This is a genomic window from Paraburkholderia terricola (assembly GCF_900142195.1).
Lineage (GTDB): Bacteria > Pseudomonadota > Gammaproteobacteria > Burkholderiales > Burkholderiaceae > Paraburkholderia > Paraburkholderia terricola.
Genome location: NZ_FRAB01000003.1, coordinates 113,772 through 228,863 on the forward strand (window position 1 = coordinate 113,772; position 115,092 = coordinate 228,863).

At 64.6% G+C, this 115,092-nt stretch carries 101 protein-coding genes and 1 pseudogene (2 of these 102 running past the window's edge); 57 read left to right on the forward strand and 45 right to left on the reverse strand.

From position 1 onward, the window contains the following. The 18 genes from BUE39_RS03865 to BUE39_RS03950 all read left to right on the forward strand — a co-directional run. On the forward strand, window positions 1–292 hold the final stretch of the coding sequence (locus tag BUE39_RS03865; RefSeq protein ID WP_073427332.1) for an ATP-grasp domain-containing protein. It extends 1,052 nt beyond the left edge of the window; only the last 292 of its 1,344 coding nucleotides appear in the window; its start codon lies off the left edge, out of view; it ends in the stop codon at window positions 290–292. Window positions 293–294: 2 nt separating this feature from the next. After that, window positions 295–1,635: an ATP-grasp domain-containing protein gene (locus tag BUE39_RS03870; RefSeq protein WP_073427333.1), complete on the forward strand. Its 1,341-nt coding sequence runs from the start codon at window positions 295–297 to the stop codon at window positions 1,633–1,635. A gap of 11 nt (window positions 1,636–1,646) precedes the next feature. Continuing rightward, the gene (locus BUE39_RS03875) at window positions 1,647–2,933 is read left to right on the forward strand and encodes an ATP-grasp domain-containing protein (protein WP_073427334.1); all 1,287 of its coding nucleotides are present in this window, start codon (window positions 1,647–1,649) and stop codon (window positions 2,931–2,933) included. 58 nt (window positions 2,934–2,991) lie between these two features. After that, window positions 2,992–3,891 (forward strand): iron-containing redox enzyme family protein, encoded by a 900-nt coding sequence (locus tag BUE39_RS03880; RefSeq protein WP_073427335.1) that lies wholly within the window; start codon window positions 2,992–2,994, stop codon window positions 3,889–3,891. Between the two features lie 49 nt (window positions 3,892–3,940). Beyond that, window positions 3,941–5,347: a pyridoxal phosphate-dependent decarboxylase family protein gene (locus tag BUE39_RS03885; RefSeq protein ID WP_073427336.1), complete on the forward strand. Its 1,407-nt coding sequence runs from the start codon at window positions 3,941–3,943 to the stop codon at window positions 5,345–5,347. 51 nt (window positions 5,348–5,398) lie between these two features. Continuing rightward, window positions 5,399–7,177, forward strand: a complete 1,779-nt coding sequence (locus BUE39_RS03890) for a carbamoyltransferase family protein (RefSeq protein WP_073427337.1) — start codon at window positions 5,399–5,401, stop codon at window positions 7,175–7,177. 48 nt (window positions 7,178–7,225) lie between these two features. Then, window positions 7,226–8,395, forward strand: coding sequence for an amidohydrolase family protein (locus BUE39_RS35105; RefSeq protein ID WP_073427338.1), 1,170 nt, complete (start codon window positions 7,226–7,228; stop codon window positions 8,393–8,395). Window positions 8,396–8,497: 102 nt separating this feature from the next. Next, window positions 8,498–10,588 (forward strand): hypothetical protein, encoded by a 2,091-nt coding sequence (locus BUE39_RS03900; RefSeq protein WP_073427339.1) that lies wholly within the window; start codon window positions 8,498–8,500, stop codon window positions 10,586–10,588. A 35-nt stretch (window positions 10,589–10,623) separates the two neighbouring features. After that, window positions 10,624–11,364, forward strand: a complete 741-nt coding sequence (locus BUE39_RS03905; protein ID WP_073427340.1) for an SDR family NAD(P)-dependent oxidoreductase — start codon at window positions 10,624–10,626, stop codon at window positions 11,362–11,364. A gap of 235 nt (window positions 11,365–11,599) precedes the next feature. Next, window positions 11,600–12,001 (forward strand): rhodanese-like domain-containing protein, encoded by a 402-nt coding sequence (locus tag BUE39_RS03910; RefSeq protein WP_073427341.1) that lies wholly within the window; start codon window positions 11,600–11,602, stop codon window positions 11,999–12,001. 116 nt (window positions 12,002–12,117) lie between these two features. After that, on the forward strand, window positions 12,118–13,083 hold the full coding sequence (gene ftrA / locus BUE39_RS03915) for a transcriptional regulator FtrA (RefSeq protein WP_073427342.1): 966 nt from the start codon (window positions 12,118–12,120) through the stop codon (window positions 13,081–13,083). A gap of 239 nt (window positions 13,084–13,322) precedes the next feature. Continuing rightward, on the forward strand, window positions 13,323–14,537 hold the full coding sequence (locus BUE39_RS03920) for a DUF2252 domain-containing protein (protein WP_073427343.1): 1,215 nt from the start codon (window positions 13,323–13,325) through the stop codon (window positions 14,535–14,537). 233 nt (window positions 14,538–14,770) lie between these two features. Next, entirely contained in the window at window positions 14,771–16,186 is a 1,416-nt protein-coding gene (locus BUE39_RS03925) for a GH1 family beta-glucosidase (RefSeq protein ID WP_073427344.1), read from the forward strand. Between the two features lie 74 nt (window positions 16,187–16,260). Beyond that, window positions 16,261–17,499, forward strand: a complete 1,239-nt coding sequence (locus BUE39_RS03930; protein WP_073427345.1) for an ABC transporter substrate-binding protein — start codon at window positions 16,261–16,263, stop codon at window positions 17,497–17,499. A 9-nt stretch (window positions 17,500–17,508) separates the two neighbouring features. After that, entirely contained in the window at window positions 17,509–18,450 is a 942-nt protein-coding gene (locus BUE39_RS03935; protein ID WP_073427474.1) for a carbohydrate ABC transporter permease, read from the forward strand. Next, window positions 18,450–19,352, forward strand: a complete 903-nt coding sequence (locus BUE39_RS03940) for a carbohydrate ABC transporter permease (protein WP_073427346.1) — start codon at window positions 18,450–18,452, stop codon at window positions 19,350–19,352. The genes BUE39_RS03935 and BUE39_RS03940 overlap by 1 nt, the downstream gene beginning before the upstream one ends. 4 nt (window positions 19,353–19,356) lie before the next feature. Continuing rightward, window positions 19,357–20,526 (forward strand): ABC transporter ATP-binding protein, encoded by a 1,170-nt coding sequence (locus BUE39_RS03945; protein ID WP_176035722.1) that lies wholly within the window; start codon window positions 19,357–19,359, stop codon window positions 20,524–20,526. A gap of 60 nt (window positions 20,527–20,586) precedes the next feature. Further along, entirely contained in the window at window positions 20,587–21,648 is a 1,062-nt protein-coding gene (locus tag BUE39_RS03950) for a LacI family DNA-binding transcriptional regulator (protein ID WP_073427347.1), read from the forward strand. Between the two features lie 75 nt (window positions 21,649–21,723). Here the strand turns inward: BUE39_RS03950 and BUE39_RS03955 are convergent, their stop codons facing one another. The 3 genes from BUE39_RS03955 to BUE39_RS03965 all read right to left on the reverse strand — a co-directional run bounded on the left by BUE39_RS03955 (window position 21,724) and on the right by BUE39_RS03965 (window position 24,377). Continuing rightward, a complete protein-coding gene (locus BUE39_RS03955) occupies window positions 21,724–22,581 on the reverse strand; it encodes a PA4780 family RIO1-like protein kinase (protein ID WP_073427348.1) in 858 nt (285 codons plus the stop codon). 166 nt (window positions 22,582–22,747) lie between these two features. Then, window positions 22,748–24,004, reverse strand: a complete 1,257-nt coding sequence (locus BUE39_RS03960) for a type II toxin-antitoxin system HipA family toxin (protein WP_073427349.1) — start codon at window positions 24,002–24,004, stop codon at window positions 22,748–22,750. Further along, complete coding sequence (locus tag BUE39_RS03965) at window positions 23,991–24,377, reverse strand: helix-turn-helix transcriptional regulator (RefSeq protein WP_073427350.1); 387 nt, start codon at window positions 24,375–24,377, stop codon at window positions 23,991–23,993. The genes BUE39_RS03960 and BUE39_RS03965 overlap by 14 nt, the downstream gene beginning before the upstream one ends. A gap of 476 nt (window positions 24,378–24,853) precedes the next feature. Here BUE39_RS03965 and BUE39_RS03970 point away from each other — a divergent pair, with 476 nt between their 5' ends. Beyond that, window positions 24,854–26,566: a SulP family inorganic anion transporter gene (locus BUE39_RS03970; protein WP_073427351.1), complete on the forward strand. Its 1,713-nt coding sequence runs from the start codon at window positions 24,854–24,856 to the stop codon at window positions 26,564–26,566. Window positions 26,567–26,641: 75 nt separating this feature from the next. On the opposite strand, the gene BUE39_RS03975 is transcribed toward BUE39_RS03970, so the two are convergent. Beyond that, a complete protein-coding gene (locus BUE39_RS03975; RefSeq protein WP_073427352.1) occupies window positions 26,642–27,289 on the reverse strand; it encodes a LysE family translocator in 648 nt (215 codons plus the stop codon). Between the two features lie 134 nt (window positions 27,290–27,423). Then, on the reverse strand, window positions 27,424–28,299 hold the full coding sequence (locus BUE39_RS03980) for a LysR family transcriptional regulator (protein WP_073427353.1): 876 nt from the start codon (window positions 28,297–28,299) through the stop codon (window positions 27,424–27,426). Window positions 28,300–28,408: 109 nt separating this feature from the next. Between BUE39_RS03980 and BUE39_RS03985 the strand changes: the two genes are divergently transcribed. The 6 genes from BUE39_RS03985 (at window position 28,409) to BUE39_RS04010 (ending at window position 37,329) form a co-directional block, all read left to right on the forward strand. Next, a complete protein-coding gene (locus BUE39_RS03985) occupies window positions 28,409–28,843 on the forward strand; it encodes a VOC family protein (protein ID WP_073427354.1) in 435 nt (144 codons plus the stop codon). A gap of 226 nt (window positions 28,844–29,069) precedes the next feature. After that, window positions 29,070–32,291 carry an efflux RND transporter permease subunit gene (locus tag BUE39_RS03990; protein ID WP_073427355.1) on the forward strand — a complete coding sequence of 1,074 codons (3,222 nt, stop codon included), beginning with the start codon at window positions 29,070–29,072 and terminating at the stop codon, window positions 32,289–32,291. Between the two features lie 47 nt (window positions 32,292–32,338). After that, entirely contained in the window at window positions 32,339–33,562 is a 1,224-nt protein-coding gene (locus BUE39_RS03995; RefSeq protein ID WP_073427356.1) for an efflux RND transporter periplasmic adaptor subunit, read from the forward strand. Beyond that, window positions 33,559–35,112: an efflux transporter outer membrane subunit gene (locus tag BUE39_RS04000; protein WP_073427357.1), complete on the forward strand. Its 1,554-nt coding sequence runs from the start codon at window positions 33,559–33,561 to the stop codon at window positions 35,110–35,112. The genes BUE39_RS03995 and BUE39_RS04000 overlap by 4 nt, the downstream gene beginning before the upstream one ends. 79 nt (window positions 35,113–35,191) lie before the next feature. Continuing rightward, on the forward strand, window positions 35,192–35,878 hold the full coding sequence (locus BUE39_RS04005; RefSeq protein WP_073427358.1) for a heavy metal response regulator transcription factor: 687 nt from the start codon (window positions 35,192–35,194) through the stop codon (window positions 35,876–35,878). Continuing rightward, on the forward strand, window positions 35,875–37,329 hold the full coding sequence (locus BUE39_RS04010; RefSeq protein ID WP_073427359.1) for a heavy metal sensor histidine kinase: 1,455 nt from the start codon (window positions 35,875–35,877) through the stop codon (window positions 37,327–37,329). Before BUE39_RS04005 ends, BUE39_RS04010 begins: the two co-directional genes overlap by 4 nt. Here BUE39_RS04010 and dinB read toward each other — a convergent pair. The 4 genes from dinB to BUE39_RS04030 form a co-directional block, all read right to left on the reverse strand. Next, the gene (dinB, locus tag BUE39_RS04015) at window positions 37,296–38,462 is read right to left on the reverse strand and encodes a DNA polymerase IV (RefSeq protein WP_073427360.1); all 1,167 of its coding nucleotides are present in this window, start codon (window positions 38,460–38,462) and stop codon (window positions 37,296–37,298) included. The genes BUE39_RS04010 and dinB overlap by 34 nt on opposite strands. A gap of 284 nt (window positions 38,463–38,746) precedes the next feature. Next, window positions 38,747–39,325 (reverse strand): YceI family protein, encoded by a 579-nt coding sequence (locus BUE39_RS04020; RefSeq protein WP_073427361.1) that lies wholly within the window; start codon window positions 39,323–39,325, stop codon window positions 38,747–38,749. Window positions 39,326–39,382: 57 nt separating this feature from the next. Continuing rightward, window positions 39,383–39,970: a YceI family protein gene (locus tag BUE39_RS04025; protein ID WP_412534841.1), complete on the reverse strand. Its 588-nt coding sequence runs from the start codon at window positions 39,968–39,970 to the stop codon at window positions 39,383–39,385. A gap of 73 nt (window positions 39,971–40,043) precedes the next feature. Further along, window positions 40,044–40,598 (reverse strand): cytochrome b, encoded by a 555-nt coding sequence (locus BUE39_RS04030; protein ID WP_073427363.1) that lies wholly within the window; start codon window positions 40,596–40,598, stop codon window positions 40,044–40,046. Between the two features lie 281 nt (window positions 40,599–40,879). Between BUE39_RS04030 and BUE39_RS04035 the strand changes: the two genes are divergently transcribed. Continuing rightward, on the forward strand, window positions 40,880–41,896 hold the full coding sequence (locus BUE39_RS04035) for a sensor domain-containing diguanylate cyclase (protein ID WP_073427364.1): 1,017 nt from the start codon (window positions 40,880–40,882) through the stop codon (window positions 41,894–41,896). A gap of 87 nt (window positions 41,897–41,983) precedes the next feature. After that, window positions 41,984–43,234, forward strand: coding sequence for an arsenic transporter (locus BUE39_RS04040; protein ID WP_073427365.1), 1,251 nt, complete (start codon window positions 41,984–41,986; stop codon window positions 43,232–43,234). 169 nt (window positions 43,235–43,403) lie between these two features. Here BUE39_RS04040 and BUE39_RS04045 read toward each other — a convergent pair whose 3' ends face one another. Together BUE39_RS04045 and BUE39_RS04050 are read right to left on the reverse strand one after the other, a co-directional pair. Continuing rightward, window positions 43,404–43,652 carry a hypothetical protein gene (locus tag BUE39_RS04045; protein WP_073427366.1) on the reverse strand — a complete coding sequence of 83 codons (249 nt, stop codon included), beginning with the start codon at window positions 43,650–43,652 and terminating at the stop codon, window positions 43,404–43,406. A 116-nt stretch (window positions 43,653–43,768) separates the two neighbouring features. Beyond that, complete coding sequence (locus BUE39_RS04050; protein WP_073427367.1) at window positions 43,769–44,002, reverse strand: DUF2934 domain-containing protein; 234 nt, start codon at window positions 44,000–44,002, stop codon at window positions 43,769–43,771. A 498-nt stretch (window positions 44,003–44,500) separates the two neighbouring features. Between BUE39_RS04050 and BUE39_RS35320 the strand changes: the two are divergent. After that, window positions 44,501–44,651, forward strand: a pseudogene (locus BUE39_RS35320) (ATP-binding protein); the annotation flags it as partial. A gap of 34 nt (window positions 44,652–44,685) precedes the next feature. Here the strand turns inward: BUE39_RS35320 and BUE39_RS04055 are convergent. From BUE39_RS04055 to BUE39_RS34785, 4 genes are all read right to left on the reverse strand, one after another. After that, window positions 44,686–44,949: a hypothetical protein gene (locus tag BUE39_RS04055; RefSeq protein WP_073427368.1), complete on the reverse strand. Its 264-nt coding sequence runs from the start codon at window positions 44,947–44,949 to the stop codon at window positions 44,686–44,688. 270 nt (window positions 44,950–45,219) lie between these two features. Then, window positions 45,220–47,865, reverse strand: coding sequence for a response regulator (locus tag BUE39_RS04065; RefSeq protein ID WP_073427370.1), 2,646 nt, complete (start codon window positions 47,863–47,865; stop codon window positions 45,220–45,222). A gap of 519 nt (window positions 47,866–48,384) precedes the next feature. Beyond that, complete coding sequence (locus tag BUE39_RS04075) at window positions 48,385–48,939, reverse strand: hypothetical protein (RefSeq protein ID WP_073427372.1); 555 nt, start codon at window positions 48,937–48,939, stop codon at window positions 48,385–48,387. Window positions 48,940–49,448: 509 nt separating this feature from the next. Beyond that, on the reverse strand, window positions 49,449–49,604 hold the full coding sequence (locus BUE39_RS34785) for a hypothetical protein (RefSeq protein ID WP_159442542.1): 156 nt from the start codon (window positions 49,602–49,604) through the stop codon (window positions 49,449–49,451). A gap of 55 nt (window positions 49,605–49,659) precedes the next feature. On the opposite strand from BUE39_RS34785, the gene BUE39_RS04085 reads away from it, so the two are divergent. The 4 genes from BUE39_RS04085 to BUE39_RS04100 all read left to right on the forward strand — a co-directional run bounded on the left by BUE39_RS04085 (window position 49,660) and on the right by BUE39_RS04100 (window position 57,339). Further along, complete coding sequence (locus BUE39_RS04085; protein ID WP_073427374.1) at window positions 49,660–51,990, forward strand: bifunctional diguanylate cyclase/phosphodiesterase; 2,331 nt, start codon at window positions 49,660–49,662, stop codon at window positions 51,988–51,990. Window positions 51,991–52,353: 363 nt separating this feature from the next. Further along, entirely contained in the window at window positions 52,354–53,649 is a 1,296-nt protein-coding gene (locus tag BUE39_RS04090; protein WP_073427375.1) for an MFS transporter, read from the forward strand. Between the two features lie 19 nt (window positions 53,650–53,668). Next, window positions 53,669–56,092 (forward strand): glycoside hydrolase family 31 protein, encoded by a 2,424-nt coding sequence (locus BUE39_RS04095; RefSeq protein ID WP_073427376.1) that lies wholly within the window; start codon window positions 53,669–53,671, stop codon window positions 56,090–56,092. Window positions 56,093–56,151: 59 nt separating this feature from the next. Then, a complete protein-coding gene (locus tag BUE39_RS04100) occupies window positions 56,152–57,339 on the forward strand; it encodes a porin (protein WP_073427377.1) in 1,188 nt (395 codons plus the stop codon). A 125-nt stretch (window positions 57,340–57,464) separates the two neighbouring features. Here the strand turns inward: BUE39_RS04100 and hpaI are convergent, their stop codons facing one another. From hpaI to BUE39_RS04135, 7 genes are read right to left on the reverse strand one after another with little or no spacing between them, the layout of a single operon-like run. After that, window positions 57,465–58,268: a 4-hydroxy-2-oxoheptanedioate aldolase gene (hpaI, locus tag BUE39_RS04105; RefSeq protein WP_073427476.1), complete on the reverse strand. Its 804-nt coding sequence runs from the start codon at window positions 58,266–58,268 to the stop codon at window positions 57,465–57,467. 10 nt (window positions 58,269–58,278) lie between these two features. Beyond that, window positions 58,279–59,082 (reverse strand): 2-oxo-hept-4-ene-1,7-dioate hydratase, encoded by an 804-nt coding sequence (hpaH, locus tag BUE39_RS04110; protein ID WP_073427378.1) that lies wholly within the window; start codon window positions 59,080–59,082, stop codon window positions 58,279–58,281. Between the two features lie 41 nt (window positions 59,083–59,123). Further along, a complete protein-coding gene (locus BUE39_RS04115; protein WP_073427379.1) occupies window positions 59,124–59,522 on the reverse strand; it encodes a 5-carboxymethyl-2-hydroxymuconate Delta-isomerase in 399 nt (132 codons plus the stop codon). A 17-nt stretch (window positions 59,523–59,539) separates the two neighbouring features. Beyond that, window positions 59,540–60,403 (reverse strand): 3,4-dihydroxyphenylacetate 2,3-dioxygenase, encoded by an 864-nt coding sequence (hpaD, locus tag BUE39_RS04120; RefSeq protein WP_073427380.1) that lies wholly within the window; start codon window positions 60,401–60,403, stop codon window positions 59,540–59,542. 58 nt (window positions 60,404–60,461) lie between these two features. Then, entirely contained in the window at window positions 60,462–61,919 is a 1,458-nt protein-coding gene (hpaE, locus tag BUE39_RS04125; protein WP_073427381.1) for a 5-carboxymethyl-2-hydroxymuconate semialdehyde dehydrogenase, read from the reverse strand. Between the two features lie 25 nt (window positions 61,920–61,944). Continuing rightward, window positions 61,945–62,703, reverse strand: coding sequence for a fumarylacetoacetate hydrolase family protein (locus BUE39_RS04130; protein ID WP_073427382.1), 759 nt, complete (start codon window positions 62,701–62,703; stop codon window positions 61,945–61,947). Next, window positions 62,700–63,473 carry a fumarylacetoacetate hydrolase family protein gene (locus tag BUE39_RS04135; RefSeq protein WP_073427383.1) on the reverse strand — a complete coding sequence of 258 codons (774 nt, stop codon included), beginning with the start codon at window positions 63,471–63,473 and terminating at the stop codon, window positions 62,700–62,702. The genes BUE39_RS04130 and BUE39_RS04135 overlap by 4 nt, the downstream gene beginning before the upstream one ends. 180 nt (window positions 63,474–63,653) lie before the next feature. Here BUE39_RS04135 and hpaR point away from each other — a divergent pair, with 180 nt between their 5' ends. Beyond that, on the forward strand, window positions 63,654–64,058 hold the full coding sequence (gene hpaR / locus BUE39_RS04140; protein ID WP_073427477.1) for a homoprotocatechuate degradation operon regulator HpaR: 405 nt from the start codon (window positions 63,654–63,656) through the stop codon (window positions 64,056–64,058). 31 nt (window positions 64,059–64,089) lie between these two features. On the opposite strand, the gene BUE39_RS04145 is transcribed toward hpaR, so the two are convergent. From BUE39_RS04145 to BUE39_RS04155, 3 genes are all read right to left on the reverse strand, one after another. Beyond that, window positions 64,090–65,238: a DSD1 family PLP-dependent enzyme gene (locus BUE39_RS04145; protein WP_073427384.1), complete on the reverse strand. Its 1,149-nt coding sequence runs from the start codon at window positions 65,236–65,238 to the stop codon at window positions 64,090–64,092. Window positions 65,239–65,262: 24 nt separating this feature from the next. After that, window positions 65,263–65,919 carry an HAD family hydrolase gene (locus BUE39_RS04150; protein ID WP_073427385.1) on the reverse strand — a complete coding sequence of 219 codons (657 nt, stop codon included), beginning with the start codon at window positions 65,917–65,919 and terminating at the stop codon, window positions 65,263–65,265. Between the two features lie 128 nt (window positions 65,920–66,047). Continuing rightward, a complete protein-coding gene (locus tag BUE39_RS04155; protein WP_073427386.1) occupies window positions 66,048–66,953 on the reverse strand; it encodes a LysR family transcriptional regulator in 906 nt (301 codons plus the stop codon). A 273-nt stretch (window positions 66,954–67,226) separates the two neighbouring features. Here BUE39_RS04155 and BUE39_RS04160 point away from each other — a divergent pair, with 273 nt between their 5' ends. Next, a complete protein-coding gene (locus BUE39_RS04160; RefSeq protein ID WP_073427387.1) occupies window positions 67,227–68,306 on the forward strand; it encodes a hypothetical protein in 1,080 nt (359 codons plus the stop codon). 72 nt (window positions 68,307–68,378) lie between these two features. Here BUE39_RS04160 and BUE39_RS04165 read toward each other — a convergent pair whose 3' ends face one another. Next, a complete protein-coding gene (locus BUE39_RS04165; RefSeq protein WP_073427388.1) occupies window positions 68,379–69,785 on the reverse strand; it encodes an MFS transporter in 1,407 nt (468 codons plus the stop codon). Between the two features lie 332 nt (window positions 69,786–70,117). Here BUE39_RS04165 and BUE39_RS04170 point away from each other — a divergent pair, with 332 nt between their 5' ends. Next, the gene (locus BUE39_RS04170; RefSeq protein WP_073427389.1) at window positions 70,118–71,641 is read left to right on the forward strand and encodes a CoA-acylating methylmalonate-semialdehyde dehydrogenase; all 1,524 of its coding nucleotides are present in this window, start codon (window positions 70,118–70,120) and stop codon (window positions 71,639–71,641) included. Between the two features lie 105 nt (window positions 71,642–71,746). On the opposite strand, the gene BUE39_RS04175 is transcribed toward BUE39_RS04170, so the two are convergent. Then, entirely contained in the window at window positions 71,747–72,523 is a 777-nt protein-coding gene (locus BUE39_RS04175; protein ID WP_073427390.1) for an alpha/beta hydrolase family protein, read from the reverse strand. Continuing rightward, complete coding sequence (locus tag BUE39_RS04180) at window positions 72,520–73,662, reverse strand: DUF3182 family protein (RefSeq protein WP_073427478.1); 1,143 nt, start codon at window positions 73,660–73,662, stop codon at window positions 72,520–72,522. The genes BUE39_RS04175 and BUE39_RS04180 overlap by 4 nt, the downstream gene beginning before the upstream one ends. 232 nt (window positions 73,663–73,894) lie before the next feature. On the opposite strand from BUE39_RS04180, the gene BUE39_RS04185 reads away from it, so the two are divergent. Further along, a complete protein-coding gene (locus BUE39_RS04185; protein WP_073427391.1) occupies window positions 73,895–74,356 on the forward strand; it encodes a VOC family protein in 462 nt (153 codons plus the stop codon). A gap of 175 nt (window positions 74,357–74,531) precedes the next feature. On the opposite strand, the gene BUE39_RS04190 is transcribed toward BUE39_RS04185, so the two are convergent. Continuing rightward, window positions 74,532–75,179: a VTT domain-containing protein gene (locus tag BUE39_RS04190; protein WP_073427392.1), complete on the reverse strand. Its 648-nt coding sequence runs from the start codon at window positions 75,177–75,179 to the stop codon at window positions 74,532–74,534. Between the two features lie 129 nt (window positions 75,180–75,308). On the opposite strand from BUE39_RS04190, the gene BUE39_RS04195 reads away from it, so the two are divergent. The 12 genes from BUE39_RS04195 (at window position 75,309) to BUE39_RS04250 (ending at window position 87,397) form a co-directional block, all read left to right on the forward strand. Next, window positions 75,309–75,836 (forward strand): GNAT family N-acetyltransferase, encoded by a 528-nt coding sequence (locus BUE39_RS04195; protein WP_073427393.1) that lies wholly within the window; start codon window positions 75,309–75,311, stop codon window positions 75,834–75,836. Window positions 75,837–76,236: 400 nt separating this feature from the next. Beyond that, window positions 76,237–76,983 (forward strand): cytochrome b561 domain-containing protein, encoded by a 747-nt coding sequence (locus BUE39_RS04200; protein ID WP_235004799.1) that lies wholly within the window; start codon window positions 76,237–76,239, stop codon window positions 76,981–76,983. Between the two features lie 29 nt (window positions 76,984–77,012). Beyond that, entirely contained in the window at window positions 77,013–78,104 is a 1,092-nt protein-coding gene (locus tag BUE39_RS04205; protein ID WP_073427394.1) for an ABC transporter ATP-binding protein, read from the forward strand. Window positions 78,105–78,138: 34 nt separating this feature from the next. Then, entirely contained in the window at window positions 78,139–79,479 is a 1,341-nt protein-coding gene (locus BUE39_RS04210) for an ABC transporter substrate-binding protein (RefSeq protein ID WP_073427395.1), read from the forward strand. 78 nt (window positions 79,480–79,557) lie between these two features. Further along, window positions 79,558–80,436 (forward strand): carbohydrate ABC transporter permease, encoded by an 879-nt coding sequence (locus BUE39_RS04215; RefSeq protein WP_073427396.1) that lies wholly within the window; start codon window positions 79,558–79,560, stop codon window positions 80,434–80,436. A gap of 14 nt (window positions 80,437–80,450) precedes the next feature. Continuing rightward, window positions 80,451–81,260, forward strand: coding sequence for a carbohydrate ABC transporter permease (locus tag BUE39_RS04220; RefSeq protein ID WP_235004800.1), 810 nt, complete (start codon window positions 80,451–80,453; stop codon window positions 81,258–81,260). A gap of 406 nt (window positions 81,261–81,666) precedes the next feature. Continuing rightward, a complete protein-coding gene (locus BUE39_RS04225; RefSeq protein WP_073427398.1) occupies window positions 81,667–82,440 on the forward strand; it encodes an outer membrane protein OmpK in 774 nt (257 codons plus the stop codon). A 53-nt stretch (window positions 82,441–82,493) separates the two neighbouring features. After that, entirely contained in the window at window positions 82,494–83,753 is a 1,260-nt protein-coding gene (locus BUE39_RS04230) for an MFS transporter (RefSeq protein ID WP_073427399.1), read from the forward strand. 60 nt (window positions 83,754–83,813) lie between these two features. Continuing rightward, window positions 83,814–84,872, forward strand: a complete 1,059-nt coding sequence (locus BUE39_RS04235) for an LLM class flavin-dependent oxidoreductase (RefSeq protein WP_073427400.1) — start codon at window positions 83,814–83,816, stop codon at window positions 84,870–84,872. Between the two features lie 11 nt (window positions 84,873–84,883). Continuing rightward, window positions 84,884–85,519 carry a cysteine hydrolase family protein gene (locus tag BUE39_RS04240; RefSeq protein WP_200799502.1) on the forward strand — a complete coding sequence of 212 codons (636 nt, stop codon included), beginning with the start codon at window positions 84,884–84,886 and terminating at the stop codon, window positions 85,517–85,519. A gap of 1 nt (window position 85,520) precedes the next feature. Then, on the forward strand, window positions 85,521–86,843 hold the full coding sequence (locus BUE39_RS04245) for a zinc-binding metallopeptidase family protein (RefSeq protein WP_200799503.1): 1,323 nt from the start codon (window positions 85,521–85,523) through the stop codon (window positions 86,841–86,843). Between the two features lie 29 nt (window positions 86,844–86,872). Further along, window positions 86,873–87,397 (forward strand): flavin reductase family protein, encoded by a 525-nt coding sequence (locus tag BUE39_RS04250; RefSeq protein WP_083081077.1) that lies wholly within the window; start codon window positions 86,873–86,875, stop codon window positions 87,395–87,397. Between the two features lie 59 nt (window positions 87,398–87,456). Here the strand turns inward: BUE39_RS04250 and BUE39_RS04255 are convergent, their stop codons facing one another. Further along, a complete protein-coding gene (locus tag BUE39_RS04255) occupies window positions 87,457–88,422 on the reverse strand; it encodes an AraC family transcriptional regulator (protein ID WP_073427402.1) in 966 nt (321 codons plus the stop codon). A gap of 251 nt (window positions 88,423–88,673) precedes the next feature. Here BUE39_RS04255 and BUE39_RS04260 point away from each other — a divergent pair, with 251 nt between their 5' ends. Then, window positions 88,674–88,997 carry a hypothetical protein gene (locus BUE39_RS04260; protein WP_073427482.1) on the forward strand — a complete coding sequence of 108 codons (324 nt, stop codon included), beginning with the start codon at window positions 88,674–88,676 and terminating at the stop codon, window positions 88,995–88,997. 111 nt (window positions 88,998–89,108) lie between these two features. Beyond that, the gene (otsA, locus tag BUE39_RS04265; protein WP_073427403.1) at window positions 89,109–90,545 is read left to right on the forward strand and encodes an alpha,alpha-trehalose-phosphate synthase (UDP-forming); all 1,437 of its coding nucleotides are present in this window, start codon (window positions 89,109–89,111) and stop codon (window positions 90,543–90,545) included. Here otsA and BUE39_RS04270 read toward each other — a convergent pair. Then, window positions 90,512–91,810 carry an L-fuconate dehydratase gene (locus BUE39_RS04270; protein WP_073427404.1) on the reverse strand — a complete coding sequence of 433 codons (1,299 nt, stop codon included), beginning with the start codon at window positions 91,808–91,810 and terminating at the stop codon, window positions 90,512–90,514. The two genes, otsA and BUE39_RS04270, sit on opposite strands and share 34 nt — an antisense overlap. Window positions 91,811–92,012: 202 nt before the next feature. On the opposite strand from BUE39_RS04270, the gene BUE39_RS04275 reads away from it, so the two are divergent. The 5 genes from BUE39_RS04275 (at window position 92,013) to BUE39_RS04295 (ending at window position 97,621) form a co-directional block, all read left to right on the forward strand. Beyond that, window positions 92,013–92,723 (forward strand): GntR family transcriptional regulator, encoded by a 711-nt coding sequence (locus BUE39_RS04275; protein ID WP_073427405.1) that lies wholly within the window; start codon window positions 92,013–92,015, stop codon window positions 92,721–92,723. Between the two features lie 121 nt (window positions 92,724–92,844). Next, on the forward strand, window positions 92,845–94,326 hold the full coding sequence (locus BUE39_RS04280) for an extracellular solute-binding protein (RefSeq protein WP_073427406.1): 1,482 nt from the start codon (window positions 92,845–92,847) through the stop codon (window positions 94,324–94,326). Between the two features lie 3 nt (window positions 94,327–94,329). Further along, complete coding sequence (locus tag BUE39_RS04285) at window positions 94,330–95,484, forward strand: carbohydrate ABC transporter permease (protein ID WP_073427407.1); 1,155 nt, start codon at window positions 94,330–94,332, stop codon at window positions 95,482–95,484. Beyond that, window positions 95,481–96,512: a carbohydrate ABC transporter permease gene (locus BUE39_RS04290; protein ID WP_073427408.1), complete on the forward strand. Its 1,032-nt coding sequence runs from the start codon at window positions 95,481–95,483 to the stop codon at window positions 96,510–96,512. Before BUE39_RS04285 ends, BUE39_RS04290 begins: the two co-directional genes overlap by 4 nt. Window positions 96,513–96,517: 5 nt before the next feature. Beyond that, window positions 96,518–97,621: an ABC transporter ATP-binding protein gene (locus BUE39_RS04295; RefSeq protein WP_073427483.1), complete on the forward strand. Its 1,104-nt coding sequence runs from the start codon at window positions 96,518–96,520 to the stop codon at window positions 97,619–97,621. Window positions 97,622–97,685: 64 nt separating this feature from the next. On the opposite strand, the gene gph is transcribed toward BUE39_RS04295, so the two are convergent. Beyond that, the gene (gene gph / locus BUE39_RS04300; protein ID WP_073427409.1) at window positions 97,686–98,423 is read right to left on the reverse strand and encodes a phosphoglycolate phosphatase; all 738 of its coding nucleotides are present in this window, start codon (window positions 98,421–98,423) and stop codon (window positions 97,686–97,688) included. Window positions 98,424–98,549: 126 nt separating this feature from the next. Further along, window positions 98,550–99,314 (reverse strand): HAD family hydrolase, encoded by a 765-nt coding sequence (locus tag BUE39_RS04305; protein WP_073427410.1) that lies wholly within the window; start codon window positions 99,312–99,314, stop codon window positions 98,550–98,552. A gap of 365 nt (window positions 99,315–99,679) precedes the next feature. On the opposite strand from BUE39_RS04305, the gene BUE39_RS04310 reads away from it, so the two are divergent. Beyond that, a complete protein-coding gene (locus BUE39_RS04310) occupies window positions 99,680–100,831 on the forward strand; it encodes a YVTN family beta-propeller repeat protein (protein ID WP_073427411.1) in 1,152 nt (383 codons plus the stop codon). A 50-nt stretch (window positions 100,832–100,881) separates the two neighbouring features. Here the strand turns inward: BUE39_RS04310 and BUE39_RS04315 are convergent, their stop codons facing one another. Next, window positions 100,882–103,218, reverse strand: coding sequence for a TonB-dependent receptor (locus tag BUE39_RS04315; protein WP_073427412.1), 2,337 nt, complete (start codon window positions 103,216–103,218; stop codon window positions 100,882–100,884). Window positions 103,219–103,433: 215 nt separating this feature from the next. Between BUE39_RS04315 and BUE39_RS04320 the strand changes: the two genes are divergently transcribed. After that, on the forward strand, window positions 103,434–104,471 hold the full coding sequence (locus BUE39_RS04320) for a histidine kinase (protein WP_073427413.1): 1,038 nt from the start codon (window positions 103,434–103,436) through the stop codon (window positions 104,469–104,471). Here BUE39_RS04320 and BUE39_RS04325 read toward each other — a convergent pair. The 11 genes from BUE39_RS04325 to BUE39_RS04380 all read right to left on the reverse strand — a co-directional run. Beyond that, window positions 104,432–105,103 (reverse strand): response regulator, encoded by a 672-nt coding sequence (locus BUE39_RS04325; RefSeq protein ID WP_073427414.1) that lies wholly within the window; start codon window positions 105,101–105,103, stop codon window positions 104,432–104,434. The two genes, BUE39_RS04320 and BUE39_RS04325, sit on opposite strands and share 40 nt — an antisense overlap. Next, window positions 105,100–106,323, reverse strand: a complete 1,224-nt coding sequence (pqqE, locus tag BUE39_RS04330; RefSeq protein WP_073427415.1) for a pyrroloquinoline quinone biosynthesis protein PqqE — start codon at window positions 106,321–106,323, stop codon at window positions 105,100–105,102. The genes BUE39_RS04325 and pqqE overlap by 4 nt, the downstream gene beginning before the upstream one ends. A 4-nt stretch (window positions 106,324–106,327) precedes the next feature. Then, window positions 106,328–106,618, reverse strand: a complete 291-nt coding sequence (gene pqqD, locus BUE39_RS04335) for a pyrroloquinoline quinone biosynthesis peptide chaperone PqqD (protein WP_073427416.1) — start codon at window positions 106,616–106,618, stop codon at window positions 106,328–106,330. After that, on the reverse strand, window positions 106,615–107,355 hold the full coding sequence (pqqC, locus tag BUE39_RS04340; protein ID WP_073427417.1) for a pyrroloquinoline-quinone synthase PqqC: 741 nt from the start codon (window positions 107,353–107,355) through the stop codon (window positions 106,615–106,617). The genes pqqD and pqqC overlap by 4 nt, the downstream gene beginning before the upstream one ends. A 33-nt stretch (window positions 107,356–107,388) precedes the next feature. Next, complete coding sequence (gene pqqB / locus BUE39_RS04345) at window positions 107,389–108,318, reverse strand: pyrroloquinoline quinone biosynthesis protein PqqB (RefSeq protein WP_073427418.1); 930 nt, start codon at window positions 108,316–108,318, stop codon at window positions 107,389–107,391. Then, window positions 108,315–109,457, reverse strand: a complete 1,143-nt coding sequence (locus tag BUE39_RS35325; RefSeq protein ID WP_235004801.1) for an alpha/beta fold hydrolase — start codon at window positions 109,455–109,457, stop codon at window positions 108,315–108,317. The genes pqqB and BUE39_RS35325 overlap by 4 nt, the downstream gene beginning before the upstream one ends. A gap of 143 nt (window positions 109,458–109,600) precedes the next feature. Then, window positions 109,601–110,182, reverse strand: coding sequence for a cytochrome b (locus BUE39_RS04360; RefSeq protein ID WP_073427419.1), 582 nt, complete (start codon window positions 110,180–110,182; stop codon window positions 109,601–109,603). A 69-nt stretch (window positions 110,183–110,251) separates the two neighbouring features. Then, window positions 110,252–111,142, reverse strand: a complete 891-nt coding sequence (locus tag BUE39_RS04365) for a formylmethanofuran dehydrogenase subunit C (RefSeq protein WP_073427420.1) — start codon at window positions 111,140–111,142, stop codon at window positions 110,252–110,254. Continuing rightward, the gene (gene fhcD, locus BUE39_RS04370; protein WP_073427421.1) at window positions 111,139–112,098 is read right to left on the reverse strand and encodes a formylmethanofuran--tetrahydromethanopterin N-formyltransferase; all 960 of its coding nucleotides are present in this window, start codon (window positions 112,096–112,098) and stop codon (window positions 111,139–111,141) included. Before fhcD ends, BUE39_RS04365 begins: the two co-directional genes overlap by 4 nt. A 64-nt stretch (window positions 112,099–112,162) precedes the next feature. After that, a complete protein-coding gene (locus BUE39_RS04375) occupies window positions 112,163–113,863 on the reverse strand; it encodes a formylmethanofuran dehydrogenase subunit A (protein ID WP_073427422.1) in 1,701 nt (566 codons plus the stop codon). Next, a protein-coding gene (locus BUE39_RS04380; protein ID WP_073427423.1) for a molybdopterin-binding domain-containing protein crosses the window boundary here: on the reverse strand, window positions 113,860–115,092 show its 3' portion. 162 nt of this gene lie beyond the right edge of the window; only the last 1,233 of its 1,395 coding nucleotides appear in the window; the start codon falls outside the window, past its right edge; it ends in the stop codon at window positions 113,860–113,862. The genes BUE39_RS04375 and BUE39_RS04380 overlap by 4 nt, the downstream gene beginning before the upstream one ends.

Consider the following 115,092-nt stretch of genomic DNA (forward strand, 5'->3'; position numbering starts at 1 on the left):
CGACGGCACGCCGCCGAGCGAGCTCGCCACGTTCTTTCGCGTCTACTTCGCGACGCACGGCGAGATCGAACGCATCGAGACACGCACCGACGGCCGCCGCCCGTTGATCGCGCAAATCCTGCTCAAGCCCGGCGACGTCGTGCCGGCCACGCCACGCGAAGCGTTCCTCGGTCAACTGCTTTGGCGCATGACGCGCGCCGAGCGTGACGCGGCGCTTCCCGACCTGCTCGCGGCCTCCGTCACCGCGCTCGACGTGCACTACAGAACGACAACGCCCGCATTGGAGACCTGATCGTGAACGCTAACCGACCGCTGCTGCTGATCGTCGACTACAACCTGACCCGCGTGGCCGATGTCGCGCACATCGCGTCTTACGCACGCCAGCGGTATGGCGCGGAGATCGCGCTGATCCGCGCGAATCCGACCGAGCGGGACTCGCTGCTGTGCGAATACCTGATCGACCTCGATCCGCTCGCACCGAATTTCGTCGACGAGGCGCTCTACTATCTGAAGTCGTGGCGCGAGCGCCTGCGCGCCGGCATGGTGTTCTCCGACAACGCGGTGCAAAGCGGTGCGGCGCTTCTCGAACGGCTCGGCCTGGTCGTCGATTCGGCGGCGCTCGCCGCCAACGCGTACAGCAAACGCGATTACCGGGTGTGCGAGGCGCGCGTGCGCGATCTGCTCGAAGCGCAAGGCATGCTCGTGCCCGACTGCGTCGAAGTGCACGACGTCGACGACCTGGGCCGCTTCGCTAGCGCGCACGAGGGGGGCTTCGTGGTCAAGCCTTCGTGCGAGGGCAACAATCGCGGCGTCGTGATCGTGGCGCCGGGCGACAGCCTCGACGCCGCGTTCGCGGCAGTCGCGCCGTACCTGGAGCGCGGCGCGATCTGCGAATCGTTCATTTCGTTTGCGCGTGAGTTTTCGTTCGACGGCGTGGGCGCCACGCACTTCATCACCGAGAAGGTGAGCGCGCAAGGCCGCTATCCGGTCGAGGTCGCGCAAATTCTGCCCGCGCGTCTCACCGCCGCCGAACAGGCGACGCTCGTGCGGGCGGGGCGGGTCGCGAATCTGCTCGTGGGCCAATTGCGCGGTCCCTTTCACAACGAGATCAAGCTCGACGACACGGGCTTGCGCGCCGCGGTCGTCGAACCGAATCGCCGTCCCGCCGGCATGAAGATCTGGACGATCGCGCGGGAAGTCTATGAGATCGACTTCTACGCGCTGTGGGTCGACGCGGCCTTCGGCGTCGTGCGTGAGCCGGTGCTCGTCAGCGCCGGCCGACAGGCGGCGACCGTCATGCTCGGCGTGCCCGCGGACGGCCGGCTCACCCCGCCCGACGCCGACGAAGGCGCCGAACTTTTCGACCGCGCACTCGCTCGCGCCGCCGCGCTGCTGGGCACGGACGCGCTGCGGCGCGTCGAGTTCGGCTGGCTCTCCGAAACCGCGCGCTTCATTCCCGCCCTGCCGCGCGATAACGCGGACTTCGCCGCACAGGCCTGCTTCGCGCTGGAAAGCGACGTGCACGACATGCGCAGCGTGGTCGCCACGGTACGCGCGGTCTGGTTGTCGGTGCTCGCCGAGGCGTGCCACATCTTCGAGCCGGCGAACGCAGCCGCGTCGCTCGCCATCGCGTGAACGGAGAGATCATGAAGATTCTTGTCCTGCATCGCGTGCCCTATCCGCGTATCGAATACGCGCGCGGCATCGATCACGAACAGCACGACGTGACTTACCTCGGCGTCGCCGATCTGCTCGCGACGCTGCCCGCCGATCTGCGCTGCGAACGCGTGGAGCGTCCCGTTGAACTCGGTCCGTTCGAGGCGGCGCACGCGTGGATCACGCGCACGGCGCGTCCGGTCGATCGCGTGATCGCTCTGTCGGAATACGACCTGGTCGACGCCGCGCGGTTGCGCGAATGGCTCGGCATACCCGGTGCGACGCTCGAACAGGTGCGTCTGGTGCGCGACAAGGTGGTGATGAAGGAGGCCGTGCGCGCGGCGGGTCTGCGCGTGCCGCGCTTCATCGGCTTAGCTGGGTTTCTGCATGAGCCGGCCGGCACACCCTGGCGCGCGCGCACCGTGCTCAAGCCGTTGAGCGGCGCATCGAGCGAAGACGTCGTTATCTTCGAGACGCCGGCGGCCGCTGCCGCCGCGATCTCCGCGCGCCGCTGCGGCGTGGCGCGTCTCGACGCGCCGGAGCCGGCGATCGATGGCTACGAAGTCGAGGAATTCGTCGACGGCGACATCGTGCATTTCGACGGACTCGTCGCCAATCGCGAGGTGCTCACGCTCACGGCGAGCCGCTACATCGGCACCTGCCTCGGCTACGCGAAAGGACAGCCGCTCGGCTCGTATCACTTTCCCGTGTCGGCACGGATTCGCGACTGGGTCGTGGCCGCGCTCGCGGCGGTCGGCATCCGTCAGGGCAGCTTTCATCTGGAGGCCATCGAGGACGGCGACGAACTCGTGTTCCTCGAAGTCGGCAATCGGGTAGGGGGCGCCGACGTCGTGGCGACTTTCGAATACGCGACGGGCGTCCATCTGCCGTCGGAGGAACTGCGCATTCTGCTCGAGGGCAAGCCTTCGCGCGCGCTGCCGCCGACGCAGCCGCGGACCCAGGCGCGCTGGCACGGCTGGTTCGTATTTCCCGGCCACACGCTTGCGGGGACCACGTACGAGGATATCGGGGGCATTGCGAGGTTTCGCGGCGACCCGGCGCTCGTGCGCTGGCTCGAGTTGCCCGCGGGCGCCGCGCTGCCGCGGCGAGTCACCTACTCGGCGAACGAGGCGCCGCTCGCCGGGATCGTGGCGTACGGCAGTTGGCAGGGTACGCGCGACTGGATCGACGCCCTGTTCGCCGCGGCCACCCAGATGCGTGAACCGGCGCCGCCCGTTTGCGCCTGGCCGCACGCCGTACCCGCCGTACTGCAATGAGCGCGCGGCGCCTCGCGGCGTCCGCGCATCCCACGATCGACACAATGGAGAAACGACTGTGACCACGCAACAGCAATTGCCCGTGACGCCCGATCCGAATTCCCTGGCTGGCCAGATGGAACTGAACGCGTTCTATCTGCGCGAACTCGCGCCGCCGAGCGCGCCCGAGACCGTGCCGCTCGCCGCCGACTACGCCCGCATCCTCGGTTTGGAAACTGCCTGGAGCGACTACGAGGCCGCGCGCATCGTGCTCGACGACGTGCCCGCGAACGCGGAGCAGTTCGAGGAGTGGTACGTCACGCTGCGCAACACGCATCGCAAGGAAGTCGCGCCGTTCTTCGACTTCCTCGCGGAAGAAGCATCGCTGCCGCAGTTGTCGCTTTTCGTGAGCCTCGAAGCGCAGGTGGACGGCCGCTTCGACGACATCATCGCGCTCTCGCAACTCGGCATGGACGGCGACATGAAGCTCGCGCTCGCCGAGAACTACTGGGATGAAATGGGCCTCGGCAAGCTCGACGAAATGCACACGCGCACGTTCATGCGGGCGTCGCCGTTCTTTCGCGCCCAACTGGGCGAGCTCGACCTGGAGGCGGAAATGCCGGTCGCGGCGCTCAAGAACGGCAACCTGCTGCTGCTGTATGCGTTGCGCCGCCAGCACGTGGGGCGCCTGCTCGGCGCGCTGACGCTGCTCGAGCAGACCGTGCCGTACCGCTTCACGCGCATGCTGCGCGGCATGCATCGTCACGATGTGCCGAGGGAATTCCGTTACTACCACGAGCTGCACGTGCCGGTGGACGCCAATCACGGCAAGCAACTGGTCGAGCGCGTGCTGCTGCCGCTCGCGCGCAACAACCCACGCGTGATCCGCGATCTCTGCGAAGGCTGCCTGATCCGCTACCAGATCGAGAAGGAATATTACGCAGGCGCGCGCGACGTGATGGATCGCCGGCTGCACTGACCCGATCGAACGCCACGCATTTCTTCCAGTCAACCTCGACGATCTCTCCATGCACTCGACACTTGCTTCCGACCTCGCCAACTTCGACGCGCTGCTGGAGCGCACGCGCCGCCATGCCGTGGCGGCGCTCGCCTCTCTCGACGACCGCCCGGCCGCGCTCGCGCCGCCGCCCGCCACGTTGCGCGCCTTGCCCGAGGAGGGCGCCGGATTGGCGGGCGCGCTGGAAGAATTCGTCGCGCGCTGGAGCGCGGGCTTTTCCGGCAGCGCCGGCCCGCGCTACCTCGGCTTCGTGACGGGCGGCGCCACACCGGCCTCGCTCGCGGGCGACTGGCTCACCGGCGTCTACGATCAGAATCCGACCGCCGGCATCGACAGCGCCGCGCCGGATCTCGAGCGCGAAACCATTGCGCGGTTGCGCGAGCTGTTCGGTCTGAGCGAGGCGCAGCAGGGCGTGTTCGTCACGGGCGCGACGATGTCGAATCTGGTGGGTCTCGCGCTCGGCCGCGAATGGCTCGGCGAGCGCAACGGCGTGAACGTTTCCGAGCAAGGCGTGGGCGCGCTCGGCGCGGTGCGCGTGCTGGCCGCGACGCCGCATTCGAGCGTGTACAAGGCGCTCTCCGTGCTCGGCATCGGCCGGCAGGCGGTGCGCAAGGTGCCGACGCTCGCGGGCCGCGAAGCGATCGACCTCGTTGCGCTCGAAGCGGCGCTGGCCGAGTCCGAGGGCGTGCCCGTCATCGTGGTGGCGAGCGCGGGGACCGTCAACACGGTGGATTTCGACGATCTGCAGGCGATCCACGCGCTCAAGGCGCGCTATCCGTTCTGGCTCCACGTCGACGCGGCGTTCGGCGCCTTCGCCGCGCTCGCGCCGGCGTATGCGCCGCTGGTCGCGGGGCTCGATGCGGCGGACTCGATCTGCATCGACCTGCACAAGTGGCTAAACGTGCCTTACGACGCCGCGGTGCAGTTCACGCGGCGCCGCGACCTGCAGGTGCGCGTGTTCCAGAACAGCGCCGCCTATCTCGGCATTCCCACCGACAACCCCGACTTCGTTCATCTCACGCCCGAGAATTCGCGGCGCTTGCGCGCGCTCGCGACGTGGTTCTCGCTCGCCGCGTATGGCCGCGCGGGGCACGCGGAGATCGTCGCGCGCAACATCGCGCTCGCGCAGGCTCTCGGTGCGCGTCTCGAAGGGCAGCGCGGTTTTCGCCTGCTGGCGCCGACGCGGCTGAACGTCGTTTGCTTCACGCTTGCCGCGAACGCGGACGAAGCGCGCATCAACGCCTATGTGCGCGCGGTGCGCGATCTGGGCGAGGTGTTCATCACGAGCACGGTCTACGCCGGCACGTGGGGACTACGCGTCGCGTTCACCAACTGGCGGACGGGCGAGGCCGACGTTGCGCGCATCTTCGACTCGCTGTGCAAGGCGCTCGATGCCGTCGAGGCATCCGGGCGCTAATGCCGCGCCGCGATTAACCGACTTTCCATTCCAACCAAAACTGGTGACTCCATGAGCATAATTGTTGGCGTGTCCGCGCATTACCACGACGCTGCGTGCTGCATCATCAAGGACGGCAAGCTGATCGCCGCCGCCGAGGAAGAGCGTTTTTCGAAGGTGAAGCACGACAGCAGCATTCCCACGGGCGCGTTCCGTTATTGCCTGCGAGAAGCGAACGCGACGATCGACGACGTCGATTGCATCGCCTATTACGAGGACCCGTACAAGAAGGCCTCGCGCCAGATCGCGACCAACGTGCTGGATCTGCTGCAGAACCCGAAGCGCCGCTTCAGGATCGATCCCGCCCGTCCCGAACGCGACATTCGCCAGAGCCTCGGCTTCAACGGCCGGATCGAATATGTCGATCACCATCTGTCGCACGCGGCCAGCGCATTCTTCTACTCCGGTTTCGCCGACGCGGCGCTGCTGACCGTCGACGGCGTCGGCGAATGGGCGACCACCACCTACGGCCGCGGCGCCGACGCGCACATCGAACTGTTCGAGGAGGTGTCGTTCCCGGACTCGCTGGGCCTGCTCTACAGCACGATCACGGCTTACCTCGGCTTCGATGTGAACGACGCCGAATACAAGGTGATGGGCCTCGCGCCCTACGGCCGGCCGCTCTATGTCGAACAGATGCGGCGTCTGCTCGACGTGAACGAGCGCGGCCAGTACCGGCTCAACATGGAGTACTTCGATTTCCTCAATGGCGAGCGCATGTATTCCGAGCGTTTGCCGGAGCTGTTCGGCGCCGCGCCGCGCGAGGCGGAGTCGGAGCTCGGCGTGTTCCACAAGGATCTCGCCGCGAGCCTGCAGCGCACGCTCGAAGACATTCTGCTCGAGAAGGCGCGCTATCTGCACGACGCGGTGCCCGTCGAGAATCTGTGCATGGCGGGCGGCGTCGCGCTCAATTGCGTCGCGAACGGCCGGATTCAGCGCGAAGGTCCGTTCGCCAGGCTTTTCGTGCAACCGGCCGCGAGCGACGCGGGCGGCTCGCTCGGCGCCGCGGCCGTCGCGCATACACGGCTCACCGGGCGCCGTCCCGAGTTGAAGGCGCTGCCGCACGTGTATCTCGGCCCCGCCTATTCGAATGCCGAGATCCGTCAGACCGTCCGCGCGATTTTCCCGGATACCTCGATCGTCGACTGCACGGGGCGGCCCGAGGAACTGATCGCGCAAACCGCGCAGCGCCTCGCCGACGGCAAGGTGATCGGCTGGTTCCAGGGACGCATGGAGTTCGGACCGCGCGCGCTCGGTTCGCGCTCGATCATCGCGGACCCGCGCCGGCCGGAAATGCGCGACCGCATCAACGCGCTCGTGAAGATGCGCGAGGCGTTCCGTCCGTTCGCCCCTGCCGTGCTCGAAGACAAGGCCGCCGAACATTTCGAGCTCGATCATCCGTCGCCGTTCATGCTCGAAACGTGTCAGGTCATTTCGCCGCTTTCGCTGCCCGCCATCACGCATGTCGACGGCTCCGCGCGCGTGCAGACCGTCAGCGAACAGAGCAATCCGCGCTTTCACGCGCTGCTCGCCGAGTTCGACCGCCTGACCGGCTGCCCGATCCTGCTGAACACCTCGTTCAACATGCGCGGCGACGCGATCGTGCTCGATCCGGTGGATGCGGTCTGGTGCTTTGTCGTGTCGGATATCGACGCACTCGTGATCGGCGATTACATCGTCGATCGCGGCTTCAAACTCGAGACCTGGAACAAGCTGAAGGAAATCTTCACCGCGCGCGCCGCGAAAAAGCGCGTCGCGCCGGAGTCGGTCAACGTCTACACGTTCCTGTGAGCGGGCGGCTCGCCCGCGCGTCGCGTTCCTGTCACTTCAGCGGCCACCATGTCCATTCAGATCCCGCCAGGCGATTGCCCTTGGGCCATTCGGCAAACGCAGTGCTTCGACAGCACGACGCACCGGTTCGTACGCCGCGACGTCGAAATTGCGGGAGCGCGCATCCGGGCGGTCTTGCCGGCCGGCGCGTCGTCGCTCGCCGAGGGGCTCGATGGCGAACGCTATCTGTGTACGCCGGGCGTGGTCGGCATGGCGGCAGCCGGCGCCGCGCCGCCGCCGTTCGTGACGACGATGGGCTGGCAGTGCGCGCGCTTGCGTGATGTGCCGCCCGCGCGCGCCGGCGGGCCACGCGCAGTCGCGCTATTGAAGTTCGACGGCAGGCAACTCGAAGAGGTCAACAGCCTGCTCGAATGGTCGGGCGCGTCGGGGGGCGGCCGCTTCGACGGCGGCGGCGCTCATCCGGTCAAGGTGCTGCCGGTGCTCGCGAGCGCCAGCCTGCTGTCGGCGACGGAGCTCATGGAGGCGGCGAAATTCGCCCGCGCGATCGGCACGCGCATCGGCATCGCGCTCTGTGCCGATGCCGACGAAGCACGCGAATTTCGCAGCCGCTTCTATTGCTCGGAAAGCGCGCTGATTTCGTATTTGCTGCCGCAAGAGCCGCACGTCACGGTGTTCGGCGCGGCGCGCATCGACGCACGCGAGGCGCAGGCGTTCGCGCGCACGCTCTGCGCGGTCGCGCTGGGCGTGCCGGACGCCGAGCACCTGGGCCGCCGCTGGCGTCAGCATGCGCCGCTGTTCACGCAGCGCCGCGCCGCGCTGTTCGCGGGCGCGAACGGCATCAACGGCACGAACGGCGCGAACGGCACCAACGGCACCAACGGCACCAACGGCACCAACGGCACCAACGGCACCAACGGCACCAACGGGCGGCTGGCGCCGAACGCGGGCGCGGGGCAGCCCGACTACTACACGGACGCGCTGACGCGCCATGCCGCCGCCGCGCTCGGTCTGCCCGACGTGGGCACGCTCGCGCCGGGCATGCGCGCGGACCTGTGTCTGTTCGAGCGCGACGGCGCGGACGAACGCGGCGGCAGCGCGACTTTTCTCTCGCTGCTCGCGAGCCGCGCGCCGGCAGCCACGCTGGTTGACGGGCGACGCATGCATGACGAGGCGCGCGCAAGTCCGGTACGCGCCCCGGTTCTCGCGGCATGCGCGTGAGCGCGCCCGCTTCGCTGGTTTATCGACGGTTCGTCGGGTTGTCGACGTAGAAGAAACGTAGGCGAGTTCACCTGTTCTCACACACTTGAGGAGCATCTCCAAATGTCAATCCATGCCACGCGGCAGGAATTGAGCGACCGGTTTGCCGCGTTGCTCAAGCAGGACAACGCGGCGCTGTCGGTGCTGCAATTGCTGAGCGAAAGCACACAGCGCGCGGACACGCACGGCCAGGATCACTGGTCCGGTCCGTTCGCGGCGCTCGCGGAAGATTTTGCGAGTCTCAGAGGGCAGGAACCGGGCGAGGCGCGTCGCACGCGCTCGGTCAGCATCTGGGAGGAGGAAGAGGGCACCGGCGAGTTCGTTCGCGCTCGCAAGCACATCGACCTGTGGCGCTTTTGCGCGGACGTGGAGCGCATCGGCAGAAAAGGTGCGAAAAAACGCATCGTGCTGCTGGGCGAGTCGGTTGCGCGCGGCTTCTTTTTCGACCCCGTGTACAGCCCGGCCAAGGTGCTGCGCGAACAGATCACGGCTGGCGCCGAGGCGGTCGAGGTCGTCGATCTCGCGCAGAGCAATTGCGATCCGTGGTGGCTCTCGCGTATCGCGGCTTCGGTGCATCTGCTGGAGCCGGACGCGGTCGTGGTGTTTGCCGGCAACAACTGGCGCGTGGGTGCGCTCGCCAACACGTCGACTGAATCGTTCGTCGCCGACGGCGAACTGATCGAGGAAAATCTCGGTTTCTCGAAGCTGCTGGACCGGCAGCTCGAAAGCCTCGAGCGTTTCGCGGGCCAGGTGGTCGAACAACTGACGTCCTCGCTTGCGCCACTGAATGTGCCGGTGACGTTCGTGATTCCCGAAATCAACGTGGCGGATTGGAGCAGCACGCCCGCCGGCGCGCTCGACGTGCCGCTCATGTCCCCCGACGACACGCGCGCCTGGGTTGCCGCCTGGCAGGACGCGACGGACAAGCTCGCGCACGGCGATTTCGCGGGCGCCGAGGCGGCCATCCTGATCGCGCGCGGGCTCGACGGCGGCACCTCGTCGGCGAGCCTCGACTTGCTGGCGCGCGCGCAGCGCGGTCTTCACAAGCGCAATCAGGAGATTTACCGCACGCTGCGCGAAAGCCGGGACATCATCGACGATACGCGCGTCGTTCCCGGCATCTTCGTGAACGTGGCCGAGGCGATACGGCGCCGCGCGCCGTCGTTCGGCGCGACGGTCGTCGATCTGCCGCAGATATTCGGCGATCGCTACGAGCACGAAATTCCGGGCCGCCGTCTATATCTCGACTTCTGCCATCACACGTCGGAAGGCATGCGTGTCGCGATGGCGGCGGTCGCCCAGAAACTGCTGCCGGCGCTGTTCGGCAAGGACGCGCACCTCGACGATCTCGTCGACGCGGCCTCCAAGCCCGCGCCGCAGCATGAGGCCTGGGCGCACCTGCTCGCCGGCATTCACAACGCGCACTGGGGCCAGGACGACGAGATCTGCAAGTATCACCTCGAACGCGCGAAGCAATACGACCCGTCGATCGCGACCACCGGCGTGGCGCTTGTCCACGAGGCATACCGGCACAAGACGCCGCCCGTCCTGTTGCCCGCGTTCGACCAGCTCGTGAAGAACGACATCGCCGAAGTCTGTCTGGTCGGTTATAGCCCGCTCGCACGCGGGATCATCAAGGAGCAGGCGCTGCTGGGCGCGATCGCGTCGGTGTTTCCCGAGTTCGCGGCGCAGTCGGTCGACCCCGACCTCTCGCTCGGCGAGGTCGCGCGGATCGATCTGCTGGAGTCGCATTGGGCCGAACTCACCGACCGCAACCGCTGGTATCGCCGCGCGTACTCCGCCGTCTACGGGCTCACGAGCGCGTATGCGTTTTCATGCAATGCGCCGCGCGATCTGTCCATAGAACTGACCGCGCGCATTCCGGGCGCGCGGGATGCGGGCACGATCGCGGTCGAACTCAATGGCCGGCGCGTGGGCGACGCGTTGCTCAACGACGAATGGCTCTCGCTGCGCGTGGCGGTGCCGGCCGAGATCGTGAACGATGGCGTCAACCAGTTGACCATCGCGTGGCCGAACGTGCTGCGCGAGGACATTCGGGCGCGGCTGCGCGGCGATTTCGAGTCCGGGCAGAAGGTCGACATCCGCACGCAGTTCGGCCAGATTCACGCTTTGACAGTCGCGCTCGCCGCATGACGCGAGCGACGCCCAACCGGCAGACGGAGGACGGCATGAGCGAACCGGTATGCCTGATTACGGGAGTGGGAGCGGCAACCGGCGCGTCGATCGCGCGCCGGTTTGCCCGTGCGGGCTACCGCATCGCGATGCTGGCGCGCAATGGCGAGCGGCTGCGGCGCCTCGAGCACGAGATTGCGCACAGCGCGGCCTTCGTCTGCGATGTGGCGGATCTCGACGCGCTGGCGCGCACGCTCGAGGCGGTGCGCGAGACGCTCGGCAAGCCGTCGGTCGTTGTGCACAATGCGGTCTCGGAAACGTTCGCCACGTTTCTCGACGGCGACCCGGCAGCGCTCGAGCGCAACTTTCGCGTGAACACGACCGCGCTGCTGCATCTGGCGCGCGCGTGCGCGCCGGACATGGTGCTGGCGGGCGGCGGCGCGATCGTCGTGACGGGCAATACGGCGGCGCTGCGCGGCAAGCCGAACTACGCGCTGTTCGCGCCCAGCAAGGCCGCGCAGCGCGTGCTCGCCGAAGCGCTCGCACGCGAACTCGGACCGAAGCGGGTGCATGTGGGTTACCTGATGATCGACGCGGTAATCGACGCGGCGTGGCTCGGCGAAGACGGGCGCGTGCGGCCCGCATGGGGTGAGCCGCCGCCGGACTGGGCCTTTTCGCGCGACGAATATTTCGCGCATCCCGACGCCATTGCGGACGAGGTGTTTCATATCGCGCATCAGCATCCGTCCGCATGGTCCTTCGACTATACGATTCGACCGTTCGCGGAGAAGTGGTGAGCAGCGGGAGCATGGGGAGACGCGAGCCTGGCTGCGCAAGGACGGCGGCGAACTCGAGATTGCACCGGGCGACATTCGGGCGCGGATTCGGAAGAAGGGCTTCTGAGCGTGTTGCCGAAAAACCGGTCATGGCAGCGTGGCGCGATGTTACCGGAACCTGTCAATTGCGCCACTGGTCGATCGTGCATGGGAACGGGACAATGCGTTGCAACGATCCACGCACGAGGAGCTTTACATGTCCGCTGTCTCATCCATTCCCTTTGCCGATAGCGCCGCGGCGCTCGTCCACTTCAGCGCGTCGCTGACATTCGAAACCGATTGCGCCGACGTCCACGCGGCACTCGTGGCCGACGACCCGCGTTCGGTCGATTTCGTGCTGCTCGACGTGCGCAGTCCCGCGCATTTCTCGCGCGGACATGTGCCAGGCGCAGTGAATCTGCCGCACGGCAAGATCGTGGCGTCGAAGCTTGCCGGATATCCGCCCGATACGCTCTTCGTCACCTATTGCGCGGGCCCTCACTGCAATGGAGCAACGCGCGCCGCAATCCGGCTCGCCCAGCTCGGCCGCCCGGTCAAGATCATGATCGGCGGCATGACAGGCTGGCTCGACGAGGGGTTTGCTGTCACGGGAACCTGATCACGTCGCGCGCGGCTTATTACCTCGGGTCTTTTATCGTGAGCGGGAAACAGCGGTGTCTCCATCCGGTGCGCTGGATAACTGGCGCAATCGCCGATCTCCGGTAACATCGCGCCATGCACAATCATCTCGTCGTCGCGCTGGCTTACGACCGGCTTTGCACATTCGAATTCGGCTGCGTGACCGAGCTGTTCGCGCTCGAGCGCCCCGAGCTCGGCGTCGACTGGTATCGCTTCGCGGCATGCGCGAGCGAACCTGGCCCGATTCGCGCGGCGGGCGGCATTACCATCGCCGCGCCGTACACGCTCAGGTTGCTGGATCGCGCCGACACGATCGTCATTCCGGGCTGGCGCGATGCGGACGAAGTGCCGCCCGAACCGCTCCTCAAGAAGATTCGCGCCGCGTATCGACGCGGCGCGCGCCTCTGCTCGATCTGCTCCGGCGTGTTCGTGCTGGCGGCCGCGGGCGTGCTCGATGGCAAGACCGTCACGACACACTGGCGCTACGCTGAACGATTGCAGCAGCGCTATCCGCAACTGCGTGTGCAGCCGGACGCGCTCTATGTCGACGAAGGGCAAATCATCACGTCGGCGGGATCGGCGGCCGGACTCGACATGCTGCTGCATCTGGTGCGGCGCGATCACGGCAGCGCGGTGGCGAACCGGGTCGCGCAGCGGCTCGTGGTGCCGCCGCATCGCGAGGGCGGCCAGGCGCAGTTCGTGCCGCGGCCGATGCCGCAAGACGAAAGCGGACGTCTCGCCAAACTGATGGACTGGGTGCGCAGTCATCCCGCCTTGCCGCATACACTGCGCTCGCTGGCAGAACGGGCCGCGATGAGCCCGCGTACATTGCAACGGCAGTTTCGCGACGCCACCGGCATGGCGCCGTACGAATGGCTGCTGCGCGAGCGCGTGGCGATGGCCCGCGAACTGCTCGAAGCACCGGCCCCGTTGGCGATGTCGCGTGTGGCCGAACTCGCCGGCTTCGGTTCCGAGGAATCGCTGCGGCGGCATTTCCGGCGCATCGCGCTGACGAGCCCCGGTGCATATCGCAAGAAGTTCGGCGTGCAGGAGCCGGCGTAGAAACGCATCGGCGCAAACGCGGGCGGCAGGCGCGCGCCGCCGTTTTATAAACACGACGACAAGCGCCTGCGCGAATCGCGGCTCAACGCGCCCGAAACGCTCGACACGCTCGCGCATGGTCCGGTGAGGCTATGCGGTTTCGGCTGCAACGCGAGCGCCAACGGGCGTTACTATCGGATGACTATCGGACGACCGGTTCCTGAGCGCCGACACGCCGCCTTTTTTTGGGGAAACAACTTATGCCAGATGTCGCGCAGATCATCTCCGCCTTCAATGCCGGCCGCGATCCCGAACGACTCGCGATGAAATACAAAGCCATGCGCGGCTCGCCGTTCGTGTTTCTGCGTGGCACCTGTCATCTGTTTTACGAACGCCTGCCGCGCGACAAGGTGCTCGACGACGCGCCGCCGGTTTGGATTTGCGGCGACATGCATCTGGAAAATTTCGGCAGTTACAAGGCCGACAACCGCCTGATCTATTTCGACAACAACGATTTCGACGAAGCCTGCCTGGCGCCGTGTTCTTACGAACTGGTGCGACTGTTGACGAGCGTGCTGGTCGGCGTAAGCGCTCTGAAGCTGAGCCGCGCGCAGGCGCTCGCGCTTTGCCACACCGCGGTGGATGCTTACGGCGCGGCGCTCGCCTTCGGCAAAGCGCGCTGGATCGAAACCGAAACCGCGGTCGGCATGGTGCGCGATCTGTTCGACGGGCTGGCAAGCCGCACGCGCATCGCGCATCTGGACCGGCGCACCACGCTCAAAAGCAAAGCCCGCATGCTGAAAGTGGACGGCAAGAAAGCGCTGCCGGTGAGCGACGAGCGGCGCGCCGCCGTCACCGGGTTCATGAACCGGTTCGCGGCGAGCGAGCTCAATCCCGACTTCTATCGCATTCTCGACGTGGCGCGGCGAATCGCGGGTACGGGAAGCCTCGGCGTGGATCGCTACGTGATTCTCGTCGAGGGCAAGGGCTCGCCGGACGGCAACTATCTGATCGATCTGAAGGAGGCGCTGCCTTCCTCGGTGGCGCCGCACGTGGGCACGCCGCAGCCGAAGTGGCGGAGCGAGGCGGAACGCGTCGTGGACATTCAGCGGCGCAATCAGGCGGTTTCGCAGGCGTTCCTGCACGCGGTGGACTTCAATCAGCGATCGTATGTGTTGCGCAGCCTGCAACCGTCCGAGGACCGCGTTGCCTTGAGCGACTGGGACGGCAAGTTGTCCAGGCTGGAGGCGGTGATCAACAGCATGGCCGAACTGAGCGCGTGGGCGCATCTGCGCAGCGGCGGCCGGCAGAAGTCGTCGATCGCCGATGACCTGATCGCCTTCGGCAATCGCCGGGACTGGCAAGCGCCGCTGATCGAACTTGCGACGCAATGCGCGGCGCAGGTGGCCGCCGACTGGAAAACGTATAGCGAAGCCTACGATCGCGGCGTTTTCGACTTGCCGGTAAAGGCCTGAACTTCATCAGCAACGCTGTTCGCCTGACGCGGCGCGCGGCCTTTCGACTGGGCGGCGAATCACGTTCCGCTCGCGCATTCGCGCGTCGTCGAAGCCTCTCGCAATGCACGGCGCATCCCGGCGCCGCGCATGCCAGCATCGCTCCAGACATACCCTGATTGCTGCGTGGAATCCGCCGCTGCTATCGTTCGCTGGTCCTTGTGGAAGCGCTTCCACTCCTATCAGGAGGATCCGTGGATAACGACGCATTCGCTGTATCCGACGCACGCTCCCCTCAATCTCTCGCCGATCCCTTTACGCCGCCTGCGGACTCGTCGCTATGGCGCAAGAATTTTCTGCTCGGCGCCGCCACCGCGTCGTATCAGATCGAGGGCGCGGTGAACGAGGACGGCCGCTTGCCATCCATCTGGGACACGTTTTCGGCCACGCCCGGCAAGGTGCTCGCGGGCGATACCGGCGCCGTGGCCTGCGATCACTATCATCGCTGGGAAGCGGATGTCGACCTGCTGGCGAGCCTGGGCCTCGAAGCTTATCGGCTCTCGATTGCCTGGCCGCGCGTGATGGACGCGGCAGGCGCGCCGAACCGCAAGGGACTCGACTTCTACAAACGCCTGCTCGGGCGCTTGAAAGAGAAGGGCATCAAGACCTTCGTCACGCTGTATCACTGGGACTTGCCGCAGCATCTGGAAGATCGCGGCGGCTGGCTCAATCGCGATACCGCCTACCGTTTCGCCGATTACGCCAACCTGATGAGCCGCGAACTCGCCGGCACGGTCGACGCGTGGGCAACGCTCAACGAGCCGTGGTGCTCGGCCTATCTCGGCTACGGCAACGGCCACCACGCGCCGGGTCTCGCGAACCCGCGCTTCGCGACCCAGGCGATGCATCATCTGCTGCTTGCGCACGGTCTTGCGATACCTGTGCTGCGCGTCAACGATCCGGCCTCGCAAAAGGGCATTGTCGCGAACATCGGACGAGGCACGGCCAACAGCGAGCGCGCCGCCGATCAGCGCGCCGCGCATCTGTTCGAAGTGCAGCACAACGCCTGGATTCTCGATCCGCTGCTCAAGGGCGCGTATCCGCAAGACCTGTTCGAGTTGTGGCCGGGCACCGAGCCGCTGGTGCTGGACCGCGACATGCGGACCATCGCCGCGCCGCTGGATTTTCTCGGCATCAACTATTACTTCCGCACCAATGTCGCGAGCGACGGCGCGCATGGGTTCAAGGAGGTGCCGCTCGAAGGCGTCGAGCGCACGCAGATGGGCTGGGAGGTGTATCCCGACGGCTTGCGCGATCTGCTGACCGGTTTCAGGCGCACGTATCGGAATCTGCCGCCGATCTACATCACCGAAAACGGCATGGCCTCGGACGACAAGGTGATCGACGGCCGCGTCGATGACACGCAGCGCGTCTCGTTCCTCAAGCGCCATCTCGCCGCGGTCGATGAAGCGATCAAGGCCGGCGTGGACATTCGCGGCTATTTTCTGTGGTCGCTGATGGACAACTTCGAATGGGCGTTCGGATACGAGCGGCGCTTCGGTATCGTGCACGTCGATTACGCCACGCAGAAACGCACCGTTAAACGTAGCGCCGAGCTGGTGTCCAGGTTCCTGAAGGAGCGAGCGCACGTCAACAACGCGGGCCTATAAAACGCGTCTATAAAGCGGATGAAGCCGGTCCGCATATCGACCCGAAACAGGGCGTCGAGCCAGGAGAAGACGGAATGAACAGCAGAAAAATGGCCGTGGCGAATGTAGTGGCGGCGCTGGCGTTATATGGCGTGGCCGCGCACGCGGAGCCCCTGAAAGCCAACGTGATTCACTGGTGGACCTCGGGCGGCGAGTCCGCCGCGATCCGCCAGTTCGCCGATGCGTACAACAGGGCCGGCGGCCAATGGGTCGACAACGCGGTGGCCGGCGCCGACCAGGCGCGCTCCACCGCGATCAACCGGATCGTCGGCGGCGATCCGCCCACGGCCGCGCAGTTCAACACGTCGAAGCAGTTTCACGACCTGATCGATCAGGGCCTGCTGAACAATGTCGACGACGTCGCCGCGAAAGAGAACTGGAACGGCGTGTTCCCGCAGTCGATCATCGACAGCATCAAGGTGAAGGGCCATTACTATGCGGCGCCCGTCGACATTCACATGCCCGCGTGGTTCTTCTATTCGAAGCCGGTGTTCCAGAAGGCCGGCATTACCGCCGAGCCGAAGAGCTTCGATGAATTCATCGCCAATCTGGGCAAGCTGAAAGCCGCGGGCGTGATCCCGCTCGCCTTCGGCGGCCAGCCGTGGCAGGAAAAAATCACCTTCGACGCGGTGCTGGCCGACGTGGGCGGTCCCGATCTCTATCTGAAGGTGTACCGCGATCACGACATGAACGCGGTGAAGTCCGATGCGTTCAGGAAGGTGCTCGCTTCCTTCAAGCGCCTGCATGATTTCGTCGATCCAGGCTCGCCGGGGCGTAACTGGAACGATGCGACCGCGCTCGTGATTTCCGGCAAGGCGGGCGTGCAGATCATGGGCGACTGGGCCAAGGGCGAATTCTCGGCTGCGAAGCAAAGCGCCGGAAAAGACTTCGGCTGCTTCCCCGGCTTCGGTCCGCATTCGCCGTATCTGGTCGCGGGCGACGTCTTCGTGTTCCCGAAAACGGACAACGCCAGCGCGATCAAGGCGCAGAACCTGCTCGCGACGGTCATGACCTCGCCGTCCGCGCAAGTCGCATTCAGCGCGAGGAAAGGCTCCATTCCGATTCGTCCCGACGCGGATGCGAGCAGTCTCGACATCTGCGCGAAGGAGGGCATGGCGATCATGAAGGACAAGTCGCGTCAGTTGCCGAATCCCGAGATGCTGCTGTCGCCCGACATGCAGGGCGCGTTGATCGACGTCGTCACGAACTTCTGGAACAAGAACCAGTCGGTCGACGATGCACAAAAAGCGTTTGCCAATGCGCTGAAGAGCTAGGTGCTCGCGATGCACGCGCTCAAGCTGCAAACCGCCGGTTCGAAGCATCGGGCCAAGCCGCGCACGAAACCGCTGAAAAAGCGTTGGCCGATCGCGGCGTGGCTTGCGTTGCTGCCGATGGTGGCGACCGTCGTGTTCGCCTATCTCGGCACGATGATCTGGACCGCGCGCGTGTCGCTCAGCAATTCGCGCACCTTTCCATCCGGCGACTTCGCGGGCTTCACGCAATACGTGCGGCTCTTCAACAACGACCGCTGGCTGCTGTCGCTGCAAAACATCGTGATCTACGGCGCGTGCTTCATCGTCGCGTGCATGGTGATCGGTTTGCTGCTGGCGATTTTCATCGATCAGCGGGTGGTCGGCGAGGGCGCGTTGCGCACGGTGTTTCTGTATCCGTATGCGATGTCGTTCGTGGCGACGGGCCTCGTCTGGCAATGGATTCTGAATCCGCAGCTCGGCGCGCAGGCCGTGTTGCACACGCTCGGCTTCGCGCATGCGCGCTTCGACTGGATCGTCGATCAGGATCGGGTGATCTATACGATCGTCATCGCCACCGTGTGGCAGGCGTCGGGTCTGGTGATGGCCTTGTTGCTCGCGGGCTTGCGCGGCATCGACGACGAACTGTGGAAAGCCGCGCGCATCGACGGCATTCCGCGTTGGCGCGTTTATGCGAGCATCGTCGTGCCGATGCTCGGCCCTTCGATCTCCACCGCTTTCGTGCTGCTGTTCGTGATGGTCGTGAAGCTTTACGACGCGGTGGTCGCGATGACGCAAGGCGGCCCCGGCACGGCGAGCGAAGTGCCGGCGAAGTTCATCATGGACTACCTGTTCGGCCGCGCCAATATCGGCCTGGCATCCGCGGCCTCGATCGTGTTGCTGACGACGGTGCTGGCGATTCTCGCGCCGTTCTTCTATGCCCGCAGCCGGGCGGCGTTGCGCAAGGAGGTGTGATGAACGCGCTCGGCTCCACGCTGAAGGGCGGCACGCAGCGTCGCCGCCGGTCGACCTTCACACCGGCGCGTCTCGGCGTCTACGCGTTTCTCTTGACGGCCGCCTTGTTCTTTCTGCTGCCGCTTTACGTGATGCTCGTCACGTCGGTCAAACCGATGAGCGAGATCCGTCTCGGCAATCTTCTGGCTCTCCCCGCGCATTTCACGCTCGACGCATGGGGCGCCGCATGGCAATCCGCGTGCACGGGCCTCGATTGCAACGGCATTCAGGTCGGCTTCTGGAACTCGGTGCGTATCGTCGTGCCGAGCACGGTGCTCTCGATCGCGATCGGCGCGGTGAACGGCTATGCGCTGTCGTTCTGGCGGCCGCGCGGCGCGGGCCTGCTGTTCGGCGTGCTGCTGATGGGCGCGTTCATTCCGGTGCAGGTGATGGTGTATCCGCTCGTGCGCGTGCTGGCGAGCGTGCATCTGTTCAGTTCGCTGCCGGGCATCGTCGTGATTCACACGATCTTCGGCATGCCGGTGATGACGCTGCTGTTTCGCAACTACTACGCGTCGATTCCGCAGGAGCTGTTCAAGGCGGCGCGCGTGGACGGCGGCGGTTTCTGGCGCATCTTCGTGCAACTGATGCTGCCCATGTCCACGCCGATCATCGTCGTCGCGATCATCATGCAGGTGACCGGCATCTGGAACGACTTCATTCTGGGCCTCGTATTCGCCGGCACGAAAAACCTGCCGATGACCGTGCAACTGAACAACATCATCAACACGACGACCGGCGAGCGGCTCTATAACGTGAACATGGCGGCGACGATTCTGACTTCGATGGTGCCGCTCGCGGTCTACTTCATTTCAGGCCGCTGGTTCGTGCGCGGCATTGCGTCCGGCGCGGTCAAGGGATAAGACGATGACGAACCTGGCAAATATGACGGCGGTGGCCGAGGCGGCGGGCGTGGCGAACGCCCCTGAGGTCGCGGACGCGGCGGGCCTGACGCATCCGGCCAACGTGGCGGTGCGCAATCTGACGATCCGGTTGGGCGCGAATACCGTGATCGAGAATCTCGACCTCGACGTGCGCGCGGGCGAGTTCGTCGTGCTGCTCGGACCGTCGGGCTGCGGCAAGTCCACCTTGCTGCACAGCATTGCCGGCTTGATCGACGTGACGGACGGCAGCATCGAGATCGCCGGCGAGGACATGACGTGGGCCGATCCGAAAGACCGCCGCATCGCACTGGTGTTTCAGTCGTACGCGTTGTATCCGACCATGAGCGTGGAGCGCAACCTGTCGTTCGCGTTGCGCATCAACGGCACGCCGAAAGCGGAAATCGCGCGGCGCGTGGCGCGCGCTTCCGAGATGCTGCAACTCGGGCCGCTGCTCAAGCGCAAACCCGCGCAGCTCTCGGGCGGGCAGCGGCAGCGCGTGGCGATCGGGCGGGCGATCGTGCGTGAGGCCGACGTATTCCTGTTCGACGAACCGCTGTCGAATCTCGACGCCAAGCTGCGCACCGAACTGCGCCGCGAACTCAAGCAACTGCATCAGCGCCTCGGCGCGACGATGATCTACGTGACCCACGATCAGGTCGAAGCGATGACGCTCGCCACGCGCATGGCGGTGATGCGCGGCGGCGTGATCCAGCAGTTCGGCACGCCGGCCGAGGTCTACGCGCGGCCCGACAATCTGTTCGTCGCGACCTTCCTGGGATCGCCGGCGATGAACCTGCTCAAGGGCACGCTGGAGTCGCGCGACGGCGCGCCGCATTTCCGCACCGCGCATTTACGGCTCGACGTGTCGGCGTATCCGTTCAAAAGTGCGCCGGCGGATTCGCTGCCGTGCGTGCTCGGCGTGCGCGCCGAGGACGTGCGGGTGCGGATGGGCGAGGCCGCGAGCGAGCGCGCAAAAGTTTCGCTCGTGGAGCCGATGGGCAACCACCGCGTGATTTGGCTCGACTATCATGGAGCGCAGATTGCGTCGATCGACCAGACCAAAACGCCGGTTGCGGTCGGCGACACCGCGGCGTTTTCATTCGACGGCGCGCATGTTTCGCTGTTCGACGAAGCGGACGGCACCCGCCTGTAGCGCCGGCGCGCGGCGCGCTGAACGCCACATCGAAAACCACCTCGCTCGACGGAGAACCGCGTGGCAACACTCAAGGATGTCGCGGCACTGGCCGGCGTGGGCATGTCGACCGCCTCGCGCGCCATTTCCGGCAAGGGGCCCGTCTCGGCCGACGCCGCCGCGCGCGTGCAGGCGGCGATCGAAGCGCTGAACTTCCGTCCGTCGTCGATCGGCCGCGCGATGGCGGCGCAATCGCTCGGCATGATCGGCATTTTCGTGCCGACGTTCTTCGGCTCCTACTACGGCACGATCCTCAAGCAGACGGATACCGAACTGCGCGCGGTGCACCGTCACGTGGTGGTGGCGACCGGCTGCGGAGATGTGTCGCCGCGCGAACAGGCCATCGAGGCGGTGCGTTTTCTGATTGGCCGCGATTGCGACGGCGTGGTGGTGATCAGCCACGATCTGCACGACGAGGACCTGATCATGCTGCACCGGATGCATCCGAAAATGGTGTTCCTGAACCGCGCGTTCGATCAATTGCCGGAGGCGTCGTTCTGCGCCGACCACCGGCGCGGCGGCGAACTGGCGGCGCGCACGCTGCTCGATCACGGGCATCGGGACATCGCGGTGATTTCGGGGCCTTTCACCGCGTCGGACAACCTGATCCGGCTCGAAGGCTTCTTCGCCGAACTGGCGCGGGCGGGCATCGCGCGCGACGACGTCACGCTGATCGAATCGGACTTCTCGCCGGAAGGCGGCTACGCCGCCGCCATCAGGCTGCTCGATTCGAAGCGGCGTTTCACCGGCCTGTTCTGCGCGAACGACACGATGGCGGTGAGCGTGCTCGCGCGCTTTCATCAGGTCGGCATTTCGGTGCCGGACGAAGTCTCGGTGATCGGCTATGACGACGATTACTCGGCGGCCTACGCCGCGCCGGGACTCACCTCGGTGCGGATTCCGACGGCGGAATTGACCCAGAACGCGGTGCGCTGGCTCGTCAATCAATGCTACCGAACCACGTGGGAGATATTCCGCGAGTTTCCGGTGAGCGTGACGATGCGCGAATCGGTGGGGCCGGCGCCGGGCGTTATGGGTTCTTCCGGCTGCGGCAAGGTGACTAGCCGCGATAACGCGTCGTAGCCCCGATTCGGCGCGACGTTGATGCCGCGTTCATACGGCATTCAGGCGGCGTTTACATGCCGCCGCGCGAACGGCTCATGTGCCGCTGCGCAGCGACTGTTCGTAGCGCAGGCGCGCTTCTTCGTCGAGCCGCGTATCTTCGAGCTCTTGCAGCACGGCTTCGAGGTCGATCGGCGTGGTGTCCAGTTCGACGCGGCCGGTCAGCTTCGCGTCGACATGCAGCGCGCCGGCTTCGAACAGCGCCCAGATTTCCTTGCCGTAGCTGGCGTCGAGCAACGCCGGCGCAAAGCGGCCGAAATAGGTGGCGAGGTTGTTCACGTCGCGCTCCAGCATGGCCGGCGCCTCGAGATTACCGGCGGCATCCACGGCTTGCGGCAAGTCGATGATTACCGGGCCGTCCGCGGCAAGCAGGATGTTGTATTCGGACAGGTCGCCGTGAATCACGCCGGCGCACAGCATGCGCACCACCTGATCGAGCAGCAGCGCGTGCAATTCGAGCGCGCGTTCCTCGGTCATGTCGACGTCGTTCAGACGCGGCGCGACGTTGCCGTCGGCGTCGGTCACGAGTTCCATCAGCAATACGCCGTCGGTGCAGATGAACGGCTGCGGCACGCGCACGCCGGCATTGGCGAGCTGGAACAGCGCATCCACTTCGGCGTTCTGCCAGGCCTGTTCCTGCACTTCGCGGCCGTAGCGGCTGCCTTTTTCCATCGCGCGCTGCTGACGGCTGTTCTTGACCTTGCGGCCTTCGCGATAGGACGCGGCCTGGCGGAAACTGCGCTGTTTGGCGTCTTTATAGACCTTCGCGCAGCGCGTGGAGTCGCCGCTGCGCACCACGTAGACGGTGGCTTCCTTGCCGCTCATCAATTGCGAAATGACCTCGTCGATCAGGCCCTCTTCGACGAGCGGCAGCAGGCGTTTAGGGGTTTTCATGCGGCCACCGTGAAGCGGTGGGCGGCGCGGCGGCGTATTGCGGCTGGGTGGGCGCGCGTGGGCGGCGGGAGGAGCGGGGTTCGGGTCATGCCGGATTATAAGGGAGTCTGCTGGGCTTGCCTTTAATGCTGCGCGCCGCTGTGCGCCCGGTCACCGCGATAGCCCGTCAAACCTGAAACACGTTCTCCATCCGCTGTATCTCGGGGCGGGACAGATCGAGGGCGGAGGCTTCTTGCCGCCACGTGCTGACGGCGTCTTTTACCTCCTCTATCACGCGGCTCGCTTGCGCGTGATCCAGCCGATAAAACCCGGCGGTCTCGATCACTGTTTCGAGATCCGGCAATGCGCTCATGCCGTCCAGCGTAAGTGCATGTTCGCGCTTGGCCGGGTTTGGATTCATATCGAACGCTGGCGACAGCCGCCAGCCCGACGCTTCGCGGATGAAGCCGTGATTGCGTGGATGATCGTCGCGATTTCCTGCAATGACATTGAAGGCCACTCTTTTGAAAAGCTGAGCAAGATCTTCGTCGATATGGCTTTGCGCGCCGTTGCTCGCAAGATACTCGGCGATGTCCAGATAGCTTGCATCCGAATCCCCGTCCCGACGTTCAAGCAAGGTCATGGCGGATGCGTACATGCGCCGGCTGCCCGCGCTGCGATCGAACCGTTCGACGCAGAAGGTGCCATAACGTGCGCCGACATACTTGAGTTCGGATGCAGGCACCTCGATACCCGCTTTCCTTGCCAGGCGATGAACGATGTACTCCCACGCGCCGATGTCGTAGCGATCGTCTTTCGCGGGGAATTTCGCGATCCAGAGAGCGTCGCCGAGACTGCTGAAGTTGGCCTTGGGACGAGCGCCGCCGAGCGATGTGCCAGGGGCGATCAGCATCGCAAGCCATTGATCGTATTCCGGCAGTTTTTCGACACCGGCTTCTTCGATACGCAGGCTGACATAGGCCAGGGTCGCAAGATCGGTGACGGGTGGAGCGGCATTGGCGCTGTTGTCGAGAAAATTGCCGTCCATGTCCTGGAAGCGCAGCGCACCGACGCGTGTCAGATCGTGCACGCCAAGCAGGAAATCGATCTCCCGCAGATTACGCATTGGCCGGTTTTCGCGATCGGCTGCGCCAGCCTCGCGGCGCTCCATGAGGACACGGCCCCAACGATCCGGCGCTGAGTCCATGAAAACGCCGAATGCCGCGGACTTGGCGGGCGGGTATTGCTCGTCGGTCCACAACTCGAGACGCGGATCGAGCATGAACGCATGGCGGCTCTCTACCCAGTTCTTCGTATAAGCAAACGATACGGGCAAATCGCTGCGCGCAGCCTGGCGATACAACGTGCCGACGTGTTGAAGGTTGCCCAGTTCGGCCGTGTCGAGAAACACATGGTACGTGTCACGGGGCTTATTGCTGGCCATCGGACTTCTTGGAAGTTTTCGGGGTTGCTGGACGCTCCGCCTTGATCTGGACGGCGCCGGGCGCTTTGGGGCGCGGCTTTCGCTGACCCGGCAGCTTGAGATCCTGGAGCTTGCGACCAAGTTCGTCGTCGCGGGCGACGGCATCCATGTCCTTGTCGAGGCCCAACACGCGAAGCGCTCTCATATAGGTGCCGAGCGCGATATTCGGATCGCCTTTCTCAAGGCGGTTCAGCGTATCGCGTGAGATGCCCAGCCGTTCGGCGAACAGTGCCGTTGGGAGTTCACGCCGCAGACGTGCGAGCTTGAGCCGTTCGCCGAGCGAATGGATTTGCCTTTCGACTGACGGAAAGGGGCGCGGAAAGGTGCGAGGCATGTCCGATATATTAGGCAAACACTCATATTTTGTCAAAAATATCGGACATCCAGCGTCGACGAGAGCGGTCGGGGTCTATAAGGAGAGAAGTGACGACGTCCGATATTTCAGACAAAACCCGTCTCTTCGTCAGGAATATTGGACGCCGGACCACGGCAAGTACCGCCCCCAAGATTCCTTACTGGCGTAATAACTGGCAACACTGCATTGCGTTTTCCTCCCTTTAATTTGCTGGCCGATCGCCTAGACTTGCCGGTAACAAAACGTTACTGCTACGGGGTGTGAGATGTTGACCGTGTTTATCATCGCCTGTCCAATCTGTATCGCCGCGCTGTTCGGGTTCGCGCGGCATGTGGATCCGCTGACGGGGCAGTTCAGGCGTTGAACCCGCGAAGTCCGACGCTACCCGGACCTTGCCTTTAAGTGCCGAGTCACGGCACGATGCGCGATAACCTAAGTACGGGGCAGCATCGCGCATGCGAGATTTTCTGGGGTATATCAACGCCCGCGTCGGCGTGTTGAAAGGTGTGCTTCCGTTGAGCCGCGCCGGCGCCGCCCGCGACGCGCTAGCCGGTGTGCAGCTTGCGTCGATGGATATTCCGCAAGTGCTCGGCTACGCGCGCATCGCCGGCATGCCGGCCGTCGCGGGTCTTTACACCGTCTTTCTGCCGCTTGTGGCGTTTGCGTTTTTCGGCGCATCGCGGCATCTCGTCGTGGCCGCCGATTCGGCCACCGCCACCATTTTCGCGAGCCAGCTCTCCACGATGGCGCCGGCTTCGAGCGCGGAATATGCGTCGCTCGCCGCGATGGTCGCGTTGCTGACCGCCGCCTTGCTGTTCGTCGCGCGCATTTTCAAACTGGGCTTTCTCGCCGATTTCCTGTCGCGCACGGTGCTGGTCGGCTTTCTCGCCGGCGTCGGCGTGCAAGTCGGCATCGCCATGCTGGGCGATATGTCGGGCGTGCCGGGGCATGCCGCGCGCAGCGTCGATCAGCTCGCGCTGGTAGTGCGCGAGTCGACGCAAATCCATTGGCCGACGCTGGCGATTTCGCTGCTGGTGGTCGTGTCCATTCTGGCGTGCAAGCGCTTTCTGCCACGCGTGCCCGTGCCGTTGATCGCGGTCGTCGCGGGCATCGCGGCGAGCGACGTCTACGGGTTCGCCGCCCACGGCATCGCCGTGCTCGGTCCGGTAGCGGGCGGATTGCCGGGGCTGTCGATGCCGTCGGTCACATGGCAGCAGATGCTCGATCTCTTCCCGGTCGCGGCGTCCTGCTTCGTGATGATCGTCGCGCAAAGCGCCGCTGCGAGCCGCGTGTTCGCCGAGCGGTATCACGAGCCCGTGAATGTCAATGCCGACTTGCTGGGCATCGCCGCGGCCAACGCGGCGGCGGCGTTGTCGGGCGCGTTCGTGGTCAACGGCAGTCCCACGCAGACCGCGATGGCCGATCGCGCCGGCACGCGCAGCCAGGTCGCGCAACTCGTGTTCGCGGCGGTGGTGGTGCTCGTGCTGCTGTTTTTCAGCCGCTTTTTGCAGTATCTGCCGCACTGCATTCTCGCCAGCATCGTGTTGACGATCGCCATCGGCCTGATCGATCTCAAGACGCTGTTTGCGATTCGCCGCGAAAGTCCCGGCGAATTCGCGCTCGCCGTGTTCACGGCGGCGGCCGTGGTGCTGATCGGCGTCGAGCACGGCATTCTCGTGGCGGTGGCGCTATCGCTGCTGCGTCACGTGCGGCACAGCTACCGGCCGCACACCATGATCCTCGCCCCCGGCCAGGACGGCGTGTGGATTCCGGTGCCCGCCGTGCCCGGTATCGAGACCGCGCCGGGGTTGATCGTCTATCGCTTCGGCGCCGATCTGTTCTACGCGAACGATCACTTTTTCGTCGACGATACCCGTCGCCTGATCGCCGATGCGCCGAGCCCCGTGCGCTGGTTCGTGATCGACGCGAGCGCGATTACCGATGTCGATTATTCAGCGGCGCGCTCGGTGGGCGAATTGTGCGAGAGCTTGAAACACGGCGGCATCGGCGTGATTTTCGCGCGCGTGAACCGTTATTTGCGCTCGGATATGGACCGGCATGGCATCACGCCGATCGTCGGCGCGAGCTGTATTTTCGGCACGCTGCATGAGGCGCTGCGCTCGGCGGGCGTGGAGGAGCCGCACAAGCACGTGAAAGATGCTTCGTAGCGGCGCGGCGGTTTTGCTCGCACGCCAACGCTATTGGAAGACGTCAAGCAAGCGTTTGCGGTTGGCGAATAGCGGCTAGTTTTTCGACGTCAGCAACTTGATGCCGGCAATGCCGAACATGATCGCGAGCGACCCGTCGAGCCAGCGCCGGATCGCCACATAGACGCGCCGTGCGGACGCGGTGGAAAACAGCACGGCATAACTGCTGAACACCGATACCCCGATGCACATGCAGCCGAGCACCACAGGCGCGGTATGCGAAACGTGCGATGCGCCGTCGCCCGGCGCCATGGCCAGCGAAACGATCGACAGCCAGACGAGGATCGCTTTCGGGTTGGTGAGATGCAACAGCAGGCCGCGCAGATACAGACGCCCGAGCGGTTCATCTTGCCGGACGGTATTCGCAGGCAACGCGCCGGCGCTGAATGCCGAACGCGCGGACTTGAACCCGAGCCACAGCAGATAAAGCCCGCCGGCAATCTTGATCGCGACGAGACATTCCGAGTAGCTGGCGAGCACCGCCGACAAACCCAGCGAAGCCAGCAGCGCCCAGAAGAACGAGCCGGATACGACGCCGAGCGCGAAGGTCAGCGCGGATTTGCGGCCGGCGCTCATTGCCAGCGACATGATCGCGAGATTGCTCGGCCCCGGACTCGCCGTGCCGACGAAGTAGGCGCTATAGGCGATCAGGACGTCGGCGGTGAGGAAGGTGCTGGCGGTCATGGGACTTGATCCTTGGCGGCGGGCCGAAAAGCGCGAATGAAGGCGCATGCGCCGATTCTGCACGCCGCCATGCGAAGCTCACAGGTACAGTTGACGGCCATCGCGACAGCACAATCGAGCGTGCGCCGCGCGGCTCAGTGACCCGCCGCCGCGCCGATGCAATCGGCCAGCGCTTCCGCCACCGCCTGCCGGCTATGCCGCGGCCGCTGCACGAGACCGATTTCACGGTGAAACGTCGCGTCGCCGAGTTCGAGCGCGGCGACGTTGGCGGGCCATTTGCCGAGCCCCGCCGTATTCGGAATCAGCGCCACGCCGATGCCGCGCGCCACCAGTTGCATGATCCCCTGCAACTCATCCAGTTCGATCACGTCGTGCACGTTCAGGCGCGAGCGCCTCAGAAACCGATCGACCAGCCGGCCGCCGAACGACGTGCGGTCGTAGCGGATGAACGGCTCGCTTTTGAGCAGTTCGCGCCAGGACCGCTTGCCGCGCGCCAGCGCCTTGGGCGCGAGCAGCACGAACGGCTCGGTGACGAGCGTGCGCCATTCGAGTTCCGAGGGCAGCGCGAACGGCGGCTTGATGATGACGGCGAGATCCAGTTCGCCGGAATCCACCTGGCCCAACAAACCCAGCGACACGCCGGGCACGACGCGAATTCGCCAGCCCGGCCGGTCGACGCGAAAGCGGGCGAGGGCGTCGGCGAGAAACGACACTTGCGCGGACGCGATCGCGCCTACCCGCAGCATGCCGCTTTCCGCCGCGACCGCGCCGCGTTCGGAGAGCCGCGCGTAGAGCGTCATCATTTCCTCCGCGAGCGCGAGGGTTTCGCGGCCGGCATCGTTGAGCGTCGCGGAGCGGCCGGTGCGGTCGAACAGCGCGAAGCCGAGTTCCGCTTCGAGCCGCTGCATCTGCGCGCTCACCGCCGACTGCGTGAGGCCGATGCGCGCGCCCGCGGCGGAAAACGTGCCGTACTGGCTGACGGCGATAAAGGTTTTGAGTTCGCTGAGCATCAGTCGATCAATCGATTTTGGTGGTGGTCAGGTCAAATATATATCGTTTTTCACCATTTTTAGTCATGGTTAAACTGGCTCCCATTTCCAGTCAGCGAGTTTTTACATCATGAGCGTTGCCGAAACCGTTTTGCCGCCGTTTCATCTGGCGTTTCCTGTCCATAGCCTCGCCGCCGCGCGCGCGTTTTACGGCGAACTGCTGGGCTGCCCCGAAGGGCGCAGTTCCGAAGCGTGGGTCGACTTCAACTTCTACGGCCACCAGATCGTCGCGCACCTCGCGCCGGACGAAATCGGCCACCGTCACACCAGCAAGGTCGACGGCGATGCGGTGCCGGTCCGTCACTTCGGCGCGGTGCTGTCGATGCAGCAATGGCAGGCCGCGGCCGACAAGCTGCAACAAGCCGGCATCGACTTCATCATCGAGCCGCATGTGCGCTTCAAGGGCGAAGTCGGCGAACAGGCGACGATGTTCTTCCTCGATCCCTCGGGCAATGCGCTGGAGTTCAAGGCGTTCGCGGATATGTCGTCGCTGTTTGCGAAGTAAGCCGGCGATCGAAGCCCCGCGTGCTGGAAATGGAAAGCCGGTCGACCGTGATGGTCGGCCGGTTTTTTTGTTGCTTCGAAGCGGCATACGTCTGCACGTCTAGCCTTACGTTTACCTTGCTGACATTCCGGCCATTTTGGCGCCATGCAGGCGTTGGTGCGACCGATCTAGCATAAGCGCTGATCTCTCCCTCCATCCCTCACCAGGTATCCCCCAGGCGCGTTTCATGTGGATCGTCAACGTTGCGCTTAAGCGGCCGTACACGTTCATCGTGATGGCCATCATGATCGTGCTGGCGACGCCGTTCGTGCTGTTCACCACGCCGGTCGACGTGCTGCCGGAAATCAACATTCCGGTGGTCAGCATCATCTGGACTTACAACGGCTTGTCGGCGGAAGACATGGCCCATCGGATCGCGTCGGTCAACGAGCGTAGCTTGACCACCACGGTCAACGACATCGAACACATCGAATCGCAATCGCTCGCGGGCATCACGATCCTGAAGGTGTTTTTGCAGCCGAACGCGAACATCCAGACCGCGATCGCGCAGACCGTGGCCGTCGAACAGGCGCAACTCAAGCAGATGCCGCCGGGCGCGACGCCGCCGCTGGTGATCAGCTACTCCGCTTCCAGCATTCCGGTGATTCAACTCGGCTTGTCGAGCCCGAAGCTGTCCGAGCAGGCGCTCAACGACACCGCGCTGAATTTCCTGCGCCCGCAACTCGTGACGATTCCGGGCGCGGCCGTGCCGTATCCCTACGGCGGCAAGTCGCGCCTGATTTCAGTCGATCTCGACACGCGCGCGTTGCTCGCCAAGGGGCTGACGCCCTCCGACGTGGTGAGCGCGTTCAACGCGCAAAACCTGATTCTGCCGACCGGCACGGCGAAGATCGGGCCGAAGGAATACACGATCAACATGAACGGTTCGCCCGCCACGCTGGACGGTCTCAACGACATTCCGGTGCGCACGGTGAATGGCGCGACGACCTATCTGCGCGAAGTCGCGCACGTGCGCGACGGTTTTTCGCCGCAAACCAATGTCGTGCGGCAGGACGGCCGCCGCGGCGTGCTGATCTCGGTGCTGAAGAACGGCAACGCGTCGACGCTGTCGATCGTCGATACGCTGCATCGCTTGCTGCCGGCCGCGCGCGCGGCGCTGCCGCCCGACCTGAACATCACCGCCCTGTTCGATCAGTCGATCTTCGTGAAGGCGGCGGTGCAGGGCGTGATGCACGAGGCGCTGGTGGCCGCGGCGCTCACCGCCGCGATGATCCTGCTGTTTCTCGGCAACTGGCGCAGCACCTGCATCATCGCGATCTCGATTCCGCTGTCGATTCTGTCCTCGCTGATCGCGCTGCATGCGCTCGGGGAAACCATCAACATCATGACGCTCGGCGGCCTCGCGCTGGCGGTCGGGATTCTCGTCGACGACGCCACGGTGACGATCGAAAACATCGAACGGCATCTGCATATGGGCACGAATCTGCACGATGCGATTCTCGAAGGCGCCGGCGAAATCGCGATTCCCGCGCTCGTCTCGACGCTGTGCATCTGCATCGTGTTCGTGCCGATGTTCTTTCTGACCGGCGTCGCGCGTTACCTGTTCGTGCCGCTCGCGGAAGCCGTGGTGTTCGCGATGCTCGCCTCCTACGTTCTGTCGCGCACGCTGGTGCCGACCCTGGCGTTGCTGCTGATGGGCCACGCGCACAAGCCCGGCGCCGGCGCCGCGCCGAATCTGTTCATGCGCCTCCATCATCGGTTCGATCGCGGCTTCGAGCGCATGCGGGCCGCCTACATCGTGATTCTCAGCAGCCTGCTGGTGCGCCGCGCGCGCTTCGGCAGCCTGTTCCTCGGTTTCTGCGTGCTCTCGATGAGCCTCGTTTTCGTGCTCGGCGAAGACTTTTTTCCGAGCGTCGACGCGGGCAACATCCGCCTGCACATGCGCGCGCCGACCGGCACGCGCATCGAGGAAACCGCGCGCCTCGCGGACGAAGTCGAAAAGGTGATCCGCGAAGTCGTGCCGGCGAAACAACTCGGCACGATCCTCGACAACCTCGGCTTGCCGTATAGCGGCATCAATCTCTCGTACAGCAACGCGGGCACGATCGGCACGCTCGACGGCGAGATTCAGGTGGCTTTGAAGGCCGGCCACGAGCCGACGCAAACCTACATCGAGCGATTGCGCGCGATCCTGCCGCAGCGTTTTCCGGGCGTCGAGTTCTTCTTTCAGCCCGCCGACATCGTCACGCAGATTCTCAACTTCGGCCTGCCCGCCGCGGTGGACGTGCAGATTGCCGGCGCGGACCAGCAGGGCAACTTCGAGGTCGCGCGCAAGCTGCTGAAACAGGTGCGCATGATTCCGGGCACCGTCGACACGCACATTCAGCAGAAACTCGACGCACCGGCGCTCAATCTGCAAATGGATCGCACCCGCTTGCAGCAGCTCAATCTGAGCGCGGCGAACGTCGCGCAGAACGTGCTGATTTCGCTGTCGGGCAGTTCGCAGACTTCGCCGGGGTTCTGGTACAACAACAGCAATGGTGTCGAGTACAACGTCGCGGTGCAAACGCCGCAGTATCGGATCTCGTCCATCGACGAGTTGTTGCGCACGCCGGTGTCCGGCTCGGCGACCGGTCCGACGCAACTGCTCGGCAATCTGGTGCGGGTCTCGCCGCAGAACCAGTTCGCGATCGTCTCGCACTACAACATCAGGCCGGTGATCGACCTGTACGTGAGCGTGGACAAGCGCGATCTCGGCAGCGTCGCGGATCAGGTCGACAAGCTCGTGAACGACGCGCGCGCGCAACTGCCGCGCGGCAGTCAGATTACGGTGCGCGGCCAGGTGCAGACCATGCGCAGTTCGTTCCTCGGTCTCGGGCTCGGCGTGGCGATGGCGATCGTGCTGGTGTATCTGCTGATCGTGGTGAATTTCCAGTCGTGGGTCGATCCGCTGATCATCGTCAGCGCGTTGCCCGCGGCGCTGGCGGGCATCGTGTGGATGCTGTTTCTCACGGGCACCCATTTGAGCGTGCCCGCGCTGACCGGCGCGATCATGACGATGGGCGTCGCCACCGCCAACAGCATTCTGATGGTGTCGTTCGCGCGCCAGCGGCTCTCGGCCGGCGCGCCGCCGCTCACCGCCGCGCTCGAAGCCGGTGCAAGCCGGATCAGGCCGGTGCTGATGACCGCGTTCGCGATGATCATCGGCATGATTCCGATGGCGCTCGGTCTGGGCGAAGGCGCCGAGCAGAATGCGCCGCTCGGCCGTTCGGTGATCGGCGGCTTGCTGTTCGCCACGGTGTCCACGCTGTTTTTCGTGCCGCTGGTGTTCGCGGGCATTCATACGCGCCTCGCGCGGCGCCATCGCGGCGACGGCGCGGGCCATGAAGATAACGGCAACGACGGCGGCCCCGCGCCGGAGCACGGCGGCGCCGGCAAGCACGCGTAGCGTTTAACGACAGGCTTAACGACGGCTGAACCAGATAGCTGACTCAAATGACCGAAAAAACTCATGCATCGCTGGCGATTCCCGCGCGCGAGACCGAAGACGGCCACGCGTTGCCGCCGCGCCATCGCGAATGGAAGCGCGCCAAAATCACGCTGTGGATCGTGCTGGCGCTGCTCGCCGTGGGCGCGCTGCGCACCGTGATCGCAAACGTAATGGAAAGCCGCTCGATCGCCGAAACGACGAAGCAGAACGCGGTGCAGTACGTGCACGTGGTGAGCCCGACGCGGGCCGACGGCGGCGGCCACACCTTGTTGCCCGGCACCTTGCGCGGCAGCGTCGAATCGCCGATCTACGCGCGCGCCACCGGTTATCTGCTGCACTGGTACGTCGATATCGGCGCGCGCGTGAAGCAGGGGCAATTGCTCGCCGATCTGGACACGCCCGAAATCGATCAGGAACTCGCGCAGGCATTGGCGCAGCGCCAGCAAACCAGCGCGAGCCTCGGCCTCGCCAAAAGCTCGCTGGAACGCTGGCAGCAATTGCGTCAACGCGATGCGGTCTCGCAACAGGAACTCGACGAACGGCAAAGCACCTACACGCAAGGTCTCGCCAACCTCGCCGCCGCGGATGCGAACGTGCAGCGCTTGCGCCAGCTCGAATCGTTCAAGCGCATCGTCGCGCCGTTCGCGGGCGTGGTCACGCAGCGCAACGTCGACGTCGGCGATCTGATCGACGCGGGCAGCGGCACGAGCCGCGCGCTCTTCGCGCTCGCGCAGTCGGACCCGCTGCGCGTGTATGTGCAATTGCCGCAGGCGTATGCGCAAAACGTTTCGATCGGACAGAACGTGGTGGTCACGCAGGCGGAACTGCCGGGCCAGCAGTTTCACGGCACGATCACGCACATGTCCGGCGCGATCGACGTGCCCACCCGCTCGCTACAGGTGGAAGTGACGCTGCCCAATCCCGACGACACGCTGCGCCCCGGCGCGTATGTGCAGGTCGCCGTGCCGACCGTCGCGCATGCGCAATTGATGGTGCCGGGCAACACGCTGCTGTTTCGCGCGGAAGGTCCGCGGCTTGCGGTGGTGGATGCGAAGGGCAACGTGCAGTTGCGCAAGATCGTGATCGCGCGCGACCTCGGGCAGTCGTTGGAAATCGAAAGCGGGATCGAGGCGGGCGACAAGGTCATCATCAACCCGAGCGATTCGATCGCCGACGGCGATCACGTGCAGATCGCGCAGCCGGGCAAGGACGGCGAGGGGGCGTCGTGAGGCGGGCGTTCGTTTGCCACACTCTCTCCCGCACCCTGGCGGCGCTCGCCGTCACCGCGAGCGCCGCGTGGCTCGCCGCCTGCACGGTCGGGCCGGACTATCAGCGGCCGCAAGCCGACGTGCCGCCCGCCTGGCAAACCGATTCGTACTGGCGCGTGGGGGTGCCCTCGCACGCGCCGATTTCGCCGGACTGGTGGCAGGCGTTCGGCGATACCACGCTCGACACGCTGGAAACCCAGGCGCTCGCGCAGAATCAGACGCTCGCCGCCGCCAGCGCGCACTACGAGCAGGCCAAGGCGACGCTCGCGACTACCCGCGCGCAGCAGACGCCCGAAGTGGATTTGAATGCATCGGCGTCGCGTTTCAGGATTTCGCGCAGCCGTCCACAGACCAATTACGCCACGCCGACGATGTCGACGGTGCAGAACAATCTGCAGCTCGGTCCGTCGATCAACTACGACACCGATCTGTTCGGCCGGATACGGCGGCAAGTGGAAGGCGCGGCGGCGTCCGCGCAGCAATCGGCGGACGACCTCGCCAACGCGCGCCTCGTGCTCACCACCGACCTCGCCACCAGCTATTTCTCGCTGCGCGAACTCGACGCCGAGATCGACGTGCTGAATCAGTCGGTGACGCTCCAGCAGAAGGCGCTCGATTACGTGACATCGCAGCACGATCTGGGCGCGGTGTCGGGCCTCGACGTGTTGCAGCAGAAGTCGCTGCTCGATTCGACCCGCGTGCAGGCGCAACTGCTGCTGAACCAGCGCGCGCAGTTCGAGCATGCGATCGCCGCGCTGGTCGGCGTGCCCGCGCCGCAGTTCGCGATCGCACCCAGGGCGCTCGACGCGAAGCTGCCGGCGATCGCGCTCGGCGTGCCCAGCGACGTCCTGCAACGCCGTCCCGACGTGGCGTCCGCCGAGCGCGCAATGGCGGCGGCGAATGCGCAGATCGGCGTCGCCAAGGCGGCGTTTTTTCCGAGCTTGACGCTCACGCCCAGCATCGGCTGGGAAAGCACGCAGTTCGCGAGCCTGCTGAGCGCGCCCACGCTGATGTGGACGCTCGGCGCGGCGGCCGGCCAGGTGCTGTTCGACGGCGGCCGGCGCGCGGCCAACGTTCAGTTTGCGAGCGAAGGCTACAAGGCCACCCAGGCGACCTACCGGCAGACCGTGCTCAACGCATTCCAGCAGGTGCAGGACGGCATCACCGGACTCTCGGTGCTCGACGGCGCGGCGAAGGAGTCACACGCGGCGGTGGCCGACGCGCAGCATCTGCTGGCGCTCGCCAACGACCGTTATTCGGGCGGCCTCGTCGCCTATCTGGACGTGATCACCGCGCAGCAATCGCTGCTCAACAGCGAGCGCCAGGACGTGCAGATTCGCGGCCAGCAGATGACGCTGGCGGTGTCGCTGGTGAAGGCGCTGGGCGGCGGCTGGGACGCCGGCGCGGACGTGGCGGGCCTGTCATCGCCGAAGGACGCGACGCGACAGGATTCGAAGCAACAGGATTCGAAGCAGGCGGATTCGAAGCAGGCGCTGGCTCCCGCGCGATGAGCCGCCCGGCCATGACGCAGCAGGACACGCAAGAGCGTGGCGAAAGCGTTTCGTATAATGCCGACACAAGGGGACGCGCATGAAATTGCTGATCGTTGAAGACGAGCACAAGGTGGTGGACTACCTGCGCTCCGGCTTGACGGAGCAGGGCTGGGTCGTCGACGTCGCGCTCGACGGCGAGGAAGGCATGCATCTGGCCACCGAATTCGATTACGACGTGATCGTGCTCGACGTGATGCTGCCCAAGCGCGACGGTTTCAGCGTGCTGAAGGCGCTGCGCATGCGCAAGTCCACGCCGGTCATCATGCTTACCGCGCGCGATCACGTGAACGACCGCGTGCGCGGCCTGCGCGAAGGCGCCGACGACTACCTCACCAAACCGTTTTCCTTCCTCGAACTGGTCGAGCGGCTGCATGCGCTCGCGCGCCGCACGCGTTCGCAGGAGTCGACGATGATCGCCATCGGCGATCTGTTCGTCGATCTGATCGGCCGGCGCGCGACCCGCGACGGCGTGCGTCTCGACCTGACCGCGAAAGAGTTTCAACTGCTCAGCGTGCTGGCCCGCCGCCAAGGCGACATTCTCTCCAAGACGGCGATTACCGAACTCGTGTGGGACGTCAATTTCGACAGCCATACGAACGTGGTCGAAACCGCGATCAAACGCTTGCGCGCCAAGCTCGACGGACCGTTTCCGTCGAAGCTGCTGCACACCGTGCGGGGCATGGGCTACGTGCTCGAAGTGCGCGAAGAGGCGGAGCCGTCATGAACCGTTCGATCGCCCGCCGCCTCGCGCTGATGTTCGCGCTCGTCGCGCTCTCGGTGTTCACGCTGGTCGGCACGGGCCTGTTTCTGGTGTTGCGCACGCAGCTCGAACACCACCTGCGCGAGTCGCTCGACGACCGCGCCCAGGTCGCGCGCCTCATGGTGTACCACGCGGTGACGCCGGAAAAGTGGCGCATGACCCGTGAAAAGCTCACCAACATGATGCCGCACGACCGCAGCACGATGTATGCGGTGTCGAGCGCCGATCCGTATTTCCACTACGGCACGCCGGTCGCGGGCACGGTGGTGAAAAGCTGGCCCGAGGGCTACGCGCGCGTGTCCCCCGCCGGCGGCGGCGACGACATGCTCATCGCCACGCTGGCGATTCCGGCCAATGCCGCGCGTCCGCCCGTGCAATTGCAGGTGGCCGCCAGTTGTTCTCCCAACGACCGCACGATGCGCGCCTTCGGCGCGGCGCTCGCGGCGCTGTCGGCGCTGGGCAGTCTCGCCGTGCTGCTGCTCAGTTACTCGGTGACGCGGCTCGGCCTCGCGCCGCTCAGGCGTCTGACGCGGGACGCGTCCGCCGTGAGCCCGAACAACCGCTCGCAGCGGCTGAACACCGCGTCGCTGCCGCTCGAACTGAGCGATCTCGCCAACTCGTTCAACGGCGCGCTGGAACGCCTCGACGGCGCCTATGGGCGCCTCGAATCGTTCAACGCGGACGTGGCCCATGAACTGCGCACGCCGGTCACGATCCTGATCGGTCAGACCGAAGTGGCGTTGACGCGCAATCGTTCCGTGGAAGATCTGCGCCATACGCTGCAATCGAATCTGGAGGAATACGAGCGCATGCGCGCGATCATCAACGACATGCTGTTTCTCGCCCGCGCCGATCAGGGCGAGCGCGCGACGGGTCTCGTGGAAGTGTCGCTCGCCGCGGAAGTCGCGCATACGCTGGAGTTCCTGGAGATTCCGCTCGAAGAGGCGCGCGTGCATGCGCAATTGCACGGCGACGCGATGGCGCGCGTGAACCGCTCGCTGTTCGGCCGCGCCTGCGCGAATCTGTTGATGAACGCGATCCAGCACTGCGCGCCGGGCGATGCGATCAGCGTGACGATCGCGCGTGAAGAGGACCACGTGCGCGTGGCGGTGGCGAACCCCGGCGAGCCGATCGCGCCGGCCGTGCTGGAGCATCTGTTCGACCGCTTCTATCGCGCGGAAGTCTCGCGCACGAACAGCCGCGAAAACCACGGGCTCGGTCTTGCGATCGTGAAGGCGATTGCGGAGATGCATCGCGGCACCGTGTCGGCGCACAGCGCGGGCGGCCTCAATACGTTCGCGTTCTCGGTCGCCGCCGCGCGCAGGGAAACGGAGCCGCCGGCGGCGCGCGCGAATGCCGGCGTGCCTTCCGAGGCGGCCGCTTATTCGTCGCTGGTAAAGGGCAAGTCGGCCTGAACCGGACGGCGCTGCCTGACCGGTTGCGCGTTGGCCGGCGTCAACGCGCTCACGCGCACGCCCAGGAGCCGCAGCTTGCGGTTCAACTCTACGCGCCGCAGACATTCGGTGGCCGCGCGGCGTATCTCGGCGGCGTCGGCGGTCGGTTCGTCCAGCGTCAGATCGCGCGTGACCGTGCGGAAGTCGTCGTAGCGCAGCTTGATGCCGATCGTCCGGCCCACGTAGCCCTTGCGCACGAGGTCTTCCGCGACCCGCACGCACAGGCCGGTAAACGAACTGGAGAGCGCCGGCCGGTCATGACGCGGATGCAGATCGCGCTCGAAGGTCGTTTCGCGGCTGATCGACTTGGGCTCCGATTCCACCACCACCGGCCGCTCGTCGTGGCCTTGCGCGATCTGCATCAGCCACGCGGAGTAACTGCGCCCGAAGTGGTCCTGCAGCAATCCCGCGTCCGCCGCCGCCAGATCGCCGACCGTCGCGAGACCGAGCGCCGTCAGCTTTTCCGCCGCCTTCGGCCCGATGCCGTTGACCTTGCGCACCGGCAACGGCCACACGCGCAACGGCACGTCCGCCGGCGTGAGAATCGTGAGGCCGTCCGGCTTGTCGAGTTCCGAGCCGATTTTCGCGAGCAGCTTGTTCGGCGCCACGCAAATGGAGCAGGTGAGGCCGGTCGCCTGATTGACCGCCTGCTTGATGCGCGCGGCGATCTCGCGCGGCTCGCCCGGCACCTCGGTCAGATCGATATAGATTTCGTCGATGCCGCGGTCCTCGATCCGATCGGTAAACGTGGCGACCGCCGACTTGAAGAGGCGCGAGTAGTGCCGATACGAGTCGAAGTCGGTGGGCAGCAGAACCGCGTCGGGCGCGAGCACGGCGGCCTTCATCATGCCCATCGCGGAGAACACGCCGAGCGCGCGGGCTTCGTAAGTGGAGGTGGTGACGACGCCGCGGCCCGCGTAATCGCGCAGCTTCGCGAAGCGCCGGCTGCCGTCCTCGAGTGTTTGCGGCGCGCCGTTGCGGCCGCCGCCGATCACCACCGCCTTGCCGCGCAGTTCCGGATAGCGCAGGAGTTCGACGGACGCGTAGAACGCGTCCATGTCCAGGTGCGCGATGCGGCGGCTTGCAGAACTCATGGATGGATGGCGGAAACGAATGACGGCAAGGGATGACGGCAAGAGACGGCAAGAAACGACGGCAACGGCGGCAGGCCCGGTTTGATTCGATGCGCTTGCCGTGCTGCCTGTGAAGTGGCTTGCCGCGTCGGGCGTCTGGATACGCGCCGCGCAATGAACGCGCGGCGCGCCGGATGCCAAGCCGTAATAGTACCTTGCTCCGCCTGGGCAAGGTGCCGCGCGCGGGCGATCCGCCACCGCCGCCGCTACCGTTTTACGCAAGCCGCAAGGGCTTGCCGTGACGCTTACTGCTTGATGCCTTCGGCCTGGATATGCAGCGCGGTCTGCATCTTGAAGCCGTACGCCTTGCCGAAGTCGACGCCGAAATCGTCGCGATTGAACGTCGCGGCCGCTTCGGTGCCGCACACTTCACGCTTGAGCATCGGGTTCACGAAGCACTTGAACGATTCGATCTTCAGATTCACCGGCTTCGTGATGCCGTGCATCGTCAGCGTGCCGATCACTTCCACCGGCTTGTCGCCGTCGAAGCGGACCTGGGTGCCCTTGTAGGTGGCGGTCGGATACTTCGCGGCGTCGAAGAATTTGTCGGTGGCCAGTTCCGCGTCGAGCTTGTCGTTGCCGATGTCCGCCGAGCTCATGTCGATCGTCACGTTCACCGTGCCGGTCTTCGCCGCGCGGTCCAGCACCACGGTGCCGCTGCTTTTCGTGAACTTGCCGCGCCAGGTCGACACGCCGCCGAAGTGATCGGTTTCGAAGCTCGGGTAGGTGTGCGTCGGGTCGAGCTGATACGTGTCGATAGCCATTGCGTTGAACGACATGGCTGCGGCGAGCGCGCCCGCGGCGAGCAAAAATTGTTTCTTCAAGTTGTTCTCCAGATTTCGGGAAGTACGGCGATGCTTCGGGTTTGATTCGGGTTGGAATTACTTCTTCGAGGCGACGATGTGAAACTTGATGACGACTTCGTCCGCGACCACCGACGTGTCTTTCCATTCGCCGGTGCCCACGTCGAACTGCGTGCGCCTGATCGGCAACGCGCCGTCGAAGGTCTGCGTGGCGCCCTGGCTCGCGATGGTGACCGGCACCACCACGGTTTGCGACTTGCCCTTGATGGTGAGCTTGCCGGTGATCTTGTACTGGTTGCCGCCGGCCGGCGCGATGGCGCTGGAAACGAAGGTCGCGGCCGGATAGGCGGCGCTGTCGAACCATTCCTTGCCTTGGGCCTGCTTGTTGTAGTCGTCGGCGCCGAGGTCGTAGCTGCCGGTGTCGATCGACACGTTGGCGCTGCCGGCGGTCGGCTTGGCCGGATCGAAATTCAGTTGCGCGGAGAACTTCCTGAACTTGCCGTCGACCGGCACGTTCATCTGCTTCGTCGTTGCAATCACGCTGCTTTTGCTGGTGTCGACATCGGCATGCGCGAGGCTCGCGCCGAAAAGGGAAAGGCCGGCGATGACCGCGACTGCCGGGCGCAAGAATGGGCGAGAGAAGTTGGTTTTCATGGTGGTACGCATCCTATCGAACCCGCGTGCGTTGATTGCACACCGTCGGGAATTAAATTGCCAACAGGCCGTGGCCAATCGCCTGTTACCTGATAAACGGAATCATGCGGGCGAGCAAGCCGTCGCGATCGACGAACTGATGCTTGAGCGCCGCGAGAACATGCATGGCGACGAGCGCGAGCAACGTGTAATTGAGCAGCACATGCACCGTGCGCAGCGTTGCCTTCAGCGCCTGGTCCGGGCCGATGAAGGTGGGCAGCGGCACGATGCCGAGGTACACCACCTGAATGCCGGCGGCGGAACTGTAGAAGTAGCCGGAGAGCGGAATCGCCAGCATCAGCAGGTAGAGCACGCCGTGCACGAGATGGGCCGCGGCCTTCTGCCAGGCGGGCGTGGCGCTGTCGAGCGCCGGCGCGCGATGCGTGGCGCGCCACAGCACGCGGGCGACGGCGAGCATGAAGACGGTCACGCCGATCCACTTGTGCCAGGAGAAGTACTTCAGCTTGGCGGGCGTGAAGCCGGGGATATCGGTCATGATCCAGCCGAGATAAAAGCCGCAGACGATCCATACCGCGATCAGCCAGTGCAACGCAACGGCGGGTCCGTTGTAACGGACGGGATCGGAGGAAAGCGATTTCATTCGTTGATGCTCATGGTCGTAACGGTCGCGAGTGAATGCGGATAGTAGGGATCTCAACGAAAACTGAATAGGCGGGCGGAAGGGAACAGATCGTTGTAGCCGTGACGCTAATACGGATGAATCGAGCGGTGCGGCGGCCCGGAACCGGCGGGGGCGACCGGGCACTGTGTTAATTTGCCGGCTAAATGACACCCGCGTGACACCAGCGTGCCATCAGCGCGCCACGTCAGGCGCCGCACAAGCACAAGCACCACGACAGCCCCCATGAGGACTTTCAAGCCATGAACAGCACCGACGAAAACAGCGCCGCGCCAGGCCCGGACTTTCTGCAGCACGACACGGCGCCGGCCACGGCTGCCGTGGAAGGCTATCTGGAACACGATGCGGCGGTCTACCGGACCTTGCTCGAATCGACCAAGGCGATTCCGTGGAAGATCGATTGGGCGACGATGCAGTTCGCCTATATCGGTCCGCAGATCGAAGCCTTGCTGGGCTGGACGCCCGCGAGCTGGAAGACCGTGCAGGACTGGGCCGCGCGCATGCATCCCGACGATCGCGACAAGGTGGTGAATTTCTGCGTCGCGCAATCGAAGGCGGGCACCGATCACGAAGCGGACTATCGCGCGCTGACCAGCAAGGGCGAATACGTGTGGTTGCGCGACGTCGTGCACGTGGTGCGCGACGCGCGCGGCGAGGTCGAGTCGCTGGTCGGCTTCATGTTCGACATCAGCGAGCGCAAGAAGACCGAGGAGAAACTCGCCGAGTTGCAACGGGAACTGGAAGCGCTGTCGTTCCAGGACGGTCTGACCGGCGTGGGCAACCGCCGCCAGTTCGACGCCGTCCTGCACCGCGAATGGAGCGCGGCCAAGCATCATGGCGCGCCGCTGTCGCTGGTCATGGTCGACGTCGATTTCTTCAAGTCCTACAACGACTATTACGGACACGTGCAAGGCGACGCGTGCCTGAAGCGGATCGCCGCCGTCTTGAGCGCGGCGGTGCGGCCGGGGGATTTCGTCGGCCGCTTCGGCGGGGAAGAGTTCGTGCTGGTGTTGCCGAACACCGGCGCCGAGGCCGCGCGGCAGGTGGCCGAGCGCTGCCGCGACCGGATCTCGGCCGCGGACATCGCGCACGAGCGCTCGCCCTTCCGGCAAACCGTCACCGCGAGCTTCGGCGTCGGAACCATGATTCCGTCTGAAGCGGCCGATCCGATTGCCTTCGTCAACCTGGTGGATTCGCAGTTGTATCTCGCGAAGGACAACGGACGCGACTGCATCGCGGCGGTGAACCGGGCCGGGTAGCGGCGAAGCCAGGGGCCGGATCGCGGGTCATGCCGCGCAGCCACGCCGCGCTCGCGCGCCGATCAACAAGAATTCAGGACCTGTGTCGTGACCGCTATTTTTCTCTCATGGGGTATCGCCGCCGCCGCCACGGCCGGCGTCATCGCCCGGCCGTTCAAATGGCCCGAAGCCGTGTGGGCCGTCGCCGGCGCGCTGCTGCTGGTGTCGCTCGGGCTGTTGCCCGCCCATCTGGCGATCGAGGCGGTCGGCAAGGGCGCCGACGTCTACCTGTTCCTGTTCGGCATGATGCTGCTGTCGGAAGTCGGCCGCCGCGAGGGGCTGTTCGACTGGGTCGCCGTGCTCGCGGTCAACCATGCGCAAGGCTCGCCGCGTAAGCTGTTCCTGCTGGTCTATCTGGTCGGCGTGGTCATCACCGCCTTCCTTTCGAACGACGCCACGGCGGTCGTCCTCACCCCCGCCGTGTTCGCCGCCGCGAAAAAGGCGAAGACGGATCCGCTGCCCTTGCTGTTCGTCTGCGCGTTCATCGCCAACGCGGCCAGCTTCGTGCTGCCGATCTCGAATCCGGCCAACATCGTGCTGTACGGCAATCACACGCCCGCGCTCGGCGCCTGGCTGATGCGCTTCACGCTGCCCTCGCTGTTGTCGATCGCCGCGACTTACGCGCTGTTGCGCTGGACTCAGCGCAAGGCGCTCGCCGGCATCTGCGAGACGAATCTCGAACCGCTCGAATTGTCGTCGAGCGGGCGTGTCGCGCTGGCGGGCATCGCGGTGACGGCCGCCGTGCTGCTGACGGTCTCCGCGTTCGACGTGCCGCTCGGCTTGCCCACCGCGATCCTCGGCGCGCTGACGGCGCTGGTCGTGCTGATTCAGGAGCGCAAGTCGCCGCTGCCGATGATCCGCGAAATCTCGTGGAGCGTGCTGCCGCTCGTCGCGGCCTTGTTCGTGCTGGTCGAGATGCTCGATCACACCGGCGTCATCGCGATGCTGGCCGCGCTCACGCAGCAGGGTGCGCTGCATAACGAAGTGACGACAGCCGGTTGGGCCGGCGCCGCGATCGCGTTCGGCAGCAATCTGATGAACAATCTGCCGGCGGGCCTGATCGCCAGTTCGACGGTGATGCAGGCGCACAGTCCCGAGCGCGTGATCGACGCGCTGCTGATCGGCGTCGATCTCGGCCCGAACCTGTCGATCACCGGCTCGCTCGCGACGATCCTCTGGCTCAACGCGATCCGCCGCGAAGGCGAGGACGTGAGCTTCATGAAGTTTCTGAAAGTGGGCGCGGTGGTGATGGCGCCGGCGCTCGTGCTGGCGCTGGCCGCGCGCATCCTGATGGGTTGAGCGGCTGGCGGGGCGCGCGGCGGTTCATGGGTGAGCGCCGCGCGCCGGGCAGCCCGGCGATTTTGCGTTTCTGCGTTTCTGCGTTTCAGCGTTTCAGCGTTTCCGCGATTCAGCGTTTCCGCGATTCAGCGACCGCCGCCCACGCGTTGCGCGAGGGCGGCGCCATGCGTCATGAGCGCGTGCCCGCCGTACGCAACACGGGCTCGGCGTGGGCGGTTTGCGCCGCCGACGTCTCGATCGCGCGCAGCGTCGCCTCTAGCCGTGCAACGCGGGCGCGTTGCGTGGGCATCAGCGACGACTGGTCAAACATGCGCAGGCGATTGCGCCAGTAAGACAGCGGAATGCGGTCCTGCGCGGAAATAAGCCCAAATACGTGTTCGAGATGGGCGATCTCCTGGTCGACGTTCTGATAGCTCATCTGGCGTTCCGGAAGAAGAGGTGGCTGGGCAATGCGGCAAGCGGTGCGTCGTCGTGCCGACGCCGCCGCTGCGCGCTTGTCCGTCACGGTGAAGGCGCGGCCATCGACAGGCTCGCTTACGAGCGCGCCCGCTGGCCGCCCTCCTGGGCATCCTCTGGCAGCGGATCGGCGGTGCGCCGCTTGGCCGACTGATCCACGGGCGGCGGCGCACTCTCGCCGAGCTGTCCCTCGGCTTCCAGCTGACGCAGCGCTTTCTCCCAGTATTCGTCCGCCTTGCCTTCGGGCGACGCATCCTGTTCCCACAACTCGTAGGCCCGCGTGCGGATTCGTGCTTCGAGGTCCTGGTCCATCGTTTCGGCTCCCTTGGTGCTGGCTGGATTGCTGGGTTGCGGGCGCGTAAGCCCGCGGTCGGGCGCGCATATCCGACGTGGTCGACCCGTGGACATGCCCGCCGGTATGAGGATTCAGCAAGGAGCGTTCCGCGGTTCGCGGGTCGCGCGCGGGTTGACGTGCCTTGTTGATCCGCGATTTCCCCCGAGATTTGGCCTTGACCCGTTGCGCCCCGCCACTGGCGCGTCGCGGCATTCTTCAGCACAAGGGAAATCCACCGGGCGTGTTGCCCGCCGGCTTGCTCTATGCTGCTGCAACGGCTTTTGCGGCATCCGCCACGCCGGGACCGCAGAGCACCCAGCGCGCCATGACATAGGCGACACGATTCCGGAATGGCCTTCGGGCAGCGCATCCATAAGAACCCGGCCTGTCATCGAACGGATCGCGGGACAAGCAGGCGACGCTCGACAGCTCGATCCAGGGAGTCAGTCATGAAAAAGTTGCTCGCCAGCGTGGTTCTTTCGGCAGAGGAACCGGAGCAACTGAAGGCGCCGTTTCAGCGCGGGCGCAATGCTCGCGCGCATGGCGGCGGCTGCCGTTTCATCCGCGCGCGGGCGGAGGGCTGGAATGTGGGTGGCGTTGCCGCGGTTATCCGGCCAGGCCGCTTGAGAAAGCGGCGCCGGTTACGCGTTGGCCGTGCCGCTCAGCTTCGGTCCAGCCACGCATCCAGGCCCACGCGGAAAGCCACGCCCGCGATCACCGGCACGGTCAGCATGAGGATGATGCCGAAGTTCGGGATCGGGTCGCCGTAGGTGATCGGACCATACAGCACGACACCCGCGACGACCGCGAAGACCAGCACGCCGACGACAACCATCAGCAGATTGCGCGCCACGATGGAGAGGGACTTGCGCTTTGCCTTGCCCGTGGTGCTGGCAGTGGGGGCGTCGTCGTGTTGGGCGGGCATGATGGTTCTCGTGACGGGGAAGATACGGCCGCAAGTCCGGCGAAAGCGGTGGTAATGAGCAATGGCGAAAGCGACGCCAAAAGCGACGCCAAAAGCGACGGCGATCAGCAATGGCGATCAGCAATGGCAAGAGCGCAACGCCGGAACGAACGGCGGTCCCGGCGCGCGACCGGCATCATACCAGGGCGCGCCGGCTTCTAACACTTTATACCGCGCCGCGCGCCATCGAGACGACATCGCGGCGACCTCGCGGCGACATCGGCGAGACCGCTAGGACGCCGCCGCCGTATGATCGAGCCACTCCGCGAGTTCGCGCCGCAACTGCATGATGTCGACCGGTTTGCCGAGCAGACGCGCGCCGGGGATCGTGTCGCCGATCTCCGCGCTGTCGCCATACCCCGACACCAGCAGCACGCGAATCTCCGGCTGCTCGCGCAGCACGGCACGCGCGAGGTTGTCGCCGGACATGCCGGGCAGCGTGAGATCGGTGAACAGCACCTCGTAACGTTGCGTGGGCAGAAGCGTCAGCGCTTCTTCCGCGCTCGCGACGGCGGTGCAGTGGAGACCGAGCGCGGCGAGCAGCTCGCGAAGCGCGTCGCGCGAGTCCGCGTCGTCCTCCACCAGCAGCACGCGAGCCGTGTGCCTCGTGGAACGGGCAGCGCGCGTCGAGGCGCCAGCCGGCGCGACCGCACGCCGATGCGTTTCCACCTTGGACTGTGTGCCGCAGCCGTACACGGCGGGCGGCACGCAGGCGGCGATCTGACCATCCGCGACGCTGGCCGCGGCGGCCGCGCCGGCCACGCCCGCGCGCAACACGTGGCGCACCTTGCGGGCGAGGTCGTCGCGCCGGTAGGGTTTGGACAGCAGCGTGATGCCGGCGTCGAGCTTGCCGTGATGAACGATTTCGTCGCGCGTGTAGCCGGAGGTGAACAGCGTCGGCACCGGCGGCTTGCGCGCGGCGGCGCGCTGCGCCAGTTCCACGCTTTTCACGATGCCCGGCATGACCACGTCGGTGAACAGCAGATCGATCGGCACGTCGCTCTCGATGAACTCGATCGCCGCGTCGCCGCTCGACGCGGTCAGCACTTTATAGCCGAGTTGCGCGAGCATTTCGACGGCGGTGAGACGCACGTCGGCATCGTCCTCGACCACCAGAATCGTTTCGCCGCCGCCGGCCGGCGCCGTCGTTTGATCGACCGTTTCGACTGTTTCGGGCTCGCGGCAGCGCGGGAAAAACAGCGAGACGGTGGTGCCGCTTCCCACCTCGCTTTCGATCACCGTGTGCCCGCCGCTTTGTCTGACGAAGCCGAACACCATGCTCAGGCCGAGGCCGGTGCCGTGGCCGTCGGGCTTGGTCGTGAAGAACGGTTCGAACACGCGTTGCAGCACGTCGGGCGACATGCCGGCGCCTGTATCGGTTACCGAGAACACCACGTATTCGCCCGGCGAGAGATCCGGCTTGTCGCGGCAAAACGCGGGGTCCAGCACGCGATTCGCGGCGCGCACGGTGAGCGTGCCGTCCGCCTGCATCGCGTCGCGCGCGTTGATCGCGAGATTCAGCAGCGCATTCTCCAGTTGATTGCGGTCGGCCTGCACGTGCCACAGATCGTCGCTCAATACCGTTTCGATCTTGATGGTCTCGCCGAGCGCGCGGTGCAGCATTTCGCTCATGCCGGCGAGCAGCCGGCGCGGGTTCAGCACGGTAGGCGAGAGCGGCTGGCGACGCGCGAAGGCGAGCAGATGCGCGGCCAGTTTCGCGCCGCGTTTCACCGCTTCGGTCGCGGCGGACAAGCGGCGCTGCGTGGCCGGATTGTCGCCGGCGTCGGCGGCAAGCATCTGCAGATTGCCGTTGATCACTTGCAGCACGTTGTTGAAGTCATGCGCGACGCCGCCCGTGAGGCTGCCGATCGCTTCCATCTTCTGCGCCTGGCGCAACTGGTCCTCGGCCAGCGCGCGCGCCGCGACTTCATCGGCGACGCGCTGTTCGAGCGTTTCCGTCAACTGACGCAGCGACTGTTCGGCGATCTTGCGCTCGTGAACGTCGATCAGCACGCCGGGAAAACGCGTGGGTTGGCCGTGCTCGTCGAACTGGCACTGGCCGTTCGCCTGCACCCACATGTACTCGCCATCGGGCCGGCGAATCCGGTACTCGGCGCGAAACGGCTCGCCCGTGCGGATCGCCTCGATGGTGAGGCGATCGTTGAGCGGCTGGTCGTCGGGATGGATCACCTGCGTGGCGGACCCGCGTTCGACGCCCTGCACGGCTTCCTCGACGGAAAACGAAAAGGTGCGCGCGAAACGTTCGTCGCCGGTGACTTTGCCCGTGCGCACGTCGAGCACCCAGGTGCCGAGCACGGCGCCGGTGTTGAGCGCGAGTTGCAGCCGCTCGTTGGTCTCGTGCAGTTCGGCCTCGGCGCGTTGCCGCCAGCGTTCGGTGAGCACCCGCGCGGTGGTTTCGACCACCACCGCCAGCACGCCGGCCGGCGCGCCGCTGTCGTCGGCGACCGGGCTGTAGTAGAGGTCCATCCAGACGTCTTCGGGGTTGCCGTCGCGCAGCAGCACGAGTTCCTTGTCGCGATACGACAGCGTGTCGCCCGCGAGACAGGTGCTCATGACATGACGATTGAACTCGGCGACCTCGGGCCAGCCGATTTCGACCGGACAGCCGAGCAGATACGGATGCCGCCCGCCCGCGAAGACCGCGTAGGCGTCGTTGTAGATCATGTAGCCCGGCTTGCCCCACAGCAGGACGAGCGGAACGGGCGAGGCGAGCAGCAGTTGAACGGTGGCGGTCAGACTGCGCGGCCAGTGTTCGATCGCGCCGAGGCCGGTGGCGGCCCAGTCGAATGCGCTGATGCGCTGCGCCATCTCCCCTCGCCAGCCGGGGCAACCGTGGTCTTGTGCCGGAAAGGGCATGCTGCGCTCCACAGAGGTCACGTCGATGAGAGGCCCGCTCCACCGCTGCGCATCATGCGCTCGACTTCCCAGCGGAAGCGGGGCGAATCTTCCGCCGTGGGCAGCGGGCCGGCGCGACGCTGCCGGCAGCGTCAATTGTAGGCCACAACGCCCGGCTCGTGACGCGCACGGCCCGTGCGCCGGGGGTTGAGGCGAGGATTGAATCGATGGAGCGTGCGAAGAACGTTGTCGCGAGTTTTAGCGGCGCTTTCGTGGAGTTCGTGGACTCGCTGACGGCATCTTCAATTGCACGTCGCCGTTCACCACGGCGATGGACACCTTGAATGCTTCGATCAACGCGCCGCGTTTCAACTGCCGGTGGTGGACTCGATGGCGAAAGGCATTGAGGCGAGGATCGTGAACGGCGGCTTGCAGATGCGACTCGCCGCGTTATACGCGCCACGTGATGCCGCTACCGTCGAGGCAGCGCGCCGGAAAGCGGCATCACGTGATTGCAGGGTGTGAGCCAGCGCCGCCGATTCAATGCACGAGGCGCGGAATCCTGATCTGGCCGATCTGCTCCACTTCTCCGAGCCCATTGATCACGCATGCCTGACCGAGCAGCACATCGTAGTTCAGCCCCGCACCCCTGAGTTGTTGCGCACTGAGCCCGCCGCTCGTATGGCCGATATAGACCCAGTATTGCAGCGGCTGACTGCCGACGTCGATCTCGCCCGCGTTGAGGATGATGCCCACGTGTTTCTCGGCCCGATAGTGGTCGGGCCGGGCGTTCTTGTCGTCGTCGGCTTTCCATTCCTCGATGAAGCTGTCGTAGCGGCTCGCGCGCAAGGAGACGAAATCGTAAGCGAGCGCGTCGTTGAAGACGCCTTCGAGAAAGGCCCGGCGCGCTCCGTCGGCGCCCATCGCCTTGCACATCGCGCCGAGCAGGTCGCTGTTCAGATTGGCCGCCGCGCGATTGAAATGCTCCGGCAATCCCACGACGTACCAACTGGCGCTTCGTTCCGACTCGTGCATGGCGGGCATGCCGAACTCCATGCGCATACCGCGTTCATCCCAGCCGAGGAAGACGCGCATCAGGCATTCGATGTCGTTGGAGAAAAGCCATTCGCCCGGTTGGGTTCGAGATTCCCCCGGATCGTCTCCCGCGCAACTGATTGCGAAGCGCGGACGCCCGATTTCGTTGACGTATTCCTCGAATTGCTTCCCGCACGGAAGAACGGCCCTAAAAACCTTGGTGACTTGCAGGGGGACTTCATCATTTTAATACCTCCTGACTGGATGTCCTTGGCAGACAAGAAACGAAAATACTCCAAATTATTTACGACAGGAAGAGGGTATCGGTAATAAAAAACGTTCTATGGCATGGCATCTTTTATTGTGCGGTGCGATTAAAAAATTCAGATTGAAATTCACTCATTGTCATGCTCTTATGTTTGGCTTGGTTATCGCACGACAGGGGATTTTATTGAGATAGTCTATAGAGTGAATGGAGAATCAATTTCAAAGGGAAAAGTAAAACCGAGAAATGGAATTGGTGCGTACAGGGCTATGAAGATTATTGGCCGGATTGGGCTTGAATTTTTTCATTCGATGGCATAAAGACTTTCGCGACCGAATTGTTGAATCGCCCCGCGCATGCATGCGACTACTTCGGACAAAGCGGCGTTTTTAACAATCTCGCCAGTCGTTGCCGAAACCTGCCGGTTCTTTTTTTGCGTGAAGGCATAAATATTGGTCATACGATTGCCGATATACAGTGGCAGAGTGACCTGGACCCGCCTGATATTCATCAATATGCCTTTTACCTCAACGCAGAAACCGCCCGATTCAGGCTTGCGCGAACGCTTTCACCGGCGATCGCTGGAGCACCAGCGTCCGCTCTCGACCGTGACGATGGCCTTCACGGTTGTCGCGTTCCTTTGCTTCGTGGCGGCGCGCGACCTCGTCGACGGTCCGGCCGTGCCGCTGGCCTACCGGCTGACGTGCGCGCCGGTGCTCGCGCTGCTGGTGCTGGCGATCCCGCGCGCAAAGTCGACGTGGTTGTTCGGCGCGATCGGCGTCGCGTATTCACTGGTGCTGACGGCGGGCATTGCGCTTAATATCGTCGGGGTCCAGCAGCCGCTGTTATGGGCGCTGCCCGCGATGGTGGTCATACCCATCTGCGCCGCGCCTTTGTGGCTCACGCCAACGCATTACTTCGTCGGCAGCGCGCTGTTCTATGCCGCCGCGTTCGCCTTGCTGTCCGGCGAGCCGCGCACGCACGACCTCGACGTGGTCGCGTGGATGTGGATCGCGGCGATCGGCATGCCGACGTCGGCCGTGTATCACTTCGGCTTTTACCGGTTCCGGCGCAATCACTTCTTGCTCGAGAGCCAGCTCGCGCAGCTCGCCGCGACCGATCCGCTCACCGGCTTGCAAAACCGCCGCTCGTTCGTCAAGCAGGCCGAGCGTCGCCTCGACAATTCGCAGCCGGGCGCGCGGGTTAGCGCGATCTTTCTGGACATCGACAACTTCAAATCGCTGAATGACCGTTTCGGCCATGCTGCCGGCGACCAGGTGCTGTACCAGGTCGCCCAGGCGCTGATGGAGGAAACCGCCGCCGAAGACAGCGTGAGCCGGGTCGGCGGCGAGGAGTTCGCGGTGCTGCTGCAGGACGGTCTCACGGGCGCGCTCCAGACGGCCGAGCGGCTGCGCGGCGCGATTGCCGCGATCGAGCGGCCGGACGGCTATCTGACCGCGAGCTTCGGCGTGGCCGAGCATCGCAGCGGCGAGACCATCATGGCGCTGCTCGATCGCGCCGACGAAGCCTTGCTGCGCGCCAAGCACTCCGGCAGAAACCGCGTGTGCGCCGAACGCGCGCCGCCGTTCGAGCCGTTGCAACTGCTTGCCGGCGAGGCATCCGCGCAAGGCGGCGCGGCGGCGCGCTACCGGTGGGAGGATTACTATCTCGCCTCGCATTTTCAGCCGCTCTATAGCTTGTCGCATCAGAAGCAGGTGGGCTTCGAGGCGTTGCTGCGCGGCGAGCAGGACGACGGCACGCTCGTCCCGCCGATGGTGCTGTTCGCACCGAGACCGTCCAGCGACGAAGGCGCGCTCGACCGCGCGAGCCACGCGGTGCATCTCGCCCACGCGCGCACCCGATTGCCCGCCGAGGCGTGGCTCTTCCTCAACATCCTGCCGGCCACGTTCGTCGCGGATGGCTATGCCGACAAGCTCGCGGCAATGGTGTGCGCGGTCGGCCTGGAACCGGAACGGGTGATTCTCGAGATTCTCGAGTCGCACGGCGGCAGCGTCGACGATATGTCGCGGGCGGCGGCCTTGTATCGCGCGCACGGCTTCCTGATCGCCGTCGACGATTTCGGCGCGGGTCAATCGAATCTCGACCGTCTGTTCCGTATCCGGCCGGACCTCGTCAAGCTCGACGGCGAACTGATTCGCGCGACGGGACACGGCATCGAGCAGCCGATCCTGCCGAAGCTCGTGTCGCTGCTGCATCATGCCGGGATGCTGGTGGTGGTCGAGGGCGTGGAGACCACGGAGGAACTGATTCTCGCGGTGGAGTCGAACGTCGATTTCGCGCAAGGCTACCTGCTCGGCCGGCCGGCCGCGGAGATCGCGCCGCCGGAGTCGGTGCGCCGGCGCATCGATGACGCGTTCAACGTGATCGCGCAGGGGCGGGCGCATCAGCATGCGTTGTTCGAGTCGGAGGTCGAGCCTTACCGGTCCGCGTTGCGCCTCGCCGCCGACGCGTTGCTGCGCGGCGTCGCGATGGAGGAGGCGTTTGCGTCGCTCGCCACGTTCGAGCGTTGCGTGAGCTGTTTCATTCTCGACGATGCCGGCCGGCAGATCGGGCGCGAACTGCCGGGGCCGGCGTGGCGTAGCGAGGTCGCCTCGCTGCATCCGGTGGCCAATCCTCGCGATGCCCGGTGGGATCATCGGCCTTACTTTCGGAATGCGGTTCTGTTGCCTGGCGTTGCCGTGGCGAGCAACCCGTATCTTTCCCTCGCGAGCGGCAGGCCGTGTATCGCGGTGACGCTGGCGGTGCAGTTCGCCGCCGGGCGCTCCGTCATTGGAGTGGAACTGGATTGGTCGGCGCTCGGCTTGCCCTGGCCCGCCGGCGACTGAGCCGTCCGCTGCTTCGTTCTACCGGCTGCTTCAAGCGCCGCGTCCCGACTTCCTCCCGTTTTTCTGTTGTTCCCCTCCACCACGCTCGTCAATGATCACGCCTTTGTTCGAATGAACATGCGCGTGCGGATGACATTAACGTAAGTCGTCAGATGACATAGGCAGAATGCTCGCTCTCATATGGTATTACGCGCTGAAAACCGCATATTTCGTTCGAAAAACATGGTTTACCCGAGTATCAACGATCGAACAAATTGATATGATGTCCGACCATAAAAGGACAAAAATTGTTCGTTTGCGAACAAGGACATCACTGCCGGCGCGCTGCGCGCTGCTTGGCACCGAGACAAATGGAGGAGCATCTTGCGAAAAATCGTCGGTCTACGCTGGTGGATCATCGCGCTGGTTTGCCTCGGCACGATCGTCAACTACCTGTCGCGCAACGCGCTCGGCGTGATGGCGCCGCAGTTGATGACGCTGCTGCACATGGACACCAAACAGTACTCGTATGTCGTCGGCGCATTCCAGGTCGGCTACACGATCATGCAGCCGGTGTGCGGTTTGATCATCGACCTGATCGGTCTGCGGCTCGGCTTCGCGCTGTTCGCGTGTCTGTGGTCGCTGGTCGGCTGTCTGCATGGCTTCGCGACCGGCTGGGTGTCGCTGGCGGCGCTGCGCGGCCTGATGGGGCTGTCGGAAGCGGTCGCCATTCCCGCGGGCATGAAAGTGGTGGCCGAGTGGTTTCCGAATCGCGAGCGCTCGGTGGCGGTCGGCTACTTCAATGCGGGCACGTCGCTGGGTTCGTTGTTCGCACCGCCGCTCGTCGTGTTCCTCTCGTTGCGCTACGGCTGGCAGAGCGCTTTCGCCGTGACGGGTGCGTTGGGTTTCGTGTGGGCGGCGGTCTGGTTCGCGCTGTATCGCTCGCCGGCCGATCATCCGCGTATTTCGCCGAAAGAACGCGACAAGATTCTCGACGGCCAGTCGCCGGTTGCGTTGTCGGGCGAGGGCGGGCATCGCGTGCGCAAGGTGCTCGGCACGCGGCGTTTCTGGGCCATCGCGCAGGCGCGTTTCTTCGCCGAGCCGGCATGGCAGACCTTCAGTTTCTGGATTCCGCTCTATCTCGCCACCGAACGCCACATGGATCTGAAGCACATCGCCATGTTCGCGTGGCTGCCGTTTCTCGCCGCCGACCTGGGCGGCCTGTTCGGCGGTTATCTCTCACCGTTCCTGATGAAACGGTTCCGCATGCCGATGATCGCCTCGCGCATCGCCGGCGTGGTGCTCGGCGCGTTCATGATGCTCGGGCCGGCCTGCATCGGACTCGTGGCGTCGCCGTATGAGGCGATCGCGCTCTTCTGCGTCGGCGGCTTCGCGCACCAGATGATCTCGGCGCTCGTCAACACGCTCGCCGCCGACGTGTTCGAACCCGGCGAGGTCGGCACGGCGAGCGGCTTCGCCGGCATGGCGGCGTGGATCGGCGGCCTCGGCTTTTCGCTGCTGGTCGGCCAGCTTGCCGGCTCGATCGGCTATACGCCGCTGTTCGCCGCCCTCGGCGCGTTCGACCTGATCGGCGCGACCTTGCTCATCGTCCTGATGCGCGGCGTGTCGCGCGACGCGCAGCCGCATCCCACCGATCAAAGCGCGAGCGCGTCCGCCTGACCTTGGATAAAGACACATCATGGCTTCGTTGAAAAATCGTCCGCATTTCTCGCTATCCGCTCGCACCGGCAACACGATCGTTCTGACGGCGGCGCACAACTGCCGGATCGAGCTGTTCGTGCTCGCCGACGACATCGTCCGCGTGCTCGTCTTGCCCGATGGCGAACTGCATGGCCCGCGCTCGTGGGCGATCGCGCCCGGCATGGAGGACGTGCCGCTCGAAGGGCGCGAGCGGCGCGACCTGAGCGGCTTCGCCGCCACGCCGCACAGCGTGTCCGACGACGGGCGCAGTGTCGTGATCGAGACCGCTTGCATCCGCTTGACGGTGGCGCGCGACGGCGGCTTCTGCTCGTGGGCGATCCGGGACGGCGGGCAAGACGGCGCATGGCGCCACGTCATGAGCGATCGCAAGACCCAGGCGTACAACTTCGGCTGGTGGGATTCGCGCGTGTATCACTACGTCGAACGGCAGCGCGGCGAGATGTACGTGGGCCTCGGCGAACGGGCCGGCTCGCTCGATCGCGCGGGGCAGCGCTACGAGATGCGCAACATCGACGCGATGGGCTATAGCGCGCGCGGCACCGACCCCCTGTACAAGCACATTCCCTTTTACGTGACGTGGCAGCCGGAAACGGCGACCGGCTTCGGCCTGTTCTACGACACGCTGGCCGATTGCCGTTTCGACATGGGCCGCGAGCTCGATAACTATCACGGGCACTACCGGCATTTCGTCGCGGAACACGGCGATCTGGATTACTACTTCATCGCGTCGGCGGGCACGCCGTTGCATGCGGTGCGCCGCTTCACGTGGCTCACCGGCCGCCCGGCATGGATGCCCAAATGGGGCCTCGGCTATTCCGGTTCGACGATGAGCTACACCGACGCGCCCGATGCGCAGCACCGCATGGCCGAATTCATCGACCAATGCAAGGCGCACGACGTGCTGTGCGATTCGTTTCATCTGTCGTCGGGCTATACGTCGATTGGCGCGAAGCGTTATGTGTTCAACTGGAACCGCGAGAAGTTTCCCGACATCGACGGCTTCGTCCGAAGCTATCTCGACGAAGGCGTGCGCCTGTGCGCGAACATCAAGCCTTGCTTGCTGCGAGATCATCCCGCGTTCGAGGAGGCGGCGCGCGCCGGTCTGCTGATCGAGTCGCGCGACGGCGAGCCGGCGTGGGTGCAGTTCTGGGACGAAGTCGGCGCCTATCTGGACTTCACGAATCCGGCCACGCTCGACTGGTGGAAGGCGCGCGTGACGGACAGCCTGTTGCGTTACGGCGTGGCCGCCACGTGGAACGACAACAACGAATTCGAAATCTGGACGCCTGACGCGATTGCGCAGGGTTTCGGCGAACCGTTTCCGGCGTGGCAGGCAAAGGTTTTGCAAACGCAACTGATGATGCGCGCGTCACGCGACGCCCAACGCGAATATGCGCCCGGGCGCCGGCCCTTTCTCGTTTCGCGCGCGGGCGGCGTCGGCATGCATCGCTATGTGCAGACGTGGTCGGGCGACAACTACACGTCGTGGGAAACGCTGCGCTACAACCTGAAGATGGGCCTCGGTCTCGCGATGTCGGGCGTGTCGAACAGCGGGCACGACATCGGCGGTTTTTCCGGCCCCGCGCCGGAGCCGGAACTGTTCGCACGCTGGGTCGCGTTCGGCATCTTCCTGCCGCGTTTCAGCATTCATTCGTGGAACGACGACGGCACCGTCAACGAACCGTGGATGCATGCCGAACTCACGCCGCGAATCGCCGCGCTAATCAAGCTGCGCTACCGGCTGATTCCCTACCTGTACGAACTGCTGTGGCAATCGCATGCTGCATACGAGCCGGTGCTGCGTCCGATGTTCGCGGAGTTTCCGCACGATCCGCGCTGCTACGTCGACGGCGACGACATGATGCTCGGCGCTTCGCTGCTCGTCGCGCCCGTGGTGGAAGCGGGGCAGAGTACGCGCGACGTGTATCTGCCGGCCGGCGCGCGCTGGGCGTCGTACTGGAGCGGCGAGGTGTTCGAAGGCGGCCAGTCGGTCAGCTTGCCCGCGCCGTTCGAGCAGCCGGTGATGCTCCTGCGCGAGGGCGGCGTGATTCCGCTGAACGTCGCGGAACAGCACTTCGGGCGCCCTGCCGATACGCGTGCGTTCATTGCCTTGCCGTTCGCGAGCGTCGGAACGGCATGCGGCGCTTGCGTGGAAGACGACGGCGAGAGCGAGGCGTGGCGCAACGGCGAGCAAGGGCGTTGGCGCGTCACGATCGACAGCGACACCGACGCGCTGCGCGTCTCGATAGCGCGCGAAGGCCACATGCCGCGCGCGCAAACGGAGGTCCAGGTGCTGGTGCCCGCAAGCGAGACGCGCGCGGCTACCTGCACGAGTGGCGCACTCGTCGCCGACGAGACGGCAGGCGGTTGGCGTCATCTGACGGTGCGACTGCACGGTTGAGAGCGCAGGCATCAACGGCCTTGCTTGAACACACACATACATACGGAGACTCACCAGCAATGAACCAGATGAAGCGCATCGGCGCCCGTGTTTTCACCCTGTCATGCGTACCGTTCGCGAGCATGGCGCTATCGACCCAGGCGGCGGCGCAAAGCAGCGTGACGTTGTACGGCGTTGTCGATAACGCGTTCGCCTACGTGAGCAACCAGCGTGGCCATTCGAACTTTTATATGAGCCAGGGCAATCTGCAGGCGAGCAAGTTCGGCCTGCTCGGCGCGGAAGACATCGGCGGCGGCACCAAGGCGATTTTCCGGCTGGAAAGCGGCTTCAATTCGCTCACTGGCGCGCAAAGCAGCGCGGGCCTCATCTTCAACCGGCAGGCCTACGCCGGCCTGAGCAACGACCGGTACGGCACGCTGACGCTCGGCCGCCAGTACACGCCGTACTTCCAGATGGTCGGCGCGCTCGGACCGACGGGCGTGCTGACCGGCGCGACCGGCGCGCACCCGGGCGACCTCGATGCGCTCGATACCACGCTGCGCTTCAACAACTCGGTCACCTACACGTCGCCCACTATTGCGGGCCTCGCATTCAGCGCGCAATACGGGCTGGGCGGCGTGCCCGGCAGCGTTGCGAGCGGCAGCAATTTCAGCGCGGCGTTCCGCTACGACTACAAGCCGTTCGCCGTCGCCGTGGGCTACCTCAAGCTGCGCGACATCGCGACGAGCCAATCGTTGGGCAGCTTCGCGATCAATTCGCCGGTCAACAGCGGCTACGCGACTGCGCACAGCGCGCAACTCCTCGCGGCCGCGGCCCGCTATACGCACGACGACCTGATGGTCGGCGTGAACTACTCGAACGTGCAATATGCGCCGGGCTCCCGATCGCTGTTCGCGAGCGAGGCGGTGTTCAACACGTATGGTTTGATTTCGACGTATCGCTTCTCGCCGGCGGTGACCGTCGGCGCGGGGTATAGCTATACGCGCGCGAGCAAGGCGAACGGCGTGAGCGATCCGGCGCGCTATCACCAGATTTCGCTCGAACAGACCTACAACCTGACAACCCGCACCACGCTTTATGCAATCCAGGCGTATCAACTGGCGCGCGGCAAGTCGTTGATCGCGGCGGGCTCCACTGGAACCAGCATTGTCGACGCGGTGGCGGTGGTCGGCGACTCGCAGAACGCCACGCCTTCGTCCGGGCCGTCGCAGTTCGTCGGCATGGTGGGGTTGCGGCACGCGTTCTAGCCGCTTTTGCCGTTACTGGAGGCGGGGCTTTCGCTGAACGGCGACGGTATGCACGAAGGGCGGCGCGGAGTGCGCCGCCTGTTTAGCGCGGTGTACGGTTCGCTGTTTCCGGTTTGCGGGTTCGATCAATACCCGCCTCTCGCCGGCATCGCCGCTTCCGCTGTCTGCTTATACGACGCGGCCAGGTCCGCCGCCGCGCGGCTCAGCAAGCCCGTATCCGTGCCGACCGCCACGAACGTGGCGCCCGCCGCGAGATACTCAGCGGCAATCGCGGAATCGGGCGCCAATACGCCCGCCGCCTTGCCGGCGCTGCGTACCGTCTCGATGCCGTTGCAAATCGCTTCGCGCACGCGCGCGTCGCCCGGCTTGCCAAGCAAGCCCATCGACGCGCTCAAATCCGCAGGACCGAAAAACACGCCGTCGACCCCTTCCACGCCCGCGATTGCCGGCAGATTTTGCATGCCTTGCAGCGTTTCCACCTGCACCAGCACGCACAATTCCCGTGCCGCTGTGTGCAGATAATCCGGTATCCGGTTCCAACGCGATGCGCGCGCCAACGCACTGCCTACGCCGCGAATTCCTTGCGGCGGATAGCGTGTCGCCGCGACGGCATCGATTGCCTGGTCGGCGGTATCGATCATCGGCAGCAGCAAGGTCTGCGCGCCGATGTCGAGCAACTGTTTGATCAACGCGCTGTCGCTGCGCACCGGACGCACCACCGGATGCGACGCATACGCGGCGACCGCCTGCAATTGCGCGAGCGTGCTGCGTATGTCGTTCGGCGCATGCTCGTTGTCGATCAGCAGCCAGTCGAAACCCGCGGTGGCGAGCAACTCGGTGACGTAGGCGTCGGCGAGCGCGGCCCATAAACCGAACTGCGGCTTGCCTTCGATCAACGCGCGTTTGAAGGTGTTGTGCGGAAGTGACATGTCGGCCAACTCAAATGAAATTCAAACCGATGCCGCCCAATGGACCGTAGTCGACATGAAACGTGTCGCCGGCTCGCGCGGGGATCGGGCTCGTGAACGAGCCGCTCAGGATCACGTCGTTCGCGTTCAGCGCTTCGTCGTATCGGGCGATCTTGTTGGCGAGCCAGGCGACGCCGGTTGCGGGATGATTCAGCACCGCGGCTGCGAGACCGCTTTCCTCCACCGCGCCGTTCTTGTACAGCAGCGCGCCGACCCAGCGCAGATCGACGTCGAGCGGCCGCACTGGACGGCCGCCCAGAACGATGCCCGCATTGGCCGCGAAGTCCGAGATCGTGTCGTAGACCTTGCGCGGCGCTTTCGTTTCGCGGTCGAACTGTTCGATGCGCGCGTCGATGATCTCCACGGCGGGGCTGACGTAAGCCGTGGCGTCGAGCACGTCGAACAGCGTGACGCCGGGGCCCTTCAGCGGCTTGCTCAAGATGAACGCGAGTTCCACTTCCACGCGCGGCGCGATGAAGCGGTCCGCGCGAATGTCCTGGCCGCTTTCGATGAACATGCTGTCGAGCAGCGGCGCATAGTCGGGTTCGTCGATCTGCGACGAACGCTGCATGGCGCGCGACGTGAGGCCGATCTTGCGGCCCTTGATTACGTGACCCTCGGCCAGCTTGAGCTTGACCCATTCGCGCTGAATCGCGTAGCCGTCCTCGACGGTCATGTGCGGGTACGCGGCGGAGAAGTGACGCAGTTGCGTGCGGGTTTTCTCGGCGTTGTCGAGTTGCGCCGCAAGCTCGCGGATGGTCTGTTCGTCTAGCATGTTGAGGTCTCCATGAGCCGCTGCATCGGCTGGGCTGGGCGCTATGGCTTGAGCCGCGCGTGCAGATTGTTGTGCTTCCACGTGCCGGCTTCGCTGAATTCATTGAGTTCGAGCGATAACGCGAGGCCCCGTTGTTCGAAGTCGGCGGCGAAGTGCTGTTTGATCAACGCGAATAACGCGTCGCCGGTCGATTTTTTAACGGCTTGCGAGCGGCCCGCGGCGATCTTCAGGTTCGCGTGCAGGAACGCGGCGTCGGGCCGGCCGTCGGCGATGCAGTACTGCGCGCAGCGCAACGCGCGCACGCGGATACCGCCGAGCGGATAAACATGCTGCTCATTCTCGCGCTGGGCGCCCAGGCAGTGAGCCAGCGTCTTGCATAATTCGCCGATGCTTTCCTCGCCGGCAAGATTGGCGCTGTATTCCAAGGTCAAATGCGGCACGTTGAACTCCTCAAAACTCAGACGGGCAGGGGCGTAACCGGAAAGATCGCGTTGATCTGGCCGGTGCCCGAACTGCCGAAATACGGCGTGACGACTTCCACCTTGCCGTCGTAACGGTCCCAGCCGAGTGCGCCGAGCAGCATCGCGGTGTCGTGCATGCCGCCTTCGCCCCAGCATTTCTCGTTGTAGAGCGGCAGCATCTCGCAGAAGGTCTTCCAGTCGCCGGCTTCCCAGAGATCGACCACCTTGCGATCCATCAATTCGAGGAACGGGCTCCAGACCTTGTGCATGAACTGCTCGGCCGTGCCGTTGTCGGCGAAATGGTGGCTCAACGAACCGCTCGCCAGAATCGCCACGGTGCCGTCGTAACGCTCCTCGATCGCCTTGCGCACCGCGAGACCGAAACGCGCGCTAGTCGCGAGGTCGTGCCACATGCACCAGCCCGCCACCGAGACTGCCTTGAAGTGCTGGTCGCCATTCATATAGCGCATCGGCACCAGCGTGCCGTACTCCAGATCGAGCGTGGTCTCGCTGTGCGCGCGGCTTTTCACGCCGATTTCGTTGGCGACTTCCGCGATCAGATTGCCGAGTTCGACATTGCCGGGATACGCGTAGGCCATGTTCTTGATGAAGTGCGGCAATTCATTGCTCGTGTAGACGCCTTCGAACTTCGGTGCGCAATTGATGTGGTATTCGCTGTTCACCAGCCAGTGCACGTCGAATACGACGATCGTATCCACACCCAGTTCGCGGCAACGCCGGCCGATTTCATGATGACCGTCGATCGCGGCCTGGCGGCAACCTCGGTGCGGACCGTCGAGTTCGGAAAGATACAGCGACGGGACGTGAGTCACTTTTGCTGCCAACGCGAGTTTGCCCATCGCGGTCTCCTTCTTTGTGTGGCGCGAGGCGAGATGCGCTCGCGCGTCGAACAGCGGTTCAGACGCCCCAACGCGGAATGTGATGCGAGCCGAGCGACACGCATACGTTCTTCGGTTCGAGGAACACTTCGTAGCTCCACGTGCCGCCTTCGCGGCCCACGCCCGATGCCTTCGTGCCGCCGAACGGCTGACGCAGATCGCGCACGTTCTGACTGTTGACGAAACACATGCCCGCTTCGACGGCGGCGGCGACGCGATGCGCGCGGCCCGTGTTCTCGGTCCAGATGTAGCTCGACAGGCCGTAGGCGATGTCGTTGGCGAGCCTGATCGCATCGGCTTCGTCGTCGAATGGAATCAGGCAGGCGACCGGGCCGAAGATTTCTTCCTGCGCGATTCGCATGCGGTTGTCGACGTCGACGAATACAGTTGGCGCAACGAAGTTGCCCTTGCGCATGGCTTCGGGCAAGTCCGGCATATCGAGGCCGCCACAGGCGAGCGTCGCGCCTTCTTTGGGACCCAGTTCGATATAGCTGCGCACTTTCGCCAGATGCCCCTGGCTGATCATCGGTCCGATGATGGTGCCGTCGGCGAGCGGATCGCCCACCGCCAGGCGCTTCGCGCGTTCGATGAAACGCGCGGCAAAGCGTGCGTAAATCGAGCGCTGCACCAGAATGCGCGAGCCCGCCGTGCAGCGTTCGCCGTTGTTCGAGAAGATCATGAACACGGCGGCGTCGAGCGCGCGTTCAAAATCGGCGTCGTCGAAAATCACGAACGGCGACTTGCCGCCGAGTTCCATCGAAAACTTCTTCAGGCCCGCGCTTTGCACGATGCGGTTGCCGGTGGCGGTGGATCCGGTGAACGACACCGCATGCACATCGGGATGCGCCACCAGCGGCTCGCCGGTTTCCTTGCCGAAGCCGTGCACGACATTCAGCACGCCCGCCGGAATGCCCGCTTCGAGCGCGAGATTGCCGAGCATCGACGCGGTGAGCGGCGACAGCTCGCTCATCTTCAACACGGCCGTATTGCCGAACGCGAGGCAGGGCGCGACCTTCCACGTGGCCGTCATGAACGGCACGTTCCACGGCGAAATCAGCGCGCACACGCCGACCGGATGAAACAGCGTGTAGTTCAGATGCGTATCGGTGGGATACGTGTGGCCGTCGACGCGCGTGCACATCTCGGCGAAGTAGCTGAAGTTGTCGGCGGCGCGCGGCACGAGTTGCTTGCGGGTCTGCGAGATGGTCTGGCCGGTGTCCTTCGTTTCAGTCTCCGAGATCTCCGGCACGTTCTTCGCGATCAGTTCGCCGAGCTTGCGCACCAGCTTGGCGCGCTCAACCGCGGGCTTGCCGGCCCACGCGGGAAACGCATCCTTGGCCGCGCGCACCGCGGCGTCCACTTCTGCCGCGCCGGCGCGCGCGACTTCGGCAAGCACCTCTTGCGTGGCCGGATCGACGGTCTCGAAGTAGTCACGCGCAACGCTCGATTTGCCGTTGATCAGATGTTCGATTCGCATTGCCTTGTCCTTTTTTCAGCCTTGATCAAACGCGGCCGAAGTCCGCGTCGGATGCAATCGTATTGACGAGACGGCCCAGTCCGTCGATCTCGCAGACCACTTCATCGCCCGCATTCACGTTGACGATGCCTTCCGGCGTGCCGGTCAGGATCACGTCGCCGGGCGCGAGCGTCATGAAGCTGCTCAGGTATTCGATCAGCGCCGGGATATCCGTGACGAGATCGCGCGTATTGCCGCGCTGCTGCAATGTGCCGTTCACGAAGGTGCGCAATTCCAGTTGCGTGACGTCCTCGACATCCGCCGCATCCACGAACCAGGGGCCCAGCACCGTGCCGCCGTCACGATTCTTCACGCGAAGGTTGGGGCGGTAGTAGTTTTCCAGGTAGTCGCGGATCGCGTAGTCGTTCGCGGTCATGTAGCCGGCCACGTGCCGCATGGCGTTTTCGCGCTTGACGTGCTGCGCGGTTCGGCCGATCACGACGGCGAGTTCGCACTCGTAATGCATGAAGGCGACATCGGCGGGGCGGCGCGTGATGCCGCGGTGACCGATCACCGTGCCCGGTCCCTTGAGGAACACCAGCGGCTCTTCCTGCTTCGTGAACTGCAATTCCTTCGCGTGCTCGGCGTAGTTCAGGCCGAGCGCGAAGATCGTGCCGACTTCGATCGGCGCGAGCCACACGAGCTCATCCTCGCGACGCACGCGGCCGTCGGCGAGGCGCACGCCGTTGGCGTCGGGCGAGGCTTCGTGAATCGCGCCGGCATATGCGACGCGGCCGCGCATCATGGCTGTTCTCCGGCTTGTTCCCGTGCGTCGATAAACGACACGTCGAGGGGCGGCCATGTACCAATGGACAGCGTGGCCGTGTCGCCGATATGGGCGACGGGCGATCCATACGGCACGCCCAGCGTGATGACATCGCCTGCGCCAAGGGTCATGAAATCGGTCACGTCCGCGAGCAATTGCGCCACGTTGCGCACCGACGACGCCGTGCTCGCCGCGAAGATCTCGCGTCCATTGAGCGAAACCTTGATCGCGAGATCGTCGGGCGCGGGAACATGACGCGCGGCAACCAACGCCGGCCCGATCACGCAAAAGCCGTCGCGTGCGCGGAATCGCACCGAAGGACGATACACGCTGGCATGCGGCACACTCAGATCGGCGACCAGCGTATAGCCCGCGATGTAATCGAACGCACGCTCCACGCTCAGCCTCGTTGCAGTGCGGCCGATCACGATGCCCAGCGAAGCGCCGACTTCCACGCCGAGTGCATCGTCCGGCACGACGACGCGCGCGCGATGCCCGGCGAGCGTGTTGCGCGGCTTCAGATACAGAACGGGCGCTTGCGGCGGCGCTTTATATGGCGGCGCGTGCAGCGCGTCGCCTAGTGCGTTCAGCGCGGCACGGTCGTTCAGCAAGGTTCCGTAGACAGCGCCGTTCACCGGCGCGCGGCAGGCAATGCCGCGTGCGAGCAGCGCGGCCACGGCGTTCGCATCCACGTCGCGCGGCAAGGCGGTGCCCTCGGGATGCAGCAGATGATCGGCAAGTGCGAACATGACTCGGCTGTCTCTTTGATAAACTACTAACATGCTAGTAGTATTGCGCTTGATATCATCCACGGTCAATAGTCTGTCGGCTGATCGCGGGTTTTCCCTTGCGCTTCGACGGTTGCCTTTTACTTATCTTCCGATATGTCCGCTCACGCCTCCAAACGAGTTTTGCACCGCAATCTGCCGATGCTGCTGTTGCGCGCCCGGGAAAAAATGATGGAGCGGTTCCGTCCATTGATTACCGCGCACGGACTCACCGAGCAGCAATGGCGCGTGATTCGCGCGCTCAACGAACACGGCCCGATGGAGCCGCGTCATATTTCCGATATCTGCACGATTTCGAGCCCGAGCATGGCCGGCGTGCTCGCGCGCATGGAGAGCATGGATCTGGTCACGAAGGAGCGTTTCGCGGAAGACCAGCGCCGCGTGCTGGTGTCGCTCACCGATACGAGCGTGGACCTGGTGCGCGTGATTTCGAAGGATCTCGAAGCGCACTATCGCGCGCTGGAGCGCAAGGTCGGGCCGGAGGTCGTCGAGCGCGTGTACCGCGCGGTCGACGATCTGCTGGCCGGCCTGGAGGCAGAGGATTAAGGAAGCGCGTGTTCCCTGGCGGCGAAGCCGCTCACCAGCCCTGAAAGCGCCGCCATTCCACGCTGTTGCCTTCCGGCGAAACGGCGTGATACTCGGGAAATTGCGCGCCGGTGGCGCAGGCGTGATTCGGCAGAATGCGCAGTTTCATGCCGATGGGAAAGCGTTGCGCGATGTCGTCGGCATGGCCGCCTTCGTCACCCGTCGCCCACGTTAATGAAAGAATCCCATGCTCCTGATTGGCGCCGCTCACCACGTAACCGGCAAGCGGCGTGCCATTCAGCAAACACGGCTGGCCGTAGCCGAAATCGTGCGATTGCCTCGACGTGCCGCGATCGCGGCTCATCGCCATCCAGCCCGCGTCGAGAATCGCCCAGCCTTTATCCGCCTGGTGGCCGATCACGGTGGCGAGCACGCTGAGCGCGATGTCTTCGAGCGCGCACACGCCCACGTTGTGCATGACCAGATCGAAGAACACGTACACGCCCGCCCGCACTTCGGTGACACCTTCCAGTTGCCCGACCGCGAGCGCGGTGGGCGTCGAGCCGACACTGACGGCCGGGCACGGAATGCCCGCATCGCGCAAGCGTTGCGCCGCGCGCACGCAGCCGGCGCGTTCCTGCTCCGCGAGCGCGGCGAGCGCCTGCGGCGTATGCAGTTCGTAGCTGGAGCCCGCGTGAGTCATCACGCCGCCAACAGTTACGCCGTTGTCATGCAGAATCCGGCCGACTTCGAGCAACGTGTCCTGTTCCGGCGTGATGCCCGAGCGGTGCCCGTCGGTGTCCACCTCGATCCACACCTCGAAGGTTTCGCCGTGCTGGTCGCCGAATGCGGCGACGGCCGCCGCGGCGGTGGGGTTGTCCACCACCAGCTTGAGGTCGCAGCCCTGGCGACGCAGCGCCAACGCTCGCGGCAACTTTGCAGGGACGATGCTGACCGCGTAGAGAATGTCGTCCACGCCCGCGGCGAAGAACGCCTCCGCTTCCTTCAGCGTCGAGACCGTGATGCCGCGCGCGCCGGCGGCGATCTGCGCGCGCACCACGTCGATACATTTGGTGGTTTTCACATGCGGACGGAACGCGACGCCCAAGGCGTTCATGCGCCCCTGCATCCGCGCAATGTTCTTCTGCATGCGGGCGATGTCGATTAGCGCGGCTGGGGTATCGATATGGTCGAGTTTCATGCTTTCGCGGAGAACGGAAGGGTTTCAGAGCGCGCCGAAGCGACTGAGCCACGGCACCAGCGAGTCGAGCGTCGGCGACTCGATTTCCGGCGACTGCGCGCCCGTCACGAGCGGCAGACCGACGTGGTTATGCCAATACGTCCGCAAGCCGATGGCGGCGGTGCCGAACATGTCGTAGCTGGAGCCGGCCACGAACGCGGCTTCGTGGGCTTGCACGCCGAGTTTTTCGAGCGCGAGCCGGTACGGCAAGGGGTTCGGTTTGTACACGCCGGCTTCTTCGGCGGTAACGATTGCGTCCCAGCCGATCGGCAAGAGATCGGCCGCCTGCTTGCCGAGGCGCGCGGAGCAGTTGGTGACGACCGCCAGTTTGCAATGCGGCTTGAGCGCCTGCAGTGTTTCCAGGGCGCGAGGCCACGGCGCGAGTTCCAGCCAGTCCGCTTCGAGCGCGAACGCGGCGGATTCCGGCAGGCCGACTTTTTCGGCCGCGTTGCGCACCAATTGTTCATACGCAATGTAGCGGCCGCAGCCATAGGTCAGGCGCAAATACGCCGCGCGCCACGCGCGACCCGCCTGCTCGGAACCCGCGGCGCGATTCCATGACGACCATGAATCGAGCAGGGCGGTCAGCAGGTCGAACAGGACAGCCTTGGGATAGGCAGCGGGGACGGCGGCGGAAGTCATGATCTGGACCGGCGGTGGACGGTGCTTCGATTATAGGGTTTCACCGCCGATACGGCGTTCAGCCAGCCTGATTCATAGATTCAATCGAACTGAATAGAGCAATTTGCATGCGAGGTGCCCCATGAATATCATCGCCGCCACGGCGGCAGCGGTCTGAATCTGGCCTGTAAATACTGCATGAAGTGACGGGTACGCGCCGGCAGCCCCGCCCGTTGATGCGTGAGCGCCATGACGTTGGCGTCCGGCGCCTTCCATCCGGGCAACAAGCGCACCAGCCGGCCCCGCGCGATGTCGTCGGCGACATCCCATTCCGAGCGCAGAATCACGCCGCGGCCTTCGCACGCCCACTGGCGGATCACGTCGCCGTCGTTGCAACTCAAATGCGCGGACACGCGCACGCTGCGGCGCGTTCTGCCCTTGCTGAATTGCCACAGCGAGACGTCCTCGTTGTTCTCGCGCAGCACGATGCAGGGCAGCTTGCTCAATTCATCCGGCGATTCCGGTGCGCCAAGGCGCTTGACGAGCGCCGGCGCCGCGCAGACGAATCGCGCATTCGGGGCAATCGCGTAACCGACGCGGTTGGAGGCCGGCAACTCGCCGATATGCACGACGATGTCGAAGCGATCCATGGTGTCCGTCAAAGGCTGATCGGACAGCGTGAGCGCCACGTCGATATCCGGGTTCTGCTGCTGGAAGTCGGCAATGGCCGGTGCGAGGTGGCGCCGTCCGAAGCCCAGCGGGCCATTGATTTTCAACGTGCCGACCAGGCCGCCACGGCGCGTCTGCACGTCTTCGAACAATGAATCGAACTGCTGGACGAGTTCGGCGCCGCGCTCGCATAGCAGCGCGCCTTCTTCCGTGAACTGCAAGCGGCGTGCCGTGCGATTCACGAGTTGCGCGCCCAGCTTCTTTTCGAGTTGCTGAAGGCGCTGGGTCACCGCCGAGGGCGACAGCCCCAGTTTTCTCGCCGCGGCGATCAGGCTGCCGCTTTCGCGGATCGTCAGCAGGAAGCGGATATCAGCCGAATCGTTCATGTCAGCGGCGTTTGAGTTCGTGAGTCTGGGAGCTTAAAGCGTTTGGGTGCGCGGTTCCAGTCCACCGTATGTCACCTCGCTCGCGTCGATGAATGCGGTGCGTCGGTGCAAGGTAAAGTGATGGCTTTTGTAACGCAGTCGACAGCCTGAACCGCTAGAGTGTGGGCTTCTGCATCGAGGCGGGCAGTCGTTGCTTTAACTTGAAGAGAAGTCCCATGCCGTTTTCAAATCGACCGTTGCGCGGCCTCTCGGTCGCGCAAAAAGGTGACCCGTATGTCGAATGATCCATCGCAACGCCAGGATGACACCGCAAGCGAAAGTGCCCTGAAACAGGGCGTATTTCTGCATACCGGCTGGCGCAGCGCCGGCACGTGGATCTGGTCGCGTCTGCGCGCGCTCGAGACGGTGACCGGCTTCTACGAACCGTTGAGCAATGTGCTCGCCGACCTGAGCTTCGCCGATGTTTCCGCTGTTCGTCCCACGCTGACCTCGGGGCATCCGCCGCTCGCCGCGCCATACTTCGACGAGTACCGCCCGTATCTGCAAGAGGGCGCGCGCGGTGTCGCCGGATACAGAAAGCGCTTCGGCACCGATCGTTTCGGCCGCGAGCCGGATGCGGAATTTCCCGCGTTGCAAGGCTATTTGCGCAATCTGTGTGAGCGCTCCGTCGAGCAGGGCAAGGTGCCGGTCTTGAAGTTTTGCCGTTCATCGGGCCGCTTGCCGTGGCTCAAGCGCGCGTTTCCCGAGGCGCTCCATGTGAGCGTGTTGCGAAATCCCGCGTCGCAGTTCGCTTCGGGGTGGCTGCTCAACCAGCAGTGGAGCAATCCGTTCTTCGTGGCCGCGCCGTTTCGCGTGCTGGGCTTGAACCAGTCGGAGCCGTTGGTCAGGCAGGCTATCGCGGTTTGCGGCGTGAGCTTGCCACCGGTCGCGCCCTCATCGGAGGACGCCTACGCGATGGCATGCGAGCAATATGCCCGCACGGCCGAAGGCAACAACGCGTATCGGGCTTTCATTGCGCTATGGATTCTCTGCGCGCTGCGCATGGCCGAGGGTGTCGATCTGCTGATCGACGTCGACCGGCTTGGGCAGTCGCGCGACTACGCGGCTGCTTTGCGCGCCGAATTCGATGCGCACACGGGCTTGTCGCCGGACTTCGCGAGCGCCCGCGATCTGGTCGAGGAGACCAAACGCAGCGCGCCGCGCATGGCCGGCATCGACGGTCGCTCGATGCGCGCCGTGCACTCCGCCGCGCTGAAATTCCTCAAGACGCACGGCGGCGCGGACACGCCCTTTGCCGAACTGATCCGCGAGAAGATGGTGCTCGCCAACGAACTGACCGAGCAATGGCGCTAGCTGCTTGCCGCGAACACTGCGAAGGCGGCGAACGCATCGACGGCCATCGCGATGCATCGCCGCCCGCTGCCGTCAGGCAACCGCTTTCTTCGCTTCGGCGATGGTCTGGGCGCGCTGCAGTTCATAGCTTTCCTTGTCGATCGGCACCGCGTTGGGTTCGCCCAGGTCGCTCAGCCTGACGCGATAATTTTCCCGCGCGCTCCATGCCGTCGCCGCCGCGAGAATGGTGATGCCGAAGGTAATCGCGCCGACGGTCAGCGGAATGTTGTGCGATCCGGGCGGCGCGACGTAAGCGAACAACGCCGGCAGCAGCGCGGTGATGGTCGTGCCGATGTTCTGGCCGATCGCCATCGCGGAGACGCGTGAACGGCTCGGGAACAGTTCGGGATAGAAGCTCGGAAACGTGGCGTTATAACCCTGGTAAATGACGCCCCACATGAGGATCGATATCACGATCGCCAGCGGCACGTTGCGAATGCTGATCGCGTACAGGTAAGCGAACGAGAGCAGTCCGGCGCCGAGCGCCCCGACGATGATCGGCAAGCGCCGGCCGATCCGGTCCGACAGATTGCCCACGAACGGAATCACCAGCACCGCGACGATGTTGCCGATCACCGGAATCCACAGATACACGCTCTTCGAAAAGCCGATGCCGTACGACGCCTGCACCGCATACGCCGCGCCGAAAATGGTGGCGACCACGGGAATCACGTTCATCAGCGAGCAGCCGACCACCCGCAGCATATCCGGCAGGTTGTAGCGGAAGGCCTCCGCGATCGGCGACTTGGGCACGGCGCCGGTGGCGTCTTCTTTCCTGAAGACCGGCGTTTCCTGCACCTCGCGGCGAATGATGTAGCCGGCAACCAGCACCAGTGCGCTCAGCAGGAACGGCACGCGCCAGCCCCACGAATTGAACGAGCTTTCCTCCATGTAATAGGCGAGCGGCAGGAACACGGCCGCGGCGAGAATCTGGCCGGCCTGCACGCCCTGCAGCGTGAAGCTGGCGTAATAGCCGCGTCGTCCGAACGGCGCGTGTTCGAGAATCATCGAACTCGCGCCGGAGATTTCGCCCGCGACGGCAAAGCCCTGGATCAGACGAAGCACCACCAGCATCGCGGGCGCCAGCAGGCCGGCCTGCTGATAGGTGGGCAGCAGGCCGACCGCCATGGTCGAAAACCCCATCATGAACATGCAAAGCAGCAGCACGTTCTTGCGGCCGTGGGTATCGCCCCAGTGCCCGAGCACGAACGCGCCGATCGGCCGCGCGACGTAGCCGACGCCATAGGTGGCGAGCGACGCGACGATCGCGATCTTTGGATTGCCCGACGGAAAGAACAACTGCGGAAAGATGAGAGCGGCCGCTTGCGCGTAGATGAAGAAATCGTAGTATTCGAGCGCCGAGCCGATCCAGCCGCTGGCGGTGGCTTTGCGGGTCTGCGAGCGATGCTCGCGGCCGTCTGCCGATGCGTTCGTTTCCATCATTGCCTCCTGAACGGAACTGTTTTCGAGCAGCTTTCAAGGCGACTTCATTGGCGTCCTTAAAGCGAAACTTTGCAAGCCAGGACTTACGGGGAGTAGGCGGGCCGCGCCAGGTTCACCGACCAATACAGTTGTCAGGCGAAAAACAATACAGCGAGGCGCGGTTTTATTGCGCTGTATCGGGAATATGACCGGCACCGTCGATACAGTTGGCGGGTCTTGACGGAGCCTGCCGGCGAGCGCGCGGCCTTGCATACCGCGCCGTGCGGCGCGGCCCGATCTTCCTGCTTACGGCGCGGTGCTGACGCGTCGATCCCGAACGAGGTAAGGAAATGAATGTAGCGAATGAACAAGCGAAGCTGACTGTGCAGCAGTTGGGCCACTACATCGGCGGCGCGCCCGCCGCACCGGCGAGCGGCCGCTTCAAGGACGTGTTCAATCCCGCCACCGGCCAGGTGAGCGGCTCGGTCGCGCTCGCGTCGGTCGAGGAAGTGGACGCGGCGGTCAAGGCCGCCAGGGCGGCGTTTCCGGCCTGGAGCGAAACCGCGCCGCTCAAGCGCGCCCGCATTCTGTTCAGGTTCAAGGAATTGCTCAATCAGCATCACGACGAACTGGCGATGCTGATCACGCGCGAACACGGCAAGGTGTTCACGGACGCGCAAGGCGAAGTGGTGCGCGGCATCGAAGTGGTCGAGTTCGCGTGCGGCGTTCCGAATCTGCTCAAGACCGACTTCACCGACCAGATCGGCGGCGGCATCGACAACTGGAATCTGCGTCAGCCGCTCGGCGTGGTCGCGGGCATCACGCCGTTCAATTTCCCGGTGATGGTGCCGATGTGGATGTTCCCGGTCGCGCTCGCCTGCGGCAACACCTTCGTGTTGAAGCCGTCGGAGCGCGATCCGTCCGCGTCGCTGCGCCTCGCCGAATTGCTCAAGGAAGCCGGCTTGCCGGACGGCGTGTTCAACGTCGTGAACGGCGACAAGGTGGCCGTCGATGCGCTGATCGATCATCCCGACGTCGCCGCGCTGTCGTTCGTCGGCTCGACGCCGATCGCCGAATATATTCATACGGAAGCGTCGAAGCGCGGCAAGCGCGTGCAGGCGCTCGGCGGCGCGAAGAATCATCTGGTGGTGATGCCGGACGCCGATCTGGACCAGGCCGTCGATGCGTTGATCGGCGCGGCCTACGGTTCGGCGGGCGAGCGCTGCATGGCGATCTCGGTGGCGGTGGCGGTCGGCAACGTCGCCGATCGGTTGATCGAGAAGCTGGTGCCGCGCGTCGAATCGCTGGTGATCAAGAACGGCGAACACCTCGACGCCGAGATGGGGCCGTTGGTGACCGCCGAACATAAGGCCAAGGTGGCCGGTTATATCGCGTCGGGCGTGGCCGAAGGGGCGAAGCTGATCGTCGACGGCCGCGCGCATCCGGTGGCGAGCGAAGAGGGCTTCTTCATCGGCGGCACGCTGTTCGACCAGGTCGGCACGCACATGAAGATCTACAAGGAAGAGATTTTCGGCCCGGTGCTGGCGGTGGTGCGGGTGCCCGATTTCGCGAGCGCGGTGGAGTTGATCAACGCGCACGAGTTCGGCAACGGCGTGTCGCTTTTCACGTCGGACGGCGGCGTGGCGCGTGCGTTCGGCCGGCAGATCCAGGTGGGCATGGTCGGCATCAACGTGCCGATTCCGGTGCCGATGGCCTGGCACTCGTTCGGCGGCTGGAAGCGCTCGCTGTTCGGCGACCACCACGCTTACGGCGAAGAAGGCATCCGCTTCTACACGCGCTACAAGAGCATCATGCAGCGCTGGCCGGACAGCATCGCGAAGGGCGCCGAATTCACAATGCCGGTGGCGAAGTAAGGCGGCGTATAGCGGACTCATGGCGGCCTGGAGTGGCCCATAGCGCTGTACCGAACCAGCGGCCAGCGGCTCGCCGCGCGGCAAGTCGATGCCGCCCGAGCCGCCTCACCGAATCGGCGGGTTCGCTGCTTCGCCCCGGCTGCCCGCTCGCAAGCCGCCGATCATCTCGCCGAGCCACGTCACGACGAGCGCCGTGTACGCACGCTGACTGCCTTCGTCGCTCAGTCCATGATCGGCGCCGTCGATGATCCGGTAGGTCAACGAATGCGCGCTCAGGAACGCCTGCAGATAGCTGGCGATTACCGTGTGCGGCACGAACTGATCGCGCTCCGACTCGACCAGCAGCACGTCGCCCTTGAATGCCGCCGCGGCGCGCAACGCGCGATTCTCGCCGGAGGCCACGATGCGCTTTCTATAAGCGACGATGTCATGCTTGACGTGCAGCGCGCGCTTCGGAATGTTCCAGCCTTCGTCGAGATACAGGGCGGGCACGCGCATGCCGAGCCAGCGCACCGGCCGCAGCGAGGTAAGAATGCTCGCGAGGTAGCCGCCGTAACTGCTGCCGATCACCGCGATCGAATTGCGGTCGATCAGCGGATGCTTCGCCAACGTGTCGTAGGCGGCCAGCAGATCGTTGAGGTTGGTTTCGCGCGTGACCGTCTCCTGCTCGCTGCGTGTGCGCGCGTGCCCGGTCAGGTCGAACGTGAGGCACACGCAGCCGAGCGCCGCGGCCTGCCGCGCGCGTTCCAGATACTGGTCCTGATTGCCGCCCCAGCCATGCACGAAGAGCACGCCTGGCACGGTCGTCTTCGGCGCGAGGATGGTCGCGTCGAGATGACCGGTTTCGATGGGTATTTGCACGCGGTATCTGTCCGCCGTCATGTTTCGCTACTCCCGTCTACCGTATAAAACTTCGTGATTTCGCCCGCCTGCGGATCGGTGCCGTGATAGATCAGGCACGCGTCCGCGGGCACCTCGGCGTGCGCGCCATAGATTTCCCACGTCGACGCCCGCACCGTGTGCGCGTTGCGGTCCGCCTGGAGCACGCGCAGCGCGCCGATTTCCGCGCCGCTCGCGCCGCCCAGCCGCCACGACTGTTCGAGCACGCCGCAATAGTGCGTGCCGTTCGCGTCGGCGCCCCAGCCCACGTCATAGTTGCGCCGCGACGCGTAGAAGCCGGCGTAGTACTTTTGCACGCAGGCATCGAACGCGCGCGCCCGGGCAATGGCCTCTCGAACGTCGTCCGCCATGTCGAGACGCGCGAGCGCGTCGAAATCGCCGCGCACGACGACGAGGTCCGAGCCGCCGTACACATGATGACCGTGGTTGTTGACCGTCAGTCTCTGCACGCCGTGATAGCTCGCCACCAGGCCGTCGAGCGTGACGCGGCCGACACTCAGCGTCTCGATGTTCTCCAGATGCCGTTCGACGACGACGCCCTCGGCCCGCAACGCAGCGTCGCCGATGTCGTCGAGTTCGGCGGCGAGCTGCTCGCCGGTTTCCACGAGCGCTTGCCCCGCGCCGCCGATGCCGTAAGGCCGCTTGATGCGCACCCGCCCGCCCGGCCACAGCAACGCGGCGGCGTCGAGCGCGTCGTCCCGCGAGAACGCCGCGTAGCCCGGCAGCACGAGTCCGCGAACCTGCTCGCTGAATTCACGCGACCAGCCTTGCGGCGCATGCCGCGCGCCCGGCGGCAATTCGTGCGCGATCAGCTTCGTCGCGACGAACGGATACGGCACCACGCCGCCGTACAGATCGCGCTCCGACGCGACGCCCAGCTTGCGCGCTTCATCCACGGTCAACGTGTCGTCGGGGACCAGGTAGCGGTCCGCCGAAACGATGCACGCGTCATCGACGTTGCCAGCAAGTTGCGCGCCTTTCAGTTCGGCGATCTGCCGGGCAAGCTCCCATTGGGTGTCGAGTTCGTGACCGCCGCCCGCCGCTTTGCGGCCCTGGCTGTACACCAGCACGATGGGGACCGGCGGTGGCGCGGGTAATGCAGAAGCCGCTGATGCGTCCATGTCGCGCTCCCGATGCGAACGATAGGCTGCCGCGACACCGCGCGCCGAGCGCCGGCATGCCGCGTTGCTTTCATTACGCAAACGTCGTGCCGACAAACAGCTTCCTGGCTGCGTGGGTACGCGGATGAACGATCGGACCGAACGGGGCCGCCGCGGCCACATCATTCCGCCTTGTCGATCCGCTTAACCGCGGTGTTAAATATCGACGTGAAGGCTTACAAAGGAGACAAGCATGAGCGATTCGCTTCATCGTCCGTCGCTGGGTTCGGCGGTGTACTACCGGGACCCGTTCGCCGCGCTCGACTGGCTCGAAAAAGCATTCGGCTTCGAGCGCCGGATGGTCATCACGGATAGCGACGGCCGATTGGCCCATTCGGAGATGCGCTTTGGCGACAGCTACGTGATGATCGCCGGCGAATGGTCCGACGACTCGGCCAGTCCCGCTTCGATCGGCGGCAAGAACACGCAGTCGGTACACGTGCAATTGCGCGAGGGCATCGACGAACACTGCGCGAGCGCGCGCGCCGCGGGCGCGATCATTACGCGTGAGCCGGCCGATCAGTTTTACGGCGACCGCGTCTACGCCGCCCGCGATCCTGAAGGGCACATCTGGAGCTTCGGCCAAACGGTGCGCAGCGTGTCGCGCGAGGAAGCCGAGCGCGCGAGCGGCCTGAAGATCGAAGGCTGGGTGTAAGCAGAGGTGAGCCGGTCATGCGCCGATGACACGGCGCGGCCCGGCTTATCGCGGCGTGGCGTTGGTCAGCACGCGCGCGACCCGCGCGGCGATGCGGGGACGGGTGTGCCGACCGCGACGATCAGCGCCGGCGCGAAAGCCCGCAAGGCGGATAACGCTGTCATGACCCTGCGAATCAGTGAGCGCGCATGCGCCGGTTGACGAAGCGCCACACGGCGCTGACGAGCAACGAACCGACGCCGAGCGAGACGCCCAGCAGCACGATCGAACTCATGTGATCGCGCACCAGCGGCACGTTGCCGAACAGATAACCCGCCGCGACCAGCGAGACGATCCACAGCGCCGCTCCGGCGGTGACGAACGACACGAAACGCGCGAACGTCATGCGTGAAACGCCGGCGACGAACGGCGCGAAGGTTCGCACCACGGCGATGAACGGCGACAGCAGAAACGTCAGGCCGCCACGCGCTTCGTAAAACGCGTGCGCCTTGCGCAGCGCATTCTTGTCGAGCCAGCGATAGTCGGCGGTATAGACCTTTTCGCCGATCGCGCGGCCGATTGCATAGTCGACGATGCTGCCGGCCACCGTGGCGGCGAACAGCACCGGAACCACGAACCAGACGTTCAGCGCGCCGGTGGCGGCGAGCGCGCCGCAGATGAAAATCAGCGGATCGCCAGGCAGGAAAAAGAGCGGCAGAAAACCGATCTCCACGAATACGACGAGAAACAGCATCGCGTAAACGACGGCGCCGTATTCGGCGGTCAGGCCGCTCAGGTGCTGGTCGAAGTGCAGGGCGATCTGCAGAAAATGCGTCAGGTCCATCGTGGCTCGAAAGGGAAATACCGATGCTCAGGAGTTTAGTGCCGTGGCGGCGTTGGGCGCTTGTTTATTTCGCGTGGCCAATGTCAATATCGCGGCATGCCCTGGAATAAACGAACGTAGGAAACGCTCATGCAACGCGCCCACGCCGTCACTTTCCGTTTTGCCGAACCGCACGATGCGGCCGTGATCCGTGCGATCGAATTCGAAGCGGGTCTGCGTTTCGTCAGCGTCGGCATGACGGGTATTGCCGATGCGCCGCCCATGCCGCTGGAACTCGTCGAGCGCAAGATCGCCGCGCGCGAAATCATCGTCGCCGTGGAAGCCGATCAAACATGCGTCGGATTCGTGATGTTCGAGCCGCAGCCCGCGCGCTTCTACGTGCAGGAGTTGGACGTGCTCACCACGCATGCCGGGCGGCGCATCGGCGCGGCGCTGATCGAGCAGGTCGCGCAACTCGCGCGTGCGCGAGGGGCGATGCAACTCACGCTGTCGACGTATCGCGAGGTGCCGTGGAATGCGCCGTACTATCGGCGGCTCGGCTTTCGCGACATCGAGTCAGCCGAACTCGACGCGGCGCTGATCGCGCGGCGCGAAGCGCATATCGCGCGCGGACTCGACGAATCGAAACGCGTGTTCATGCGGCGCGATCTGGCGTGAGGTTCGACGAGCGCGCGTTCGCTTCCAATGACTGAAAACAGGCGGCGCGCCGCTTCAGCTTTATTACAACTGCACACGCTTCACCTCTCATTTTCCTTCGTATAACCGCCGGCAATCACCCTATTCATAACTTTCAATAGTTGGCAATCGAGTGGGTGCCCATAATCTGCACCCAATCGAGACCACGCCGCGACGATAAAGAGAAGAACGTCGAGCGTGAACCAAGAACAAGAATGCGTCTTTGCGGAATTGAACCGGTGTCGGCGCCGTCTGTTTGAAGGAACGGTCTCGCTACGACTTCTGCGAACCGCGCAAGGGCCGCAGGTGACGGCGAATCCGTTCGCACCCATCGCACCCGCCTACAGGGCATAGCATGCACAGTGTCTTTACCTGGCTTCTCATGCCGCTATCAGGCGCCGGCGAACATCACGTCGCGACCTGGCTCGCCTGGCATGGACGACTGATGGTGCTTAGTTGGGCGGTGTTGCTGCCTGCCGGTGTCCTCGCGGCGCGATATTTCAAAGTCCTGCCACATCAGTCGTGGCCCGCCGAACTCGACAACAAGACATGGTGGCGCGCGCACCAGACGCTTCAGTGGGCAGGCGTGCTGCTGATGAGCGCTGGCCTCGCCCTCGCATGGCGCAACGCGCCCGGCGCTTCATGGCTGGCGAGGGCGCATGGAACCTTGGGATGGTGCATCGGTGCGGCGGGCTGGCTGCAGATTGCCGGCGGGATAGTGCGCGGAACCAAGGGCGGTCCCAACGATCCGCGTCGCGGAAACCAGCGTTCCGGCGATTCCTTTCGAGGCGATCACTACGACATGACGCCGCGCCGCGTCGCGTTCGAACTCCTTCACAAGATACTCGGCACGAGCGCGATTCTGGCTGCGCTCTTCGCGGTGGCGACAGGTCTGTATGCGGCGGACGCGCCGCGCTGGATGGCGGTCGTGCTCGCGTCATGGTTGTGCCTGCTCGGCGCGCTTGCGGTTCGCTGGCAGCGGCAAGGCCGATGCATCGATACCTACCAGGCGATCTGGGGACCCGACGAGATTCATCCAGGAAACAGGCGCCGATCGATCGGATGGGGCATACGCCGCTATTCGGCGCGGTCATGGGAGCGCCGCTGGCGCACGCCGCGACACGATTGAACCGAACGACATCAACATACGGAGACTTCATGTCAGGACTTGAACTGCGCCAGGTCGTCAAGCGCTTTGGTGCGACAACGGTGGTCGAGCATCTGGATCTGCGGATCGACGAAGGCGAGTTCGTCGTGCTGCTGGGCGAATCCGGCTGCGGGAAATCCACCACATTGCGCATGATCGCGGGTCTCGAGTCGGTGACCGAAGGCCAGATCCACATTGCTGGCCGTGATGTGACGCGGGTTGCACCAGCGAAGCGCGACATTGCCATGGTGTTTCAGAACTATGCGTTGTACCCGCACATGGACGTCGCGCAAAACCTGTCGTTTGCATTGCGCCTTGCGGGGCGGTCCGACTCGGACATCGAAACCCTGGTCAATGCCGCTGCCAAAACACTGAATATCGAAAAGCTGCTGTCACGCAAACCCAGGGAGCTATCGGGCGGCCAGCGACAGCGTGTGGCGATCGGTCGGGCCATCGTGCGCGAGCCGGAAGTATTTCTCTTCGATGAGCCGCTCTCGAATCTCGACGCCAAGTTGCGCGGCCATATGCGCGCGGAACTCGCGCTGTTGCATGAGCGCCTCGGAAAGACGACGGTCTACGTGACGCACGACCAGGTCGAAGCGATGACGCTCGCTTCACGCATCGTCATCTTCGACAAGGGAAGGATTCAGCAGATCGGCACACCCGCCGAAGTCTTTTCAAAGCCGGCCAATCTGTTCGTGGCGAGCTTTATCGGCACGCCGACGATGAATCTGATTCCCGCGCGCGTGGAAGTTCATGACGGTGCGCTCACGCTGGCCGGGACGGGGTTCCAGTTTCATGTACCCGCCGCGCGGCTGCAAACCGCATTGGAAGCGGGGCGCGACATCACGCTCGGGTTGCGGCCACAAGCGCTGCAACTCACGGGTGGCGCGCATTCGTTGAGACTGATCGTCGACGTCGTCGAGTACCTCGGCACGGAAAGCGTGCTGGTTGGCCGTCTCGCGACCGATCCGCGCGTGCGGCTCACCGTGGTCGCCCCCGGCGATTGTCACGCGCTCGCGCACCAGACCGTCGGCATCGGTTTCGATCCGCAGGCACTGCATCTATTCGACACGGCCACCACGCAACGCCTGGGACATTGACGGCAACGCATCCAGCACCATTCAGGAGACAATCGTGCAACGCAGGGAATTCGTAAAACTCGCGGGACTTTCGGTGTTCGCGGCAGGGCTTCCGATCTCCAGCAGTCACGCGCAGGATCGGTTCGCGAAGTACAAGGGAACGTCGCTCGTTCTGAGCATTCCGTCGCATCCGCACTACGAGGCGATGATCAGGCTGTTGCCTCAATTCACCGCGCTGACCGGCATCAAGGTCGAACTGGACAAGATGCAGATGCTGCGCATGCGCGACAAGCAGTTGCTGGAAATGTCGAAGCCTCAAGGCGATTACGATCTGATCAGCTACATTGCCACGTGGAAAACCGAGTACGTCAACAAGAACCTGCTGCGCGAGCTTGCGCCGTTCTTCAAGAACCCACAGTTGTCGGACGCAGGTTACGACATGGCGGACATGGTGCCGGCCTATGTGGAGAACATCGGACTCGTGGGCGGGGAGAAGGGATATCTGTCCGGCCCTGGCGCCAGGTTATACGGCGTCCCCTATGGCGCGGAGACGTCCATTTTGGCTTATCGGCGTGACGTTTTCAGCCAATATGATCTGAAGGTGCCGCAAACCTACGACGAGCTTCACAAACTGCTTTACGTCATCAAGGACAAGGCGCGGATCGGCGCATTGACCTCGCGCGGACAGGCTGGACACCAATGTCTGCAAGCATGGCTGCTGCACCTCAATCCGCTGGGCGGAAAAGTGTTTGACTATAACTCCGGCGTTTTTTCGCCGGTCTTCAACGACGATAACGGCGTGAAGGCGTTGAGGTTTCTGCAGGATGTCGTGCAAACAGGACCGGTGGGCATCCCGAGCTACGGTCAGGGGGAAATGATGACCGCTTTCCTGGAAGGGCAGGCGGCGATGTACCTGGACGCGACCGCTATTTTCGGTCCGGTGCGGGACAAGACTCGCTCCAGAATCAGCGACAAGGTGGGGTATGCGGTTCACCCCAAAGGCAGCCGTTACTCGAGCGAAGCAGGCGGGCTTGGCCTCGCGATCCCGCGAAATTCGAGGAATGCCGAGGCGGCGTTCCTTCTTCTTCAATGGCTCACATCGAAAGAACAGGACAAAGCCGTTTGCCGTGCGGGCGGTAGCCCCAGCCGGGTCTCGACGATAGCCGACCCCGCGATGACCCGGCAGTTTCCCGAATTTGCCGTATTGCGGGAACAGATCAAATACATCGATCCGGACTGGCGGCCAATGATTCCCGTTTGGGACGCCATTGTCGATCAGGCTCTCGGCGTGGGCATTTCGAACGCGCTGATTGGCGCTTCGTCACCAGCTGCGGCATTGAACGGTGAGATCGCCAAAGTACTGGAGATCATGCGAAGCGCCGGCTACAAGGTCTGAGCACGTAGATATCCCATACAAGAGGCAGCCTTCGATCGGATGCGATCACCGGCGCCGCTGTCACCGGAATTTCCTTTCATGAGAACGCCCTCCTGGGTCCCGTTGGTTTACGTGGGCCCGGCGGCGGCCGTCATGGCCGCCGCCTGTCTATATCCCTTGATCTCCGGCATTCAGCTAGGTTTCTTCGACTGGTCGATGGGAACGCCGTGGGCCGACGCCCACTGGGTCGGACTTCGTCACTTCAGGACAGCCTTTGCGGACCCTGCCGTCTGGAGTTCGTTGCGGGTTACGCTGCTGTTCGCGTTTGTTTGCGTCACCGCCGAAATGAGCCTCGGCATCGCATTGGCGCTGTTGCTCGAAGCGCCCGCGCGCGCAATGGCGTTCTTCCGCAGCATGTTCATTCTTCCCATGATGATTGCGCCGATTGCCGTGGGTCTGACGTGGCGATATCTGTTCGACGCGCAGTTCGGCTTCGTCAATGCGATCCTGCAGCACTTCGGCATGGCGCCTCATGCGTGGCTGGCCGATCCCAGCCTTTCCTTCATTGCAATCGTCGTGTCGGATATCTGGCAATGGACGCCATTCGTGTTGATCATGATGCTTGCGGCCCTCGCCAGTGTCGATGGATCGGTACTCGAAGCGTCGCGTATCGACGGCGCCACGTGGTGGCAAATGACCTGGCGGGTCAAGCTGCCGATGGTCGCTCACGTGATTGCGATCACGCTGTTGATGCGCGTGATCGACGCATTTCGTGTGCTCGAGGTTATCTACATTCTCACCTTCGGCGGGCCGGGTGATGCGACGGAAATTCTTTCCCTGCACATCTACAAGGCCGCGTTCGTCAGCCAGAACCTGGGCTCCGCCGCGGCGATTTCCGTGCTGTTGCTGGCGGTCGTCGCACTCCTGTCGTGCGTGGCGCTGCGCTTTTCGAATCCACTGAAACAGGAGAAGATGTAATGCGCCGCTCCCCGTTGCTCATCGGCCTGCACTACACCGCGCTGGTGATCCTGGCCTGTCTGTGCGTGGCGCCGATCGCACTCATCTTCGTCACGTCGCTGCGCAATCAGACGCAGATATTTGGCGAGCCTTTGAATCTGCTGTTCACGCCGACGCTGGAGAACTACCGCGCGGTGCTCGGCGAGGACAATTTCGCCCGTTACCTCGGAAACAGCCTGATCGTGGGTGTCGTGTCGACGGCGCTTACGCTTCTGCTCGGCTGCATGGCGGCTTATGGACTGGCGCGTTTCCGTTTCCCGGGGCGTACCGCCGTTGCCTACGCGACGCTGATGCTGCGCACGGTGCCGCTAGCGGTACTGGCACTGCCGGTGTTCATGATCTGGAGCCGGTGGAACATGGTGAACAGCCTTTCAGGTCTGATCCTGTTGTATGTGGCGGTGAACCTGCCGTTCACTATCTGGCTGCTGTACGGTTTCGTCATTCAGATTCCGATTGAACTGGAGGAAGCCGCCGCGCTCGATGGTTGCGGGCCGATTGGGGTCTTCTACAAGGTATTTCTCCCGCTGATCCGGCCAGGTCTTGCCGCCGCCGCCATTTTTACTTTCCGCATCGCGTGGAATGAATTCATCCTTGCACTCGTGCTGACCGACCGCGGAACGCGCACGTTGCCCGTTGCAACGTCGCTTTACATCACGGACATAGGCGTCGACTGGGGAAAGATCATGGCGCTCGGAAGCCTGATTGCGATTCCCCCGCTCATTTTCACGCTCGTCGCCGCGCGCCAGATCATCACCGGATTGACTGCGGGGGCGGTCAAGGGTTAGGCATTGCAATGGAACACGGGCGCGAGGCCGGATGATCGCGCCCGCGCCGATCTTCGCGCGTCTGACGGACGCCAATTCGAACAGAGCCGCGCAGGCGCCCACACAGCGGCGCTGAAATCGCCCGGCGCAGCCCGCCTGCACGTAATCGATCGCGCCACCGATTGCGCCAACAAAAAAAGTAAAAAAGGCGTGTCGCGTCGCACCGGTCCGGGTGACCAGTCCAAGTCCTTATGCGGATTTTTGCAAGCGTGGTTTTTTATGTCTCGGTACATTTGCGCCGTGTTGAGCATAACCACTAATAACTAACGGGCCGGCGGTTCTTGTCAGATGTTTCTCACGGATTCGCTTTAATCAAATCATTGAGAAAAGATCTCTTATAAATCCGAATTTCACGGATCTAATTATCATGTTTAAAACTATTGCAACCGCATGTCTGCTTCTCGCGGCGATCGGCTCGTCTCAGTCTGTGTTTGCGTATTCCGGGGGATTTGTGAATTACCAGTCGTTCGACGTGAGCGGCTATCTGCAGGGGGGCAACAAGGTCGATCCTAAAACCACCTTCTCGCCGATTTTTGAATCGTTCGGTGACTATCGCTTTGGTGATCTCTACACCTATTCTATTTTCGAAACCTCGCTGCAGAACGACTATGCCGGCGGCGCCACGACCTACTATTACAAGCTCGTTCCGAGATTGAGCCTGGGCAAGCTGTTGGGCAAGGATATCTCTCTGGGACCGTTCAAGGATATTACGTTTGCCCAATGGATCTCCAAGACAGAGCACCAGGGCTATAACTACTTTCCCGGCATCGGCATCGATTGGCAGGCTCCTTGGATCGGCTGGCTGCGCACGATCTATTACTGGGAAAGAAATCCCGGCCTGGGCTGGAATGACCGGCGACTTCACATAGATTATGGTTTCCCGTTTTCGACGAAACTGGGCGATTTCCGGATTGTCGGGACTTTCGACCATACCTTCGGTTTGCACGGCCAGGCCGAGACGACCGATTTCAAACCGGAACTCCACTACGACCTCGGCAAGGAATTGGGCCAGCCCGGCGGGCATTTGTGGCTGGGTATCGTTCTGAATCCGATCAGGAACAAGTACAAGATCCAGAGCACGGAGTACTTCCCCACCGATCAATTCAGCTATGGCGCGCTGATCAGATACAGCTTCAATTGAAGCCCGAATGATTCGGAACGGTCTTAATTAAATATCAGCTTGCGAGGCATTGCATGAATAGCTATAGCAGAGGTTATCAGTGGGCCATACTTGCGCTATTGAGCGCGATCTATTTCATGATCACAGCGGCCACCTTCACGTCGTTGGGCGTGGTACTGCCGGACATGATCAAGGAAATGCAATGGAGCTGGTCTAGCGCCGGACTGGGGTTCACGTTACTGGGTTTGGCCTGCGGCCTGTCGAGTTATCTGCCGGCCATCTTCATCCGCCGAGTTGGCGTGCGGCCGACGTTTCTGGCCGGCACCGTCATCCTCGCCGCGGCTTTCGCGCTTCTCGCGCATTGTCACGGCCTCGCACTGTATTTCGCCGGCGCGATTCTGCTGGGCGTCGGCTTCAGCTTCGTCGCCACCGTGCCGGGGACTTACGTTATCGGCCGGATGTACAAGAATCAGGCGTTCGCGTTTGGCTTCTATTTCACGGTCGGCGGACTCGGCGGCGTCGTGGGTCCGTGGCTCGTGGTTCTGGCCGTGAATGTGCTGGGGAACTGGCGCATGCATTGGGCGTTGTCCGGCTTCTTCCTGGTGGTACTCGGGCTCCTCGCGACCGTATTGCTGCCTTCGGGTGTCCGGGAGCGCGAGCACGCCGAACAGTTGGGCAACGCGCATCGTCAGGAAGAGAACAGCTCGGTTTATCACACCGAGCAGGCATGGACGGCGCGTGAGGCAATGGGCACGTGGCAGTTTTACGCGATCGCTGCCGCCTACACCACGTTCCTGCTGGTCGGCATTACCACCAATAGCTTTGCCGTCGCGCATATCACGGATCACGGATTCAGCGCGCAGACCGCGGCCGCGCTGCTGAGCGCCGAGGCGCTGATCAATTCTTTCTCCCGTTTTATCGCGGGCCTGTTCGGCGAAAAGATCGAACCGAAGAAGATGCTGATTGCGAGCCTGTTGTTGATGGTCATCGGCACACTCGCGCTCAGCGCGGCGACTTCATTGCCGATGCTGATCGTCTTCTCGATCGGAATCGGCGCGGGCTATGGCATGACCTTTCTCGCCACGAGCGTTCTTCTGTCCAACTATTACGGACGGCTTCCGTACCTGGAGATTTTCTCCGTGGCGAATCTTATTTCGACACTCGCCTGTTTTGGTCCGTTGATTGCCGGCCGCGTGAAAGATGAACTCGGAAGCTTCACCGGCGCGTTTTTGCTGGTCGCGATCATTCCGTTAATTATCGCGTTCGCGGTCACGCTCATGCGACCGCCCGTGAAGGGGCAGCTATTCAGCCGTAAAGCCTCTTCCGGTATTTGAGGCGCTGTTTGTCGGTAAAGCGAAGAAGCTGTTTTATTAGTTGTGGATCATAGGTGCCTAATGACATGTTCTAAAGAGTTCGGCGTTTTTCTGCCAATCGCGAAAGGCGGATGGATCATTTCGCGCAGCACGCCGGTGCTGGATGCCTCGTACCGGCAAAATCGCGAGGCCGCCATCCTCGCCGACGAGATCGGTCTGGATTTCATTATGTCGATGGCGAAATGGCGAGGTTTCGGCGGCGCCACGCAACACTGGGACGTCTCGCTCGAATCGGTCACGATGATGGCGGGGATTGCAGAGGCAACGCGTCGCGCGCGCATTATCGCCACGATGCATGCCGGCCTGCACAATCCCGCGGTTGTCGCGAAGATGATCACGACGCTCGACCAGATCAGCGGAGGGCGAGCCGGACTCAATATCGTCTCGGGCTCGTTCAAGGAGGAATTCGAGCAGATGGGCGCCTGGGACGCCTCGCTCGATCACGACCAGCGCTACGCGATGACGGCTGAATGGACCGACATCATCAAATCGCTATGGTCTGATCAACGCGTCGATTACGAGGGGCAGTTCTTCACCATCAAGGATTGCATCTCGGAGCCCAAGCCCATCGCGAATCCGCGTCCTTTCCTGGTATGTGCCGGACAGTCCGAACGAGGACTCCGGTTCAGCGTTCGCAACACCGATGCCTGCTTTATCGGTGGCAAGGACGACGCCGAGACCGGCGCTATCAGCCGGCGTGCCAAGGCGCTGGCCGAGGAGTTCGGCACCACGATCAAGACGTACTGCATGTCCACGGTGATTTGCGCGGACACGAATGCGCGGGCGGAGGCGCTCGCCCAACAGTATCGGGAGGGTCTCGATGTCGAGGCCGTGACGGGCATGATGCGCAGCTTCGGCGTGGATGTCAGCGGCAAGAACAACGCAATGGTCGAGCGGGCGAGCAATGCATTCATGACCCATACGACGATCGGCAATCCGGCCGCTTGCCACGCACAGTTATCCGCATTGCTGCGGGATTGCGAACTGGATGGCGTGATGTTGATTTTCCCCGATTACGTCACTGGGCTGACGCGCTTTGGTCAGGACATTCTTCCGCATTTGCGCGCCGAGTTCTCATGACCGCTCCTTCCATGAACGAATGGCTGGCGCCAGGCGGTGTGGCGCTCTGCATCATCGATATCCAGGTTGATTTCGGCTCGCCGGAAGGTGCGCTCGCGCAGATGGGCGTGCCGGTCGCGGACGTCGCGCCGGCCATTGAAAACGCCGGCCGCCTGGCCACGCTTGCGCGCCAGGCAGGCATCCCGGTGATCTTCGCGGGCCTGAAAACGGACCCCGCGACCGATTCGCCAGCCTGGATCAAATGGATGCGCTATCGCAACGTCGATCCCGCTTGTGCTTATGCCGTATGCCGCGACGGCTCCGGTGGCGAAGCCTTCTACCAGGTCGTGCCGGAGGCGGGCGACCAGATTGTATGGAAGCAGCGCTATAGCGCGTTTGTCGGGACCGATCTCGACAGCCGGCTTCGAGCCCAAGGCATCGACACGCTGGTGATATGCGGGTTGACCACGGAATGTTGCGTCGACTCGACGGTGCGGGATGCGTTTCAGCGAGACTGGCTGGTGGTTGTCGCGGGCGACGCCTGCGGCGCTTACCGCGATGACTTCCACCACAACACCCTCGAGGTGCTGGCGGAGAACTTTGCGGTCGTTCTCGATACGGACGATATCGTCGGTATGTGGAACGGCCGCGTCACGAAAGGATCGTAGTGTGACCTCGAAAATGATCAAGCGGCCCGCTTCAACGTTGCACCCGATTTCCGCCGAGGACAAAGCGCGCATCGAGGACGCCATCGATCCCGTTGAACTGACCGAACTGGCGCTCGAACTCGGCAATATTCCGAGCCGTTCCGGCGAAGAGGCCGCGGCGGCGGGCTATGTATTCGACTGGATGCAACGGGAAGGGCTCAAGCCTCGCGCCGTCGGGGCCACGCCCGCGCGTCCGAACATCGTCGGCGAGTATGGCGGTCGCGGCGATGCGCCCAATCTGCTGTTTACCGCGCATCTGGATACCGAAAGCCCGGCGGGCTCGGCCGCGCTCGACGGCTACAAGTACCGTCAGGAAACCGTTCAACGCAAGGAATGGACGCAGTGCTGGCTGCAGGACAATCGCCTGCACGGTTACCCCATCACGAACGACCGCGGGCCGATGAGCTGCTTTCTCATTGCCGCCAAGGCACTGCGCAAGGCCGGCATCGAACTGTCCGGCAGGCTTTACCTGACTGCCTGTCCCGGTGAGATCGGTCCCGAGCCGATCGAGGAATATCAGGGTATCGACTACCTCGGCAAGGATATCGGCGCGCATTACCTGTTCCATCATGGCGGCGTTGCGGCCGACTATGCGATTGCCGCTGAAGGGACCGACTACGGCATCACGTGGCAGGGTTGCGGCTATGTGTTGTTCCGTATCCGCTTGCTGGGCGAGAGCGCGTTCACGCCCGCGCTGACGTACAACCCGGATTGCGCGTCGCATCCGAACCCCATCTATCGAACCGGCAAGCTGATCGAAGCCTTGCACGCATGGACGGCGGACTACGAAGTGCGCAACCGGTATGAAACGGAGGGCGGCCTATCGGTTCCCAAGGTCCAGATCGATTCGATTCGAGCCGGCGTACCGCATACGTTCGGAAGCGGAAGCGAGGTATGCGCGCTCTATCTGGAAGTCGGACTGACCGCCAGGCAAACCGTCGCGCCAGTGCAGCGGGAATTGGAGCGCTTGCTGCGCTCCCTGCATCTCGGCGAGTTCGAGATCAGTCCCCTCGTTGTGCGCCACGGGTATCGGGCCGACGACGAGGCCGTCGCGCCACTCGTCGGCGCGCTTGGCTGCGCGACCGAGATGGTCCGCGGGCAGCCCCTGGCGCGGGCGGACCCGATCTATTCGAGCATGTGGCGCGACCACAATGTCTTCAACATGCACCGGATTCCCGCGGTCACGTGCGGCATTCCGCGCGTGTTGCCCACACCCGAGGACCTCGCCCGAAGCGCGCAGATTTACGCGCTTGCCGCACTCGCCATCTGCGGACGCATGGAATAGCACCTCATCCAAAGTAAGAAACCCTGACAATGAAAGACTCATCGACCCAGTCGAGTGTGCTCGCCCTGCCGCAAGGCGCGTTCAACTCGAAAGAGCAGAGTGCCGAGTGGCGCGAGACCATGGCGGACTTCCCGAGCGGCGTCACGATCGTGACCGCGATGGAAAACGGACGGCCGCTAGGCAGCACCGTGAGCGCGTTTTGCAGCCTGTCGCTTCGTCCGCGTCTGTTACTCGTATGCATGGACCTTCGCAGCCATACGCTCGCGGCGATCAATAAGTCGCACGCGTTCGCAGTCAATATTCTTTCCGATCGTGCGCAGTCTCTGGCACTGAAGTTCGGGGCGAAAGACGGCGACAAGTTCTCGGATGTGGACTACGAGATAGGGGACATGGGTTGCCCTTTGCTGACGGATTGCTGCGTGAACATCGAATGCCGTCTCGGCGCGAGCTATATCGAGGGCGATCACGCGATCCTGACAGGGCAGCCCGAGCGGATCGTGCGTGAGCCGACGCGCTCGCCGCTCGTCTACCATCGCGGCGCATTCAGGGCATAGCCGAATGGCGTTGACGGAGAAAGCCGCCCGGTGCGTCTTTCTCCGCATGACCGGCGCCTTTATACCGGTTGCTCTTCCAGCAATTGTGTCCGGTATGCGCGGGGTGAACAGCCGTATTCGGCGCTAAACGCCCGGCTGAAGTAAGCAAGATCGTTGAACCCCCAACGAAAGCAGATTTCCGAAATCGACAGCGACGCATTCGCCCTGCTCGACAAATCCTTCCTGCACTGTTCCAGCCTGCGCTTGCGGACGAACTGGCTGAAGCTCGAATTGGCCTGCGAGAAAATCTTCTGGACGTAGCGCGGCGATACGTTGTTGCGACGCGCCACCTTGTCGAGACTCAGATCGCAATCGCCCAGATGCAGATCGATCGAATGGCAGAGTTCCTGGAAATGCCTGGCATGACCGAGATCCTTGAAGCCGTTGAGCGCGGGCCGTCTTGCGAGGCAGTAAGTGAGCAATTCGGAGAGCGCCATTTCCACCGGATGGAACGACGTCTCCGTCAGACTCTCCATTTGCGCCGCCACTGAAGACAGAAAATCGGACAGGACGTGATTGATGCCTTCCTGGCGGGAAATGGTTCCGGCCTGGATCGCGAGCGGATTGAGCAGCCGCTTGTAGAACACCTCATGAGGCATCTCGACGGTAAGAATCTCGAAGTCGCTGCTCAACAGCAACTCCACGCGGTCCCCGCCGCCGGCGCCGTACAGGATGTCGCCGACTTCCAGCGCGTGCGTTTCGCCGCCGATCCGCAAGGCCGCGTTTCCTTCCAGGATCAAGGCAATCCAGAGGTTGGCGGAGGTCGTCCCGCTTGCGGGGTAATCTCCGGCGATCGCTTGCGGAGAGCCGGCCAGTTTGACGAACTGCATGCCGAGCGGGGACCGGTTGTAGCTCACCTCGCCGCGCAGGCCGTCCCTCAATGTTTCGCTGGACATCGACAGATATACCCTTTGCAGCGCATCTCGCCAGATCTGCTCCCGGTGTTCGGTGGCATAGGCGGACGTGCACAAGCTCCAACTGTTCATTGCGACCCCTCATAGAACGCTAGCCATTGCAAAGCAAATTCCGAGCCCATCAAACGGCGTGGTGAAGGGCGCTTTCCGGCGTCTTTTCAGCGAAGCCTGCCCCAGCTTCATGCGATTCGCACAACCGTGGGGCGGTGCGAGCCGTCGGCGAATTGAAGGGTAAGGCGTTTAGGCCTCGCAGGCCCATTGCCGGCCCATCGTCGGTCCAAATGGGGCTAAACTCGAAACGGGATAAATTCCCGGAGCAAATCATGATCAATGCCGACCCCAAAAGTACTTTTCGCGGCCTCCCCTTGACTCCCGAGCAAGACGCCGAAGTCAGGCATTACATAAAGAAAAAGAAGCAGCATGGGGCGCCGTGGGACACACCGGAACTGGCCGCCATGCTTCGAGACATGCTGGAGCCGCCGGGCGACGAAGACGAGGACGAAACACTCGATACCACCGTCGATGAAGCGTTGGCCGCCACCGAACGCGCGACGGCTTCCATCGACGAGTCGATGGACCCGATCGAAGCGAGCGAGGAACGACATGCCGCGATGGAAACCGAGGGCATGAAGGGCCCCAAGCGTTGAACCCGAGGCCGCATTGGCGAGTCGTAGCAGACCAGTCAGCATGATCGACCGACGGCGCGCCCTCGCTTGCGGGCGGCGGGTGCCATTTGAACCCAACAACATAAGGACCTCATGAGTCGACTAGTCGTCGTTTCGAATCGCACCGCCGATCCGCGCAAGCCCGCGGCCGGCGGCCTTGCCGTAGCGGTACGGGAGAGCCTGCAACAAACGGGCGGACTCTGGTTCGGCTGGAGCGGCAAGATTCACGAAGCGGCGGACGTCGCGACAACGGGGCAGGGCGACGTTCATGTTCAAACGGCCGGCAACGTCACGCTTGCCACGCTCGATCTGAGCCGCGAAGACCACGACACGTATTACCTCGGTTACGCCAACGACGTGTTGTGGCCGGTGTTTCACTACCGGCTCGACCTCGCGAATTTCGACACGCGCTTCGCCGCGGGCTATCGCAGGGTCAACCAGTTGTTCGCGCGGAAGTTGTTGCCGCTCCTGAAACCGGACGACCTGATCTGGGTTCACGACTATCAGTTGATCCCGCTCGCGGCCGAGTTGCGCGCGATGGGATGCACCAACCGTATCGGCTTTTTCCTGCATATCCCGATGCCGCCGCCGCTGATCATGGCCGCGATTCCCGAGCACGAATGGCTGATGCGTTCGCTGTTGGCCTACGATCTGGTGGGTTTCCAGAGCGAAGCGGACCTCACGCATTTTTCTCACTACGTCGAATCGGAAGCGCAAGCGCAACGGTTGAGTCCCGATCGCCTGCGGGCGTTCGGCCGAACGCTGCGGGTCGGCGCGTACCCCATCGGCATCGACGTCGACGACTTCATTCGTCTCGCCGATTCGAAGGAAGGGCGCGACATGTTCGCGCGCATGCGCGAGGAGTACTCGCGGCGTCGTCTGCTGGTGGGCGTCGACCGCCTGGATTATTCGAAGGGCTTGCCGCAACGCGTTCATGCTTTCCGCGAACTGCTGACCTTCTACCCGGAAAACCGCGACAGCGCCACGCTGATCCAGATCGCTTCGCCGAGCCGCGAGGACGTCGGCGCGTACGACGATCTGCGGCGTCAAATGGACAGCCTGTGCGGCGCGATCAATGGCGACTTCGGCGAACTGGACTGGATGCCGGTGCGCTACATTCATCGCAACGTGGCCCGCAAGCGTCTGCCGGGCCTTTATCGCGCGAGTCGCGTGGCGCTCGTCACGCCGTTGCGGGACGGCATGAATCTGGTCGCGAAAGAGTTCATCGCCGCGCAAGACGCCGCCGATCCCGGCATGCTCGTGCTCTCGCGCTTTGCCGGCGCCGCGGAGCAATTGAAGGAAGCGCTGCTGGTCAATCCGTACGACACGCAAGGCACGGCGCAGGCCATTCAGCGCGCGCTAACCATGTCGCTCGACGAGCGGATCAACCGGCATGAAGCCCTGCTTCGGCGAATCCGCAAGTTCGACGTGCACTGGTGGAGTTCGACGTTTCTGCGGGCGCTGGAAGATTGCGAGTCGCAGGAAGAGGGACAAGATCAGACCCGCCACGCGGCGCCCTGCGGAAAGTGAAACTGTTCGAGCGACTCGGCTCGCATCTCGATGCTGTAGCCGGGTTGTTGCGGCGGCATATAGCGTCCGTTGCGAATCACGACGGGATCGACAAAGTGCTCGTGCAGATGGTCCACGTATTCGAGCACGCGATTCTCGAGCGACGCCGACACGCAGATGTAGTCGAACAGCGAGATGTGCTGCACGTACTCGCATAGTCCGACGCCACCCGCGTGCGGACAGACCGGCACGCCGAACTTCGCCGCCATCAGCAACACCACGAGCACCTCGTTGAGCCCGCCCAGCCGGCAACTGTCCACCTGGCAAAAATCGATCGCCTGTGCCTGCAATAGCTGCTTGAACATCACGCGGTTATGGCAGTGCTCGCCGGTCGCCACGCCGATCGGCGCGACGCGGCGGCGGATCGCCGCGTGGCCGAGGATATCGTCGGGGCTCGTCGGTTCTTCGATCCACCACGGGTCGAACTCCGCGAGACGGCGCATGTTGGCGATCGCTTCGTCGACTTCCCATACCTGGTTCGCGTCCATCATCAGCTTGCGATCCGCGCCGATTTCGTCGCGCAGAATGCGCGCGCGCCGCACGTCCTCGTCGAGATTGCCGCCCACCTTCTGCTTGAAATGCGTCCATCCCTGCGCGACGCCTTCGCGAGCGAGGCGGCGGATTTTCTCGTCGTCGTAACCGAGCCAGCCCGCCGACGTGGTGTAAGCCGGATAGCCGTGCGCGAGCATCTGCGCTTCGCGCTCGCCCCTGGTGGCCGCATGGCGGCGCAGGATCGCCAGCGCTTCGTGCGGCGTGAGCGCGTCGGTCACATAGCGGAAATCGAGGCACCGCACCAGCGCCTCGGGGCTCATGTCCACCAGAAGCTTCCACACCGGTTTGCGTTCCGTTTTGGCCCACAAGTCCCACACGGCGTTCACGACCGCGGCGGTCGCGAGATGAATCGCGCCTTTGTCCGGGCCGATCCAGCGCAATTGACTATCGGACGTGAAGGCGCGCCAGAACGAACCCATGTCCGCGACGATCGCTTCGAGTGTCTTGCCGACGACGAGCGGCGCCAGCGCGTTCACCGCGGTCACGCAAATTTCATTGCCGCGGCCGATAGTGAAGGTGAGGCCGTGCCCCGCGAACTGTTCCGGCGAATCGGTTTCGAGCACGACGTAGGCAGCCGAATAATCGGGCGCGGCATTCATCGCGTCGGAGCCGTCGAGCGAGCGGGAGGTCGGGAAACGAATATCCCTAACGGACAGATTCGTGATCGTGGTCATCTCAACGCCCCCAAAAAAGGTGACGGGTGCGATAGCCTGGACGGCATGCGAGACCTTGGCGGCGCAGCGCCGCCGACATGCCGATGACCAGGGTGCATACCAGGTTATACCAAGCGTTAGCACGCGTTGACAGCACCGGTTTCGGCTCCTAGCATGCTAGCATGTTAGTCACAAATCACGACCTCCGTGAGCCTTTCGATCCATGAAGTCAGCGGCTGCCGACCCCTATGGCGCACTGCAAAAACTGCAGGGTGGGGAGCGCAGCAGCTTGACCGATGCAGTGGCGGCGGCATTGCGCGAGGCTATCGTCACGCTGGCTTTGGAGCCGGGAATGATGATCGACAAGCAGGCGATCTGCGAACGAATGGGCGTGTCGCGTTTTCCGGTTTCGGCGGCGCTCGCCAGGCTGGCAACCGCCGGTCTCGTCGAGGTATTGCCGCAGCGCGGCACGCGCGTGAAGCCGATCGTGATTCACGATATTCGCCAGCATCTGTTCATTCGCAGCGCGCTCGAAGTCGAAGCCGTGCGCGGCCTCGCGTCCACCTGTTCCGAGGCAACGCTCGCGGCGCTCGCCGCCAACCTGGAGAAGCAGCGCGAGGCGGTGACCGGCGGCTTGCGCCATGAATTTCACCTGCTCGACCTGGCGTTCCACGAGATTCTGCTCGACGCCATCGACCTGCCGCGCGTCAAGGAAATCGTCGCCACGTCGCGCGGCGCGCTCGATCGCGCGCGCCAGTTGCTGGGAAGCCCCGAACGTCAGATTCAAACGCTCGCGGAGCATGTGCGCATCTTCGAAGCCATCGCGGCGCGCGACGCCGAAGCGGCGGCCCGCGCGATGCACGGTCATCTGGATCAAGTGGTGGCGGAGTTGCAGCGCTTTGCCGGCGAACGCCCCGGTTTGTTCGAGGCGTAAGCCGGGCCCTTGCGCGGATTTCGCAGAGCCCACCGGAGCGCCGCGGTCCGCACGCGCCGGGGTGTGCGGTTAGTCGGACCTTGGCCGTGGCGTAGTCAACTCGGTATGGAGGAGACGAAAAATGAAATGCATCAAACGTGCAAGCGTGGCCGTGGCTTTCGCGGTCGCGGGGTTCATGGCGGCAGGGCATGCGCTCGCCGCCGGGGAATTCCAGGGCGTCACCGTCAACGTCATGACGTTCGTGGGGCCGCAAATCGCGGAACCGCTGCAACGCCGCGCGCCTGAGTTCGAAAAGCTCACGGGCGCCAAGATCAACATTCTGACCGTGCCGTTCTCCGACCTGTATCAGAAGCTGCTGACCGACTGGGCCTCCGGTACGAACTCGGTGAACGCCGCGGTATTCGCGCCGCAGTGGATGGTCGACTACACGAAGGGCGGTTTCCTCGAAGACCTGTCCGCGCGCGTCGCTCGCGATTCGGCATTGCAGGAAGACGACGTCATGCCGTTCTTCCGCGATTTTTCGCAGCGCTTCAACGGCAAGACCTATCTGATCGCGCTCGACGGCGACTTCCAGATGGTCTACTACCGCACCGACATTCTCAAACAACTCGGCAAACAGCCGCCGAAAACGTGGGACGAGTACCTCGACATCGCGAAGGCGGCGAACGGCAAGGTATTCGGCGGCGACGGCAAACCGGTGGCGGGCTCCTGCATTTCGAAGAAGCGCAACGCGCAGGCGTACTGGGCGATCATCTCGATCGCGGGCGGCTACATTCAGTCGAAAGGCACGGCGCAAGGGGCGTTCTTCGATCCGCGCGACTTCAAGCCGCTCGTCAACAACGACGCATTCAAGGCCGCGCTCAACGTCTATAAGCAATCGACGCAATACGGGCCGCCGAACGAAATCAATCTCGACGTCGGCGACACGCGCAGCGCGTTCATTTCCGGCCACTGCGCGCTGACGCTCGACTGGGGCGACATCGGCGTGCTGGCGATCGACCCGAAGCAGTCGAAGGTGATCGACAAGGTCGGCGCGGTCATGCTGCCGGGCTCGACGAAGGTATTGAACCGTGACACCGGCAAGCTCGTGGCGTGCGACAAGAACACCTGCCCGTATGCGGTGGAGGGCGTGAACCACGCGCCGTTTGCGGCATTCGGCGGCTGGTCCGGCGGCATCAACGCGAAAGCGAGCCCCAAGGTGAAGGACGCCGCCTACGCGTTTCTCTCGTACATGAGCCAGCCCGCGCAAGCCAATGTGGATGTGACGATCGGCGCGACCGGCTTCAATCCGTATCGCCGTTCGCAGTTCACGGATATGTCGATCTGGAAGAAGTCGGGCATGAGCGACGCGGCGGCGGCCTCTTATCTCGGCGCGATCAAGGCCAGCCTGCAAAGCCCGAACATGGTCATCGATCTGCGTATTCCGCAGAATCAGCGCTATGAGCAAGTGGTGCTGGACACGGCGGTGGCGCGTTTTCTCGCGGGCGAACTCGACGCCGACGCCACCATGAAGGCGATCCAGACAGGCTGGGACGAAATCACCGACGACGCCGGCAAGGACGCCCAACTGAAAGCCTACAAGGCGTCGATCGGCGCCCATTGACTCATGCAATCCTCGTCGCGCGTTTCGTCATCGGCTGCATCGCGACGCGGGTCGCGCAGGTCGGTCGCGGCCAACTGGCTCGACCGCCAGGCGCCTTATGTATTCGTGCTGCCGGCCGTGCTGCTGATTCTCGGCTTTTCGATCTTCCCGCTCGTCACGTCCGCGTATCTGTCGTTGATGCGCTTCGCGCTCGGCGAGGGCGGCTACGAACTGAAGTTCGTCGGCATGCGCAACTACGTGAGGCTGTTTAGCGGCAGCCAGCAGTTTCACTTCGTCGGCGTATTCAGGCCGCCGGGCGTCATCAGCATCGCGGTAATGGCCGCCGCCGCGCTGGCGATCGGCTGGTGGCTGGTCCGCTATCTGCGCGGCGGGCAGCGCTCGGTGATCGGCGGCATTGGCCGGCTGATCGCCGCGGCGTCGCTGCTGGCCGTCGTGTGGCTTGCCGCCAATACCACTGGCGACGGCGGCGCGCTGGGCAGTTTGATGGTGACGCTCTTTTACGTGGTGTTCGGCGTGGCGCTGCAATTCCTGCTCGGCCTCGGCCTCGCCTACCTGTGCACGCTGCCGCTCAAGGGCGGCCGGTTTTTCCGCATCCTGTTCTTTCTGCCGCTGATGGTGACGCCCGTCGGCATCGCCTACATGTTCCGCATGATGGCCGACACCGCGGTCGGCCCGCTCGCGCCGCTCTGGGCATGGCTCGGCCTCGGGCAGATCGCGTGGGCGGCGGACCCGTGGCTCGCGCGCATCGTGGTCGTGATCGGCGATACGTGGCAGTGGGTGCCGTTCATGTTTCTCGTGTTGCTGGCCGCGCTGGAAGGCACGTCGCGCGATCAGATCGAGGCCGCGCAACTCGACGGCGCGTCGAGCTGGCGCATCTTTCGCGACGTGATCTGGCCGTCGATCGCGCCGGTCGCCGCGAGCGCGGTGCTGATTCGCCTGATCGAGGCGTTCAAGGTGGTGGACCTGCCGAACGTGCTGACCAACGGCGGCCCCGGCATCGCGACGGAATCGATGACGTTGCACGCTTTCATCGAGTGGCGCACGCTGAATCTCGGCAGCGCGTCGGCGGTCGCCTACATGTTGTTCTTCGTGTCGACGATCGCGTGCGTGTCGTTCTTTCAACTCGTCGTGCGGCGCGCGCGGGGGCGGCAATCATGATCAAGCGCCTGTTCGTGCCCACCAGGCTCGATGAAATCCCGATCGGCACGCGGGTGATCGCCTATGGCCTGCTGGGTCTATGGACGCTGGTCGTATTGTTTCCGTTGTACTGGATGGCGATCACGTCGTTCAAGCTGCCCATCGACGTCTCCAACGGGCCGGCCTACGTGCCGTTCGTCGACTTCAAGCCGAGTCTCGATGCGTGGCATTACATCTTTGTCGATCTCGGGCCGGACACGTATCGTCCGTACATGAACTCGCTCGTCATCGCCACGCTTTCCACGGTCGCCGCGGTGTTTCTCGGCTCGATGGCGGCTTACGCGCTCGCGCGCATCGAGTACAAACCGCCGGTGGCGGCGGTGGGGCTCGCCGTTCTCATGCTGGCGCTGGTGGTGGCCGCCGTCGGCTGGGGCGGGGTGGACCTGCGTATCGCGGTGGCCGTGTGCGGCGCGCTGTTCTTCCTGCTGCTGCGCCCGATTGTCCGGCGCGCAAGGCGTCATCTCGCCAACGACGACATCATCTTCTGGATGATCTCGCAACGCATTCTGCCGCCGGTCGTCACGGTGATTCCGATCTACCTGACCTTCAAGAGCGCGGGCCTGCTCGACACGCGCACCGCGTTGATCATCACGTACGCAACGGCGAATCTGCCGATCGTCGTCTGGCTGATGTTCGATTTTTTCGCCAGCGTGCCGAAGGAAATCGAGGAGAGCGCGCAGATCGACGGCGCGACGCGCTTCGCCATTCTGTTCGGCATCGTGGTGCCGCTCGTCGCGCCGGGCATCGTGGCGACCGGCCTGCTGGTGCTGATTCTTTCGTGGAACGAGTACCTGTTCGCACTTTTCCTCTCGACGGCCAACGCGCAGACGCTGCCGCTTCTCGTCGCCGCGCAGAACGCCACGCGCGGGCCGCAATGGTGGAACATGTCGGTGCTGATCCTGATCATGATCCTGCCGGTGATGCTGCTCACGCTCACGCTGCAGCGCTTTATCGTCAAAGGCATTCTCGTGGGGGCCGTGAAAGGATGAACGATATGCAGACGCAGGCGTCACGCTCGCCACAACACGCGAACCCGGCGGGGCAGCATTCGAAAAGCGTCTCGCTGCGCAACGTCAGCAAGTTTTTCGGCGACACGCGCGTGCTGCACGACTTGTCGCTCGACGTGCGCGCCGGCGAGTTTCTGGTCTTGCTCGGCGAGTCCGGCTGCGGCAAGACGACGGCGCTGCGCATCGTCGCGGGACTCGAATCGGCGAGCGAGGGGAGCATTTACGTCGGCGAGAACGACGTGTCGCAGCAATTGCCGCGAGATCGCGACGTCGCGATGGTGTTTCAGTCCTACGCGCTGTATCCGCATAAGACGGTGTTCGAGAACATCGCGTATCCGCTGATCGTGCGAAAGCGCGCGAAGGCCGAGATCGACGCGGCCGTGCGCGAAGTCGCGGCGAGCGTGCATCTCGAACCGCAGCTCGACCGCTATCCGCGCCAGCTCTCGGGCGGGCAGCGCCAGCGCGTGGCGCTCGCGCGCGCCATTGTGCGCCGCCCGGCGGCGTTTCTGATGGACGAACCGTTGTCGAATCTCGATGCGAAACTGCGCGGCCATATGCGCGCCGAACTGAAGCACATGCAGCACGAACTCGGCGTCACCACGATCTACGTCACGCATGACCAGATCGAGGCGATGACGCTGGCACACCGTGTCGCGCTGATCGACAAGGGCGTGCTGCAACAACTGGACGCCCCGGCGCGGATCTATTCGGACCCGGCCAATCTGTTCGTGGCGGGTTTCATCGGCTCGCCGCCGATGAACTTCTTGCGCGGCACGCTGGCGAACAACCGCTTCGAGTCGGAAGGGCTCGCCATCGCGGCGGACGTGAACCATCAGGGGGAGGCGGTGCTCGGCGTGCGCGCGGAAGACTGCGCGCTCGTCGCCGCGGGCGAGGGCGAGTTCCGTGGCCGCATCTATTCGGTCGAGTTGATCGGCGACCATTCGCTCGTCACGGTCAACGTGGGCGAGCAACAGGTCGTCGTGAAGGTGTCGAACATGTTTGCCGGCGAAATCGGCACCGAGGTCGGCTTGCGCGCGAACCGCGAGCGGGTTTATTTCTTCGACCAGGCTTCGGGCAAGCGTATCCGCTAGCGATGACTTGCGGTTGCTCGCGCGCGTCACGCCGGAAAGCGCTTCTTTAACGCTGGCTAGCGGGCTACGTCGCGTTGGCCGAGTCCGGCAACGGCAACGGCGATGCGATCGCGTCCGTCTTTGCCTCCACGCTTCGGCCGGCAAGCAGCGCGGGCGCTTCTTCCAGCGAATCGATCAAGCCATCGCATGCGAGCGCCCCGACACCCTGCGCACCCGCATATCCGTAGCGCACGATGAACACCGGCAGAGCCGCCGCCCGCGCGGCCGCGACATCGACAGGCGAATCGCCGATCAGCACGCCGCCTTCGGGCTCGACGCCGAGCAGCCGGCAGGCGTGCCACAGCGGTTCGGGTGCGGGCTTCATCTGCGCGATCGAGTCGCCCGCGACGAGCGCATCCAGATAGCCGGCGAGGCCGGTCATCTCCAGCAGCGGCGCAGCGAGCGCTTCCGGCTTGTTGGTGACGCACGCGAGCCGGTAGCCGCGTTGCCGCAATGCGCGGAGCCCGGCTGCCACGCCGGGGAAAACGTCGCCGTGCCGTCCGTTGGTGTCGGCGTAGTGCCGATGGAATACCGCAAGCGCCCGCTCGATGGCGACTCGCTGATCCAACGCGGCCGCTTCGAGCGAACGCCGAACCAGGTTGGGCACGCCCTTGCCGATAAACCCGACGACCGTCGCGAACGGCAACGGCGCGGTGCCGAGTTCGCCGAGCATGCGGCTGACGGCCTCGACGATGTCCGGCGCGGTGTCGATCATCGTGCCGTCCAGATCGACCAGCACGGCCTTGCGTTGCAGGTTCGTCATCGCTATGCGCCTCGCGGTGAATGGAGCGTGTTCGATGCCTGAGCAGCGGTCGGCGCAAGGAAAGAAACGTCGCGGCTCGCTGGCATGCCGAGCGGCATGTACGGCAGCGGAGGTCTCGGACTCATCTCACGCCGCCTCGGACACGGCGTGACGATGCCAGCGTCGCAACGTGGCGAGGTCGACCCAGCCCGGCGTTTCATCCGGCGCGAGATGCGGAATCGGCGCATGCGGGTCGCCCAGATGAGGCAGCACGGTCAGCGCCCCGTCGAAGCATTCATGCGACGTGTATTCGCTCGGCGTCACCACGGTGGGGACGCCCGCGGCGCGCGCGGCGGTGAGGCCGTTGACGGAGTCCTCGAACGCGATACAGTCCGCGCCCTTCAGACCAAGGCGCCGCAGCACGTCGAAATAGACATCGGGCGAGGGCTTCTTCACCCGCGTGGTGCCGGCGTCGCCAATCGCGGCAAAGCGCGCGCGCCAGTCCGTTCCCAGGGGCGCGCGCAGCAGCGCGTCCAGGTTGGCCGACGTGGTGGTCGTCGCGATCGCCAGCGGGATGCCGGCCGTGCCGGCCTCGTCGATCAGGCGCGCAATGCCCGGCCGCAGCGGCACCGCGCCGTCGCGTACCCGCTCGGCGTAATGGCGCGTCTTGATCGCGTGCACGGCGTCGATCACTTCCCTCACCCTGGCGCCGTCGGCTTCCTCCAGGTCGGCGACGCGCCAGTAGTGCATCAGGCGCTCCTTGCCGCCCGCCACGCGCAGAAGCCGCGTATAGAGCGCCTTGTCCCAGTACCAGCCGAGACCCACCTCCGCGAACGCCGCATTGAATGCCTGCAGATGAACGGTTTCGGTATCGGCGAGCGTGCCGTCCACGTCGAAGATGAGCGCTTGCATGGTTCAGTCCTTGTCCGGCGACCGCGCAGCGATGACACTGCCCGGCCGATCACGCGAGGAAGAAAGCGAGGGGCGAGGGCCGGCGCAGCGGTGTGCCATGCCGAGCGCGCCGCTGCGTCAGTCCGTTGAAACACGCACCACGATAGCGGAGCCGAATGCCGATTTGAATTCAGAGATTCTTTGAACTCCGATAACTCATGCTTTGGGTGGACGCGCGCGGCGCTTTTCGCGGGGTCGCCGCCCGCGTCGCGTCAATTCGGGAAATTCTCCCGCCCTTGTCCGTTGTCAAACGATCCCACAATGGGCTACTTTGCCTGGATGACGCGGGCTTTCGCGGCGCAGCGCTTTCACCACGGAGCACAACAATGCTGGAGACACGGTTTGCCATCACAACGCCACGACGCCGTTCGCTCGTTCTCATCGCCGCGCTCGCGGCCGCGAGCATCGCGCATGCCGCGCCGCTCGCCTATGTGACGAGCGAGAAGGCGGGCGTCGGCGTGATCGATCTGGACCAGATGACGCTGACCCGAACCTTTCCGGTAGGCGCGGACGGCCCGCGCGGGCTGAGCCTGAACGCGGACGGCACACGGCTTCTGGTGGCCAACAAGAACACCGGCGATCTGGCGGTGATCGACACGGCCTCGGGCGAGGTGGTGCGGCGCGTGAAGATCGGCAAAAATCCCGAGTTCGTCCGCGTGCACAACGGCTATGCGTACGTGACCTATGAGCCGGGCGAAGAGGGCGGCCCGCCGGCAGGCGGGAAGCCGGCCGACAAGGCGGGTGAAAAGCCCGCCGAAAAGCCCGCCGACAAATCGGCCGGCACGCCAGGCGAAAAGCCGTCAGGCAAGCCCGCCGCCGACGACGACGACGACGCCAACAAGCCGCCCGCGCAAATCGCGATCATCGATATGAAGACATGGCGCATGGTGCGCTCGGTGACGAGCGGCCACGAAACCGAGGGCATCGAGTTTTCGCGCGACGGCAAGACGATACTCGTCACCAACGAAGGCGACGATACGGTATCGGTGTACCACGCCCGCACCGGCGCGCCGATCAAGACCGTGAAGCTCGCCGCGGGCGGGCGTCCGCGCGGCATCCGTTTGTCGCCTGACGGCAAGGACTACGTGGTCACGCTGGAATCGCTGAGCAAGCTGGTGGTGATCGATGCGCGCACGCTGAAGGTGATCAAGACGGTCGATACGAAGCTTGGGCCTTACGGCGTGGCGTTCGGCCCCGAGGGCAAGCGGCTCTTCGTCGCCGCGTCGCGCGACAAGACCTTGCAGGTTTTCGACGGGCACAGCTACGAGCATGTGGCCGACGTGCCGGTCGGCCAGCGCTGCTGGCATTTCAGCTTCACGCCCGACGGCGCGAAACTGCTGCTGGCGTGCGGCCGTTCGGATTCGGTCTATGTGCTCGATGCGCAGAGCTACCAGCCGATCAAGCAGATCGGCGAGTTGCCTCTGGCATGGGGTATCGTCACCTATCCGCATGGCGACGGCTCGATCGAATCGAAATGAGCGAGCGCTAATCCTGCAATGAGCGTCCGGCGGACGCTCATTTCTCAGCGCTATTTCCACGCATACCGCAAACCCATCCACACGCCGCGCGGCGCGCCCGGCCCGACGAACTGCTCGTTGACCGCGCTCGCGCCGTCGAACGTATGGTTCGGTCCGTTGAAGAAATTTTCGCCGAGCGTGCCGAAGCTCGCATAGCGCTTGTCGAGCAGGTTCGTGATGCTCGCGAAAACCTGCAACTGTTTGGTCACCTGGTAAGACGTGTCCAAATCGATCAGCAGGTAGCCCGCGATCTTGCCGTTCACATCCTGATTGTTCTCGTCGCCCTGCGCATAGATGCCGCCGCGCCAGGTCAGGTTCGCGCCGACGTTCCATTTGGACGTGGCCGCGTAGTCGAGTTGCAGCTTGATCGTGTTCGCGGGAATGCCCGGAATGTGATTGCCGGACTTGACCGTGATGTTGCCGTTCGCGTCCGCGCTGGAATTGCTCGGGCTGTGTTCGGTCCACGTCGACCGGTAGGTCGCATCGACGTAGCTGTAGCTCGCGGTAACGGCGAGCGGCCCGAACTTGCTGTGCCCCGAAAGCTCGGCCCCTTGCCGGCGCGTGCGGCCCACGTTCTGAAAAAATCCCTCGGTACTCGACGCGCCGTTGCTGCTGATGAACTGGATATCGTTGTCGAGCGTGGTGCTGTAGACGGCGGCGCTCCAGGTCGTCGCCTGGCCCACGCGCCCTCGCGCGCCGATCTCGAAGGTCCTGGAGATCACCGGTTCGAGCGACGGGTCCGACACGAAGTCGTTCGGCAGCGAGCAGGGCGCGGCCGGATCGGCGCAGGCCAGTTCGATGGCGGTGGGCGAGCGCATGCCTTCGTTGTAGGTCGCATACGCGGTGAACGCGGAGCTCGGATTCCAGTTGATGCCCACGGCCGGATTGAAGCGCGAAAACGTATGGTGGCCGTTCAGTTGCGGCTGCGTGCCGCTCGAATCGCCGATGGTGGCGTCGGCCCAGTTATAGCGGCCGGCGAGCGTCAGCGACCACTGCCTGGTCAGCGACAACGTATCTTGCAGATAGATCCCATAGTTGCCGTTGTGGGTTTTCGCCGCGGTTTCCTGCGTGAAATCGCCGAGGCCGAGCGTCGCGCGTGAATCGGTGAAGGCGGCCTCTTGCGACGCGGCGACGTAGCGCGAGTTGGCAAGATCGGCCGAGACGCCCGCGACGAACTGGTTTTCCATGCCGCCCAGCTTGCCGAGCAGCGTGAGTTGCAGGCTCGCGCCATAGCTTTCCGTCGTGACCGATGATTTGTCGTTGGTCGCCTGCACGGTGTCGATATTGCCGTCGTCATCCACCGAGCCGAAGCCGCTATTCACGTTGCTGCTAAGGTTGCTGTTGCGGAAGTGCCGGTAATAGAGGTTGCCGCTCAACTCCACGTGATCGTTGAAGTAATGATCGCCCGAAAGCGTCACGTAGCCGACCTCGTTCACGTTCTGGTCGGGGTAGGTATAAGGCTGCTTCGGGTTGCCGAGAAAGGAGCGCGGAATGGTTTGCGCGCCGTGCAGATCGTTGTCCGCGCCGCCGGCGGAGAACGACAGGGTCGTGTCGGCGTCGGTGTAGCGCAGCTTGCCGAACGCCTGGCGCACGCGGCTCGCGTTCTGTTCGGCCCAGCCGTTGTCGTTCGCCACGCTGCCCGTCACGTAGTAGTCCAGGTTGGCGCCGAGGGTGCCGCCCTGTTCGATCTGCGCGGTCTTGCGGCCCCATGAGCCCAACGCCACTTCGGCCTCGCCGCCGGGGCTGGTCTTGCCGTTCTTCGTGCTGATCGAAATGGCGCCGCCGAGCGTATTGAATCCATAGGTGGGATTCGAGCCGGGAATCAGTTGAATCGTATCGATCGCCTGCTGCGGAATCAGGTCCCAGTTCACCACGTCGCCGAACGGCTCGTTCACGCGCACGCCGTCGACGAACACAGAGAGACCCTGCGGCGTGCCGAGCAGCGGCGACGCGGTGAAGCCACGATAGTTGATGTTCACCTGATACGGATTGCCTTGCGCGTCCGCGATATCGACGCTCGGCAGATTCTTCGCGAAGTAATCGGTGAGCGTGCTGCGATGCTGCTGGTCGAGCTCCTGCGCGCGGACCGTCTGCACGTTGGCGGGCACCTGCGAGAGCGGCGTGCCGATGCCGAGAAGCGGCGTGGTGCCCACCACGACCACAGGCGCGAGCGTGACGTCGGCGCTCGCCTGGTCCGGCTTGGCCGCGGCGGCGGAGGCCGCCACGGCAGGCTCCGCCTGCGCCCACGCGGTGACGCTCAGACCGGCGAGCGCGCCGCCGAAACCCAGGGTCAGGCCGATGCGTCGTCGCAAGCGGACCGTGCGGCGCGAATGGAACGGCATGTTCATGATTTGTCTCCTGCCGGGTCGATGCGCTATCGTGATTGGCGTCGCTCATGCGGGCGATGCGTCGGGCACGTAGCGCTTTCTCATGGTGTGGAGAAAAGCTTCGCATACCGGGGCAACGCGGGCCCGGGAGCTTTTCCCGATCTGGCGGGGAAGCGTTCCCAAATGCGTCGCCGGAATCCTCCGCGCGCAAGCGGGCTGCGTAAAATGCAAACGTGATGTCAAACGATCCCTCGAATTCCGATTCCACGCATCGCACGCATCCCACGCGCCGCGCTTCGCCGCATTCGACAGTGGCGCGCGACCTTGCATGGGTGTTCGTCGTGACGGTCGCGGCGGCCGCATGCGGCGCGCTGCTGGATGTCAGCGAACGCGCCTATCGCTGGACGCGCGGCGTGGAACGCTTTCAGCTCGACGAATTGCCGGGCACGCTCTGCGTGCTCTCGGTCGGCCTTGCGTGGTTCGCCTGGCGCCGCTATCGCGAGGCGCGTGGCGAACTGAACCGCCGCCGCGTGCTCGAGGAACAGGCCGAGCGCCTGCTCGCGGAGAACCGTCGTCTCGCCAACCAGGCCCTGCAGGCGCAGGAGTTCGAGCGCCGTCATCTCGCACGCGAACTGCACGACGAACTCGGCCAGTACCTGAACGCCATCGCGCTCGACGCGGCGCGCATCCGCGATCTGTCCGCGGCGCGCGAGCCGGAGATTCATCGCGTGTCGCTCGGTTTGATTCAGAGCGCGAGCCACGTGTACCGCCAGATCGGCGGAATGATCCGGCGTCTGCGGCCCATCGGCCTCGACGAATTCGGCTTGCCGAGCGCGCTCGAACATTGCGTCGACGGCTGGCGCGAGCGTTTGCCGGAGGCCTCGTTCTCGTTGACGATCGAAGGGGATTTCACGGGTTTGAGCGACGCGCTGACCATCACGCTCTATCGGCTCGTGCAGGAAGGGCTCACCAATGTTTCGAAGTTCGCCCGCGGCTCGCGCGTGGAGGTGTTCATGGTGCGCGCGCCACGCGAGAGGCGGCCCGGACAGGAGGATGAGGTGATCGACGAGATCGTCGTGACGATGGCCGACGACGGCCCCGGCGCCGACCTCGCGAAGCCGCGCGGCGGACTCGGGCTGATCGGCATGCGCGAGCGCGTCGAGGCGCTAGGCGGCGAATTTCACGTGGCGAGCAAGCCCGACGGCGGCTTTCTGTTCTGCGCGCGCGTGCCGGCTCAAGCCGGGCTGGCCGACGAGCCCGAGCCGGTGAACTGAAGCCCGAGCCGGCTCGCCATTTGCGCGAGCTGCACGCCGTTGTCGGCGCCGAATTTTTGCCGGATCACCGATTGATGGTTGGCGACGGTCTTCTGGCTCAAGCCCAGTTTCTCGGCGATGCTCGGCAGCGTATAACCCTGCACCAGCAAGCGCAGCACCTCGAATTCACGCGCGGACAATTGCCGCCCCGGCGGCCCTTCGCTGAACGCGGTGCGCAGCGCGAGCGCCTGCGAGATGTCGGGGCTCAGATAGCCCGCGCGCCGCGCGACCGTGCGCACCGCTTCCACCAGCACGTCGGGCGCGCTCGCCTTGGTCACGTAGCCGAGCGCGCCGGCGTCCAGCGCGCGGCGCACGAAAATCGCTTCTTCGTGCACGCTGAAAATCAGCACGCGGGCATCGGGCACGCGGGCGAGCATCCGTCGCATTGCCTCGACGCCGCTCGCGCCCGGCAATGACACGTCCATCACCACCACGTCGGGCCGCAGCGCGCAAAAGCGCTGATAGGCCTGCGCCGCATCCGCCGCTTCTCCGCACACGTGCACGTCGGCATTCAATTCGAGCAGGCGGCGATAACCTTCGCGCACCACCGCGTGATCGTCGACGAGCAGAACGGAGATGCCGCCGGCTGTCATGCGCGGCCTCCGGGACCGCCTTGCTCATCAGGTGCAACGAAGGCGGCGGCCGCGAGCTTGCGCGAGTTCGCGTCGTTGCGAAACAGGATGGGCTGCTCGCGTGGCTCGGGCGCTTCATGTGCTGCGGGCGTCGCCGCGCGCCGCACCACCTTCACCACGGCTTCGTGAAACGGCGACTTGTCGCAGACGGGATCGGCATTGGCCGCGTCGCCGGTGAGCAGGTAGGCCTGGCAGCGGCAGCCGCCCAGATCGTGTTCCTTCTCGTCGCAACTGCGGCAGGGCTCTTTCATCCAGTCGAGGCCGCGAAAGCGCGTGAACGCATCGCTCTCGTACCAGATCTCGCGCAGCGGCGTGTCCTTCACGTTCGGCAGCAAGAGGCCGGGCAGGCCGCGCGCGGCGTGGCACGGCAGCGCCGCGCCGTCCGGCGCGACGCCGAGAAACACCGCGCCCCAGCCGTTCATGCAGCGCTTGGGCCGACGCTCGAAATAGTCCGGCACGACGAAGAAGATCTTGCAGCGCTCGCCGTGCGTGCGGCGGTAACGCTCGACCACGGCTTCGGCTTCTTCCAGTTGCTCGCGCGTCGGCATGAGCTGCGCCTGGTTCGTATGCGCCCAGCCGTAATACTGCGTGTTCGCGAGCTCCAGATATTCGGCGCCCATCGCGAGTGCCATGTCGATGATCTTATCGACGTGCGGCAGGTTGTAGCGATGCAGCACGCAGTTGAGCACCATCGGAAAGCCATGCCGTTTGATCGACGTGGCCACGCGCTGTTTCAGATCGAAGGTGCGCGTGCTGCTCAGGAAATCGTTCAGTTCCTGCGTCGAATCCTGGAACGATAACTGGATGTGATCGAGCCCGGCCGCCTTCAGGTCGCCGAGCCGTTTGTCGGTGAGACCGATGCCGGAGGTGATCAGGTTCGTATAGAAGCCGAGCTTGCGCGCTTCTTCCACCAGCACTTCGAGATCGTCGCGCATGAGCGGTTCGCCGCCCGAAAAACCGAGTTGCGCGGCGCCGAGCGCGCGCGCCTCGCGCAGCACGCCGAGCCATTGCTCGGTGCTCAGTTCGCGGCTGTGGTCCGTATAGTCGACCGGGTTGTAGCAGAACGCGCAATGCAGCGGACAACGGTACGTGAGTTCCGCGAGCAGCCACAGCGGCGGCGCGACGCCGCCTCCGGCGGCATGCGCCTCGGCATCGGTAACGGGTTGCGAGAGATCGGTCATGACGCTATCCCAGCCAGCCGCGTGCCCGCGCGTCGGCGATGAAGGCGCGCACTTCGGGACCGAGCCCGCTGGTGTTGAACGCCTGTTCCAGATCGGCGATGAGCGCGTCGACGTCGCGCGTGCCGTCGCAGCGCTTGAGGATTTCCGCCGCGCTCTGATTGAGCTTCACCATGCCCTCGGGATAGAGCAGCACATGAGCGTTCTGCGCCGGTTCCCATTGCAGGCGAAACAGCTTGTTGATCGTCGGTCGATCGGCGGTTGGCATGGCGCCGCCGGCGCCTGGCGCGTCGTTCATTGGGGGAAAGCCTTTTCGATCGAATCCAGCATCGTCCACAGAATGTCGAGCTTGAACTGCAGGATATCCAGCGCGCGGTCCTGCTGCTCGCGCCGCGTGAAATGATTCAGCGTGACTTCGAGTCCGTGCAGCACGTCGCGCTGCGCGAGCGTGATGCGCGAGCGGAAATAGGCGAGGCCGGCGGACTCGATCCACGGATAGTGTTCGGGCCAACCCGCGAGCCGGTCGCGGTGAATCTGCGGCGCGAACATCTCGGTGAGCGACGAACACACCGCTTCCTGCCACGGCGCGCGGCGCGCGAAATTCACATAAGCATCGACGGCGAAGCGCACGCCGGGTGTCACCATTTTCTGCGACCACAGATCGTCGCGCGAGAGACCGACCGCGTCGGCCAGGCGCGCCCACGTTTCGATGCCGCCTTCCTGGTCGCCATAACCGTCGTGATCGAGAATGCGCTGCACCCAGCGGCGGCGCGTGTCGCGATCGGGGCAGTTCGACAGCACCGCCGCATCCTTCAGCGGAATATTGATCTGATAGTAGAAGCGGTTCGCGACCCAGCCGCGAATCTGTTCGCGCGAGCAGCCGCCGCTATTCATCTTCACATTGAACGGATGATGGATGTGATAGGCCGTGCCTTTGGCGCGCAACCGCGCCTCGAATTCCTCGCGGGTCCACGCCGGTTGGTTCGCGTCTGTCGCGCTGGACGGCGCCGTGCCGAAGGTGTCGTTCGCGTTCATGCCTTCTCCGTGGTTCGTGCTCGTGCCTGCGCTTCACAGGTCGAACGTCATGCCGTCGTACGCCACTTCGATCCCATGTTCGCTCAGGATGCGGCGCTCGGGACCATCGTCGACGAGGATCGGGTTCGTGTTGTTGATGTGGATCAGCACCTTGCGCGCGCCGCGTGCCTCGCCGGCGTCGAGCGAGTCGAGCACTTCGATCATGCCACCTTCGCCGGACTGCTGCAGATGGCCCATATCGGCGGAGGTTTTCTTCGACAAGCCGAGGCGGATCATCTCGTCGCCCGTCCATAGCGTGCCGTCGACCAGCAGCAGATCCGCGTCGCGCATCGCGGCGAGCACGTGCGGCTCGATCGCGCCGAGTCCCGGCGCGTAGAACACGCGCTTGCCCGACTGAAGATTGGTAAACACCAGTCCGATGTTGTCGCCGCGTTCCGGCGCATTGCGATGCGGCGAGTAGGGCGGCGCCTTGCTGGACAGCGGCAGCGCGTCGATCCGCACGTCGCGCAGCGCATCCACCGCGAGCGGCGCGCCGTCGAGCGCGATGCGATGGTGCTCGACGCCGCAATAGTGCGAGAGGATCGGCCCGACCGGAAAACCGGTGCACAGGTCTTGCCATACGGCGTCGGTGGCATAGAGCGGCAGCGGCGCGTCGCGTTCGCGCAGCATCAGCAGGCCGGTGACGTGGTCGATCTGCGCGTCGATCACGAGCACCGCGGCGATGCCGCTGTCGCGCGCGCGGCGGGCCGGCTGCAACTCCGGGTTGGCGGCGATCTGCGCGAGCAGATCGGGCGACGCGTTGACGAGCAGCCAGTCCTCGCCGTTCGCGCTGACCGCGATCGATGACTGCGTGCGGCGCGTCGCCTTCAGCGTGCCGCGCCGCACGCCGTCGCAATTACGGCAATTGCAGTTCCATTGCGGAAAACCGCCGCCCGCCGATGAACCGAGTACCTTGATTTTCATGCCGCGTGGCGCATGCCGCGCCCCTCGTGAGCGGGTGGAATGAACATGGCGGTGAGCGCGCGCATGACGCTGTCGCGCAGCGCGGGATCGCTCGCCAGATGACCGGCGCGCACGCATTCGACGCGCGCCGTGGGCACGGCTCGCGCGAGACGCCGCAAGTTGCCGCGCGGACACACCGGATCGCGTGAGCCGTGCAGCGCGGCAAGCGGCACGCCCGCTGCGGCGGCGCGGCGCGCGAGCGACAGCAGACGCGTTTCGCCGAGCCAGCAGCGATGCATCAGATAGTGCGCCTGAATGCGGTATTTGCCGATCAGCTTGCGGGTGTTTCGGCGTGAGACGCGTGCGGTGGTGGAACGCGCGCGGCGCGTCGAGGCGCTTGCGAGCACCGCGTCTTCATAGCCGCGCCATGCCAACGCGAGGGCATGTTGCTGGGCTTCGTTGGCACCTCCGCGGTGGAGCGTTATGTGACAGCGCGCGAGTAGCGCGGCGGGGCGGTTGGCGAGGTTGCTGAAGGTGTGGGGTTCGTTAGCGCTGCGGTGCTTGCTAAGGCTGCTGTGGTTGCCAATGCGGCTGTGTTCGCCAACGTCGCTGTGTCTCGCAATGCCGCTGTATTCGCCATCGCGGCTGTGTCCGCTAACATCGCCGCAGCCGCCCATGCCGCGCTCATCACCGCGCGCCGCATCCCGCAACCGCGTCCATGCCCGAGGCGCGCGCCCACGCGACGACACGAACAGCCCGCGCACTTCACGCGCCGAAGTGAGAAACAGCCCGCGCATCACCACGCCCGTCACCGACCGCGGATGCGTTCCCGCATACGCGAGCGCGAGCGCCGCGCCCCACGATCCGCCGAACACGCCCCAGCGCTCGACGCCGAGCCGCTCGCGCACCGCTTCGAGATCGTCGATCAGATGAGCGGTGCGGTTATGGCGCACGCTGCCATGCGGCGTCGATGCGCCGGTGCCGCGCTGATCGACCAGCACGACTCTGAAACGCGTCAAATCGAACAATTGCAGCGCGCCCGGCTGGCTGCCGCTGCCCGGTCCGCCATGCAACACGACGACCGGCACGCCATCGGGAGCGCCCGCCACCGCATACGCCACGCGATGCCCGTCACGCGTCGGCAGCGCGCCGCGCATCATGCGCAGCGATGCGGTAGGCGCATTAAGCGCGTTCGTCGCTTGAAGCGCCTGAAGCGCCTGAAGCGCCTGAAGCGCCTGAAGCGCCTGAAGCGTCTCAAGCACCTGCGGCCCATGCGACGAACCACCCCGCGCAGCCCGCCTAGTCATGGCAGCATCCTCGCCAGCAGGTTGTCGCGGTCGATCAACTGATGCTTGATCGCCCCCGCCACATGCAGCACGATCAGCGCGATCAGCACATACGCTGCCGCTTCGTGAATGCCGAAGAACAGCGAGCGCAGTTCCTTGTCGTCCCAGCCCCACTTCGGCAGCAGGATGCCCCAAAAACGCGTGCCATACGTGTTGAACGACGAGCCGAGATAGCCGGAGAGCGGCATCACGACCATTGCCACGTATAAAAGACCCTGCGTAGTGCGCGCGGCGGCGCGTTGCCACGGTCGCATCGGCGGTAGCGGCGGCCGACCAACGACCGCGCGCACCATGATACGGAGAAGCACCAGCAGGAAAACCGTCAGTCCGAGTGACTTGTGGAAGGTGATCAACGACGCCTTGAGAGGCAGCCCCTTCGGCAACCCGACCATGTACAGCCCGAGCGCAAGCAGACCGATGATGCCGAACGCGATCACCCAGTGCAGCACGATCAGCGAGCCGGCATAGCGCGGCTCGCGCGCGCCGGCTTTGGCGTCGGCGCGTGGCTTCGTGGCGTGAGGCGAATGCACCGTCGTCACTCCGTCTCCTTTCGTTTGATGTGTCCATCGAACACACTAATACAGCCTCGCGTGCGCACCACTCGGGTGTTACCCGGCGATCAGGATTTCGCCCCGTCCGTCGACCGCGAGATCGCCGGCGTAGCGCGCCGGCAGCTTCATCGTGCGCCACTGCGAGAAGGGCGTGATTTCGCGCGCGAGACTGCGCACCAGCAGCGCCCAGAATACGTCGAAACCGCGGCCGCCCTCGGTGAAGGTCGGCGGCAATTGCACGGGCCGCTGCGCGAGCAGCAGCGTGCCGCGCCTCATACCGTACGCATAATGCGGGCCGAGTTCCCCCGCCACGCAGACGGTGCCCGCGACGAGCCGCGACGCGGCGAATTCGCCCGCATCGCCGCCGACGAGCACGAGGCCGCGGCGCATGCGATCGGCGAGCCGCGCGCCCGCGTCGCCGTGAATCGTCAGCGTGCCGCCGGTCATGCCTTCCATGTCGCCGGTGAGCGCGCCGGCGGCGAAGTCGCCGCTATTGCCGGCCACGCTCAGGCGTCCGCCGCGCATTTCACAGGCGGTGAAGTGTCCCGCATCGCCGTCGATGCGCAGCACGCCGCCCGCCATGTGCAAGCCGCTATAGTCGCCCGTCGAACCGTGGACGACGAGGTGGCCCGCCGTCATATGCGCGCCCACGCGGTCGAGCCACGGCTCGGCGCCGTCGATCACGAGCGTCGCGTCGGCGTGCTCGATGTGAGGCGCGTGAGGCGTGTGAGGTGTATGAGGCGCATCCGCCGCCGCACGCGCCGCCGCTGTTTCGCTACGCGACACCTCGAACACGTCGCCCACCGCGCAGCGCTCGTTGCCCGCGGGCAGCACGATGCGCTCGATTTCGTTCAAGCTCAGTTCGGCGAGCGGCGCGGGCAACAGCGCGCCCGCATCCACGCGGAAACCGGGCGGCGCTTTCACGCGCAAGGTGGTCGTCGTGCTCATGCGCGGCTCCCGTCGAGGCCGGCGGCCAGTTCGTGCAAATGGAAGTGGTACGGCCCCAGCTTGCCGCCGTAGTTGCCCGCCGAAATCCGCAGCATGCCCGCCGCGCGTCCGCGCGCGGTGGCCGCCACGATGCCCGCCGTCATCGCAAGGCCGACGTCCGCGTCGGTGAGGCCGTCGATCACGATCTCCAGCACGCAGCCGACTTCCGCGCCCAGTTCGCTGCGCGGCGAGAGGCCGACCAGCGTCGGGCAGAACGCGTCGTTGCTCGACGCGGTCGCGCCCTTGTACTTCGAACCGACCTTCGATCCCGAGCGGACGACGCCGCCAGGAAACGGCATGATCACGTTCGGCAGCTTGCGCATTGCCGCGACCGCGGCTTCGGAGGCGGCCAGCGCGGCGTCGATGTCGCGCGCGAGCAGCAGCAGATTGCCGCCGCCGACGGCCTTCACCGTCGCCGTGGTTTCTTCGCAGACGAACTCGCCGTCCATCACCGGCACGCGCCAGTAACGCGTGCCGGCGAGCACCTTCGAGATTTGCCAGCCGTCGCCGAAAAAGCGCAAGCCACGGCCGAGCGAGGCGACGTCGGAGAGCGGCGCGCGGCTCGTCGCCGGATCGATGCCGCCATAGATCGCGGTGGTCGGGCAGGTAAGCACGCATTGGCCCACGCGCCGTTCGATCTGCTTGGCCAATTCCTTCGACGACACCGCGAACAGCAGGACCGCGACCCCGGGCCGCCCATCCGGCGTGTCGCCCGGCGCGAGTTCGCGCTCGATGCCGGCCTCGCAACCGCAGCCGATCACCGAGGTCGCGAAGCCCGTCATCGCGTTGGCGGCGTTGAGCGCCCACGTCGGCGTGTGCGCGGTGATGACGAGCCGGGTCGCCTTCATCGGAAAGGCTTCCGCGAAGGTTGCGTCGATCGTGGTGCCGTTGATCTGAAGAGGTGCCGGGTCGCTCATCGTCTGGGGTTCGTGTTGGCGTGAATCAACCGTTCTGGTCAACCGTGCTTGTCGGCCGCGTTCATCAATTATTGGAGAAACATTCGACCGGCAGCAGCCTGCCGCCGCGGCAGCAATTGCAGATCTCGTCGTCGCTGATCGCCGCATGCGCGAAGTTGTTCGCGAGATTGGCGTCGCTATAGGCGCGCAGCGTTTTTTCGATGCCGCGGTCGAAATCGGGCGACACGAAATGGATGCCGCCCGTGGGCGTGGCGACGAGCGTGCCGTCGCGCGCGACCAGTTCGCCGTCCTTGAACACATACGCGGGCGAGGTGAACATCCGCTCGCGATCCGGCTCGTCGCGATACACGGCGATGTCGGCCGCGGCACCCTCGCCCAGATGGCCGCGGTCGCGCAGGCCGAGCAGGCGCGCGGGCCCGGCGCGCGTGATGATGGCGATCTCGTACAGCGAGAATTCGCGTTTCAAATGCGGCAGCGCGCTCGCCACTTGCGCTTCGGGATGCAGCTTCGCGATCTGCTCGTCGCGAAACGATTTGTCCATCAGCAGGCGGATCAGATGCGGATAGCTGGTGAACGGGCCGCCGTTCGGATGATCGGTGGTCATCGAGACACGCCAGGGATCGTCGACCAGCAAAAAGATTTCGAGTCCGATGATCCATTGCAGCGCATTCACGAAGCTTTGCTCGCGATAGCGGAACGGCACCACGCCGCAGCCCGCGTCGCATTCGATGTCGCCCACCACCCACTTGTGCGGCCGCGCCATCGGCGCGTTGCGGAACTGCATCATCGTGTCACCCGAGGCGGTGACGGTTTGCCCGAAGATGATCTGGCCCACGTCGATCGACACGTTCGGCCGCGCGTTCACCGCTTCGGCGATATGGCGCGCGCCCGACGAAAACTTCTGCGGACCTTCGACGCCGTAGCTGTGAAACTGGATATGCGTGAGATGGATCGGCAGGCCGTCGGCGGCGTCCATCGTCGCGATGGTCGAATCGATGTTGCCGGGCACGCCGAGATTGCTCGCGTGCACATGCAGCGGATGCGGCACGCGCAGTTCGGTCAACGCGCGCGACAGCGTATGCAGCACCTCGCGCGGCGTGATGCCGTAGTGCTTGTGCTGCTCGTCCACGTTGAGCGAACGCTGGTTGAACTTGAACGCGGAGATGCCGCCGGGATTGACCACCTTCACGCCGAGCGCCTTGCTCGCGTGAATCGTCCAGCCGACGTAATCGCGCAGCCGCTCGAAGTCGTTGCGCGCGGCGAGCATCTGCAGGAACAGTTCGTCGTTGCCGAGCATCACATAGGCGCCGTGATCGATGATCGGCGTGTCGCCCATTTCGAGGTGCGTATGGCGCGCGTTGGACGGCATCATCGCCGGCTCGAACGCGGCCGTGTAGCCCATCTCCGCGTAGCGGTAGCCGGTCGCGAGCGTGCCCGGCGCGCAGACGCCGCAAGACGGCAGACGCAAGTAGCGCCCCGCGCCGTCCTGCACCGATTCGTAGGCCGCATCGCGCACGGGATCGGCGCGGTGATCCTCGGGCAGCAGCAGGCGCGACAGATTCGTCTTGCCGCCGCCGATGTGCGAATGCATGTCGATGCCGCCCGCCATCACGATCATGCCGGTGGCGTCGTATTCGTGATCGACCGGCGTGTTCGCCGCAACGTCGACGATGCGGCCGTCGCGAATCGTCAGATCGCGGCGCTCGCCGTTCACGCCGTTGGTGGGATCGTAGATCGTGCCGCCTTTCAGCCGGACGAGGCTCATGGCTGCTCCTGAACGGCGGGGCGCGCATCGGGCGCATGAAGCCGCGCGGCCAGTTGCGTGGCGATCGCCTCGACCGAGGGCAGCGCGGCGCCGCGCGCGGCGGCGAGCGGCATCACGACCGAACTGTCGACCCGGAACAGATGACCGCCGCTGTCGATGCCGGGCGTCGCAACCGGGATGAAAACCGTCGCGGCGCCGCGCGACCTGGCCGCTTCGGCGAGAGCGGGATGACCGAGCACCACCGCGGGCACGGCCGGATCGAGCGAGGCCGGCCACGCATGCGGCCCGAAACTCGCGACCCACAACAGCGCGTCGACTTCACCCTCGGCGAGCAGCCTGCTGGTGCGGTAGCGATACGGATCATGATCGAGCGGCGCGGTGCCGGCGAGCCGCCCGGGCTTCGAGACATGGGTGCGCAGCGGCAGGCCCGAGAGCCATGTCACCGTCTGGTTGACCGTGAGTGCGCCGTCGTCGCCGCCGAGCGCGAGACAGCCCGCGCGAGCCGTGAGGTTCGTCGTCTTGACGATGCGGTTCAATGCTTCGATCAACAGCGCCGCGTGCGGACCGGGCAGCGCGGCGGGCTCATAAACGAACACCGTATAGCGCGCGGCGGCAATGCGCGCTTGCAGCGCGGCTAGCGTCGCCAGCGTCTCCGACGTGCCCGTTCCGTTATCGGGCAACGCGCCGGGCTCGCGTCCCACGCTCAACGCGGACCATTGCGCGAGCGTGTGATACGGATCGGCGTCCGGCAGGATCGCTTCGACGCGCGCTTGCGCGAACGCGCTCGCGGCAGGGTCCGGCTCGCAACCGACGAACACCAGGTCGCGCGCGCCTTCGGTGCCCTCCAGCGTGCGCGCGTAAAAGCGCGGATAGCGCCGCGACGGCTGGCAGCCGAAAAACACCAGCAGGTCGGCGCGGCTGCGCACTTCGGAGAGCGTCGTGAAGAACGAGCCGCGGTCCTGCAGCGCGAGTGTCGCGGCGCTCATCGCGTCGCCGTGCAAATGATCGAGGATCGCGCCGCAACCGGCCGCGAGCGTGTACAACGCGCGTGCGCCGGCGACGTCGGTGGCGAGCGCGCCGAACAGCGGACGGCGCGCGTTCGACAGCATCCGCGCCGCATGAGTGAGCGCGTCGTCGAGATTGGCGTCCTGTCCGTCGATGCTGCTCGCGCACTGCGCGTCGCTCGCGCCGTAGCACGTGAGCGCGTCGGCGAGCCGCGGGCAATCGGT

What these genes read in the sequence shown, in the direction of transcription:
- BUE39_RS03875 (WP_073427334.1), top strand. Translation starts at nt 1,647, where the DNA reads ATGAAGATTCTTGTCCTGCATCGCGTGCCCTATCCGCGTATCGAATAC.
- BUE39_RS03885 (WP_073427336.1), top strand. Translation starts at nt 3,941, where the DNA reads ATGCACTCGACACTTGCTTCCGACCTCGCCAACTTCGACGCGCTGCTG.
- BUE39_RS03890 (WP_073427337.1), top strand. Translation starts at nt 5,399, where the DNA reads ATGAGCATAATTGTTGGCGTGTCCGCGCATTACCACGACGCTGCGTGC.
- BUE39_RS35105 (WP_073427338.1), top strand. Translation starts at nt 7,226, where the DNA reads ATGTCCATTCAGATCCCGCCAGGCGATTGCCCTTGGGCCATTCGGCAA.
- BUE39_RS03900 (WP_073427339.1), top strand. Translation starts at nt 8,498, where the DNA reads ATGTCAATCCATGCCACGCGGCAGGAATTGAGCGACCGGTTTGCCGCG.
- BUE39_RS03905 (WP_073427340.1), top strand. Translation starts at nt 10,624, where the DNA reads ATGAGCGAACCGGTATGCCTGATTACGGGAGTGGGAGCGGCAACCGGC.
- BUE39_RS03910 (WP_073427341.1), top strand. Translation starts at nt 11,600, where the DNA reads ATGTCCGCTGTCTCATCCATTCCCTTTGCCGATAGCGCCGCGGCGCTC.
- ftrA (WP_073427342.1), top strand. Translation starts at nt 12,118, where the DNA reads ATGCACAATCATCTCGTCGTCGCGCTGGCTTACGACCGGCTTTGCACA.
- BUE39_RS03920 (WP_073427343.1), top strand. Translation starts at nt 13,323, where the DNA reads ATGCCAGATGTCGCGCAGATCATCTCCGCCTTCAATGCCGGCCGCGAT.
- BUE39_RS03930 (WP_073427345.1), top strand. Translation starts at nt 16,261, where the DNA reads ATGAACAGCAGAAAAATGGCCGTGGCGAATGTAGTGGCGGCGCTGGCG.
- BUE39_RS03935 (WP_073427474.1), top strand. Translation starts at nt 17,509, where the DNA reads ATGCACGCGCTCAAGCTGCAAACCGCCGGTTCGAAGCATCGGGCCAAG.
- BUE39_RS03940 (WP_073427346.1), top strand. Translation starts at nt 18,450, where the DNA reads ATGAACGCGCTCGGCTCCACGCTGAAGGGCGGCACGCAGCGTCGCCGC.
- BUE39_RS03945 (WP_176035722.1), top strand. Translation starts at nt 19,357, where the DNA reads ATGACGAACCTGGCAAATATGACGGCGGTGGCCGAGGCGGCGGGCGTG.
- BUE39_RS03955 (WP_073427348.1), bottom strand. Translation starts at nt 22,581, where the DNA reads ATGAAAACCCCTAAACGCCTGCTGCCGCTCGTCGAAGAGGGCCTGATC.
- BUE39_RS03960 (WP_073427349.1), bottom strand. Translation starts at nt 24,004, where the DNA reads ATGGCCAGCAATAAGCCCCGTGACACGTACCATGTGTTTCTCGACACG.
- BUE39_RS03965 (WP_073427350.1), bottom strand. Translation starts at nt 24,377, where the DNA reads ATGCCTCGCACCTTTCCGCGCCCCTTTCCGTCAGTCGAAAGGCAAATC.
- BUE39_RS03970 (WP_073427351.1), top strand. Translation starts at nt 24,854, where the DNA reads ATGCGAGATTTTCTGGGGTATATCAACGCCCGCGTCGGCGTGTTGAAA.
- BUE39_RS03975 (WP_073427352.1), bottom strand. Translation starts at nt 27,289, where the DNA reads ATGACCGCCAGCACCTTCCTCACCGCCGACGTCCTGATCGCCTATAGC.
- BUE39_RS03980 (WP_073427353.1), bottom strand. Translation starts at nt 28,299, where the DNA reads ATGCTCAGCGAACTCAAAACCTTTATCGCCGTCAGCCAGTACGGCACG.
- BUE39_RS03985 (WP_073427354.1), top strand. Translation starts at nt 28,409, where the DNA reads ATGAGCGTTGCCGAAACCGTTTTGCCGCCGTTTCATCTGGCGTTTCCT.
- BUE39_RS03990 (WP_073427355.1), top strand. Translation starts at nt 29,070, where the DNA reads ATGTGGATCGTCAACGTTGCGCTTAAGCGGCCGTACACGTTCATCGTG.
- BUE39_RS03995 (WP_073427356.1), top strand. Translation starts at nt 32,339, where the DNA reads ATGACCGAAAAAACTCATGCATCGCTGGCGATTCCCGCGCGCGAGACC.
- BUE39_RS04005 (WP_073427358.1), top strand. Translation starts at nt 35,192, where the DNA reads ATGAAATTGCTGATCGTTGAAGACGAGCACAAGGTGGTGGACTACCTG.
- BUE39_RS04010 (WP_073427359.1), top strand. Translation starts at nt 35,875, where the DNA reads ATGAACCGTTCGATCGCCCGCCGCCTCGCGCTGATGTTCGCGCTCGTC.
- dinB (WP_073427360.1), bottom strand. Translation starts at nt 38,462, where the DNA reads ATGAGTTCTGCAAGCCGCCGCATCGCGCACCTGGACATGGACGCGTTC.
- BUE39_RS04025 (WP_412534841.1), bottom strand. Translation starts at nt 39,970, where the DNA reads ATGCGTACCACCATGAAAACCAACTTCTCTCGCCCATTCTTGCGCCCG.
- BUE39_RS04030 (WP_073427363.1), bottom strand. Translation starts at nt 40,598, where the DNA reads ATGAAATCGCTTTCCTCCGATCCCGTCCGTTACAACGGACCCGCCGTT.
- BUE39_RS04035 (WP_073427364.1), top strand. Translation starts at nt 40,880, where the DNA reads ATGAACAGCACCGACGAAAACAGCGCCGCGCCAGGCCCGGACTTTCTG.
- BUE39_RS04045 (WP_073427366.1), bottom strand. Translation starts at nt 43,652, where the DNA reads ATGAGCTATCAGAACGTCGACCAGGAGATCGCCCATCTCGAACACGTA.
- BUE39_RS04050 (WP_073427367.1), bottom strand. Translation starts at nt 44,002, where the DNA reads ATGGACCAGGACCTCGAAGCACGAATCCGCACGCGGGCCTACGAGTTG.
- BUE39_RS04055 (WP_073427368.1), bottom strand. Translation starts at nt 44,949, where the DNA reads ATGCCCGCCCAACACGACGACGCCCCCACTGCCAGCACCACGGGCAAG.
- BUE39_RS04065 (WP_073427370.1), bottom strand. Translation starts at nt 47,865, where the DNA reads ATGCCCTTTCCGGCACAAGACCACGGTTGCCCCGGCTGGCGAGGGGAG.
- BUE39_RS04075 (WP_073427372.1), bottom strand. Translation starts at nt 48,939, where the DNA reads ATGCGCGTCTTCCTCGGCTGGGATGAACGCGGTATGCGCATGGAGTTC.
- BUE39_RS34785 (WP_159442542.1), bottom strand. Translation starts at nt 49,604, where the DNA reads ATGACCAATATTTATGCCTTCACGCAAAAAAAGAACCGGCAGGTTTCG.
- BUE39_RS04085 (WP_073427374.1), top strand. Translation starts at nt 49,660, where the DNA reads ATGCCTTTTACCTCAACGCAGAAACCGCCCGATTCAGGCTTGCGCGAA.
- BUE39_RS04095 (WP_073427376.1), top strand. Translation starts at nt 53,669, where the DNA reads ATGGCTTCGTTGAAAAATCGTCCGCATTTCTCGCTATCCGCTCGCACC.
- BUE39_RS04100 (WP_073427377.1), top strand. Translation starts at nt 56,152, where the DNA reads ATGAACCAGATGAAGCGCATCGGCGCCCGTGTTTTCACCCTGTCATGC.
- hpaI (WP_073427476.1), bottom strand. Translation starts at nt 58,268, where the DNA reads ATGTCACTTCCGCACAACACCTTCAAACGCGCGTTGATCGAAGGCAAG.
- hpaH (WP_073427378.1), bottom strand. Translation starts at nt 59,082, where the DNA reads ATGCTAGACGAACAGACCATCCGCGAGCTTGCGGCGCAACTCGACAAC.
- hpaD (WP_073427380.1), bottom strand. Translation starts at nt 60,403, where the DNA reads ATGGGCAAACTCGCGTTGGCAGCAAAAGTGACTCACGTCCCGTCGCTG.
- hpaE (WP_073427381.1), bottom strand. Translation starts at nt 61,919, where the DNA reads ATGCGAATCGAACATCTGATCAACGGCAAATCGAGCGTTGCGCGTGAC.
- BUE39_RS04130 (WP_073427382.1), bottom strand. Translation starts at nt 62,703, where the DNA reads ATGATGCGCGGCCGCGTCGCATATGCCGGCGCGATTCACGAAGCCTCG.
- BUE39_RS04135 (WP_073427383.1), bottom strand. Translation starts at nt 63,473, where the DNA reads ATGTTCGCACTTGCCGATCATCTGCTGCATCCCGAGGGCACCGCCTTG.
- hpaR (WP_073427477.1), top strand. Translation starts at nt 63,654, where the DNA reads ATGCTGCTGTTGCGCGCCCGGGAAAAAATGATGGAGCGGTTCCGTCCA.
- BUE39_RS04145 (WP_073427384.1), bottom strand. Translation starts at nt 65,238, where the DNA reads ATGAAACTCGACCATATCGATACCCCAGCCGCGCTAATCGACATCGCC.
- BUE39_RS04150 (WP_073427385.1), bottom strand. Translation starts at nt 65,919, where the DNA reads ATGACTTCCGCCGCCGTCCCCGCTGCCTATCCCAAGGCTGTCCTGTTC.
- BUE39_RS04155 (WP_073427386.1), bottom strand. Translation starts at nt 66,953, where the DNA reads ATGAACGATTCGGCTGATATCCGCTTCCTGCTGACGATCCGCGAAAGC.
- BUE39_RS04160 (WP_073427387.1), top strand. Translation starts at nt 67,227, where the DNA reads ATGTCGAATGATCCATCGCAACGCCAGGATGACACCGCAAGCGAAAGT.
- BUE39_RS04165 (WP_073427388.1), bottom strand. Translation starts at nt 69,785, where the DNA reads ATGGAAACGAACGCATCGGCAGACGGCCGCGAGCATCGCTCGCAGACC.
- BUE39_RS04170 (WP_073427389.1), top strand. Translation starts at nt 70,118, where the DNA reads ATGAATGTAGCGAATGAACAAGCGAAGCTGACTGTGCAGCAGTTGGGC.
- BUE39_RS04175 (WP_073427390.1), bottom strand. Translation starts at nt 72,523, where the DNA reads ATGACGGCGGACAGATACCGCGTGCAAATACCCATCGAAACCGGTCAT.
- BUE39_RS04180 (WP_073427478.1), bottom strand. Translation starts at nt 73,662, where the DNA reads ATGGACGCATCAGCGGCTTCTGCATTACCCGCGCCACCGCCGGTCCCC.
- BUE39_RS04185 (WP_073427391.1), top strand. Translation starts at nt 73,895, where the DNA reads ATGAGCGATTCGCTTCATCGTCCGTCGCTGGGTTCGGCGGTGTACTAC.
- BUE39_RS04190 (WP_073427392.1), bottom strand. Translation starts at nt 75,179, where the DNA reads ATGGACCTGACGCATTTTCTGCAGATCGCCCTGCACTTCGACCAGCAC.
- BUE39_RS04195 (WP_073427393.1), top strand. Translation starts at nt 75,309, where the DNA reads ATGCAACGCGCCCACGCCGTCACTTTCCGTTTTGCCGAACCGCACGAT.
- BUE39_RS04200 (WP_235004799.1), top strand. Translation starts at nt 76,237, where the DNA reads ATGCCGCTATCAGGCGCCGGCGAACATCACGTCGCGACCTGGCTCGCC.
- BUE39_RS04205 (WP_073427394.1), top strand. Translation starts at nt 77,013, where the DNA reads ATGTCAGGACTTGAACTGCGCCAGGTCGTCAAGCGCTTTGGTGCGACA.
- BUE39_RS04215 (WP_073427396.1), top strand. Translation starts at nt 79,558, where the DNA reads ATGAGAACGCCCTCCTGGGTCCCGTTGGTTTACGTGGGCCCGGCGGCG.
- BUE39_RS04225 (WP_073427398.1), top strand. Translation starts at nt 81,667, where the DNA reads ATGTTTAAAACTATTGCAACCGCATGTCTGCTTCTCGCGGCGATCGGC.
- BUE39_RS04230 (WP_073427399.1), top strand. Translation starts at nt 82,494, where the DNA reads ATGAATAGCTATAGCAGAGGTTATCAGTGGGCCATACTTGCGCTATTG.
- BUE39_RS04235 (WP_073427400.1), top strand. Translation starts at nt 83,814, where the DNA reads ATGACATGTTCTAAAGAGTTCGGCGTTTTTCTGCCAATCGCGAAAGGC.
- BUE39_RS04240 (WP_200799502.1), top strand. Translation starts at nt 84,884, where the DNA reads ATGAACGAATGGCTGGCGCCAGGCGGTGTGGCGCTCTGCATCATCGAT.
- BUE39_RS04250 (WP_083081077.1), top strand. Translation starts at nt 86,873, where the DNA reads ATGAAAGACTCATCGACCCAGTCGAGTGTGCTCGCCCTGCCGCAAGGC.
- BUE39_RS04255 (WP_073427402.1), bottom strand. Translation starts at nt 88,422, where the DNA reads ATGAACAGTTGGAGCTTGTGCACGTCCGCCTATGCCACCGAACACCGG.
- BUE39_RS04260 (WP_073427482.1), top strand. Translation starts at nt 88,674, where the DNA reads ATGATCAATGCCGACCCCAAAAGTACTTTTCGCGGCCTCCCCTTGACT.
- otsA (WP_073427403.1), top strand. Translation starts at nt 89,109, where the DNA reads ATGAGTCGACTAGTCGTCGTTTCGAATCGCACCGCCGATCCGCGCAAG.
- BUE39_RS04270 (WP_073427404.1), bottom strand. Translation starts at nt 91,810, where the DNA reads ATGACCACGATCACGAATCTGTCCGTTAGGGATATTCGTTTCCCGACC.
- BUE39_RS04275 (WP_073427405.1), top strand. Translation starts at nt 92,013, where the DNA reads ATGAAGTCAGCGGCTGCCGACCCCTATGGCGCACTGCAAAAACTGCAG.
- BUE39_RS04280 (WP_073427406.1), top strand. Translation starts at nt 92,845, where the DNA reads ATGAAATGCATCAAACGTGCAAGCGTGGCCGTGGCTTTCGCGGTCGCG.
- BUE39_RS04285 (WP_073427407.1), top strand. Translation starts at nt 94,330, where the DNA reads ATGCAATCCTCGTCGCGCGTTTCGTCATCGGCTGCATCGCGACGCGGG.
- BUE39_RS04290 (WP_073427408.1), top strand. Translation starts at nt 95,481, where the DNA reads ATGATCAAGCGCCTGTTCGTGCCCACCAGGCTCGATGAAATCCCGATC.
- BUE39_RS04295 (WP_073427483.1), top strand. Translation starts at nt 96,518, where the DNA reads ATGCAGACGCAGGCGTCACGCTCGCCACAACACGCGAACCCGGCGGGG.
- gph (WP_073427409.1), bottom strand. Translation starts at nt 98,423, where the DNA reads ATGACGAACCTGCAACGCAAGGCCGTGCTGGTCGATCTGGACGGCACG.
- BUE39_RS04305 (WP_073427410.1), bottom strand. Translation starts at nt 99,314, where the DNA reads ATGCAAGCGCTCATCTTCGACGTGGACGGCACGCTCGCCGATACCGAA.
- BUE39_RS04310 (WP_073427411.1), top strand. Translation starts at nt 99,680, where the DNA reads ATGCTGGAGACACGGTTTGCCATCACAACGCCACGACGCCGTTCGCTC.
- BUE39_RS04315 (WP_073427412.1), bottom strand. Translation starts at nt 103,218, where the DNA reads ATGAACATGCCGTTCCATTCGCGCCGCACGGTCCGCTTGCGACGACGC.
- BUE39_RS04320 (WP_073427413.1), top strand. Translation starts at nt 103,434, where the DNA reads ATGTCAAACGATCCCTCGAATTCCGATTCCACGCATCGCACGCATCCC.
- BUE39_RS04325 (WP_073427414.1), bottom strand. Translation starts at nt 105,103, where the DNA reads ATGACAGCCGGCGGCATCTCCGTTCTGCTCGTCGACGATCACGCGGTG.
- pqqE (WP_073427415.1), bottom strand. Translation starts at nt 106,323, where the DNA reads ATGACCGATCTCTCGCAACCCGTTACCGATGCCGAGGCGCATGCCGCC.
- pqqD (WP_073427416.1), bottom strand. Translation starts at nt 106,618, where the DNA reads ATGAACGACGCGCCAGGCGCCGGCGGCGCCATGCCAACCGCCGATCGA.
- pqqC (WP_073427417.1), bottom strand. Translation starts at nt 107,355, where the DNA reads ATGAACGCGAACGACACCTTCGGCACGGCGCCGTCCAGCGCGACAGAC.
- pqqB (WP_073427418.1), bottom strand. Translation starts at nt 108,318, where the DNA reads ATGAAAATCAAGGTACTCGGTTCATCGGCGGGCGGCGGTTTTCCGCAA.
- BUE39_RS35325 (WP_235004801.1), bottom strand. Translation starts at nt 109,457, where the DNA reads ATGATGCGCGGCGCGCTGCCGACGCGTGACGGGCATCGCGTGGCGTAT.
- BUE39_RS04365 (WP_073427420.1), bottom strand. Translation starts at nt 111,142, where the DNA reads ATGAGCACGACGACCACCTTGCGCGTGAAAGCGCCGCCCGGTTTCCGC.
- fhcD (WP_073427421.1), bottom strand. Translation starts at nt 112,098, where the DNA reads ATGAGCGACCCGGCACCTCTTCAGATCAACGGCACCACGATCGACGCA.
- BUE39_RS04375 (WP_073427422.1), bottom strand. Translation starts at nt 113,863, where the DNA reads ATGAGCCTCGTCCGGCTGAAAGGCGGCACGATCTACGATCCCACCAAC.